This is a genomic window from Maribellus luteus (assembly GCF_003576475.1).
Lineage (GTDB): Bacteria > Bacteroidota > Bacteroidia > Bacteroidales > Prolixibacteraceae > Draconibacterium > Draconibacterium luteum.
This window is the reverse complement of the sequence record NZ_QWGR01000005.1, coordinates 288,357-403,699: the sequence shown is the minus strand read 5'-3', so window position 1 is coordinate 403,699 and position 115,343 is coordinate 288,357. Positions and strand designations below refer to the sequence as shown.

86 protein-coding genes and 1 tRNA gene (2 of these 87 cut by a window edge) are annotated in these 115,343 nt (G+C 45.0%); 44 read left to right on the top strand and 43 right to left on the bottom strand.

Annotation, left to right across the window (positions count from 1 at the left end; all coding sequences use genetic code 11):
• A protein-coding gene (locus D1614_RS11840) for a peptidylprolyl isomerase (RefSeq protein WP_206609992.1) crosses the window boundary here: on the top strand, positions 1 to 197 show its final stretch. The gene continues 382 nt to the left of window position 1, outside the view; the window shows 197 of its 579 coding nt (coding positions 383-579); its start codon lies off the left edge, out of view; the stop codon is at positions 195 to 197.
• A 44-nt stretch (positions 198 to 241) separates the two neighbouring features.
• Here the strand turns inward: D1614_RS11840 and D1614_RS11835 are convergent, their stop codons facing one another.
• The 16 genes from D1614_RS11835 to D1614_RS11760 form a co-directional block, all read right to left on the bottom strand.
• Positions 242 to 1,678 (bottom strand): RagB/SusD family nutrient uptake outer membrane protein, encoded by a 1,437-nt coding sequence (locus D1614_RS11835; RefSeq protein ID WP_119438137.1) that lies wholly within the window; start codon positions 1,676 to 1,678, stop codon positions 242 to 244.
• A gap of 10 nt (positions 1,679 to 1,688) precedes the next feature.
• Complete coding sequence (locus D1614_RS11830) at positions 1,689 to 4,787, bottom strand: SusC/RagA family TonB-linked outer membrane protein (RefSeq protein WP_119438136.1); 3,099 nt, start codon at positions 4,785 to 4,787, stop codon at positions 1,689 to 1,691.
• Positions 4,788 to 5,231: 444 nt separating this feature from the next.
• Positions 5,232 to 5,423: a hypothetical protein gene (locus D1614_RS11825; protein ID WP_119438135.1), complete on the bottom strand. Its 192-nt coding sequence runs from the start codon at positions 5,421 to 5,423 to the stop codon at positions 5,232 to 5,234.
• A 199-nt stretch (positions 5,424 to 5,622) separates the two neighbouring features.
• On the bottom strand, positions 5,623 to 6,405 hold the full coding sequence (gene trpA, locus D1614_RS11820) for a tryptophan synthase subunit alpha (RefSeq protein WP_119438172.1): 783 nt from the start codon (positions 6,403 to 6,405) through the stop codon (positions 5,623 to 5,625).
• A 64-nt stretch (positions 6,406 to 6,469) separates the two neighbouring features.
• Entirely contained in the window at positions 6,470 to 6,772 is a 303-nt protein-coding gene (locus D1614_RS11815; RefSeq protein WP_119438134.1) for a GIY-YIG nuclease family protein, read from the bottom strand.
• Positions 6,773 to 6,828: 56 nt separating this feature from the next.
• Positions 6,829 to 8,010, bottom strand: coding sequence for a tryptophan synthase subunit beta (gene trpB, locus D1614_RS11810; protein ID WP_119438133.1), 1,182 nt, complete (start codon positions 8,008 to 8,010; stop codon positions 6,829 to 6,831).
• 85 nt (positions 8,011 to 8,095) lie between these two features.
• Entirely contained in the window at positions 8,096 to 8,686 is a 591-nt protein-coding gene (locus tag D1614_RS11805; RefSeq protein ID WP_119438132.1) for a phosphoribosylanthranilate isomerase, read from the bottom strand.
• A gap of 120 nt (positions 8,687 to 8,806) precedes the next feature.
• Entirely contained in the window at positions 8,807 to 9,589 is a 783-nt protein-coding gene (gene trpC, locus D1614_RS11800) for an indole-3-glycerol phosphate synthase TrpC (protein ID WP_119438131.1), read from the bottom strand.
• An 83-nt stretch (positions 9,590 to 9,672) separates the two neighbouring features.
• On the bottom strand, positions 9,673 to 10,659 hold the full coding sequence (trpD, locus tag D1614_RS11795) for an anthranilate phosphoribosyltransferase (RefSeq protein ID WP_119438130.1): 987 nt from the start codon (positions 10,657 to 10,659) through the stop codon (positions 9,673 to 9,675).
• 70 nt (positions 10,660 to 10,729) lie between these two features.
• Positions 10,730 to 11,299 carry an anthranilate synthase component II gene (locus D1614_RS11790; RefSeq protein WP_119438129.1) on the bottom strand — a complete coding sequence of 190 codons (570 nt, stop codon included), beginning with the start codon at positions 11,297 to 11,299 and terminating at the stop codon, positions 10,730 to 10,732.
• 25 nt (positions 11,300 to 11,324) lie between these two features.
• Positions 11,325 to 12,734 carry an anthranilate synthase component I family protein gene (locus D1614_RS11785; protein ID WP_119438128.1) on the bottom strand — a complete coding sequence of 470 codons (1,410 nt, stop codon included), beginning with the start codon at positions 12,732 to 12,734 and terminating at the stop codon, positions 11,325 to 11,327.
• Between the two features lie 425 nt (positions 12,735 to 13,159).
• Positions 13,160 to 20,629 (bottom strand): T9SS outer membrane translocon Sov/SprA, encoded by a 7,470-nt coding sequence (gene sov, locus D1614_RS11780; RefSeq protein ID WP_119438127.1) that lies wholly within the window; start codon positions 20,627 to 20,629, stop codon positions 13,160 to 13,162.
• 85 nt (positions 20,630 to 20,714) lie between these two features.
• On the bottom strand, positions 20,715 to 21,296 hold the full coding sequence (gene ruvA / locus D1614_RS11775) for a Holliday junction branch migration protein RuvA (protein WP_119438126.1): 582 nt from the start codon (positions 21,294 to 21,296) through the stop codon (positions 20,715 to 20,717).
• A gap of 11 nt (positions 21,297 to 21,307) precedes the next feature.
• Positions 21,308 to 22,417 carry a 4-hydroxythreonine-4-phosphate dehydrogenase PdxA gene (gene pdxA, locus D1614_RS11770; protein ID WP_119438125.1) on the bottom strand — a complete coding sequence of 370 codons (1,110 nt, stop codon included), beginning with the start codon at positions 22,415 to 22,417 and terminating at the stop codon, positions 21,308 to 21,310.
• A gap of 143 nt (positions 22,418 to 22,560) precedes the next feature.
• Positions 22,561 to 23,979: a leucyl aminopeptidase family protein gene (locus D1614_RS11765; RefSeq protein ID WP_119438124.1), complete on the bottom strand. Its 1,419-nt coding sequence runs from the start codon at positions 23,977 to 23,979 to the stop codon at positions 22,561 to 22,563.
• A 121-nt stretch (positions 23,980 to 24,100) separates the two neighbouring features.
• Positions 24,101 to 25,027 (bottom strand): hypothetical protein, encoded by a 927-nt coding sequence (locus tag D1614_RS11760; protein WP_119438123.1) that lies wholly within the window; start codon positions 25,025 to 25,027, stop codon positions 24,101 to 24,103.
• A 301-nt stretch (positions 25,028 to 25,328) separates the two neighbouring features.
• On the opposite strand from D1614_RS11760, the gene D1614_RS11755 reads away from it, so the two are divergent.
• A tRNA-Asn gene (locus D1614_RS11755) sits at positions 25,329 to 25,402 on the top strand.
• 37 nt (positions 25,403 to 25,439) lie between these two features.
• Here D1614_RS11755 and D1614_RS11750 read toward each other — a convergent pair.
• Positions 25,440 to 26,306 carry a hypothetical protein gene (locus D1614_RS11750; RefSeq protein ID WP_119438122.1) on the bottom strand — a complete coding sequence of 289 codons (867 nt, stop codon included), beginning with the start codon at positions 26,304 to 26,306 and terminating at the stop codon, positions 25,440 to 25,442.
• Between the two features lie 535 nt (positions 26,307 to 26,841).
• Between D1614_RS11750 and D1614_RS11745 the strand changes: the two genes are divergently transcribed.
• Positions 26,842 to 27,828, top strand: a complete 987-nt coding sequence (locus D1614_RS11745) for a 3-keto-disaccharide hydrolase (protein WP_119438121.1) — start codon at positions 26,842 to 26,844, stop codon at positions 27,826 to 27,828.
• A gap of 135 nt (positions 27,829 to 27,963) precedes the next feature.
• Here D1614_RS11745 and D1614_RS11740 read toward each other — a convergent pair whose 3' ends face one another.
• Both D1614_RS11740 and D1614_RS11735 read right to left on the bottom strand, forming a co-directional pair.
• Positions 27,964 to 28,920 carry an ester cyclase gene (locus D1614_RS11740; protein ID WP_119438120.1) on the bottom strand — a complete coding sequence of 319 codons (957 nt, stop codon included), beginning with the start codon at positions 28,918 to 28,920 and terminating at the stop codon, positions 27,964 to 27,966.
• A gap of 135 nt (positions 28,921 to 29,055) precedes the next feature.
• On the bottom strand, positions 29,056 to 31,227 hold the full coding sequence (locus D1614_RS11735; RefSeq protein WP_119438119.1) for a hybrid sensor histidine kinase/response regulator transcription factor: 2,172 nt from the start codon (positions 31,225 to 31,227) through the stop codon (positions 29,056 to 29,058).
• A gap of 301 nt (positions 31,228 to 31,528) precedes the next feature.
• On the opposite strand from D1614_RS11735, the gene D1614_RS11730 reads away from it, so the two are divergent.
• The 3 genes from D1614_RS11730 (at position 31,529) to D1614_RS11720 (ending at position 33,313) form a co-directional block, all read left to right on the top strand.
• A complete protein-coding gene (locus D1614_RS11730) occupies positions 31,529 to 32,080 on the top strand; it encodes a carboxymuconolactone decarboxylase family protein (RefSeq protein ID WP_119438118.1) in 552 nt (183 codons plus the stop codon).
• Positions 32,081 to 32,284: 204 nt separating this feature from the next.
• Positions 32,285 to 32,869 (top strand): peroxiredoxin-like family protein, encoded by a 585-nt coding sequence (locus tag D1614_RS11725; protein ID WP_119438117.1) that lies wholly within the window; start codon positions 32,285 to 32,287, stop codon positions 32,867 to 32,869.
• A 12-nt stretch (positions 32,870 to 32,881) separates the two neighbouring features.
• Positions 32,882 to 33,313, top strand: a complete 432-nt coding sequence (locus D1614_RS11720) for a DsrE family protein (protein WP_241558103.1) — start codon at positions 32,882 to 32,884, stop codon at positions 33,311 to 33,313.
• Between the two features lie 48 nt (positions 33,314 to 33,361).
• On the opposite strand, the gene D1614_RS11715 is transcribed toward D1614_RS11720, so the two are convergent.
• Positions 33,362 to 34,189 (bottom strand): AraC family transcriptional regulator, encoded by an 828-nt coding sequence (locus D1614_RS11715; RefSeq protein ID WP_119438116.1) that lies wholly within the window; start codon positions 34,187 to 34,189, stop codon positions 33,362 to 33,364.
• 303 nt (positions 34,190 to 34,492) lie between these two features.
• The gene (locus D1614_RS11710) at positions 34,493 to 35,113 is read right to left on the bottom strand and encodes a YqaA family protein (protein ID WP_119438115.1); all 621 of its coding nucleotides are present in this window, start codon (positions 35,111 to 35,113) and stop codon (positions 34,493 to 34,495) included.
• 339 nt (positions 35,114 to 35,452) lie between these two features.
• On the opposite strand from D1614_RS11710, the gene D1614_RS11705 reads away from it, so the two are divergent.
• From D1614_RS11705 to D1614_RS11695, 3 genes are all read left to right on the top strand, one after another.
• Positions 35,453 to 37,105: a hypothetical protein gene (locus D1614_RS11705; protein WP_119438114.1), complete on the top strand. Its 1,653-nt coding sequence runs from the start codon at positions 35,453 to 35,455 to the stop codon at positions 37,103 to 37,105.
• A gap of 242 nt (positions 37,106 to 37,347) precedes the next feature.
• Positions 37,348 to 37,752, top strand: coding sequence for a hypothetical protein (locus tag D1614_RS11700; protein WP_147384176.1), 405 nt, complete (start codon positions 37,348 to 37,350; stop codon positions 37,750 to 37,752).
• Positions 37,753 to 37,762: 10 nt separating this feature from the next.
• On the top strand, positions 37,763 to 38,986 hold the full coding sequence (locus D1614_RS11695; protein ID WP_119438112.1) for an acyloxyacyl hydrolase: 1,224 nt from the start codon (positions 37,763 to 37,765) through the stop codon (positions 38,984 to 38,986).
• Between the two features lie 262 nt (positions 38,987 to 39,248).
• Here D1614_RS11695 and D1614_RS11690 read toward each other — a convergent pair whose 3' ends face one another.
• Positions 39,249 to 39,956, bottom strand: a complete 708-nt coding sequence (locus tag D1614_RS11690; RefSeq protein WP_119438111.1) for a FadR/GntR family transcriptional regulator — start codon at positions 39,954 to 39,956, stop codon at positions 39,249 to 39,251.
• Positions 39,957 to 40,133: 177 nt separating this feature from the next.
• Here D1614_RS11690 and D1614_RS11685 point away from each other — a divergent pair, with 177 nt between their 5' ends.
• The 9 genes from D1614_RS11685 (at position 40,134) to D1614_RS11645 (ending at position 54,271) form a co-directional block, all read left to right on the top strand.
• On the top strand, positions 40,134 to 43,487 hold the full coding sequence (locus tag D1614_RS11685) for a SusC/RagA family TonB-linked outer membrane protein (protein WP_119438110.1): 3,354 nt from the start codon (positions 40,134 to 40,136) through the stop codon (positions 43,485 to 43,487).
• A gap of 28 nt (positions 43,488 to 43,515) precedes the next feature.
• A complete protein-coding gene (locus D1614_RS11680) occupies positions 43,516 to 45,078 on the top strand; it encodes a RagB/SusD family nutrient uptake outer membrane protein (protein WP_162304476.1) in 1,563 nt (520 codons plus the stop codon).
• 132 nt (positions 45,079 to 45,210) lie between these two features.
• The gene (locus D1614_RS11675; protein ID WP_119438109.1) at positions 45,211 to 46,836 is read left to right on the top strand and encodes a sialidase family protein; all 1,626 of its coding nucleotides are present in this window, start codon (positions 45,211 to 45,213) and stop codon (positions 46,834 to 46,836) included.
• 18 nt (positions 46,837 to 46,854) lie between these two features.
• The gene (locus D1614_RS11670; RefSeq protein ID WP_147384174.1) at positions 46,855 to 48,819 is read left to right on the top strand and encodes a family 20 glycosylhydrolase; all 1,965 of its coding nucleotides are present in this window, start codon (positions 46,855 to 46,857) and stop codon (positions 48,817 to 48,819) included.
• 105 nt (positions 48,820 to 48,924) lie between these two features.
• The gene (locus tag D1614_RS11665) at positions 48,925 to 49,842 is read left to right on the top strand and encodes a dihydrodipicolinate synthase family protein (RefSeq protein WP_119438107.1); all 918 of its coding nucleotides are present in this window, start codon (positions 48,925 to 48,927) and stop codon (positions 49,840 to 49,842) included.
• Positions 49,843 to 49,921: 79 nt separating this feature from the next.
• A complete protein-coding gene (locus D1614_RS11660; RefSeq protein WP_162304475.1) occupies positions 49,922 to 51,022 on the top strand; it encodes a Kelch repeat-containing protein in 1,101 nt (366 codons plus the stop codon).
• A 30-nt stretch (positions 51,023 to 51,052) separates the two neighbouring features.
• Positions 51,053 to 52,225: a n-acyl-d-glucosamine 2-epimerase gene (locus D1614_RS11655; protein ID WP_119438105.1), complete on the top strand. Its 1,173-nt coding sequence runs from the start codon at positions 51,053 to 51,055 to the stop codon at positions 52,223 to 52,225.
• A 27-nt stretch (positions 52,226 to 52,252) separates the two neighbouring features.
• Positions 52,253 to 53,518, top strand: coding sequence for an MFS transporter (locus D1614_RS11650; protein ID WP_119438104.1), 1,266 nt, complete (start codon positions 52,253 to 52,255; stop codon positions 53,516 to 53,518).
• 87 nt (positions 53,519 to 53,605) lie between these two features.
• The gene (locus D1614_RS11645; protein ID WP_119438103.1) at positions 53,606 to 54,271 is read left to right on the top strand and encodes a GDSL-type esterase/lipase family protein; all 666 of its coding nucleotides are present in this window, start codon (positions 53,606 to 53,608) and stop codon (positions 54,269 to 54,271) included.
• 383 nt (positions 54,272 to 54,654) lie between these two features.
• Here D1614_RS11645 and D1614_RS11640 read toward each other — a convergent pair whose 3' ends face one another.
• The 3 genes from D1614_RS11640 to D1614_RS11630 form a co-directional block, all read right to left on the bottom strand.
• On the bottom strand, positions 54,655 to 55,413 hold the full coding sequence (locus D1614_RS11640; RefSeq protein ID WP_119438102.1) for a YybH family protein: 759 nt from the start codon (positions 55,411 to 55,413) through the stop codon (positions 54,655 to 54,657).
• A gap of 98 nt (positions 55,414 to 55,511) precedes the next feature.
• A complete protein-coding gene (locus D1614_RS11635) occupies positions 55,512 to 57,722 on the bottom strand; it encodes a patatin-like phospholipase family protein (protein ID WP_147384172.1) in 2,211 nt (736 codons plus the stop codon).
• 82 nt (positions 57,723 to 57,804) lie between these two features.
• Positions 57,805 to 60,351, bottom strand: a complete 2,547-nt coding sequence (locus tag D1614_RS11630) for a M14 family zinc carboxypeptidase (RefSeq protein ID WP_119438100.1) — start codon at positions 60,349 to 60,351, stop codon at positions 57,805 to 57,807.
• Positions 60,352 to 60,693: 342 nt separating this feature from the next.
• On the opposite strand from D1614_RS11630, the gene D1614_RS11625 reads away from it, so the two are divergent.
• The 3 genes from D1614_RS11625 to D1614_RS11615 are packed head-to-tail and all read left to right on the top strand — an operon-like array spanning position 60,694 to position 64,480.
• Positions 60,694 to 61,149 carry a (2Fe-2S)-binding protein gene (locus tag D1614_RS11625; protein ID WP_119438099.1) on the top strand — a complete coding sequence of 152 codons (456 nt, stop codon included), beginning with the start codon at positions 60,694 to 60,696 and terminating at the stop codon, positions 61,147 to 61,149.
• 42 nt (positions 61,150 to 61,191) lie between these two features.
• Positions 61,192 to 63,444 carry a xanthine dehydrogenase family protein molybdopterin-binding subunit gene (locus D1614_RS11620; protein ID WP_119438098.1) on the top strand — a complete coding sequence of 751 codons (2,253 nt, stop codon included), beginning with the start codon at positions 61,192 to 61,194 and terminating at the stop codon, positions 63,442 to 63,444.
• Between the two features lie 25 nt (positions 63,445 to 63,469).
• Complete coding sequence (locus D1614_RS11615) at positions 63,470 to 64,480, top strand: XdhC family protein (protein ID WP_119438097.1); 1,011 nt, start codon at positions 63,470 to 63,472, stop codon at positions 64,478 to 64,480.
• A gap of 385 nt (positions 64,481 to 64,865) precedes the next feature.
• Here the strand turns inward: D1614_RS11615 and tnpA are convergent, their stop codons facing one another.
• Positions 64,866 to 65,330 carry an IS200/IS605 family transposase gene (gene tnpA / locus D1614_RS11610; protein ID WP_119438169.1) on the bottom strand — a complete coding sequence of 155 codons (465 nt, stop codon included), beginning with the start codon at positions 65,328 to 65,330 and terminating at the stop codon, positions 64,866 to 64,868.
• An 831-nt stretch (positions 65,331 to 66,161) separates the two neighbouring features.
• Complete coding sequence (locus D1614_RS11605; protein ID WP_147384170.1) at positions 66,162 to 66,590, bottom strand: hypothetical protein; 429 nt, start codon at positions 66,588 to 66,590, stop codon at positions 66,162 to 66,164.
• Positions 66,591 to 66,890: 300 nt separating this feature from the next.
• Between D1614_RS11605 and D1614_RS11600 the strand changes: the two genes are divergently transcribed.
• Entirely contained in the window at positions 66,891 to 67,640 is a 750-nt protein-coding gene (locus D1614_RS11600; RefSeq protein ID WP_119438095.1) for a DUF6261 family protein, read from the top strand.
• A 71-nt stretch (positions 67,641 to 67,711) separates the two neighbouring features.
• Here the strand turns inward: D1614_RS11600 and D1614_RS11595 are convergent, their stop codons facing one another.
• Positions 67,712 to 68,917: an MFS transporter gene (locus D1614_RS11595; protein WP_119438094.1), complete on the bottom strand. Its 1,206-nt coding sequence runs from the start codon at positions 68,915 to 68,917 to the stop codon at positions 67,712 to 67,714.
• Between the two features lie 322 nt (positions 68,918 to 69,239).
• On the opposite strand from D1614_RS11595, the gene katG reads away from it, so the two are divergent.
• The 4 genes from katG (at position 69,240) to D1614_RS11575 (ending at position 77,550) form a co-directional block, all read left to right on the top strand.
• Complete coding sequence (katG, locus tag D1614_RS11590) at positions 69,240 to 71,462, top strand: catalase/peroxidase HPI (RefSeq protein ID WP_119438093.1); 2,223 nt, start codon at positions 69,240 to 69,242, stop codon at positions 71,460 to 71,462.
• A 433-nt stretch (positions 71,463 to 71,895) separates the two neighbouring features.
• Positions 71,896 to 73,068, top strand: coding sequence for a glycosyltransferase family 87 protein (locus D1614_RS11585; protein WP_119438092.1), 1,173 nt, complete (start codon positions 71,896 to 71,898; stop codon positions 73,066 to 73,068).
• A gap of 71 nt (positions 73,069 to 73,139) precedes the next feature.
• Positions 73,140 to 74,435, top strand: a complete 1,296-nt coding sequence (locus D1614_RS11580; RefSeq protein ID WP_119438091.1) for an acetylxylan esterase — start codon at positions 73,140 to 73,142, stop codon at positions 74,433 to 74,435.
• Positions 74,436 to 74,739: 304 nt separating this feature from the next.
• Positions 74,740 to 77,550: a M16 family metallopeptidase gene (locus tag D1614_RS11575; protein WP_119438090.1), complete on the top strand. Its 2,811-nt coding sequence runs from the start codon at positions 74,740 to 74,742 to the stop codon at positions 77,548 to 77,550.
• Between the two features lie 108 nt (positions 77,551 to 77,658).
• Here the strand turns inward: D1614_RS11575 and D1614_RS11570 are convergent, their stop codons facing one another.
• Both D1614_RS11570 and D1614_RS11565 read right to left on the bottom strand, forming a co-directional pair.
• Positions 77,659 to 78,975 (bottom strand): TldD/PmbA family protein, encoded by a 1,317-nt coding sequence (locus tag D1614_RS11570; protein ID WP_119438168.1) that lies wholly within the window; start codon positions 78,973 to 78,975, stop codon positions 77,659 to 77,661.
• Between the two features lie 100 nt (positions 78,976 to 79,075).
• Entirely contained in the window at positions 79,076 to 80,491 is a 1,416-nt protein-coding gene (locus tag D1614_RS11565) for a TldD/PmbA family protein (RefSeq protein ID WP_206609991.1), read from the bottom strand.
• Between the two features lie 580 nt (positions 80,492 to 81,071).
• Here D1614_RS11565 and D1614_RS11560 point away from each other — a divergent pair.
• Together D1614_RS11560 and D1614_RS11555 are read left to right on the top strand one after the other, a co-directional pair.
• Positions 81,072 to 82,085: a glutamine synthetase beta-grasp domain-containing protein gene (locus D1614_RS11560; protein ID WP_119438088.1), complete on the top strand. Its 1,014-nt coding sequence runs from the start codon at positions 81,072 to 81,074 to the stop codon at positions 82,083 to 82,085.
• Positions 82,086 to 82,161: 76 nt separating this feature from the next.
• Positions 82,162 to 83,304, top strand: coding sequence for a pyridoxal phosphate-dependent aminotransferase (locus tag D1614_RS11555; RefSeq protein ID WP_119438087.1), 1,143 nt, complete (start codon positions 82,162 to 82,164; stop codon positions 83,302 to 83,304).
• A 2-nt stretch (positions 83,305 to 83,306) separates the two neighbouring features.
• Here D1614_RS11555 and D1614_RS11550 read toward each other — a convergent pair whose 3' ends face one another.
• Genes D1614_RS11550 through D1614_RS11540 form a run of 3 tightly spaced genes read right to left on the bottom strand, consistent with a single transcriptional unit; the run spans position 83,307 to position 86,598 of the window.
• Positions 83,307 to 84,164: an HAD-IIA family hydrolase gene (locus D1614_RS11550; protein ID WP_206609990.1), complete on the bottom strand. Its 858-nt coding sequence runs from the start codon at positions 84,162 to 84,164 to the stop codon at positions 83,307 to 83,309.
• A gap of 4 nt (positions 84,165 to 84,168) precedes the next feature.
• Positions 84,169 to 85,215 (bottom strand): aminoglycoside phosphotransferase/kinase family protein, encoded by a 1,047-nt coding sequence (locus tag D1614_RS11545; RefSeq protein ID WP_119438086.1) that lies wholly within the window; start codon positions 85,213 to 85,215, stop codon positions 84,169 to 84,171.
• 27 nt (positions 85,216 to 85,242) lie between these two features.
• On the bottom strand, positions 85,243 to 86,598 hold the full coding sequence (locus tag D1614_RS11540) for a glutamine synthetase family protein (protein WP_119438085.1): 1,356 nt from the start codon (positions 86,596 to 86,598) through the stop codon (positions 85,243 to 85,245).
• 242 nt (positions 86,599 to 86,840) lie between these two features.
• On the opposite strand from D1614_RS11540, the gene D1614_RS11535 reads away from it, so the two are divergent.
• On the top strand, positions 86,841 to 89,030 hold the full coding sequence (locus D1614_RS11535) for a glutamine synthetase III family protein (protein WP_119438084.1): 2,190 nt from the start codon (positions 86,841 to 86,843) through the stop codon (positions 89,028 to 89,030).
• Positions 89,031 to 89,506: 476 nt separating this feature from the next.
• Here D1614_RS11535 and D1614_RS11530 read toward each other — a convergent pair whose 3' ends face one another.
• The 6 genes from D1614_RS11530 to D1614_RS11505 all read right to left on the bottom strand — a co-directional run bounded on the left by D1614_RS11530 (position 89,507) and on the right by D1614_RS11505 (position 96,623).
• Positions 89,507 to 90,061, bottom strand: coding sequence for a DUF1697 domain-containing protein (locus D1614_RS11530; RefSeq protein WP_119438083.1), 555 nt, complete (start codon positions 90,059 to 90,061; stop codon positions 89,507 to 89,509).
• Positions 90,062 to 90,082: 21 nt separating this feature from the next.
• Positions 90,083 to 91,600, bottom strand: coding sequence for an AbgT family transporter (locus tag D1614_RS11525; RefSeq protein WP_119438082.1), 1,518 nt, complete (start codon positions 91,598 to 91,600; stop codon positions 90,083 to 90,085).
• Between the two features lie 123 nt (positions 91,601 to 91,723).
• Positions 91,724 to 94,261: a TonB-dependent receptor gene (locus tag D1614_RS11520; RefSeq protein ID WP_119438081.1), complete on the bottom strand. Its 2,538-nt coding sequence runs from the start codon at positions 94,259 to 94,261 to the stop codon at positions 91,724 to 91,726.
• The gene (locus D1614_RS11515) at positions 94,261 to 95,124 is read right to left on the bottom strand and encodes a FecR family protein (protein ID WP_119438080.1); all 864 of its coding nucleotides are present in this window, start codon (positions 95,122 to 95,124) and stop codon (positions 94,261 to 94,263) included. Before D1614_RS11515 ends, D1614_RS11520 begins: the two co-directional genes overlap by 1 nt.
• Positions 95,117 to 95,608, bottom strand: a complete 492-nt coding sequence (locus tag D1614_RS11510; protein WP_206609989.1) for an RNA polymerase sigma factor — start codon at positions 95,606 to 95,608, stop codon at positions 95,117 to 95,119. The genes D1614_RS11515 and D1614_RS11510 overlap by 8 nt, the downstream gene beginning before the upstream one ends.
• 94 nt (positions 95,609 to 95,702) lie before the next feature.
• Positions 95,703 to 96,623: a hypothetical protein gene (locus D1614_RS11505; protein ID WP_119438078.1), complete on the bottom strand. Its 921-nt coding sequence runs from the start codon at positions 96,621 to 96,623 to the stop codon at positions 95,703 to 95,705.
• Positions 96,624 to 96,838: 215 nt separating this feature from the next.
• Here D1614_RS11505 and D1614_RS11500 point away from each other — a divergent pair, with 215 nt between their 5' ends.
• Positions 96,839 to 98,473 (top strand): alkaline phosphatase family protein, encoded by a 1,635-nt coding sequence (locus D1614_RS11500; protein ID WP_119438077.1) that lies wholly within the window; start codon positions 96,839 to 96,841, stop codon positions 98,471 to 98,473.
• Positions 98,474 to 98,486: 13 nt separating this feature from the next.
• Here the strand turns inward: D1614_RS11500 and D1614_RS11495 are convergent, their stop codons facing one another.
• Positions 98,487 to 98,891 carry a carboxypeptidase-like regulatory domain-containing protein gene (locus tag D1614_RS11495; protein WP_119438076.1) on the bottom strand — a complete coding sequence of 135 codons (405 nt, stop codon included), beginning with the start codon at positions 98,889 to 98,891 and terminating at the stop codon, positions 98,487 to 98,489.
• Between the two features lie 414 nt (positions 98,892 to 99,305).
• Between D1614_RS11495 and D1614_RS11490 the strand changes: the two genes are divergently transcribed.
• The 6 genes from D1614_RS11490 to D1614_RS11465 all read left to right on the top strand — a co-directional run bounded on the left by D1614_RS11490 (position 99,306) and on the right by D1614_RS11465 (position 105,525).
• Positions 99,306 to 99,791, top strand: a complete 486-nt coding sequence (locus D1614_RS11490) for an NADH-quinone oxidoreductase subunit NuoE family protein (protein WP_119438075.1) — start codon at positions 99,306 to 99,308, stop codon at positions 99,789 to 99,791.
• A 10-nt stretch (positions 99,792 to 99,801) separates the two neighbouring features.
• Entirely contained in the window at positions 99,802 to 100,986 is a 1,185-nt protein-coding gene (locus tag D1614_RS11485; RefSeq protein WP_119438074.1) for a complex I 51 kDa subunit family protein, read from the top strand.
• Positions 100,987 to 101,004: 18 nt separating this feature from the next.
• Positions 101,005 to 102,795 (top strand): NADH-dependent [FeFe] hydrogenase, group A6, encoded by a 1,791-nt coding sequence (locus D1614_RS11480; protein ID WP_119438073.1) that lies wholly within the window; start codon positions 101,005 to 101,007, stop codon positions 102,793 to 102,795.
• Between the two features lie 62 nt (positions 102,796 to 102,857).
• Positions 102,858 to 103,346 (top strand): methylated-DNA--[protein]-cysteine S-methyltransferase, encoded by a 489-nt coding sequence (locus D1614_RS11475; RefSeq protein ID WP_119438072.1) that lies wholly within the window; start codon positions 102,858 to 102,860, stop codon positions 103,344 to 103,346.
• A 236-nt stretch (positions 103,347 to 103,582) separates the two neighbouring features.
• On the top strand, positions 103,583 to 104,542 hold the full coding sequence (locus tag D1614_RS11470) for an alpha/beta hydrolase (RefSeq protein ID WP_119438071.1): 960 nt from the start codon (positions 103,583 to 103,585) through the stop codon (positions 104,540 to 104,542).
• A 218-nt stretch (positions 104,543 to 104,760) separates the two neighbouring features.
• Positions 104,761 to 105,525: an endonuclease/exonuclease/phosphatase family protein gene (locus tag D1614_RS11465; RefSeq protein WP_206609988.1), complete on the top strand. Its 765-nt coding sequence runs from the start codon at positions 104,761 to 104,763 to the stop codon at positions 105,523 to 105,525.
• On the opposite strand, the gene D1614_RS11460 is transcribed toward D1614_RS11465, so the two are convergent.
• Both D1614_RS11460 and D1614_RS11455 read right to left on the bottom strand, forming a co-directional pair.
• Entirely contained in the window at positions 105,526 to 105,726 is a 201-nt protein-coding gene (locus D1614_RS11460) for a helix-turn-helix transcriptional regulator (protein WP_119438069.1), read from the bottom strand.
• 86 nt (positions 105,727 to 105,812) lie between these two features.
• Entirely contained in the window at positions 105,813 to 106,304 is a 492-nt protein-coding gene (locus tag D1614_RS11455) for a hypothetical protein (RefSeq protein WP_119438068.1), read from the bottom strand.
• A gap of 119 nt (positions 106,305 to 106,423) precedes the next feature.
• Between D1614_RS11455 and D1614_RS11450 the strand changes: the two genes are divergently transcribed.
• From D1614_RS11450 to D1614_RS11420, 7 genes are all read left to right on the top strand, one after another.
• The gene (locus D1614_RS11450; RefSeq protein WP_119438067.1) at positions 106,424 to 107,797 is read left to right on the top strand and encodes an alanine/glycine:cation symporter family protein; all 1,374 of its coding nucleotides are present in this window, start codon (positions 106,424 to 106,426) and stop codon (positions 107,795 to 107,797) included.
• Positions 107,798 to 107,903: 106 nt separating this feature from the next.
• Positions 107,904 to 108,533 carry a YkgJ family cysteine cluster protein gene (locus tag D1614_RS11445; RefSeq protein ID WP_119438066.1) on the top strand — a complete coding sequence of 210 codons (630 nt, stop codon included), beginning with the start codon at positions 107,904 to 107,906 and terminating at the stop codon, positions 108,531 to 108,533.
• 46 nt (positions 108,534 to 108,579) lie between these two features.
• The gene (locus tag D1614_RS11440; RefSeq protein WP_119438065.1) at positions 108,580 to 109,188 is read left to right on the top strand and encodes a tetratricopeptide repeat protein; all 609 of its coding nucleotides are present in this window, start codon (positions 108,580 to 108,582) and stop codon (positions 109,186 to 109,188) included.
• 108 nt (positions 109,189 to 109,296) lie between these two features.
• Entirely contained in the window at positions 109,297 to 110,184 is an 888-nt protein-coding gene (locus D1614_RS11435) for a LysR substrate-binding domain-containing protein (RefSeq protein WP_119438064.1), read from the top strand.
• A gap of 75 nt (positions 110,185 to 110,259) precedes the next feature.
• Positions 110,260 to 111,183, top strand: a complete 924-nt coding sequence (locus tag D1614_RS11430; protein ID WP_119438063.1) for a YeiH family protein — start codon at positions 110,260 to 110,262, stop codon at positions 111,181 to 111,183.
• A 28-nt stretch (positions 111,184 to 111,211) separates the two neighbouring features.
• Positions 111,212 to 111,922 carry a sulfite exporter TauE/SafE family protein gene (locus D1614_RS11425; protein WP_162304474.1) on the top strand — a complete coding sequence of 237 codons (711 nt, stop codon included), beginning with the start codon at positions 111,212 to 111,214 and terminating at the stop codon, positions 111,920 to 111,922.
• A 94-nt stretch (positions 111,923 to 112,016) separates the two neighbouring features.
• The gene (locus D1614_RS11420) at positions 112,017 to 112,586 is read left to right on the top strand and encodes a DUF5362 family protein (RefSeq protein ID WP_119438061.1); all 570 of its coding nucleotides are present in this window, start codon (positions 112,017 to 112,019) and stop codon (positions 112,584 to 112,586) included.
• Between the two features lie 22 nt (positions 112,587 to 112,608).
• On the opposite strand, the gene D1614_RS11415 is transcribed toward D1614_RS11420, so the two are convergent.
• Positions 112,609 to 113,937: a saccharopine dehydrogenase C-terminal domain-containing protein gene (locus tag D1614_RS11415; RefSeq protein ID WP_119438060.1), complete on the bottom strand. Its 1,329-nt coding sequence runs from the start codon at positions 113,935 to 113,937 to the stop codon at positions 112,609 to 112,611.
• A 453-nt stretch (positions 113,938 to 114,390) separates the two neighbouring features.
• Here D1614_RS11415 and D1614_RS11410 point away from each other — a divergent pair, with 453 nt between their 5' ends.
• Positions 114,391 to 115,343, top strand: the 5' portion of a protein-coding gene (locus D1614_RS11410; protein ID WP_206609987.1) for a hypothetical protein. Its footprint extends 634 nt past the window's final position; 953 of the gene's 1,587 nt are visible here — the first part of the coding sequence; it begins with the start codon at positions 114,391 to 114,393; the stop codon falls past the right edge of the window.

Sequence of the window (115,343 nt, the reverse complement as noted above, 5' to 3'; positions counted from 1 at the left end):
CATCTGAATTCTTTATTTGCGTGGGCGATCAGCCCGAACTTGATTTTGGAGGAAAGCGAAACCCCGATGGTCAGGGATTTGCTGCTTTTGGGCGTGTAGTCAGCGGAATGGAGGTGGTCAGAAGAATTCAAAAAGAAAAAGACACAACGCAGTATTTGGTTGAGCCGGTGAAGATTGAATTGAGTCAGGAGAAATAAAAATGGCCCCGAAAGGCCATTCTTATTCTTGTTTTTTTCCTGGATTAATATCCCGGGTTTTGTTCCAATGCACTGGAAATGTCTGTTTCCCTTTTGGGGATGGGGAGAATTGCCCGGTTAAAATCGGCCTCAATGTCTCTGTTCAGACTTGGAGAATAAACCGATTTCCCATTCCTCCATGCATCCCAGCAACGATGTCCCTCTGCTACCAATTCTTTTCGGCGTTCGGTTAAAATATCGTCTAATGTAACGGCTGAAACATCGGAATAACCAGTGATCCGGTTTTTTCGAATTTCGTTGATGTACCACTGTGCTTCACTTGCGCCCGATGCAGTGCCTCCTTTTAGTTTAGCCTCTGCGGCTATCAGGTATACTTCTGACAGGCGAATAACGATCGGGTTGTTCAGAAATAGGTTGCCATCCCTTCCCGGGTATTTTTGGGTGTAGTAACCTTCTTTCTCTGGTTCATCATCTTCCCATTCAATAAGTTGAGAGCGGATGTCGTTTGCGTTTTCGGTTAACAGTTCGTAGCCTTGGTCCGAGAAAGCACATTCGCCGTAGCCGGATGAGTGGGTGTAGTAGCCGATAGAGTTTCTTTGCGAGCTATGGCCGGGTGTAGTAAGGATTTCGAACATGGATTCCGAGGCACCCTCAACTCCCCAAACCTTGAGGTAATTATCAATGGTATACAGTGAATATGGAGAATTGCTGATAACATCCTGGGCAGCACTAAGTGCATCGTTGTTTTCTTCGAGGTATAAATGTACGCGGGCAAGAAGTCCCTTGGTAGCCCAGTAGTTGATTTTTCCCAGGTTCTCGTCACGCGACAAGAGCCCGAGAGCTGTACTTAAATCATCTTTTATGAATGTATAAGTTTGTTGCAAAGTCGCCCTGGTTGGTTCATAGTCAACAGGGTATTTTTCATTGGCAATCGGAATACCCGAGTTTACAGCATTTAAATCGGCATTGGCTGGCAGTTTGGCAAACAAACGAGCCACATCAAAATGCATAAGGGCCCGAAGAGCAAAAAGCTGTCCTTTCAGGTCGTTGTAGGCGTCTTCTTCCCCCGATTCTACATTTAGATCGTCTACGATACTTAGGATGTCGTTAATCCTTCCGATAAGCGTATAAGGAATTTGCCAGAAATGCTCGGCAAAGTCCGATTCTGCTCCGTGTTCAAATCTGGCCATCGGCGAAATTTGGTTGTTGGATGCAGTAAAGTCAAGGTCTCCTCCCTTGAGATCGGCATAGGCAATAAAATCTCCGCCGTAATAGGAATAAGGTTCGGTATTGTCTCCTAACCCAAGGTCAAAATCAATCATTCCTGTGTATACACCGTTCACAGCATAGCCGAGATCGGTAACGGATGTTATTGCTTCTGTAGTTGGTAAAGCATCAGAAGGGCTTTGTTCAAGAAAGTCCTGGCATCCCTGAAATAATAAAGCAAAGCCTGCTGCTAGTATGAATATTAATTTCTTCATGTCGTATTATTTAAAATTCAACATTAATTCCAAAAAGGAAATTTTTAGTAATTGGAGTATCTACGGTACGATATCCGTTAAGCGTAACTTCGGGCTCAATGGTATCTTCTTTTGCCCATGTCCAGATGTTGTTTCCACTCACCATTAAGCGAACGTTGTTCATATACATTTTTTGGACGATACTTTTAGGTAACGTGTAGCTCAGGGTAATGTCTTTTAACCTGATGTGGTCGGTAGACAAAACATGGCGGGAAGACCAGCGGTCGGGGCGGTCGCCATTCCAACCAACCGGACGGGGATTGTCAACAATATCGCCGGGTTGTTTCCACCAGTTGTTTTCCACTTCTTTGGCCAGATTAAAGGTTCCCAGTCTTACTCCGTCGTGGTGGAAGAAATATCCCGGGTAATCAAACAGGTTCCCCCCAAACTGGTAAGTAAATAAAAAGGACAGTTCGAACCCGTTATACGAAAGTGAGTTGGTAATACCTCCCATAAAATCCGGAATCGCTTTTCCTTGGATGGCTGGTTTGGCAAGTGCACGGTAATACGTTAGCTCATCCGAATTTTCAGGATCCAGGTAGAACTGGGCCATTCCGTTATCCGGATTAACACCAGCCCATTCGGGTAAGTAGAAAGTGTTGATTGACTCACCTTCGCGAAGAAGATACATGCCACCATCTCCACTTAGAATATCACTTCCGTTGGGTAGTTTGTCAACAATAGCGCTAATGGTAGTAAAGTTAAAGTCAGTATCCCATCTGAATTTACGGGTTGAAATGTTGGTTGAATGCAGTTCTATTTCAATACCCTTATTGGTTAATTCTCCAATGTTTTGCCACGAAGTTTCAAAACCGGTTAGATAAGACAGCGGAACCTGCATTAACAGATCTTTTGACTTTTTGTGGTAGTACTCAACGGTAGTGGTTAGCTTGCTAAATAATCCCAGTTCAAATCCAAAGTTCATGTTGTACGATTTTTCCCAGCTTAGATCAGTATTGTCAGGCTGAATCGTATAAATTGCACTTTCAGGGCCATAGGCGCTACTAAACGAATACAACCCAAGGTGGGCATAATAATCGATCGGTAAAGTACCGTTTGTCCCGTAAGAAGCCCTGACTTTGAAGTCATCCATCCACTCGGCGTTCGAAAGGAAGTCTTCCTGCGACAAGCGCCATGCAGCTGATGCCGACCAGAAAGTACCCCAGCGGTTGTTGGCACCTAAACGTGATGAGCCGTCGGAACGAATACTGGCAGAAGCATAGTATTTATTATCGAAATTGTAGTTGGCATTTCCGATAAACGACATAAGGTTTGAAGAAGCCGTTTCGCTTCCTACTGTAAGCGGTTGCCCGTTGGACAACTCGGGTAATTTGTAAGTTGAATATTTTTCGGCAGATGACTCTATTGTTTCATAGGTCAGGCCTTCTGCTTCGTAACCTCCTATAAGCTGAAGATTGTGCTTGTCGAAATCTTTTTTGAAGTCGCCAACAAAAGACGCATTTTTAGCAATAGTTGTATACGTGAGCAACTGTCCCAAACCGTTGTAAACCTCTCCGTCAACACTTTCCGGGGCCCACCAGATAAAGGTTTTTGAATTGGAATAATCGAGCCCGAAAGTTGAGCGCAACGAAAGAACAGGAAGTATCTGCATGTTTACGTTCGCATTTGACAAGCTGCGGTAGCGTTTTACAGAATATGTCTGATCAGTACTTGCCCCGGTTGGATTCAGGATTTCAAGTGCGTTTCGGACATTGCTCATTCCGGCATCCTGATTTAATGATCCGTCTTCGTTGTATACCGGCTGTGTCGGGTTCATGGTAAAGGCCATGCTTAAGGGCGAAGCATTGTTTATTCCCTGTTCCTGGTCCGATTGGTCGCCAAAACCGTTTTGAATGGTATGAGAGAGTAGTTGTTTGACTCCAAATTCGAGCCATTTGTTTGATTTGTGGCTCAGGTTTAAACGGCCGGTGTATCTTTCGAAATCACTGCCGATAATAATCCCATCTATTTGGTTGTAGCCAACACTGGTGTAGAAGTTCGTTTTGTCGCTGCCACCCGAAGCCGAAAACTGGTAATCCTGGTTTTTACCGGTTTTGTAAATTACATCTCTCCAGTTTGTATTGGCCGAAGGTGTTTTGATTCCCCATTTCCCATCGTCGGGGTCTTCTTGTGCATAAGCCATCGCACGTGCCAGAACCTCGGGGTCATTGTATCCCGGATCATTGGGGTAGAGCCCCGGTTCGTAGTAGTACAAATAAGCACCTATCAATGCATCGTTTACATAATCCAGGTACTGGTCTGCCCCCATGTGCTGATACACCTTGTTCATGGCTGTTTTGGATGCGCCAAAAGTGGTTTTAAACGTGAATTTTGTTTTTCCGGCCTCTCCTGACTTTGTTGTAATCAGCACTACACCGTTAGCTGCGCGGGAACCATAAAGCGATGCCGCCGCAGCGTCTTTTAAAATAGTAATGCTTTTTACGTCTTCCGGGTTAAGGGTCGACAAGATGTCGGATGAAAAACCCTGATAACCGTAAGTCCCGGTTTCCATCGGTACTCCGTCAATAACGTAAAGCGGCCTGGTGGAGGCATTAATGGAACCTACCCCCCTGATTTGTATTTCGCCCGATGCTCCGGGAGCTCCCGTTGTTGAGCTTACCCTTACTCCGGATACTTTTCCTGCCAGCATTTTGTCGACAGATTCGGAAGTGGTAACGCCCACCAGTTCATCGGCATCAACTTTCTGGGCCGAACCGGTAAACGAAGACCGTTTGGTAGTACCATAAGCAACTACCATAACTTCATCAACTCCTATTACCTCGCTTTCAAGAGTAACGTTGTAAACGCTTACAGAGGTAACAGGAATCTCCTTGCTTTTCATCCCGACAAATGAGAAAACAAGGACCTCGTTTGCTGGGACGTTCAATGTGAACTTTCCATCGGCATCGGTTATGGTTCCAAGTGTTGAACCTTTAACGACTACCGAAACTCCGGGAATAGGAGAGTTGTCTTGGGCAGCCCTCACCGTTCCGCTGATTTGCTTTGCCTGGGCGAAAACGGAACTTACGCCAATAAACAAAGCTAAAACTAAGAGAAGTAGTTTTTTCATAGATAAGAATTTATGTTAATAATCGAGCACTACTTCCAGTTTTTCAATTAAAAACTCCCGCCGGGGAAACGGGAGCCTGAATATCTGCCAGCCGGCCAGATATACACTTTCTACATTTTTAACGCTGTTTAATTCTGTTTCTATGTAAAAAAGTGGAGTGCCTTTTTATGTTTTCCCCGGGCTCCCCGTAATAAATTCTTTTAATTGAAAAATCTAGAAATACAGCTTTTTGATTTCTTGGTTTTTATCAAACATATAGAATGAAATTCAAGAAGTTAGCGAGGAGTCAGTAAACAACTGTAATTATCGATAAAAAGGGCAATATTGGGGTAAAAGGCTTTTGAATGAAAGAATTAGGATGTTTGTGGGTGAAAATGGTTCGTTGGCAGACTATTTTGTTTAATTGGTCATGAAAAAGGCGGGAATTACCCCGCCCGTTTATCTTCAAGCCGCGATGTCGGCGAATGCTTCCGCCAGTACATCGGGATACAGATCATTAAAATTTTCATAACACCAGCGGTAAAGTTCCATTCGCTGATCGGGTTCTACCCAGTTAATACATTTGTTTAATTCCTTTCTGAACAGATCCTTGCTAAAACTTACTTTAGGAAGAATCACTTTAGCATACTCCATCATGGTCTTTTGTTTTTGAACTTGTTGCCTTTAAGATAACATGGAAAAGCCTAATTGAGTATGCTGTAGAATATGGTTTAACACTTATTAAGTTAAAATAATCAACCGACGCCGGTTAATGGATTGTTGTTTAGTTGATTACAGCAGAGTGTTAAATCCCTGTTTCAAAACATGCTTTTTACGTGAACATTGAGGAGGTGTTTTACCTCCCCGGATCAATGCTTTTTACAAAGGTTGCAATGTCTTTCTCCAGATTATCGGAGTCTTTAATGGCGGTTACAAAGGCACTCCCAATGATGGCTCCCTGTGCATATTTACAGGCATTTGCAAAGGTGGCCTGGTCTGAAATTCCAAAACCGATGACGCGCGGGTTTTTCAGGTTCATGTTCTGCACGCGTTCAAAATAATCCTGGTGAAAGTCTTCCACTTTTTTACCGGCTCCGGTGGTTGATGAGGATGAAACCATGTAAATAAGACCGGCTGATGCGTCGTCGATCTGGCGGATTCTTTTTTCGGATGTTTGCGGCGTGATCAGCAAAACATTGTGCAGGTTGGCCGCTTCGTAATATTTCCGGTATTCTGCATCAAATTCATCCAGCGGAAGATCGGGGAGAATGGTTCCGTCGATTCCCACTTCTGCACATTTTTGGCAAAAGGCTTCCATGCCGTATTGGTACACCGGGTTCAGGTAGCCCATCAAAATCAGCGGGATGTTGACTGATTGGCGAATGTCTTTCAGCTGCTCAAACAAAAGCTTGAGGCTCATCCCGTTTTTGAGTGCCACTTCGCTGCTGCGTTGAATGGTGGGACCATCAGCAGTCGGGTCCGAGAAGGGCATGCCGATTTCTATCAGATCCACGCCGTTCTTTTCCAGTTCCTGAATAATTTTCACCGTGTCGCCCAGCTTGGGAAATCCGGCAGTGAAATAGACCGAAAATATATTTTCCTTTTTTGATTCAAAAAGTTGATTGATCCTGTTGTTCATGATGTTTCTTGTATTTATTGTCATTTCGACGATCCGTCAGCTGACGGAGAGGAGAAATCTGTTGCTACAATGCCTCGTAAATTTTAGAATTAAGAAAATTCCATTTAGGATTAAACTGGTTTATCAGGTTTTCCTTTTTCTCCCGTCTCCATTTTTTTATTTCTTTTTCTCTTGCAATAGCATATTCAATTTGGTGGAAATGTTCATAGTATACTAAATGCCTGCAGTTGTATTTTTTTGAAAACTTTGGAATTAATTCATTTTCATGTTCGAATGTACGACGTTGTAAATCATTTGTAACACCGATATAAAGGACTGTTTTATTTTTGTTCGTAACAATGTAAATGAAGTAATTATGGTCTTTCATCGTTTTTAAGTTACAGATTTCTCAGTCGTACCTCCTTCGAAATGACAGATTCAGAATTAATATCCAAAATAATTCAAATAAGTTTCCATATCCTTGTTGCCACTCCCCGAAAGGTTGACGACGTTCACATCGTCTGGATTCATTTTTATCTTGTCAAGTGCTGCCAGAGCATGTGCTGATTCCAAGGCGGGAATGATACCTTCCTTTTGGGTAAGGAGTAGTACAGACTGAAGAACTTCTTCGTCGGTGGCCGCCAGAAATTTTGCCCGGCCGGTTTTGTGCAGGTGTGCATGCAGCGGGCCAATTCCCGGATAATCGAGTCCTGCCGAGATGGAATAAGGTTCAATAATTTGTCCGTCTTCGGTTTGCATCAGCATGGTTCGCGCTGAATGTAAAACTCCTGGAGAACCAACGGTGAGAGTGGCGGCTGTTTCATTGGTATCCACGCCTTTTCCGGCAGCTTCCACGCCAATCAGTTCCACCTGTTCGTCATCCAGAAAATGGTAGAAAGCCCCGGCTGCATTGCTCCCTCCTCCCACACAAGCCAACACGCGGGTGGGCAGTTCAGAGCCGGTTTGTTCGAGCAACTGACTTCTCATTTCTTTACTGATCACCGATTGAAAACGCGCAACCATGTCGGGGTAGGGGTGCGGCCCCACTACCGAGCCAATGATGTAATGCGTATCTTCCGGATTGTTGATCCAGTCGCGCATGGCTTCGTTGGTAGCATCTTTTAAGGTTTTGTTGCCGCTGTGTACCGGCACAACTTCGGCACCCAGCATTTTCATTTTTTTTACGTTGGGTGCCTGACGCGAAACATCAAGCGCGCCCATGTACACCACGCATTTTATCCCTTTCAGCGCACAAACCGTGGCAGTTGCCACACCGTGCTGACCGGCGCCGGTTTCTGCAATGATTCGTGTTTTTCCCAGTTTTTGTGCCAGTAGGATTTGCCCAATCGTATTGTTTAGTTTGTGCGAACCTGTGTGATTCAGGTCCTCGCGCTTCAGGTAAATGTTGGAGCCGTAATGTTCCGACAAACGGCTCGCATAATAAAGCGGAGAAGGTCTGCCCACATAGTCTTTCATGAGTTTATCAAACTCAGTTCTGAACTCTTCCGATTCAATGATGCCGAGGTACCTGGTTTTTAATTCTTCGATGTTGGTATACATCATTTCCGGAATCCAGGCACCGCCAAACTCTCCGTAATATCCTTTTTCGTTAACTTGATATTTCATTTTGTTCTTCTTTCATCGTTACGTCATTCCCGCGAAAGCGGGAATCTGCTGAGTTTCCTGCTTTCGCAGGAAAGACAAGCATCTCTTATTTTAATGCTTCAATAAATTTCTTTAGTTTCTCAATGTTTTTTAGTCCCGGTTCATCTTCAAAACCACTGTTTAGGTCCACACCCGTAAGTTTCGGATGATCGATCTTTTTGATGTCCGCGGCATCATCGGGTCCGATGCCACCACTTAAAAAGAAAGGCTTGTATCCCTTGTATCTATTAAGTATTTCCCAGTTGAATTTTTTTCCTGAACCACCGTGCAGCGGAGTTTTTGTATCGAACAGAAAATAATCCACTTCTTTTTCGTAGGCTTTTGTTGTATCAAACCGGAAGGAATCATCCACCGAAAAAGCTTTAATGACCGTTAATCCCTGTTTTCTGAGTAAAGCGCAGGTTTTGGGGTTCTCCTTTCCGTGAAGCTGTACAAACTCAAAGTTGAAGTTCTTGGCCAGTGCGAGTATTTCAAAAGCATTTTCATCGACAAACACGGCAACCTTTGGTTTTGAGGCCTCAAAAAGCGCAGCTTCAGGATGTTCGCCCACGAAGCGACGCGAGGGTTCATAAAAAATATAGCCCAGCATATCGACTCCAAGCTTTTCCACTTCCTCGCGGTTTTCTGTGAATTTCATTCCACAGACTTTTATCTTAAGTTTTCTTTCCACTTCTTTTTTATTGTTGTCATTTCCAGAGAGTATAAGCGGAAAATCTGTTCTTAAATGGAATGATTCTCCTCTTTCTTCAGATGACTGTTATAATTGTTGAATAAACTTCTTGCAGGCCTTTCCCGGATCCTGTGTTTTCATAAATGTTTCGCCGATGAGGAAGCCTTTGAAACCATGCTCACGCAGGTAATGAATCTCTTTTACACCGGCCAGTCCGCTTTCCGAGATTTTTACAAACTTCTCGGGAATCAGTTTCGACAGCTCCACCGATGTTTCGACACTCACATCAAAGGTTTTCAGGTTGCGGTTGTTTACTCCCACCATATCAACGAAATCGTTTACAATCTCGAGTTCTTCTGCATTGTGAATTTCCATTAAAACCTCCAGCCCCAGTTCTTTGGCATCTTCTGCCAGTTCCAGCGCCAGTTCTTTCGAAAGACAGGCTGCAATTAGCAGAATTACATCGGCTCCGTATGCTTTGGCTTCCACCAGTTGGTAGGGATCGATCATAAAATCTTTCCGCAGGATCGGAATATCGGGGTTGATTTCGCGTGCTTTTATGAGGTTGGCCTGCGAACCGCCAAAAAAGTTTTTCTCGGTAAGCACCGATAACCCGGCAGCACCAGCATCGGCGTAAGCTTTGGTAACATCTTCCACCCTGGCCGACAAATTGATATCGCCTTTTGAGGGAGAACGTTGTTTGAATTCGGCAATTATTCCCGATGAACCGGCTTTTAGCAAGTTCTCTTTCAGTGAATTGCAATCCCTGAAGAAATCAGGTATGTCCTGTAATACCTCAATGTCAACCACTTGTTTCTGGTGAGCGACCTCTTCCTTTTTGGCTTCAATGATTTTGTCGAGAATTGTCATTTTTGTATGTTTTATTCGTTTTGCATTTCCGTTTTTACAGGAACATTTTCTGATTTTATTTCCTGTTGAAACAGAATAACAGGTTAATTGATCACGGCCTTTAGTTTTTGCAGGGCTTTCCCGCTTTCCAGCGATTCGCGCGCCATTGCCACACAATCGGTTAGTGCACGGTCGGGATAAACTAAATGCAGCCCGAGTGCGGCATTGGCCAGAACTGCATTGGCTTGCTCCGCAGTGCCGGTTCCATTCAGAACATTCATAAAGATCTTTGCCGCATCTTCCACCGATTCTCCACCGTAAAGTTTCTCCGGCTCAATTCTGTTCATCCCAAAATCAGCAGGAGCCAGTTGTCGGTCGTTTCCGCGCGTTGCAACGCGTGCTTCCGATGTCAGTGAAATTTCGTCGTAACCGTCATTACTGTTCACAATTGCAAAGTTAATATCCAGTGTTTCATAAACCTTCTGATAATGGCCAAAATTTTCCGGGTTGTTTACCCCCAGTAACTGGTATTTCGGAGCCGACGGATTGATCATTGGTCCCAATATATTGAAGAAAGTGGGAACTTTCAACGCTCTTCTTACAGGGGCGATGTGTTTCATGGCCGGGTGGAAGAGGGGAGCGTGCAGAAAGCAGAATCCGCCTTGGTCAAGATCGTTTTTTAGTTTATCTGTGTCGTTGCTGAATTGATAGCCCAGGTATTCCAGCAGGTTGGACGATCCGCTGTTGGAACTCACGGCATAATTTCCGTGTTTGGTAACATTTACACCGGCTCCTGCAATCACAAAACAAGCCAGGGTAGAAATGTTAAAGGTATTTTTTCCGTCGCCGCCGGTTCCCACAACATCTATCCCGTTGTATGCCGACAGATCTACTTTCGAGCATAGTTCAAACATAGCATCGCGAAAACCGGCAAGTTCCTCCGACTCCAGCGGACGCATTTTAAAAACCGTCAGAAAAGAAGCAAATTCAGCCTCGGAGTGAAGTCCTTTTCCCACTCCGATCAGGCTGTTTCTGGCCTCTTCTCGTGTCAGTTTATTTCCGTTAAAAAGGTATTGTAAGGTGTCTTTCATAATTCGATTTTAAAAAAAAATAAGTGTTTTAATTGATCTGCTTACTGTGACCGGAAACTGAGACTGCTCCCTAAGATTTCAACCAGTTCTCGATCATTTTTTCACCCAGCGGCGTTAATACCGATTCGGGGTGAAACTGTACGCTCTGCAAATCGTAATCGCGGTGTTTCATCGACATGATTTGTCCATCGGCATCGTAGCTGGTGACTTCAAAACACTCGGGAAGTTGGTCTTCCTGAACGATCCACGAATGATAGCGTCCCACGTCAAATGTTTCGGGCAAGCCTTCAAATAAAACAGATTTGCTGGCTGTGAGTTTAACAGGAGTGGCTACACCGTGCAACACCCGGTTCATGTTCAGGAGTTTGCCTCCAAAAGCCTCGCCAATTGCCTGGTGTCCCAGACAAACGCCCAGCATACTTTTCCTGGAGCCGTACTCTTTTATGATGTCCAGTAACAAGCCCGATTCTTCGGGTAGTCCCGGGCCGGGAGAGAGAACGATCTTGTCGTATTTTTCCAGGTCTTCCAGCGTAACCTCGTCGTTGCGGAACACATCTACCGGCAACCCTGAAATTTTTTTGATTGCATGCACCAGGTTGTAGGTGAATGAATCGTAATTATCGATTACTACTATCTTCATGATTTTATTTACTAAAAGCTTGTTATTAATTGATCTCTTTGGCCATTTCGATGGCTTTTTTTAATGCCGCCAGTTTGTTGTTCACTTCCTGCAGTTCACTTTCTTCTTTCGAGTCGGCCACAATGCCTGCCCCGGCCTGGTAGAAAAGCTGGTTGTTTTTACTCAGGAACGAGCGAATCATAATGGCGTGGTTCACGGTGCGGTCGAAACCCAGGTAGCCGATGCAGCCTCCATAGTAACCGCGGTTCTGGTTTTCGTAGCGGTCGATCAGTTCCATGGCCTTGTATTTGGGTGCCCCCGACAAGGTTCCGGCCGGAAAGGTTTCTCCCAAAACTTTGATCAGGTTGGTATCGTTTGAGATTTTTCCGGACACCTGCGACACCAGGTGAATAACATGCGAAAAGAACTGTACTTCGCGGTAGGTTTCCACAATCACGTGGTCGGCATTTCTGCTCAGGTCGTTTCGTGCCAAGTCGACCAGCATTACGTGTTCAGCATTTTCTTTGGGGTCTTTGCTGAGTTGTTCGGCCAGTTCGCGGTCCTGATCGTCGTTACCGGTGCGCTTAAAAGTTCCGGCAATGGGGTGGATGTAGGCCTTGTTGTTCATGATGCGGATTTCGGCTTCGGGACTGGAACCAAAAATGCGGTAGCTGCCATAGTCGAAATAAAATAAATAAGGCGACGGATTAATGGACCGCAAAGAACGGTATACATTAAAATCGTCGCCTTTAAATTCCTGCGAAAACTGCCGGCTGAGTACAATCTGGAAAACATCGCCGCGGTAACAGTGTTCTTTTCCTTTTGTAACCATGTGCTTGTACTCATCATCAGTAATGTTCGATTTTTCTTCACCGGTGGCTTCGAATTTGGCCGTGGCAAAATTCAGGTTGATCAGCAGGTGGTGAATGTAATCGATTTGCGACTGCTCGCCTTCCATCAGGTTTTCCACCATGTGGATCTGGTTTTTATGATGATCGATGGCCACCACGTATTTGTAAAAGCAATACCTCACTTCGGGAATCTGGTAGTCTTCTTTTTTATCCGAACTAAAATGAATGTTTTCGAAATGCTGAACGGCATCGAAACCCAGGTAGCCAAACAGTCCGTTTGCCGGAAGTTCGATGTCTTTGCTTTCTACGTTGAAGGTTTGAAAGAAATTATCCAGCTCGTCGTGCAGTTTTCTTTCTTCCGAGAGACGGAAGATTTCCTTTTCTTTTCCGGGAAGTTCTTTTACAGCCTCGCCGTTGTTGACCGTAAAACGGGCCAATGGACTGAACGCGATAAAAGAGTAGGCGTTTTCATTTCCGTGGTAATCGGAGCTTTCCAGCAGGATCGATTTCGGGTACAAAGTTCGCAACCGAAGGTAGATGCTTACCGGGGTGACCGTATCGGCCAGTATTTTCCGGACTATCGGTTTGAATGTCAATTTTTCCATGAGTGTATATGTTATAATTTGTTGTTACTGTTTTGTTTTTTTGAATTTGAGCCAAAAAAAGCGGCTCATCGTGAATTCGATGAGCCGCTTCCTTTATATAAATGGCAGTACCTCTTTTCACGAATATTGTAAAAAGTTGTTACGCCACCACCAAATGTTATTGTTAATTCTCATTGTTGCTTTTTGTGTACAAAAAAACCTGCTCTTTGGTAGGAGCAGGCCTTCTTTGAATATCTTTAAAAAATACCAATATGGCTCTTTAACTCCTAACTTACGTAAGAAGACCCCACCACGGAAGCCATATTGTATTTATTTTTCTCATTGTTATCAATTAACGAATGCAAGAAAGACGATTTTTTCCAAAAATCAAAATAAAATCCCGACAAGCTTTCAAAACTTTTTTCATCGTAAGCTTTTCTTAACATCTAATTGGCCAGTGTAAAGCGGAAACTCACACCAAAATTGGCATTGGTTGTACGGTATGCAAGCGATGTAAACGGATTGTTTAGGATCCGGTCGTAAAACACGCGCATTTCAAATTTGTCGCTTAAGCGATAATCTGCATAGGTTTTTATCGTGAAATTTCCTTGCCCTGATGTAATCTGGTTGTCGTCCGAATCGAGCTGACGCAATATGGTTTTGTTTCTCCGGTACGAAACATCGGCCCGAATATTCAGGTCGTTGGAATAGGCCTGTTGCGAATTTTTGGTTTTGATGATCAGATCCATGTGCGTGAAACGGTATCCCATCCCAATGATGTATTCGTTGCTTAGTACTTCGGTCAACTGATTGTTGGCAAACGACAGGTTGAGGTTACGTGTGCGTTTGATTTCGCCGCGCGTTGTAAAATCGCTCTGCCACATTACATCCACGTTGATCAATGGGTTAAATGCCTCAATGATGCTAACCGAATTGAAATCGTAAGCCGGAACAAAATTGTCGGCAAGGTCGCGAATGTAGCTGAAACCATCGCCCGTCGCCATGTAGTTCAGGTTGGTATTGAACGATCCTACATTGTAAGTGGAGCGATAAGCATGCTGGAAGTTGAGTGAGCGCATAACCTTGTTCAGCCCCGGAATGCGCGACACCATTCCTTCGTAACGAATGCTCCAGTTCGGGCGAATGTATTTCAACGACGGGAACAGGCTCAGTGAAACTTTCTCGGGGTCTTTTCCCTGGTAAGCTGCCAGGAAAGCAGGCACCAGTACTTCTACCGAGTTTGGACCATAGCCGTCAGGATAGTTTTCGTATTGAGAGTGCGGAGCGTTCGGGTTGTAGTTGGCACTGCTACCTCTTTGCTTTGCCAGGCGGTTGGCAATAGTACCGCGGTATTCTTTTAGCTTCTCAAAAGCTTCTGAGCTCTTTACTTCTTCTTTTCCGCCTATGGCAAAGAACGCTGTTCCCCATGTTAGGGTCGACATGCTGAAATTACCGGTTTCGGTAAAGCTGTTGGCATTGAAGCGTCCGCTGGCGTTATCGTAATCGTAGAATTCGGTAATGTTTTTTGATATCGAACGGTCACCTGTCAGGTCGATACGTAAATCGGGGAGGGGCTCCAGCATTACGCGCAGGTTAATGCGTTCGTTCTGGCGGAACATAAACGGCTGATTCAGTGTTGAGTCAATGGTCAGCCATCCGTGCTCGGCAGCTTTTACAGCAAAGTCGCGGTCCTGCCATCCGAAAAGGAAAGGAAGACCCGGGGCCATGCTGGATTGGATGTTCGGAATACCCCATTCACTGTCTCCCGAGAAACGCCCTGCACCAAACAGCGAAGGTTCCGGCAAATAGCCCGGTAAAATGGTACTTCCGTTTTTGCTGTAGTTTACTGACAAGGTGCGTACCCCGATTGCAATACGGGTGGTAAAATCGAGTACATCTTTCATAAACGACTGATCACCTCTTTTCCCGGAAACCGTTAACATGGCCTGGTTGGCATTTGCCATAGGCGTAAATTCAATGGTATTCGGGTCCAGGATGTTCACCTTGCCGGGAACCACTTTGCCTTCGGTATCGGTTACCAGTACTTTTATTTTCTTGGTGTTGAGTTTATGTGTGATTTTCTGCGCCTTGTCGGCCACCAATTTTACATTGCTGCTGAAAGTTTCTTCCTCTTTGCGCTGCAGTGGTTGGTTATCCTGCTGACGCCCTCCGCTGGTGTTGCGGTTCAGGCTGCCCCTGCTTCTTCCTGTTCTCCGGAATTTCTGGTCTACTTCCCTGAAATAAGGTACCTTATTAAACAGGGTTTGCAGGTTGGCATTTCCGGTGATGGTCATGTTCCTTGAGTTGGAGATTGTATTCCCAAGGTTGATGTCTTCATTGGTCATTGGTCCGGCTATCCAGTCATAGGTTCCGGCATAACGTATATTGGACGAAAGGAAACTAAGCGCTTTAAACGAGCGCAATGGTACCTGGTAATTAACATTGAAATTGTGGTTATACAAGGTGGGGCGTCCGAGGTCCCAAAGATTGGTTAGGATCGAGTCGCGTTTCCATTCGTAATCGTCGTCGCGTTTGTTGATTCTTCCTTCCGGCTCATCAATACGTGAGGTTCCGCGCGATGAAAAATCAAACTTCAGCGAACGGGTTACATCGTAGCGAATATCGAGATAGCGGTTCCAAAGGAAGTCTTTCTCGAACGTGGCCGGCAAAATCAGGTTCGGATTGGTAATGTTTCTTGTTTGCGTTTCGTGGTAGCGCCTGTACAAATCGGTACGGTACGAAATCTGCGTTGGCAGCGGATAGAAGTTAAAATCACCAATCAGTTTCAACGGGCCTTTTTGCAAAAGTTTTGCATTGCGGAAAGGCTCGATCAGTTTAGGACGGCTGCTGTAATTGTACGAGAACATGAAACGATGTGTCTTGTCCACGTTGTATTCTGTGGTTACATTGTGTTTCGAGATTTCGTTGTACGAATAGGTTACCGCAAAATTTTCCACATCCCATAAATGCGTTTTCTCCTTTTGTTTTTGTGGTTCTACCTTTACATTGGTGAAGTTGATACTTTTTCGTTCCACTACGTCCTGAACCAGGCTTTTAAGCGAATCCTTGGCGCTTCTGGTTTCCAGGCGTGCCATTGATTCGTCCAGCTCAATGTCGGGTTCCAGCGGGTTGTACTTGGGATTTACAGTGCTTTTCGAATATCCGTAATACATAGGAAGTCTAACGCCGGCTTTTTCGGGGAAGAAACGTCCCCAGTCGACGGTAGCTGAAACATCAATGTCGTTTTGGTCTTCGAGCGAACGGCTGTTTACGTTTTGGTCAATGCTTCCAAAACCTGAAGTACGTTTTCTGCCGGCCACTGTTACGCTTCCCAGGTCGGCAAGCCGTGCCGAAACACGTGCATTGGCAGCCCATCCACCTTCGTCGTCAAAATCGGTCAGGCGTAATTCGTTGGCCCATACTTCCACCGATTTTGGGCCTGTGTTGATTTGCCCGCGGCGGTTACGTATCCCCATCATAAATACTTCCACATTGCCCAGGTTGGGGCTACCTTTCACTTTCACCCGGTTTCTACCACCGTTCCGGTCAGGATCCGATTTCTCGTAGATGTCGGTAATTCTTATCGGTGAATTGACCACCCGCATCGCATCGTTACGATCGAGTTTCAGGTTGGTGAAAAGATCCAGCGGAATGTAAATCCTGTTTTGCTCGGGCCATACAATTAAACGGTCGCTTTCACGGTCGTTGTTGTACCTGCCCTCAGGAGTCAGTTTTAATGGGATTTCGTATTCGTAGTAGTTGTAGTTGTAGTCTGATCCCATTCGGATAAAGAAATAAAGCTCGCCATCTTTCAGGGATGAGCCTTCTATTTCTTCGGCGTGTACATCCAGTTTCAGGGTTTTGTAACGGCGGAAATCCATGTACAATGATTTGTAGGCTGCTCTTGAATCTCCCTGTTCCAACTCTTCGGCTTTCAACACAATTGATTGCTCATTTAGCTGGCGAAGTTGCGGATTAGCGGGGTCGATTACCCGCGAAATTCCGGGAGGAAGAATATAGTTTACCGGCTCGCGGCTTCCGTTTTCTTCAATGCTTACGGCCGATACTTCAAAATCAGTAGTCATCGAGGGCGCTGCCAGTTCGTCGGTTAAATCGCCGGTGTATCTTCTCCATTCTGCCCGAACCAGGTCGAGGGTGGCAAAACGCATGATGGTGGAGTCGCGGAAACCATGCATGAACATACGCATAAAACGGATGGACTTGAAGTCGCTGATGTTTCCAACAACTTTCTCCGGAGTATTGACCGGAATTTTGAACTGGTACCAGCTCACTTCTTCCACTTTACCGTTCTTTAGTTCCACCGGTCTGCTTCGTTTGTCGGCAATGTAATTCTGCCCAACCACCATGTCTTTTTTGCGGATACTTACCTTGTACTGGTAGTAACGCTCGTATTCGTTTAAGGTGTTATCGTTGTTGATGTCTTCAACATCGGGAAGCGAGTTGGCTGAAGTTGTGTAGCTTTCATTCGACATTCCTGAAGTTGGAGAGTTACCGTCGGGGCCGTTGTAATTTTTGTAACGTGCCAATATGGGCAGTTGTTGTTCGTCGTAATCACTGCCACGCGGGTAGTGGAAGTTATCAGAAGAAGGGTCGCTCATTGCTTTGGCGTAAACATCGTCGTTTACTTTCAATTTTAACTCTTCCAGGTATTGGGCGAAGAAGCTGCGCTCGTCGGCGTTGTTCAATCCATCAAAACCAATGTCCTGGAAAGGACGCGCGCTCTCGTTGTTGTCAAAGGCGTTTACCAGTGATTGCAAGGTGGAAACCCTTCCCCAGATAGTGGTATCTACATTGTTTACCAGTTCAGAGGTGGGCAAACCCTGTTCAAATCCTTTTCTTGAGTCTTTCAGGAAGTCTTCTGAAATATCACCCAGGTTAAAGTACAGGTCACCACCCGGTTTAACATCAAAGCTATCGTAAACAAAGGGGTCCATCAGCCAGAATTCGATGTACTCGATGTTGGCGGTTTCAAAATCACTGGTTTGAATGGCGCGCATGATGCCCCCCCAGCGTGTTTCCGGGTTTTTCAAAGTACCATCGGGATTTACCCCGGCTGCCAAATTGCTGTTTCCTGTGTCGTAGTTGTAAGGTCCTCGTTCCGACGGATAGAAGGCCAAATCCAGTACCGGAATATTGGTTGGTTCGCCGGTAACAAATTCTTTTTCAGGGAAAAGTTCCTGCTCAAATACCTCCCGAACAAAATGGTTGGATTGCTGATTGGGATCGTTTTTAATATGAGAAGGAGTAAGTGAGTTGTTTCGCAGGAAAAGCGGGTCAATATTGTAAAATGCCAGTTTGGCGCGGTTCATTCCGTATTCAAGCGATTCGATGGTCTTGCCTTCCGGGAACAGGTCCTCCTGGAATTGCGGTGTACTGGCGAGCATCCAAGCTTGTCTTGCCTTCAAACTGATGGGGGTTTTGGTGGCTTCAAAATCGTCGATATAGGCAGCGCCTTTAATGGATTTACTGCTTCCCGGAACCAGTTTGGCAAATTCACCTTCAAAATCGATGGACGATTTAGTGTTGGTGCTGTAAAACGGGAGCGCATCCAACGCCTTGGTGATGAACATACTTTCCGTATTGTAACGCGCATCAAAACCATACATCAGGTTTGAGATGGGGTCTTCGCCGTAGTTTACCTTCTCGGTAAGCGGCCGTTCCTGCATGTACAATAAAGTGGCTCCAACATTGAAATTGTCAGAGAATGCGTAGTTGGCGTAGGTTCCCATCAGGGTTTTGCGCTGCATGGTAAACAGGTCCTCGCTTTCGGTTGAGACCTGGATGGGTGTTCCGGCTTCGAGCAATGCCTGGTTGATGATTTTTACCCGCCCCAATGTATAGTCAACGGTGTAGTCAACATTTTCAGTAAGCACTTGTCCGCCGGCGGTCACTTTTACAGATCCCTGTGCAAGGTTGACAGATCCCAGCGCAATATCGGAACTGGAAGATCCCTTGTAGCTTCCCACCAGTTTGAATTTATTATGCTCGGCATCCTGTTCCGCTTTCACCCTTGTTGAATCGTACAGGGTTTGAAAAGTAAAGCGTTCGATGTCGGCCGGGTTTTGAAGAGAATCGGCCAGGTGTTTTCCAAAAGGTTGTACAACCGGGAAAATAATACGTCCGTTGTTGGAGTCAACCGTAATGCCTTCCACATAGTCGAAAATACCATCTTTGGTGGCGTCGAGTTGTTTGTTCAGCATATCGAGGCGCATTACTTCGAGCAGAATATGGCCTTCGAGCCGGCTGGCAGGCAGGTAATTGATGTAAGTTCCGGTAGAATCGTTCTGGTACATTACATTCAATTCAAACTCTTCGCTGGTCAGCTGGTAAGCATTCAGGTTGTAAATGTTTTTCATCATCAGCTCCCAGGTTGGTTTTCCGGGAGAGAGGTTGGTTCCTTTCAGCAGTTTCAGAAACAGTGTTTTGGGAGCATCGATCCCGTCGGTTGAGAATTCTCCCACCTGAAAAGTCTGTCCATTGGAGGTGAAGTTGAATGCTACAGCCAGCACCTCGTCGGCATTTAACGAAGAGTTCAGCGAGATATATCCCAGTCTTTCGTTCACCGAGTACTCCGATTCACTTAGCTTGCGCGCGTGTTCAATTTTTTCAAAATCGGTTCCGCCTACAAAATCATCTCCAAACTGGGCCATTGTACTGGTAATTCTTTCAACCTGCCGCACATCGACGTAGGTGGTTGACATTTCGCTGTAAAGCCCGTTTGCCTTGTTGTCGGGATAAATATTGAGCGGATAGGGTAAACCTAAATTTTCCCCAAATTGGTTGAGTTCGTTGTAAATATATGGCTCGTGTTCTCCGAGGTCCTGAAGGGCAAGGATATGCCTCGAATCAGTGAAGTCGCTTGATTTGTTGGTCACCCACACCTCAATTTTGTTGATGGTGATTGGAGAGCGGGGGACAGCGGTGTTCTTTAACCACTCGTCGTAGTGCTCGCGAAAATAATGCGCCAGGAAAAAGTGGCGGTTGGCATCGTAGTTGGAGGCCGAAATTTCGAACGTTGCTACCTGTGCGCCCCCTTCGGTTTGAACCGTTTTTGATTCTCCCTTGTGTTGCGAGAAAATGGTGGTCAGGTTAAGTTTCCCGAACTGCATTTCGGTTTTTACCCCAAACAGGTTGGAGGCGCCGGTGATCAGCGATCCGTTCAAGGGCAGCGAAACGTTACCGGCTTCCACACGTTTTATGATTTCATCTTCGTCGCCGGTATATTCGATGTTCATTTTGTTCTCGTAGTCGAACGTTGCTTCGGTGTTGTAATTCACCCGCATGTTCATTTTTGTACCGATCTGACCGGTAACATTCATCTGAATTTTCTGGTCGAAATCGAAGGTCGGTACTCTTTTCAGCCTTTCCGGAATGGAGGGGTTGTCGGTGGTATTTACCTGGTAGCCAAAGCTTACTTCCACATATCCCTGGGGCTGAATGTTGATGGTGTTTCCGCCAAAAATACGGTTAAAGGCCTCGCTGCCAACAGTAAGTTTTGGAAGCAGTCCGCCTCGTTGATCCTGGTCTTCCAGCGCTGCCCGGTTTTTCCAGTAGGCTCGTACCGACTGATCAAAATCATAGCTAATGTAGTCTTGCAGCGACATACTTTGCGGAAGACGGTAGTTCAGGCTACCCACTTTTTCATAAAAAACATATTGCCCCAGTACCGGGTCGTATTCAATCTGGTACTTGAGGTTGCTCGGGTTGTTTAGAAAAAGCTTTTGAGAATCCTGTTTGGTATAGCCAAATGCGGGTTGGTCTTTAAACGGATAGGGTAACTGACCTGTTGTGTCGATTACAGGTACATCCTGTGCGGTTCCTGAAAACGGAAGTGCAAGGGCAAAAATTAAGAATAAGCAGAAGTATATTTTTCGTAAACTTCGGTTCAGTTTCATACAAATATTATTACTACGTAAAAGGCAGCCCGTTTTCAGGAGATCACCTTTGATAGTGATAAAAAATTCCTGTGTTTTTTCCTGGTTAGAGCCTTTTTAATGCTTGTTTAATCACACTCTCTACGGTTGCATCCGGTTGTTCCTGAAGGATTTTCGAAACCACTTTTTCGGCATCCTTTTTCACAAAGCCCAGCATGACTAAAGCTGATAACGATTCATTTCGTATAGTATTGTCTGTTGCAAGGAAAATTTGACCACTTTCAGCTATTTTTCCGAGCTTGTCTTTCAGGTCGATAATGATTCTTTGGGCGGTTTTGGCCCCGATGCCTTTAACGGCTTTTAAAACTGCAACATTTTCGGTGGCTACAGCCGATCTTATTTCATCCGGAGTTAAGGACGACAACATCATAATGGCAGTGCTGGCTCCCACGCCGTTTACCGAGATCAGGTTTCTGAATAATTCACGTTCACTCAGGTCGGCAAAGCCGTATAAAATGTGGGCATCTTCGCGTACAATCTGGTGGAGAAAGAGCTTTGTGTCTTTCTTGCCGCTCAGTTGGCTGTAGGAATTCAGCGAAATATTGATGAAATACCCCAGCCCGCCGGCTTCAATTACAATGTTAGCCGGACTGATGTCAGCGATGTTTCCGCGGATGTATTCGTACATAATGGCTTGCTTTATAACTCGTCTTCTTCGCTGGCTTCAATATCAACGCTCTCGTCTACCTGGTTCGGGTTGATCTCGTATTTTCTTAGCGGATTATGTGTTATTTCCTCGTAAATCTCCCGGCTTTTGTAAATGTCGATGGCCAGGTAAAGCGCCTGACGGAACGATTCGGGAGATGCTTTGTCTTCTCCGGCCAGTGCATAAGCGGTGCCATGCGCCGGCGAAGTACGGATTACCGGAAGTCCGGCAGTATAATTGACGCCTCTTTCAAACGAAGCCAGTTTAAACGGAATCAAACCCTGGTCGTGGTACATGGCCAGGATGGCATCAAATTTCCGGTAATCTTCCGAACCAAAAAATCCGTCGGCCGGATAAGGGCCCAAGGCCATAATGCCTTCTTTTTTTGCCTGCGCAATGGCCGGAATGATGATGTCCTTTTCCTCGTTGCCCAAAAGCCCGTTGTCGCCGGCATGCGGATTCAAACCAAAAACGGCAATGCGCGGCTTGGTAATGGCAAAGTCTTGCTGAAGCGATTTGGCAATGATCCGGATCTTCGAAAGGATGGCTTCCTTGCTCAGGTTTTGTGCCACCTGCGAAATCGGAATGTGAGTAGTAACAACACCCACTTTCATCGTTTCGCTTACCATCAGCATGGCATAATCATCGGTGTTGAATTTTTGTGCCAGGTATTCGGTATGTCCCGGAAAATGGAAATTTTCATTCTGAATATTGTCCTTGTTGATCGGGGCAGTGATAAGCGCATCGATGTATCCGTTCTGCAGGTCAGAAACGGCTCTTTCCAGCGCCTGGTACGACGACATCCCGGCTTCGGCCGTTGATTTTCCCAACTCCACCCGGATGTTTTCATCCACACAGTTGATGATGTTCGCTTTCTGTGGATATACTTCCTTTGTATTACGAATGTGGTTGAAGCTTACGTCGTTAATGTTTAGTGCTTTGCGGTGGTAGGCGGCAACTTTGGGAGAACCGTAAACAATGGGAGTGCACATTTCAAGAATGCGTGGATCTTCCAGTGTTTTCAAGATTACTTCATAACCGATTCCGTTAATATCGCCGTGGGTTATACCTATTCTTATTGATTCCTGCCTATTATGTTTCATTTGATTATCTTTTCACTTTTAAGCCGTTTTTAAGCGAGCGGTGCAAAGTTAATTTTTTAATTGAAAGTTTCCTATAAGCGATGTTCACGCGGACGAGCATCTGAATATCCTGATTCTTAGCCGCATGAAATCTGTTTCGCGGGTTAAATCATCGATTTTAGAAACTGGTACAAAAGCCTGGTGCCAAAGCCGGTTCCGCCAGCCGGCCGGTAGGCATCGGCTTCCTTCAGAAAGGGAGTGCCTGCCGAATCGATGTGGATCCAGCTGTAGGAAGTAAAATGTTCCAGAAATTTTCCAGCAATGGTTGATTGCCCTTCGCGGCTACCCAGGTTGTTCAAGTCCGCAATTTTTGATTTCAGCGGCTTGGCATATTCTTCCCAAAGCGGAACTTCAATGAGCCGTTCGTAGGTTTTGAAACCTGCTTTCTTCATATTCTCAATATTTTCGGGAGAATTTCCCATAACCACGGCAGCGTGTGGTCCGGCCACGATGTCTGCTGCGCCGGTTAGCGTGGCATAGTCGATCACCAGTTGCGGATCGTATTTTTTTGCATAGCTGAGTGCGTCGGCCAGAGTCAGTCTGCCTTCAGCGTCGGTGTTAAGTACTTCAACCGTTGTTCCGTCGAACATGGTAATGATATCACCCGGAACATAGGCATTGCCATCGGGGCGGTTGTCGGTCGCGGCAATTAATCCTACCACATGGAGCGGAAGTTTGTTCAGGGCCATCGCGTAAATAGCCGTGGCAATTACGGCAGCACCGGCCATGTCGGTTTTCATGTAATCCATCGAATTGGCGGTTGGTTTGAGACTCAGTCCGCCGGTGTCGAAGACAATTCCTTTGCCCACCAGTACAATCGGTTTTTTGTTTACCGCATTTTCAGGCTTCCATTCCAGTATATTAAATGTTGGCGGATCGATGCTGCCTTTGTTGACCGCCAGCAGTCCGCCCATTTTCAGCGCCTCTATTTTTTGTTTGTTAAAGACTTCAATGGAAAATCCTGCTTTTTCGCCCAGGTTTTCGAGTTCTTTCGAAAGCTGAATGGCATTCAAAAACGAGTTGGGCTCGTTTACCAGGTCGCGGGCCACAAAAACGGCTTTTGTCAGGTTCAGGAGCTCCTCCACGTCTTTGTCAGAAACTTCTTCGCCAACAACGAAAACCTCTTTCAGTTGAAACGTTTCTTTTTCTTTGAGGTATTTGTCGAAAGAATAAGAGGCCAGCAGCAAACCTTCGAGAAAGGCCTTTAAAAGGGGAGAAGTGCATTGGTTGACCAGTTGGATGGAAGTGATGTCGGCGTCCTTTAGTTCCTGGTAAAGTTTGGCTCCGGCTTTTCGCGCAGCTTCCTGTTCAAGATAAGCTTCCGATGCTTTTATTTTTCCAAAGAAACGTAGCTCGGGATATTTTAGGAACGAACATTCTGTGCCTTTTTCCAGCTTTTTCGAAAGAAATTCTTTTTCATTTTCGCTTAGGCCGGCAAGGCTTATTTGCTCCGTTTTTTCGAAAAGTGTTGCGCTTGAAATACCCTGTTTTGGGTTTTTTATTATTGAAATTGTTGGAAACATAATTTTAAAATTTCATCAAAATTAAACAATTAAGTGAATTCAGAGGAATAACGCAGAAACACGCAAAATGATTTTGAAAAGGCGTTTCTCGCGTGCTTTTTTCGGGTGGATGCGATTCTGATTACTTGCTTTTGATGTATTCCCTCACATCGTTCATTCCCAAAATTTCGAAACCATGCAGTAGATAAGTTTTGATAAAAGCATCGACTTTGGGAGCGCCGGCCGTTTTGGAAAGAACATTGTCCACCGCTTTTAGGTAGGCTGCCGACCGTTGTTCCTGGCTTAAGCCGGGTTGGTTGAAAAGTACCAGATAATCGAATATTTTGTCGGTATAGGCTGAGGAACGGATTAGGCTCTCGTCGGAAAAATCAACAGGGTCGAGAAAGTTTTTCTGCAAAGATTCTTTGCGTTCTTCTTTCGATAAAAATGCATCGGCCATCGGCTTTCTTTTGAGTGCAATAAGCTTTGCCGCAAAGGTACCCTGGTTTTGTTGTGCGGTTTGTGCCACCCGCAGATCCCAATCCATTTGAAGCCGGTTAAATTCATCAGCGGTTTGAATGGCTTTAGCGGAGTCGTTCTTTTGCCAGAGCAGGTCCACTTCTTTTTCCATCAGGCTTAACGCGTTTTCGTATTCCATCTGGCGCCTCATAAAATCGTACCAAAGCCTGTTTTCTTCCGATCGAATAACTTTCAGGCTGTTGACCGGATCTTTGAAGCTAAGTTCTACCTCTATGTCTTCTTTGTTGAAGATGAGATCCAGCTGTTGCGGGTCTTCCTTCATGATCCGGGCATAGGGCGTAAGTCCAAAAACCAGCCGCAGTACTGCAGGGGCAGCTTTTTCGGGCAGCGAAAACTGAACTTGTCCGTTCACTGCCGAGGCGCTGTCGGTTTTGGTGAAATTGTCTCCTTCCACCCAGCCAAGTATAACGGGATTGTCGGGTTGGTTGCTGATTTTTACCGTAAGTGTATTGTTTTGCGCCTGTCCTTGTCCGGAAACTCCAAGTAAAAGAAGGCCGAGTGCCATTATGGATGCAAATGATTTGTTCATGTGAGCCGTTTTTGAGTGATCTAAAAATACAGAATCGGTGGAGAATCACGAAACAGGCTGAAAAGAATCTCAGAAAATAAAAAGAAAGAAATTTTCTGATTTTTTTAGAAAATAGTCAGTTTGTGCGAACGGTTTGATTGACAGGCACTCGTGAGGGGACGGGGGCTTGGCGCTTGAACTCCGATGATTTTTTGATGAGAAAAATGAATGTTTTTTTTAGAAAAATATTTTGAGTTTTAAGAAAAGCTATTACTTTTGCATCGCTTTTGAAAAGCAAACGTTCTACAGAACAACAAAATATTCCCTAGTAGCTCAGTTGGTTAGAGCGGCGGACTGTTAATCCGTAGGTCGTAGGTTCAAGTCCTACCTGGGGAGCACCAAAAAAAGAGGTCTTTTATAGACCTCTTTTTTTTTACTCCACAACTTGAATAAGTTGGAAACTACCCGACGAAGTTCCTGCAACCTTTTGGCTCTTCCCTTTTTGTGACAATAACGTAGCTGTGTAGGTATAGGTACCAAGCGGTCCATCCAATGGTAAGTAATTATTTGGGAAAAGCATAGTTGAACTTCCTCCCGGAATTGATACTGAAAATTCGGGCACCTCTACCACCTGGCCATCCGGTTGAGTAATACTCAAATTTACATTGTAAATCGTGGATTTAGGTTTCGGATTTTGTACCAGGATAATACCTTGAAATACCTGAATGAATGTTTCCGGTCGGCCTCCACGAGCATAGATTTCATGAGTAACTACCCGTTGGCTTCCTCCGTCACCATATCGTAAATAGCTAAAATAGGTGTACCCGTATTCTTTGGCAACTACATCAGTATATACATAATCGTAGTGCACAATCTCTGATGGATCATACAATTCAGCCACTTCAGTTGGAGACATCAAACTGGTGGCGCCGGCAGTGGTTGACCAGAGGTACTCCGGGAAAACCCCAAATTGACCGATACGAATAAAATCAACTGTATCGTTATTGAAATGTACCGTGATGGGACCGGTTTCGGCAGAAAGACGAAAAGAGCATTCTTTGGATGAGAAGCAATCTATCCCGGTGGTAATCTGACTGATATCTTCACGACTCATACCCAAAGTAACGACATCTCCAAGACCTTGACCTTCGATAATTTGCAAATCCATGAGTTCTGCAGAGCTGAATGAGGCACTTTTTTCAGTCAATTCGTTGGGCATGTTTATTTCTTCACCGACGAATTGTTTCTCACAGGCTGCAAATGCCAAAACAGCGAAAATAAAAAAGACGATTTGTTTCATGATGTTTACTTTTATTATTTATACAAAAATGAACAGGCAATTGTTTAAATGTCTGATTATTTGATATAAAGCTAGTAGACAGAGATGTGTAATTTATCACGATTTTATAACATTTCTGTAAACTTTTAATTGGCTACGTTTCCAACATCAACCAGATATTCTCCATTTCTAGGGGCTTAAATTATATCCTAATAATACATCGCAACTTAATCGGGGCAAAAACAAGACAAGAGATCATTTTTAACCTTTTTTTGTGCCTGAATTTTCGCCCCCCTTTACTTGGTTAAAGTAGTTTTAGGTTAATTATCAGCTACCTGCTGGCGGATGATTCATTTTATCTAAAATCGTTTCGAATGAAAACCAGGCTTTTTATATTCTCTTAATAAGATGTTCAATATAAGATTGCGCGAACAACTTTAACAAAACGTACATTAAATTGATACATTAGGAGTGCGTTTTTTAATCAAACCCAGTTTTTAAGTAGATTTGTACTTAAGCGAAAAATTCGCATTTATTAATTGAACAAAATATTATCATGAAAAATTTAAAAGCATTCCTGTTATTATTTGTATTTGCCTTAATTGGCTTGGTTCCTGCGCAGGCACAACGCGTTGAAAGTGACTCGAAAGTGATCGGTAAATGGGATTTGACGATAACCATGGAGAAGGAACAGTTAGAGAATCTTGGAATTTTCAGACACGGTTTAATGGCATCAGATGGCTTCCCCGGATGGTTGGAGATTAAATTGTCCGGTTTTTCAACTCTTGTCGGATATTATGTCGGATATGAAGGAAGTGCAAGGCCAATTTCAGAAATTCATTACGATGCCGATAAGGATAAGTATCATTTCACAATCCCTCCGCAATGGATGGATATTGAAGACTTATATTTTGAGTTTTCTTTAAAAGACGATAAACTTACGGGGTATCAAATGCTTAAAGGCAATAAGCTGGAATGGACTGGTGTTCGGGCGCCGTCTTTGGAAAGAAAAGAACCTCCGGTATGGGGAAATCCGATCAACCTGCTCACCGATAACATGGACAGATGGATCATTCCGGCGAACAATAAATTTCAGATGGTTGACGGTGTAATGGTGAACAAAGAAAAGGGTGGAAACCTGGTTACCAATCAAAAATTTAACGATTTCAAACTGAGTATCGAATTCAGGTACCCTGAAGGAAGTAACAGTGGTATTTATCTTCGCGGCCGCTACGAACTCCAGATCGAAGATTCAAAAGGAAGAGCTGACGCGGTAAGTATCGGCGGTATTTACGGGTTTATAGCTCCTTCGGTTAACGCCGCTAAAAAACCGGGCGAGTGGCAAACTTACGAAGTAACGCTTGTTGGCCGCCATGTAACAGTTGTTCATAACGGTATTGAAACTGTTTCGAACCGTCCAATCCCCGGAATTACAGGAGGTTCGCTTGACAGCAAGGAAGGAGAGCCAGGCCCTATTATGGTACAGGGCGACCATGGTCCTATCGAGTTTCGCAAATTTGTAATTACACCCGCTGTTAACTAAGTGGTATTGTAAAACTCATATTCATTAAAAGTGGAATTCGTGCAAGCATTAACAAGTAGCTTGCAGATTCCTGTTTTTGTGGAACTGAGAAAGGCCGGAAGTGATTCCGGCCTTTTTTATTTTTCTGGCCCCGGCCTACGGAATAACACCGATCAATTGCAAAAAAGTGTTCCAGTCCCAGTAATCTTTGTTCCAGATTATTTGACCGTTTTCAATTTCCATGACAGAAATTCCCGGTAATTCAAAGTATTTTCCGGTGGGCGGAATGCCCATTGCTGGCCAGCCAACGGTGTTGGTTCCTTTCCAAATCCATTCAACAACTGCAAATCGCTCATTGGCCACGATGGAGACTACTTCAAAGCGGGTGTCGGGTATTCCGGCAATTGTGGCATTCAAATACATGGCGAGTGCATCTTTGTCGTTATAGATGCGGCCCGTTGTTACTTCGGTGTAGGTAAATTCTTCTGCAAACAACGAAGTTAGTAAGTCTGCATCGTGTATGTCCCAGGCTTCAATAAATGATCGGGCAATCGATTCATTTTGTGTTACCGTTGCATTTTCGCCGCGATGGCTGCTCCCAACATTTGAGATAATGCCGTCTATTTGCATGTACATGGTTGTGATGTTCATGGCATCATCAGCATAGCCGGTAAATTCCATGGAGCCTTGTGCCTGGCAAAAACGGCCGGTGCCGCCATCAAAAACAGCCTCTCCCGTTATTTTATTTTCGGGAATGCTAAACGCTCCTGAAAGCGTGTATTTCAGAAAATCGCCATTGGCCGCACAAACCGATCCAAACATTTCCCACGAAATGGTCCAGGTCTGCTCATCCATTTCCACGAAAATGGTATACCACGTACTTTTATCCGAGATCAGCTTCCCCAGGTGTGAAATATTTCCGGATAAATTGCCAATTACAGGAACACCATCTAGTGATTCCGTTACATGCGATTGTATCTCGCCTTTGATGGGAACCATTTTCATTTCGGCTGATTTCATGTCTGTATCGATTTCGTTAGATAATGAATCGTTCATATCGCAACCTGCAAAAAGCAGGCTTATGCTCCATAATAAGAAAATCAATCGTTTCATTTTAGTTGAATTTTAAAGGATTAGAATGTTGATTTGTATAGCTGAGAACGTACGGTTAAAGGTACGACAACGCTGAAGCGCGTGCTTTGGTAATTGTCTCAGATGTTTTGGCGTTTGTCTCGAATGTTGGTTGTGCTAGCGAACAAGCTTATGGGGAGAGAATCCAAACTCTTCGTGAAAGCAGGTGCTGAAGTGGGACAGGTTTTTGAAGCCGGTTTCAAAGGCTGTCTCTGTAACATTTTTACCCTGTTTCTCCAGCAGTTCTTTGGCTTTGTGCAAGCGAAACGACCGAAGGTACCGACCGATGGAATTATTGGTGATGGCACTGAATTTCCGGTAAAGTTGTGCCCGGCTCATGTTCATTGAAAAACAAATGTCGTTGATTCCAAAGTCTTCGTTTCCCATTTCTTTTTCAATGAGTGTATTGATTCGTTTTATGAATACGTATTCCGGTTTAAACTCGCTGTTTTCATCCTGAGATTGAAAGGGAAAAGTTCCGAAGTGTTGTTGCATTTTCCTCCGTAATTCCAACAGGTTTCCCAGTTTAAACAGTAGCTCTTTTTCGTTGAAGGGTTTAACCAGGTAGTGGTCGGCGCCAATTGATAGCCCAGCGAGTTTCGAATCGAAATCACCACGGGCGGTTAAGATTACAACCGGAATGTGGTCGGTACGAATATCTGCTTTCAACTTTTCGAGCATTTCAAAACCGTCCATCAGGGGCATCATTACATCAGAAAGAATAATATCCGGGATGATTTCCAGTGCTTTTTCGAGCCCGGCCTTTCCGTTGGGTGCAAGTTCTATATTGTATTCTTTTTGAAGAATTTCCTGAAGGTATTCGACTACATCTTTGTTGTCTTCTACAATGAGAAGAACGGGTTTTTCGGCCGATTCATGATCTGTTTCATCGGTTTTGTCTTCGATCCTGGTCTTGGTAATTTCAGGATGAGCTGTTTCGGAGCAGATCATTGATATACCATGATCTGCAACTTTTTCGGCTGTTTTCGAGATGGGTAGCAGAACGGTAAATTCCGAACCTTTGCCTTCCCGGCTTTTTACACTAATCTTCCCCTTCATCAACTTGATTAGTTCATTGGTAACAGCCAGGCCGAGCCCGGTTCCCGGAGTTTGATCGTGTTTGTCGGGGACCTGGTAGAAACGCTCAAAAATCTTACTCACTGATGCTTCGGGAATGCCTCGCCCGGTGTCGCGCACTGAAATAAGAGTGAATTTCTTGTCTTTTTCAAACGTTTTGGAAACAATAAGACTTACAAGACCTCCGGGAGGCGTGAATTTAATGGCATTGGATAACAGGTTGGAAAGTACATGCATCAGTTTGTCGGGGTCGTAATCGGTGTAAATTGGTACCTCCTGTTGGTTCAGAATTAGTTCAATCTTCATGGTATCTGCGAGGCTTTGAAAGGTTGCAGCAATATAGCGGATAAACCTGCAGATGTCTCCATGAATTAACTCCAGGTGCATTTCATCAGCTTCTATTTTGGCAATGTTCAACATTTGGTTAACAAGGCGAAGCAGAAGCTGGCTTTGTGCTTTTATCTTTCCCGGGGCACTTTGCATCCATTTTTCAGGATGTTGTTCCATCTGTTCCGCTATTCCCTGTATGACTGTTAGTGGTGTTCTGAATTCATGCGAAACGTTGGTGAAAAGTTTGGTTTTTGCTTCGTCGATTTTTCGAAGTTTCTCTGCTTCTGATTTTTCATAACGGCTTTTGTCTTTCATAAATAAAATGACAATCAGTAAAATGCAGGCGTTAATCCAAACAGTAAGTCCGACAAAGGATAGGGTATTAATACGAGGAGTAATGTATTCGGGTGTGGTGAGCGAAGATTGGAAGAGTCCGAGAATGATAATGGTCATGCAGTAAGTGACAAACATTCCAATGGTCCAGCGCAGGTTTCCGGCCAGCATGGATCCCATGGCACAGTTCATCCCGATGAAGATAAATCCCAGGGAAGTGGTTATCCCTCCGGTTTGCAGCATGGCAAACAGCGCCGCGACAATAAAGACGGTAAAAAGAATGTTGATCACCAGATCGAAGCGTTTCATTCTTCGGTACAGCGGAAAACCGATCAGATAGCCGGCCCAGAATACGATGCCGAACCACCAAATGGGCCATAGCTTTAGTACAACGAGTTCAACAAAAGAAGTGATAATGACGAATACGCAGGTAACAACCATCCAAATCCAGGCCCAACGTTTACGAAGTTGCGCTTCAGCGTCAAGACGTGGATCAGCCAGGTAACGGTCGATCCATAAGATGATTTCTTTGTTGGAAATGCCTTTCATTATTATGGGGTCTTTGTTAAAACTGGTACCGAAATAAATACGTTTGGCAGCCGGGAGAGTTTCGCTTTAGGGTGATCGGCCCATAAAGAGTTGAGATGTTCTTAGGCCGTTGATCAACAGTAATGGCCATTTCTCTTTTGCAGCCTTAGTTCTGAAAATCTCGGTTTCAATCAGGAAGTTTGGGCGATTTTTATACAAAAAGGGAAAAATTGATAAGCTCAAGGGAAAAACCTTCATTCCCGAGGTCATAAATCCACCACATCTTTGTGCCGTATATAATAACCTTTTAATTTTTAATAAAATGAAGAAAATTATCGTTCCAACAAAAGATGAGGTAGATGCAAAAGCAAAAACAATTTTTGGAGACCTTGAGAGTAAATTAGGCATAGTGCCTAACCTTTACGCCACAATGGGTTATTCGTCTGAGGTTTTGGCAGGTTACCTGAGTTACGCCGAGGTGATAAGTGCCTCTAATTTCACCAAAAAAGAAACGGAAGCCATTAAACTGGCCGTTTCCGAAGTAAACAACTGCGAATATTGCAAAGCCGCTCATACTGCCATTGCGAAAATGAATGGTTTTACCGAGCAGGAAACCATTGCCATCCGGAAAGCGCAACTTTCTGATAAACGAACCAACCTGCTTGTAGAGGCTGCGCAGCAAATTGCGGCAAACAAAGGGAAGTTAAGCGAAGAACTAAAGGAGTTGTTTTTTGAGGAAGGCTTTGATAATAAGGCTTTGGTTGATTTGGTTGCCATCGTTAATGTAACCAGTTTTACCAACTTTTTACACAACGCGACCCAAGTTCCGATTGATTTCCCGCTGGCCCCCGATTTGGAAAATTATGCGGCATAAGAATCCACTCTGGAGTTTTCCAGGACGCAAGTATTGAAGTCCTGTTGCTTTTGTTTGTAAACCTGTGTTTTTAGCCGGTAGCGAAGGCCAGGAAAGGTTTTTGTTGAAAGTAATTGACCGCAGCGTGGAGCGATAAGGCACGAGGTATTATCCTCAAGTTTTTAGAGATAAATATTATAGCACATCAAATAAAAAATACTTACCATGAAACAGTTATTATTTGTATTACTACTACTTGGCAATTCTGCCATTGCACAAATACCGGAACTTCCGGAGCAGGTTTCGCCCTTGCTAATCGGAGAACAGGTTCCTGATGCAGAACTAAAATCGGCGAACAACACAACTCATAAGTTAAGTGACGTTTTGGCCGAAAAACCAGGTGTTTTGCTTTTTTACCGGGGCGGATGGTGTCCGTACTGCAACGCTCATTTGTCGGATATCCAGGAAGTTGAGAGCGAAATCATCAGCCTGGGTTACCAGATTATAGCCGTGAGTCCGGATGCGCCGGAGAATCTGAAAATTACAGAGGAAGACAAAAGCATTCGCTATAAACTGTATTCTGATGCCGACGGCGAGCTAATAAAAGCCATGGGAATAGCATTCAAAGCCCCCGGGCAGTATTCCGGGTTATTGAACGAGAAAAGCGGAGGCCTGAATAAAGGTATTCTGCCGGTTCCATCGGTTTTTGTCGTTTCTCCATCAGGGAAAATACTGTTCGAATACATTAATCCCGATTATTCTACCCGCTTATCCGGGAAGCTGCTATTGGCCATTTTGAAAAACTTGTAAAATCCGCAAAAAATGAAGCAATTAAAATATCTGGTAATTGTTGTTATAACTTTTCTCACAGTAAATACCGGTAACGCAATGAATCAGGAACAAAAGAACTCGCAGGAAGACAAGTTGGTTGTAGTATGGACAAGCGACGATCCGTATGTGGCAGACCGGGTTGCATTAATGTATACACATGCCGCGAAAACGAACAAATGGTTTGAAGATGTTACCTTGATTATTTGGGGGCCGTCGGCAAAACTAACATCCGAAAATCGGAAGATTCAGGAAAAACTGAAAGCCATGAAAGACGATGGAGTTGAGATACGAGCCTGCATTGCCTGTGCAAGTGCTTATGGTGTTACCGATGATCTGAAAGGACTTGGTTTTGAGGTAGCAGGAATGGGAAAACCGTTGACTTATTATCTAAAAGATGATTCCGTAAAAGTGCTGACTTTTTAATTCCATTATACGCTGGAGACCGGTCTTGTTGCTTGCAAGCCGGTCTTTTTATTGAAATTCGCTGGGGCTTTCACCCGTCACTTTTTTAAATAGCCTGCTAAAATGAGCCGGTTCAGAAAAACCCAGCTCAAACGAAATTTCTTTAACCGATTTATCGGTGTAGTTCATTAATCTTTTGGCTTCGAGTACTATTCTTTCCTGTATTATTTGCAGGGGAGACTGACCGTTTAATTTTTTGAATGTGTTGGATAAAGTTTTAGGCGATTTGTACATCATTTCAGCATAATCAGCCACTTTGTGTTTTTCCCTGAAATACTTTTCTACCAGGGCCTGAAATCTTCGGATAATGTCTGTTTCCTCCTGTGGAAGGTCGGTAGTGTTAAACAATTGTTTTTTGGCAAGCCTTACACACTTTATTATTAATTGCTTTAATAAAACACGTAGCATATCGCCCTGGTTACTTTCGGCATAACTAAACTCTCTTTTTAGCATTTCAATCAGCCCGATATTGTCTGTAGCTTCTTCTTCCGGAAAGCTCAAAACGGGAGGTTGTGGCAAAGCCCCGAAAAGCAAGCCGTTACAGGATAATTCCTTGTCGTGCAACTCCAGGCAGTAAAAAGCCTGGTTAAAATCAATAAAACAATGTTTTTGGTCTTTACTGCTTATTTTCGGAATAATACTCCCCGGGTTGATACAGCAAATCTGATTGTTTTGAATCTGGTATTTCTTCAGGTCGATCTGGATATCGATTGTTTCCCCGTAATTCAGTACAATACAAAAGGTTGACAATGGTTGGCCGGCATTTCGCTGAAACCAGTTATCGGCAACTGACATGGAAAAGAATCCATTAAGTTTATCGTTGTAAATCAAATTCATTGTTTATGCTGAAGTGGTTAAAGTACTGTAAAAAGAAATAGCGACTGTTGCTGACACAGCGAAAGTAATTTAAAACTCAAAAAATGCCATAGGCAACGACACTAAAATCAATAAAACACATGCGGTGGTTTCTGGAATAAAAAGACGTAACAGGTTGATTTTACTCCTGTTGTTGTGCAAGCAAGAATGCCAGGCGCTGGTTCTAAAAGAGAAAATGCAAATTAAAGCTTCGGTAAAAGAAGGTTCGTCTTTAATAAGTTTGAGTACTGATACCGAAGGAAAGTCTTTGGGCGGCGATTGGTTCTAAAAAATTCCAAAAATAATGAGGGCATAAATAATAAAGCGCATGTAACGGAACAGAGCCCAAAGCAGGTAGTTTTTGAAGTTGTATTTGATCAGCCCCGAAGCCAAACTTACAATAGAGTGGGGAATGGGCGATACCGCACCCAGAAAAACGAAAATACCACCCCATTTTCTCAGGTTGATGATGTGCTTCTGTATTTTTGTTTCAATGTGCGTTTTAATAAAAGGGACGAGAAACAGGCGGGTTCCCAGAAAGTAGGCGATTACTCCTCCGATGTACGATAACGAAGCCAATACGAAAAGAGCTATCCAGGGAGTGTTGAGTTTGGCGGCCCAGGCAATAAACATTTCGGGTGGCAGTAGTCCCAAAGCGGTTTCTGACAAAAGAAAAACCGAGTAAATTACTTTGGGCGAATACATCGTCACCAGGTTGTTGAGTAGTAAATTAAAATCCAGCAGAAAAATCTCCAGGCTAACCAGCAACAATACAAAAATGGCAGTTACCGTGCCTCCTTTATAAGCAGTACTTTTCAGAAAAGAATAAAACTGAGTGATTTTGTAATATCGGTTCAGTATCGATAGGCGCCTGGGCGAAAAGTTGTACAACAGATTTTTTATCATCGTTCTATTTTGATCGGTATCAGTTCACAAAAAATGACCTTTTATAACAAGGTACCGCCGTGAAATGTTGCGCAAAACTAGTATTATTTTGTTCCGGTGAGTTGGTATTGATGCTGTGACAAGCACTTTTCCGCATTTTGTTTTTGTGGGTGCGGGGAAAGTTAAGATTGTTGAGAATATTTACTGGATAGAAAACTCGGGAATAAAGGGTGGTGATTCTGCCGGCAATCTTTTTCCGGTGCCTCTTGAACGGTTCTTTAGCATTGTCAAGGTGTAGCATAAATTTGTTGGTTTAATTTATAGTTTATACTTTCAGGTCGACACTAAACCGTAAAACCTATGAAACCTGCGATTTTATTTTTCAGCTTACTTTTTTTTGTAACGATATCCTTTGGGCAAACTGCCAGTAAATCAATTGATAATGTGGTAATAACGTTCGAAAAGAGCAAAACAGCGGTTCAAACAACCGGGAATGGGGAGATGCAAATAAACGTATCTCCAAAAGATTTGCGGAAGTTTAAAGCTGACGGAGTTGTGCGTTACAGCGATTTTGGTGCTGCAGGCGACGGGAAAACGGATGATATGGAGGCCCTGGTTGCAACACACGCTTTTGCTAACCAGGAAGGTCTTGGTGTAAAGGCTGACGATGGAGCGACGTACTACCTGGGAGGGAAGAACCGCACCGCAGTTATTCGTACCAATACCGATTTTGGAACAGCTACTTTTATTATTGACGATACAAAAGTGGAGAACCGAAATTCGCCTGTTTTTCTGGTGAATTCTGCTTTGGAATCGTTCAAGCCTGACGGAATCGTTTCGTTGAGGGCAAACCAGAAAAAAGTAGATGTTTCACTCCCTGCCACTTGCCTGGTTACTGTTACCGATTCAAATGTAAAACGCTACATCAGGTTTGGACCGAATCAAAATAACGGATCTTCGCAAACCGATATTTTTATTGTTGACAAAAACGGGAATGTAAATATGGATGCTCCGATCATTTGGGACTTTGATCAGGTCACAAATGTAACTGCGCTTCCCATTGATGAGGAAACACTTACCATTACCGGCGGACATTTTAGGACCATCGCGAACAGAGCAGAATCGAAATACACGTATTACAGCCGGGGCATATCCATCAAGCGCTCCAATGTGGTGGTAGATGGATTGGAACACCGTATTGTTGGAGAAGGTGACCATGGTGCGCCTTATGGTGGCTTCTTCAATATTAGTGAATGTGCCTGGGTAACGATTAAAAATTGCGTTCTAACGGGGCACAAAACCTACCAGACAATTGGTTCGGCAGGTGTTCCGGTGTCGATGGGAACCTATGATATTACAGTGAATCGTGCGCTCAATGTTTCCTTTATCAACTGTAGCCAGACAAATGATATAAACGACAACAGGTATTGGGGCATAATGGGATCGAACTACTCCAAGAACCTTTTGTTCGACGGTTGTACGTTTTCCCGTTTCGACGCGCATATGGGCGTTGCCAATGCGACCATTCGTAACTCAACGCTCGGCCATCAGGGAATTAATGCCATTGGCAGCGGCACTTTTACCGTTGAAAAGTCAACCATTAGGGGACGAAGTCTGATCAATCTGCGTTCGGATTACGGCAGCACCTGGAAGGGAAAAATGATTATTCGCGATTGTGTTTTTGTTCCGGCAAACGGCAATAAAATCAGTGCCTCTCTCATTGGTGGTTCCAATTCAGGCAAGCACAACTTTGGCTACACCTGTTACATGCCCGAAGAGGTAATCATCGATGGGCTTTATGTCGACGACACGAACCATCCCGATAAATACGAAGGGCCCGCTATTTTTTCCAATTTCAATTCGAAAATGACCGACGAAACTTACGAAGAACCTTTCCCCTATGTCAGAACCCGGAAAGTGACCTTAAAAAAGGTAAGCACAGCCAGCGGTAAGAGTTTAAGACTTAGTGATAATCGCTACATGTTCAAAGATGTAGATATCATTAACGAATAAAGGGGGCAGGCTCTCTTTTTGTACAGCCTCTTCTTTAATTTTGAAAGTGGGGGAGCCGATTTTAGGGCATTATTGTTAATCGTAGTGTTTCTTTTGGGATCAAACATTATCGTTAAAACATAAATGACACGTTATTTTATGGAAAAGCCCTGCACCTTTCCTAAGGTCTTATAAAACCATTTTTGTAATTTGAAATAACTTTGCCGGCCAAACATGACGAGAAATTCATTAATCCGGGTTTTATGAAAGGTAGTGTTCAGAATTCATTAAGCAGGTTATTTCTCTTAATGGTAGCACTTTTAATTTTTAGTAGTTGTGCTACTATTTTGGAGGGAAGGTCGCATCGCCTGGTATTTTCCAAAGAAAGTTTACCAAAGGCTGAAGTTATTATTGACGGTGAGAAGGTCGGTGAAGCCCCGGGAGTAGTGATGGTTCCTAAAAAGAAAATACAGCACGGAAGCATTCTTGTACTGAAAGCAGAAGGTTACGAACCCAAAGAATATGTTTTGCTTCGAAAACAAAGTGCGGCCTACTCAGTTGTCGACTTGCTTATCGGGGGCGTTCCGCTTATTATCGATTATACAACCGGGAACATTTACCAACCCAGTCCCCGAAGATTCAAATACGAACTTATAAAGCAACATTAAAACGGCAGCAATGAAAAGATTTATAAGTTCAGTTACGGCTCTGTTTCTCCTGCTAGTAGTAAATGCACAGGAGTTTTCAACTTTCAAAAAAGAGGATTTAAAAAAGGATGATAACTACGGTTGGTTCAATTACATTCAGGTTACCGGCTATAAAGGCGGGCACATGGTAGAAGGAGGTGCTCCGGGCGTGTTACGGGATGGATTTTGGGGAACAGGGATACGCTTAGGTACCCAATCAACCGGGAGAAAAGAATGGCAAAGGGTACATGGATATCCGCAATATGGCTTGGGAGTTTCGTATTTCGACCTGGGAAAAACAGTGGTTGATTCGCTCTTGGGAAAGCCGGCTTCTTTCTATTTTTTCTATGGCGCGCCCATTGCAAGGTTTGGCAAATTCAGGCTAAACGGAGATGTGGAGATTGGTATTGCCACTGATTTTGTGCCTTACGATGCCGAAACCAATCCTTACCAGAAATACATTGGAGCCAAGAGTAACCTGCATTCAAACTTTTCGCTTCAGTTGTATTACGAATGGTCGGACCGGATGGACATTGCGCTTGGCTTTTCGTTCCTGCACTTTAGTAACGGGCGGTCGTTTACTCCGCAAAAAGGTATAAACCTGGTGGGATTAAACCTGGCCACTGCCTATCATTTCAACCCTGTGAAAAATTTCACCAAACATACTGATCCTGGCTATCAGCCTGCACTTCGTCCTACCTACGTTGATGCAGCTATAAGCGAATTTAAGCCAAAGCATGAGTTTATTCTGATGAGTAGCATTGGAACCATGCAGGAAAGCCCCGGGAAATTTAAGAATGATTTTGGCGAAGTGGATACAACCGGGGCAGAAGGTCCCAGGTATCTGACGAGTTCGATTACTGCTGAGTACGCCTACCAGTTTTCGCACCGCTTAAAGGCAATCGGAGGGCTGGATGTATTTTACGACGGATCGGTTGAGAATTATTACGACGATTTGCTGCCACAGGAAACCGCATTTTCCGATAAAACTTTTTACGGGGCACATGTGGGATTTCATTACCTGATTGAGCGCATTTCCTTTATGTTTAATTACGGAAGGTACATCTACAAACCGTTCACCCAGCGTGGAAAATGGTTTATGAGAGTGGGAGGGCGAATAGGTATTTCAGAGCACACCGATATTCATATTGCACTGAAAACCCGCAACGGGGGAAGTGCCGACTGGATTGAATGGGGAGTAGCCTACAAATTTTAAGAATGTTGTAGCCAGAGATATCTGCGAGCAGTTCTGTTTCTTAATCCCGCAACTGGAATAAAATACCGGCTACCTCTATGGAGGGTGGTTCTACTCCCAGGGAGGCTTTGGTAGTAGTTGCCAGTTCTGATTGCCTGAATTCTTCCAGCGATTCATGGGAATCCCAGATGTAAACACCCCCAAACTCACCCGGCGTATCCAGCTTGATGTAATATTTCTGAACCAGGCCGTTAATAACGTTATTTGAAAACGAGATAAACTTTTAATCAAACAAGCGGCTAAAATGATTATCGAGGTGTTTTCGCATGGCTTCCCTGAACTTTTTCGGATTGCCCGTTTTTAGGATTTCCACCAACCCCTTGTGCGAAATGTGTTTCTTCTTTTTGATGGGTTTGTTGATCAATCCGCTGTCGTAGGTAAAATTGAAAGCGGGAAGCAAAATCGTCTGAAAATTTTTTAGTGTTTCATTGTTTGTTATCTCGTACAATTTGCCATGAAATTTGATTTCATGATCAATATCAAACAAAACATCTTCGGTTGACGTGGGTTCCGATTCTGTAATTTCTTCCAGCTCCCGGATGTCGTCGTCGGTGATATGATGGAAAATAGAGTCGGCCATTCCTATTTCAAGAATCAGGCGAATCTCAAAAATATTCTTCAGTGTTTCGTCGTCCAGTATTTTGGGAATCATAGAGCGCTGAAGTATTTGTGCCAGGTTGGGGCTGGTGAGGATGGTGCCTTTGTGTTTCTTTGAGTCTATCAAACCCATTGTTTTTAAGCGGGTTAGTGATTCTCTTATCACGGTTCGGCTCACGCCCATGGCAGCGGCAAGTTCAACTTCTTTCGGAATTACATCTCCGGTTTTAAGGCCCCGGTTGATAAAAATCTCCAAAAGCTGCATTTCAACTTTGTCTACCAAACTACTGGTATCAATGGTAGGTATATGATGGATCAAATCCTGATTTGTCATAACGAATTAGATTTTAGCACTGTAAATGTCCTACAAATTTGGAAAATGATTTTGAATTAAAAAACTAATCTTTATATTTGTTGCGCATTATGTCATACATAAGTCGAATTTCAAAAGGGCCTTTTGATCTTCTTTAAGTGAACGGCTCAAGTTAAATCTAACTTTAAAAAGAACTTTATGAGTAATTTGAGAGAAAAAAAACTAAAGCTTAGCGGGTTGGTTCTCAGGTGTAAGGGAATTCTTCTTGCTATTATTTGTTTGGTGCTTTTCCAGGCAGAAGGGTTTGCCCAGGCAAAAAGCGTTTCGGGGAAGGTGACTGCAGAAAATGGAGAACTTTTACCTGGGGTATCAATTGTTATTAAAGGAAAAACAGCGGGTACGATCACCAATATCGATGGCGAGTATCAGCTAAACGTTGATGAAAATGATATTCTTGTTTTCTCGTTTATCGGGATGGTGGCTCAAGAGTGGGGTGTAGTCGGAAAGCAAACATTGGATGTTGTTTTGAAAACCGCTACCGAGGCTTTGGACGAAGTTGTGGTAACCGGTTATGGGGGGAAGCAGAGTCGAGCAAAATTAACGAACTCAATTGCTTCAGTAAAAGAAGAAACATTAACCGGTGGTGTGCATGCCAACCCCGCACAGGCACTTACCGGTGCGGTATCTGGGTTAAAAGTTACCACTGTTTCGGGTAATCCGGGAGCAACCCCGTCTATTTATCTACGCGGAGGTACCAATTTTGATGGAACCGGTTCTCCCTTGGTGTTAATTGACGGTCAGGTTGGTGCATTTAATGATATCAACCCGAACGACATTGAATCGATCGAAGTATTGAAAGATGCCGGTGCAACCGCATTGTACGGTGCGCGCGCCAACAACGGTGTAATTTTGATTACTACCAAAAAAGGTGGACAACCCGAAATAAAAGTGAGTGCTAAATTCGGTTTAAACTACCTGACTCATGAGTATGACTTCTTAGGTGCCGAAGATTATCTCTACTGGGTAAGAAAGGGCTATCAGAATGCTGCTCAAATGTACCAGAATTCGCAAGGAGGCTGGGTCGGATATGGCAGCATGTCATCGTTGAGCGGCGCTGCACCTTATGGTATTGGCAACCGTTACTACGACGACAATGGTAATGCACTGGACGGAAACAAAACATCGTTGGCGGTATACAGCCCGATGGTTTATAACTCGGATTTGGCTTTCCTGCTCAACGAAGGCTGGCAAACCATGATTGACCCGGTAACCGGTCAGGAGATTATTTTTTCGGAGTTCAATAAAGAGGACGATGCTTTTAACAATCCCGCTTTAACACAAGACTATAATGTTAGTTTTAGCGGAGCAAACGACCGGGGAAAATATTATGCCGGTATTGGCTACTACGATGCAGAAGGACAGCCTGCCAAAACCTGGTACAAAAGATTGAATTTTACGTTCAACGGCGAGTATAAAATTCGTTCGTGGCTTACTTCCAACAGTAATTTCCAGTTTACCGATGCGAAATGGTACAATGTTTCAACAACCAATGAAACGAACTATTTCGGAAGAATTCAGAGTACACCGCCAACACAGCGGCAATACAATCCTGACGGTGAGTTGATTTTGGGAAACAACGTTGGCGATGGAAACCCCTTGGTAAACATTGACAAGCTGAAGAGAGATAACAATACCAATAAATTCATTATGGGACAAGGCTTCAGGATTGACTTCCTTTCGAACTTAAGCCTGAAAGTGAATGCCCACTGGTTGTTGGATCAGGGATATTACGAGTCATTTAACAAGGACTACCTGAGCAGACCTGGTATTTGGTCTACAAGCCGCAGCTCATCGGCCAGCTACGACAAAGAGCTAAGCCAGACTTATAATGCGGTATTGAATTACGACCTTACCAAAGGAAAACACACGGGTAGCGCCCTGGCGGGTTACGAATATTACAACAAGAAATGGAACGGCTTAAGTGCCAGCGGTAGCGGTGCTCCAACCGACGATTTCAGCGACCTTGGACTTACTTCAACGGAAGAAGGAAAGCGTTCGATTGATACCTATCATACCGAGGAACGGATTCGCTCTTATTTTGGACGCGTGAATTACGATTACGCTGAAAAATACCTGGTTTCAGGAACCTTCCGTTACGACGGCTATTCGCGCTTGCTCGGTGATAACCGTTGGGGATTCTTCCCGGGGGTATCAGCCGGTTGGATCGTAAACAAGGAAGATTTTATGAAAGATTACAGCTCCTTGATTTCTTTCCTGAAAGTAAGAGCCAGCTACGGATTAAATGGTAACGTATCCGGAATTGGCGCCTACGAATTACAGGGAAGTTATGGAACAAGGAACTACAATAATCAGGTTGGATATGTTGTTGGTAGCATCGCGAACCCCGGTTTGAAGTGGGAGCGTACCAAAACTGCTGAAGCCGGTATCGACATCAGTTTCCTTGAAAACATGATCAATACCAACTTTACGTATTACAACCGTTTGACATTGGATAAATATGCAAACATTCCTTTGCCCATATCTTCTGGAATCAGCTCCATCCGCTCCAACAACGGAGAGTACAGAAACAAGGGGCTGGAAGTGGATATGTCGGTAAAAGCCTTGAGGAAAGGAGACTGGAAATGGGATGTTTCAGCCAATATTTCGTACAACAAAAGTATTGTGGAAAAGCTTCCGGACAATGGTTTGGAAAGAAACCGCCAAGGTGCATTTCAGGTTTACGACGGAGCTTCTGGAAACCTGATTTGGGTTGGCGGATACCAGGAAGGTCAGCAACCCGGCGATTTGTACGCATTTAAGGCTTTAGGTGTATTCAGCGATTGGGACGAAGTGAACGCAGTGGCTGCCGACCGCAAAGACATTACAACCGGATGGTTTGGATCAAATGCCCGTCCGGTTTATGGACCAACGGCCTGGGATGCTTTAGGAGAAAGCAAAGGCAATGGCCTGGCTTTAAAACCCGGCGACATGAACTGGCTGGATGTAAACGAAGACGGAGTGATCGATAATTTCGACATGGTAAAAATAGGAAATACCCGTCCGAAATGGTTTGGTGGAATTACTTCTACGTTGGCTTACAAAGGATTTAAATTCTATGCCCGAATGGACTACTCGCTTGGTTTTGTCCAGGTAGACGCTCAGCGTGCCTGGTTCCTGGCCATGGCGCAAGGTACCTACAATACCACTGTTGATACCAAAAATACATGGACTGTCGATAATCCGAATGCAGAATTTGCCGAATACCGCTGGGCCGACCAGTTAGGATCAAGAAACTATGCCCGTCAGTCGACACAGTGGGTTTATAAAGGCGATTATCTGGCATTCAGAGAGCTTTCGCTTTCTTATTCTCTTCCAGGAACGCTGCTCGAAGGAATCGGTATGAAAGCAGTGACATTGTCAGTTACAGGACAAAAACTCGGCTATCTGACTGCATCCAAACTAAACAATCCTGAAAATTTTAGTTCGGGCGCTCAGTATGCTGCGTACTCTGTACCAAAGACTGTAATTTTTGGCGTAGATGTTAAGTTCTAAGAGGCATTAATTTAAAAATTGAAAAGAAATGAAAAAGTATATAATAAAAACAAAAATTCTAATTCTTTTTTTGGTTTCATTAGTGTCTTGCGATTCGCTGGATTTGGGGCCGATAGACTACTATGGAAGTGAGAATTTCTGGCAGAACGAAGCACAGGTGAACGGGTATATACTTGGCCTGCACAGCCAGGTGCGCGACCTGCACTCAACATTGTATCTCTTGGGAGAAGAAAGAGGTGGACTTATGAAAAGCGGAACGGGATCAACCGGTACTTCTCTGAATGATTCAAGCCCGGTGAAAGACCAGGACTTTACAAAAGATAAAACCGGTATCAGCGGATGGGGCGGATTTTACCAACGAATCCTTCCTGTGAACCTGGGAATTTATAAGCTCGAGAATGAAGTGGATTTCCTGACTGATGCCAGTAAAAACTATTACTTGGGACAGTTGTACGGATTGAGAGCATTCTTATACAGTTACCTGTATAAAACTTACGGCGGTGTGCCAATTATTACCGATCCGAAAGTATTGCAGGGCGAAAACAGCGCAGAACCTTTGTATACCGAGCGAAGCACTCCAAAGCAGGTATTTGATTTTATCAAAAGCGACTTAACGCAGTCGGAAAACTATTTTGGATCGAACGTTGAAACCGGGAACCAAAAGGGAACATGGTCTAAATATGCCACTTTACTGTTAAAAGCAGATATCTACCTGTGGTCGGCAAAAGTAACAACCGGAGATCAGTCTCCTGCTTCTGGCGATTTAGCAGTTGCAGAAGCTGCCTTGAACGAAGTAAAGGGAAAATTCTCGCTGTTGGATGATTATTCTTCTGTTTTCGAATACGACAACAAGGGAAACAACGAAATCATCTTTACCCTTCGTTTTCTGGATACAGAATCAACAACTTTTCACTACTTGTTCCGGTATCAGCTAAACACAATTGCAACCAAATACTTAGCCGATGGTTCGGCTGCTGTGGACCCGCTTGAAACCAAAGGAAATGGTTTATTGCGTCACGAATATATTTTCCCCTTGTTTGAAAGCTTCGATGAACTCGATTCACGCAAGTATTCCACATTCCTTGATATTTACGACAAGGATGGAACAACGGGGGACCTGATCAACGGAGGCTTAATCATGCGCAAATTTATGGGGCTGATTAATGCGGATGGCAACCGGGTTTACGCTGACGATATTCCTGTATACCGATATGCCGATGTGTTGTTGATGCTGGCAGAGGTTGAGAACATGAAAGACGGCAACCCGGCACAATACATTAATCAGGTGCGCGAAAGAGCTTATGGAGATAATTACAACCCGGCCCTACATGCCTATACCAACGCCGGATTTGAAGCCAACGAAATGGCCATTCTGGAAGAACGCGACAAGGAATTTGTTTGTGAAGGGAAACGCTGGTTTGATGTGCGTCGCATGCAGGATGGTTCGGGAAAACCGTTGGTGTTTTCTGACGAGGTAAACTACGGAAACGATGCTGTTTTAAGTGCAAGTGAGTCGCACAAATTACTGTGGCCGGTTGATGTAAACACATTGAATGTGGATCCGAAGTTGGAGCAAACACCCGGATATTGACATGCTTTTTTTTCATAAATTATAAAAGTTTAGTTGGAATTAAATCAGGAGCAAGCCTGCTCCTGATTTACTCCAAAAAACAAATGCTGATGCGGAGTTTTTATATTTGTGATAACCATAAAATTAATTAACATGAAAAATTACCTGCTTATTTTACTGGGGGTAGTTGCAGTAAGCTTTTCGGCTTGTAGCACTTCACTTCAAACCGAATTGGAAGGAGTGAATAAAACACAGTTTCAGGAAAAGAAAATTCCGTTGTTCATCGAAAAAGAGAATGCGGATGTCTTTCAAATAAACCTGGATGTTGAGCAGGGAGTAAGTTATGATCTTAAAAAAATAAGCTTGGTACTTTCTGAAGGCAGTCAAACTGATTTCTTAAAGTCAGCCGATGTTTCATGGATGGCTGCTTCGGCTCAGGATACCGTTGAAACAACCTTTGGAACAGCAACACTTTTTGCTGATCAGGAGATGGTTGTGGAGGGAAAAGGCAAGCTGGAAAGTGGAAGGCATACTCTTGCTTTTAACTTGCAGGTGAAAGAAGAGGCGGTGCTGACACATCGTTTTTCTGTTGAACAGGTGATTTTGTCGCTCAACGGAAAGCGTCTGGCAATCGACGTTGAAGAGCCCTTTCAATACCGTCCGGCAACGGTGGTACGTGCAGCCGGGCAGGATCAGGTGGATACTTACCGGATTCCCGGTTTGGTGACAACCGCAAACGGAACCCTGATTTCGGTTTATGATATCCGGCACAACAACAGCAAAGATTTACAGGAGGACATCGATGTGGGCATGAGTCGCAGCACCGATGGAGGCCAAACCTGGCAGCCGATGCAGGTTATTATGGACATGGGCGAATGGGGCGGCCGGCCACAAAAACTGAACGGCATTGGCGATCCCTGTGTACTGTACGACAACAAAACCAAAACCCTGTGGGTAGCTGCCCTGTGGATGAGCGGTGTTACCGAGAAAGATATGTTGTGGTGGGCTTCCAAACCCGGAATGAAACCCGAAGAAACCGGGCAATTTATCCTGGTAAAAAGTACCGATGACGGATTGACCTGGTCGGAACCAATCAATATTACCGAACAAATAAAGGATCCGGCGTGGCAGTTGCTTTTGCAGGGCCCCGGCAGAGGAATTTGCATGAAAGACGGCACCCTCGTTTTTCCGGCTCAGTTTAAAGCCGATGTTGGCGAGAAATCGCTCGATGGCGGACAGTTTACCTGTCACTCCACCATTGTTTACAGCAAGGATCAGGGCGAAACCTGGCACATTGGAACCGGTGCCAAAACCAATACCACCGAAGCACAGGTGGTGGAACTAAGTGATGGAAGCCTGATGTTGAACATGCGCGACGACCGCAACCGAAAGGATAAATCGGAAACAAACGGCCGCGCCGTAGCAGTAACAAACGACCTTGGCAAAACCTGGGAGCTTCATCCTACGTCGAACTCGGCTTTGCCGGAATCCAATTGCATGGCGAGTATAATCGCGGCAAATCTGAATGATGAAAGTAAACAGGTGTTGTTCTTTTCGAACCCAAATAACAAGCAGCACCGCACCAACATGACCATCAAGGCAAGTCTGGATGAAGGAATGACCTGGCCCGAAGCCTGTCAGCTGGAATTGAATGAAGCAGGAGGCTTTGGCTATTCCTGCATGACAATGGTGGACGAAAATACGGTTGGGATACTTTACGAAGGAGTAAAAGAACTTTACTTTCAGAGTATTCCTGTTTCGGATATCATACCAGAATAGAAACCTAAAACCTGAATCTTGAATACAAACCTATTGCATTATCGATTACTGACAGCGCTGCTGGTTGCGGCAGTGTTCTTTTCGTGCAATTCTGAAAAGGACCTTACGCCGGCTTTGCTTCCCATGCCTCAGCAAGTGGAGTGGAGCACGCATTCGTTTGATATGGCAGACAGCAGCAGCCGTTTTGTACAGCGAATCGTTTCGGATATTCCCGATGTTCAGTTGAACGGTGATGAATCTTATCGTTTACAAGTTTCAGCTGAGTCTGTGGTTCTGGAAGCTACAACCGAAACAGGACTTTTTCGTGGACAGCAAACCATAAAACAGCTGGTTTACGAAAAAAACGGTAAACGCTACCTGAAAGGCTGTACCATCGTTGACTGGCCGGCATTCGCGATTCGTGGTTTTATGCAGGATGTGGGCCGGAATTTCCAGAGCATGGAAATGCTGAAAGAGCAAATCGATGTAATGGCCGCGTATAAATTGAACATTTTTCATTTTCATGTAACTGAAAATCCGGGGTGGCGCCTGGAAAGCAAAATATATCCGCAATTGAATTCGGCGGAAAGCATGACCCGGCAAAAGGGCAAATTCTATACGCAGGAAGATTTTAACGAACTCGTTGAATATTGCCGGGAACGAAAAATTACACTGATTCCCGAGTTCGACATTCCCGGGCACAGTGCGGCATTTCGCAAGGCCATGGGATTTGAAGCCATGAATGATCCCCGCGTACAACCGGTATTGATCGATCTGCTTGATGAATTGTGCAGCCTGGCTCCGGCAGAAGTAATGCCCTACATTCATTTGGGAACGGATGAAGTTTGGCACAGCAACGAAGAACCGTCGCCCACGCTGTTGCCGGCATTACTTGAGCGGGTAACCCAACACCACGGCCGCGAACTGATTGTTTGGCGTCCGGGACAAAAAATTGAAGGCGATTCGGTTTCCATCACGCAACTCTGGTCGTCAGGCGGGCAACCAAAACCGGGGTACCGCTACATCGACTGCCGCTTAAACTACCTCAATCATCTTGATCCGCTGTCCGGTATTGCACAGTTGTATTTTGAGCGTATTAACGGTGCGGCCCATGGAGACTCACTGCGTCTGGGAGGTATTTTGTGTTGCTGGAACGACAACAACGTGAACGACGAATACGACATTTTAAAACAGAATCCCGTTTACCCGGGAATACTCACCTATAGCGAAACTTCGTGGACGGGCCAGAAAAGAGATATAGGCGAAAACTACCTTGCTAAACTGCCGGAAAAAGGAAGCGAACTGTTGAACGAGTTCAGCGCTTTTGAGGACCGGATGATTCAGCATCGTGATAAATATTTTGCAGGAAAACCCTTCCCATACGTAAAACAAACGAAAATGGAGTGGAAGGTTTTAGGACCGATGGCAAATGGTGGGAATGTTGATGCTGCGTTTCCGGTGGAAGACGAACTGCAGGAGACTTACCTGGTTGATACAGTAATTTATAACTGGCGAGGTCCTTTTTATGGGGGAACGATTCACCTGAGTCACTTCTTTGGTTACCCGTCTTATTTTCCAAAAGAAGAAGGAACCTATTATGCCTGTACCCAAATTTGGTCGCCTAAAGAACAAACAGTGGGGACCTGGATCGGTTTTCATGACTGGTCGCGCTCGGGAGGCCGCCGGGGAGGCCCGTTTCCGCAAAACGGAGAATGGCACAATACCCATCCGAAAGTTTGGCTCAACGGAGAACTGCTGGCCGCACCCAAATGGAATCAGCCCGGTTTGGCAAGTAATACGGAAGAAATCCCATTTGCCGATGAGAATTACTTTTTCAGAAGACCGCATTCCATTCACCTGAAAAAAGGCTGGAACGAGGTGCTACTCAAAATTCCGGTTAAAAAAGATACCTGGAAACGCATGTTCACTTTTGTACCGGTTCAGGAAGATAATGGGACGATGAGAGAAGTGGAAGGGCTGAAGTTTTCAGCCGAAATAAAATAAAAATTCAAAACATTAAATAGCTTGCCGTCAGCAACTCAACGGGCATTGACGAATAGTAAAATAGAATTTCAACCAAAAATATTGACGACTTAAAATATTGACAAAATGAATAAAATTAACGGCCTTATCGCAGCACCTTTTACCCCGATGGATAGCAGGGGAGAAGTGGTTTTTGAAAAAATTCCGGATTACGTAAGATTGCTGGAAAACAATAAAGTGGTTGGTGCTTTTGTAAATGGCTCAACCGGAGAGGGAGTTTCCCTTTCGCAAAAGGAAAAAATGCAGATTACCGAAGAGTGGGTGAAAGCGGCTTCTGAGAAAAAGGAACTTAAAATTATTAACCTGATTGGCGGCACTTCCTACAAAGAGTGTATTGAAAATGCGAAGCATTCGGAAGAATGCGGGGCGGATGCCATTGCCATGCTGGCGCCTTATTATTTCAAACCCGGTTCGGGTGGCCAGCTGGCTGAATTTTGTGCGAAGGTTGCAGAGGCTGTTCCTACCGTGCCTTTCTATTTTTATCACATTCCGGTGCTCTCGGGTTGCTTTGTTTCCATGTATGATTTCTTACAGGAAGCTTCGGGTATGATTCCCAACCTGGCAGGTATCAAATACACCCACGAAGATTTTATGGATTTTCTGACTTGTATCCACTTTGCTGATGGAAAATACGACATGCTTTGGGGCCGCGACGAGAACCTGTTATCGGCATTGGTGCTGGGAGCGCGCGGAGGAGTGGGAAGTACATTTAACTATGCTGCACCACTGTATTACCAACTGATTGATGCGTTTGATAACGGAGACCTTGAGAAAGCCCGCAAGTTGCAGCAGCAATCAATCGATATGATTCGTTTGTTGGGAAAATACGGCGGAATTGCCACCGGAAAAGCCTACATGCGGTACATTGGTTTTGAATGCGGTGAATTCCGTTTGCCCGTAAAAAATATGAGCAATGAAGCATACAAACAGTTTGAAAAAGATGTTGAGGCTTTGCAAATTCAGGAACTTTTCAGCACGCTTTAAGCGAAACATAAAAGTATTTTCAGTAATCGTTCTGGGAGGAGTTGTTATGCAATGTTCTCCCCGGGAAAAAGAAACTGCTATGAAAATCAATTGGGAGAGTTTACCGGATATTCCTTCGGCCAACAAAGAGACGGTGCAGAAGGGGCTTGCAGGCCCATTGGCAGGCATTGCATCGAACGTATTGGTGGTGGCTGGAGGAGCGAATTTTCCGGATTTATTACCCTGGGAAGGAGGAGCGAAGAAATACTACGACGATATTTTCTTTTTGCCATTGAATGAAAATGATACCGCCTGGCAAATCACCGGAACAAAACTTCCAGTTCCTTTGGGCTACTCAGCCTGCGTTTCGCTTAACAATGAGATTATTTGTGTAGGAGGCGAAAACCTGAACGGGCCGCTTTCCGGCGTATTAAAGCTGAAGTTCGACAGGGGTGAAGTGCAAATTAGCACACTGACCGATTTTCCGGTAGCCGTTTCAAATTGTGGTGCGGCCGCCATTGGCCCGGTGGTTTATGTGGCAGGAGGCTTAGGCGCGGAAGGTTATTTGTCGACGTTTTACTGCGCCGATGTTTCCAAAGACACGCCCGAATGGGTAAAACTTCCTGATTTACCACAGCCCGTATCCAACGCAGTGGTGGTAAGTCAGTGGGACGGAAACGAGGATTGTATTTATGTGTTGGGAGGACGCAACAGAGACGGTGAACTAAGCATCTTTTTTAGTTCGGTGTTGAAATATTCACCTTCAGAAAAAGTGTGGAAACAGGTTGGCAATATAAGCGGTGCTCAAAATATGCCGGTAACCCTTGCCGCCGGAACAGGTGCGGCAGTCGGTAAAAATCACATCCTTCTTTTTGGGGGCGACAATGGGCGGCTTTTTAACAAAACCGAAGCGTTTATTAACGCTGTTGCCGCAGCCGAAACTCCCGAAGAAAAAGCGGAAATCAACAGCCGGAAAATAAAGCACCTGGAGAGCCATCCTGGCTTTGACCGGCAGGTGTTTTGGTACAACACGCTTACTAATGAATCGGGCCTGATGGAAGGTCTTCCTTTTTCAACGCAGGTAACAACTGCGGCAGTTAAATCGGGAAACAGGATATACATTCCCAACGGCGAAATCCGACCGGGCGTGCGCACTCCCAAAGTGAACGTTGCTGATTTATCCGGCGACAAGTTGGAGTAAGTATATTTTCATAAATAAATGAATCAGAAGATGGACATTAAAAGGCTTTCGGAACAGTATAAAAACGAGCTTTTAAACAAAGTCATTCCTTTTTGGGAAACCAATTCTCCCGACAAGGAGTTTGGAGGTTATTTCACCTGTTTGGACCGGGAAGGAAAGGTGTTTGATACCGATAAGTTTATTTGGCTGCAAGCCCGCCAGGTGTGGATGTTTTCAAAGTTGTACAACGAGGTGGAACAGAAACCGGAGTGGTTGCAGATGGCCCTCGACGGCGCAGCGTTTCTTCAAAAGTACGGGCACGACGGGCACCAGAACTGGTATTTTTCGCTCACGCGTGAAGGACTGCCGCTGGTGCAGCCGTACAATATTTTTTCGGATTGTTTTGCGACAATGGCTTTCGGGCAATTGAGCAAAGCCACCGGAAACGACGAGTTTGCCACGATTGCAAAAGATACGTTTCAGAATATCCTGAAACGAAGTGATAATCCCAAAGGAGCTTACAACAAGTTGGTGCCGGGAACCCGCTCGTTAAAGGGTTTTTCGCTGCCCATGATTTTGTGCAACCTGTCGCTGGAGATCGAACACCTGCTGGCTCCCGAATTGGTTGAGAGTACAGTTGAAAAAGTATTGCACGAAGTGATGGAAGTGTTCTACCAGCCTGATTCGGGACTGATCCTGGAAAATGTAAATCCCGACGGCAGCTTTTCCGATTCTTTCGAAGGGCGTTTGTTAAATCCGGGGCACGCGATTGAAGCCATGTGGTTTATCATGGACCTGTCGGAACGACTGAAAAGACCCGAGTTGGCGCAAAAGGCTGTCGATATCGCCTTGCGAACGCTGAAATACGGCTGGGATGAAAAATACGGGGGTATTTTCTATTTCCTCGATCTAAAGGGAAATCCGCCGCAACAACTGGAATGGGACCAGAAACTTTGGTGGGTGCACGTCGAAACATTAATTACGCTGATAAAAGGATATGCGCTTACCGGCAACGAAGAATGCTTGCGCTGGTTTGAAAAAGTGCACGACTACTCCTGGGCGCATTTTGCCGATGCTGAGTTTGGCGAATGGTTTGGTTACCTCAATCGCCAGGGCGAAGTACTGCTTAACCTGAAAGGCGGAAAATGGAAGGGCTGTTTCCACGTTCCGCGCGGTATGTTCCAGGTTTGGAAAACACTGGAGAAAATCAACAGCAACGGATAAACAATAAATGAATCAAATCGAACAAAAATGAACCAAAGCAAAGTAAAATCAATATATCCCTGGATTGTAGTCGGACTTTTATGGGTGGTAGCCCTGTTGAATTATATGGACCGGCAGATGTTATCGACCATGAAAGTGTCGATGATGATCGATATAAAAGAGTTGGAAACGGCGGAGAATTTTGGCCGTTTAATGGCCGTGTTCCTCTGGATATACGGTTTTATGAGCCCGGTAGCCGGACTGATTGCCGACCGCATCAACCGCAAATGGCTGATTGTTGGAAGTCTGGCTGTTTGGTCGGCCGTTACGCTGTCGATGGGCTATTCAAATAATTTCCAGGTTTTGTATGTGTTGCGGGCCGTAATGGGGGTTAGCGAGGCACTGTACATTCCTGCAGCACTGGCCTTAATTGCCGACTACCACAAAGAAGGTACCCGTTCGCTGGCTGTGGGAATTCACATGACCGGTTTGTATTTCGGGCAGGCAATCGGTGGGTTCGGAGCTACAGTGGCGCATCAGTTTTCGTGGCAAACGGCGTTTCATTCGTTTGGTTTGATCGGAATTGCCTACAGTCTTGTACTGGTTTTCTTTCTGCGCGAGAAAAAAGATCGTTTTGCACCTTCTTCACAGCCTGCAACTCAAAATAAAATCGTAAAAATCAGTGGCTTTTCATCCATTACAAAAAGTCTGGGAATGCTGTTGGGAACCATGAGTTTTTGGGTGATCCTTTTTTATTTTGCTGCACCCAGTTTTCCGGGATGGGCCACCAAAAACTGGTTACCTACACTTTTTTCCGAAAGCCTGGGGATGGACATGTCAAAAGCAGGCCCGTTGGCCACCATTACCATTGCCGCTTCTTCGTTTGTTGGGGTGATTTTTGGCGGTATTTTGGCCGACCGCTGGATCATGAAAAACCTGCGGGGACGAATTTACACCGGCGCCATTGGCTTAAGTTTGCTTATCCCGTCGCTGCTGTTGCTCGGATTTGGCCACGGACTTATCAGCATTCTCGGCGGAGGTGTTTTGTTTGGCGTTGGTTTCGGAATGTTCGATGCCAACAACATGCCCATTCTTTGTCAGTTTGTATCACCGCGGCACCGGGCAGCGGGTTATGGCTTAATGAATTTGACGGGTGTTTTTGCAGGTGCGTTTGTTACCGAACTGTTGGGAAAGTCTACCGATTCCGGTCATTTGGGCAGGGATATGGCCATGCTTGCCATTCCGGTGGCTGCCGCAGTTTTGCTCCAGTTGCTGACACTTAAACCAACCACTGCCAACAAGGAGAACGACTAAAGAGGATAGTGCATTCTGTATATTTTATTGAAAAAATATCGATGGGAAGGGTTAACTTTAAATCGAATTTTTAAACAATATCAAACCATGAATAAAACCTTCTTTTCTTTGCTGGTGGCCGTTTTTAGTGTTTTTCAACTGACGGCGCAAACCAATAATTTTAGTACTTATTACAATCAGCGGTATACACTTTTTGAAAGCCTGCCCGATACGCCCAACGAAATTGTTATGCTGGGGAACAGTATCACGGATGGCTGTGAATGGAGTGAGCTGTTTCAGAATCCGAATGTAAAAAACCGCGGAATCAGTGGTGATATTACCGAAGGCGTTTTGTATCGTTTGGAAGAAGTAACCCGTTCGAAGCCGGCAAAAGTATTTCTCTTAATAGGTATCAATGATTTGTCGCGCAACATAGCGGCCGACACGGTTTATCGGAACATTTGCGAAATAGCCACCGAGATACAAAGCGCATCGCCGGAAACGCAGGTTTTCGTACAAAGTATTCTGCCGGTGAATCCCGCGTTCAGCAAATTTTCGAAGCATATTGGCAAAACGCCTGAAGTTTTGGAAATCAATAAAAAACTAAAAGAATGGTGCGCCGCCAACAAGGTGCATTTTGTAAATCTTTTTGATTCTTTTACCGAGGCCGGAACGGATTATTTAAACCCGGATTTCACCAACGACGGCCTTCATTTAACTGCAAACGGCTACCTGAAATGGGCCGAAATAATTACCCCGCTTATTAATGATTAGGTAATAGCAGGAAAGATGTTCTGAAAATACATGAATAAAATAAATGTCCGTTCATCAGTGCTTTTGATGGACGGGCATTTGTTTTTCTGTCTGTCCGAAATGGTGCCACAATGAGAAATACGATTCTTTTGAACCTTTCTCAGTCCCTTTCTTTGCAAAGAGGCATTTAACCGTAATTTCCCCTCCTAAAAGGAGGGGTGACAGCGACATTAAATTTGCCAATAAAAACAAACGTCAATTCGCTGGCAGGGTGGTACAATTTTCTTCCAGCAACGCAAATGATTAAACTACCACCTCCCTCAGTCTTCGCAAGCTTCGACTGAGTACTCCTCCTCATTAGGAGGAGAAACGGACCTAGTGATAACTTTAATAAGCTTTGATGTTTACTTCATCTTCTCCACTTTCGCATAAACCTGGTCTTTGAAGTAGTCTTTCACCACCTCGGGCATGGTGCCGGCCACGCTTTTGAAAGCTTCGCTGTCGTGAATTATTTTATAGCTTTCCGCGTTGTTCCAGTTGCCTTTGATAAAATAGTTGTAGGTGTCGTTGCTGTTTTCCTCAACATTGAACAGGGTATAGCCGCAATTCCAGTATCCGAGCGAGGAAATGGCGGCATTCAGTTTTTCGATGTTCTCCTGAAGTTTTTCAATGCTCAGGTCTTCAGGTATTTTTAGCAGATGAACAGTGGCAAAGTCCGTGTCCTCGGGATTGGGCAGATGAGAACTGTGGAAATAATGCAGCAGCCATTTGCCGTCTTCTTTTTTCAAAACATAATTTTCATAGGTTGTAAAATGAATTTTCGCCGGATCTTTTATAAAATGGGCATCAAATTCAACAACCGAAGTGGCCATATTGCCGGACACCTCTGTTTTCACAAAATTCAGTTTCATGTCAATGGTAGCTCCTTCCAGCGATTTGAAAACATCCATAAAGTCGTTGATGTTGTTGAAAAACATTCCGTCTTCAAAAGCTGTAAAGTCAGTGGTGCAAAAAGTTGGGATCGCTTCGAAATCAAATTTCTGGGCAGCCGCGTAGAATTCCTGGATCGCGGTTTCAACTTTTGCTTTCTCCTGTTCAGGATCGGGTGCAGTGCAACCAAGCACAAAAAGTGCAATTCCGGCAATAAAAAAAAGTCTTCTCATATCAGTTAAAATTATGGTTTAACGATATAAGTTACGAAATAATGCGCTGGAATACAATTGGATAGAGGTCCGTGTTTGCTGCCCCTGTTTTCCGCCTGTTAAAACCAAAAGCCGAGGCTTCCGGTAAACGTAGGTTTTTTGTTTTTTTCTGAATATCCCATTCCAACATCAAGAGGGCCGATGAGGGTGTTTATGGAATACTTAACTCCTGCTCCGCCAACGGTGGAAAAATCGTCGGGTTCGCGCCAGTCGTTGCCTTGTACCATTAAATTGTACTGGAAGGTAAGGTACTGGAGTTTGGCTACCTGCAAACGCAAACCAAGGAAACCGATGTTGGTAACACGGCCTGAAATGGTTACCGGCGACAGGCCAATAAAGGGCATGTGATAGTTGAAATACTGCGAGTACGGCTCGCCTCCGACAAAGGTTGTTTTTACCAGCGGGAAATCAGGATCGAAAAGCGTGCGGCTGTGCAGGTTGAAAAGTAAAACCGTTCGGGGTGAAAGCGGAATTACCTTGTTCATATTAAAAAGCAGGGCTGAGGTTATATTGCCGTTGTTTTTGAAATCGGAATACAAGGAAAACTCCAGTTCCAGCCGGGTTCCGTGGTTGGGAAAATAGAAATTGTCCAGATTGTCGAAAGAAACCTGGGAATAGAGGTTCCCCAATACCATTTCAGTTTTTAATTCGCTGATAGTCGTAGTATTTTGCGAAAAAATGTCGCCGTTAAAATATTCGAGCTGTCCTCCAAACCCGACATTTAAATGACGGAAAAAGCTTTTGTAGGTGTAGGTCTTCAGCGAGCTAAAAAACAAATCGGCGTTGTAAAGCTTATCTCCGCTGTCGAAAATATGGTAGTTCTGGTATTTGGCATTCAGTTCAAAGCCCAGGGTCGGAAAATTCAGCCGGTTGGCTTCTGCCGTAAAAGTAACGCCCGGATTGGCTGAGATCTCGGCACTTGCCGAAAGAAATGAAAATGTCTTTTCATAATTCCTTTTGGTGAAGTTAAGTAGCAAAGCCGCAGCGTCTACCGTATTGGCTTTAAACCCGACGCGCTGGGCATATTCTTTTTGCGGCACTACATTTAAGTTCAGGGTTTTGCCCGCGGTATTGTTGGTTAAGTAGTAATAGGCCAAATCAAAACCTCCGTGGCCGTACAGCCTGTCAATCGCGTCTTTGATCTCTTCTGCTGAATATTTCCCGGGAATTTCGAGGTTGAGCAACGATTTCAGAAAAGTTTTGTCAAAATGATAATCACCGTGAATCCGGACATCTGTTATTTGCCATTTGCCGGATACTACGTATTCGCGGGAATAAACAGGAGGCTGGAGCTTGTATTTATCTTTTATTTCCCTGATTTCACTCATATGGCGCAGGGCGGCTTTTTCTCCCCGGATGATCAGGGTATCGGCAGCTTCGCGCGAAAAACTTCCCGTTGAATACCCGGAAATATCGGGGCGGATAAGGATGTCGCACAAACTGCTGTTGGCGGCATTTTTTTCCTTGTCCATAAAGCCAACGATCTGTCCAAAAATCTCATCCATCGATTTCAGCTTTTCCTGGGGGAGGTAGTCGCTTCGGATGTCAACACCGATAACGATGTCAGCACCCATTTCTTTGGCCACATCCACGGGAAAATTATTGATAAGACCTCCGTCAACCAGTAACAATCCGTCACGTTTCACAGGTTGGAAAACTCCGGGGATCGCCATGCTGGCAAACAAGGCAGTGGGAAAGAAGCCGTCTTTCATAACCACTGCATCACCGGTTTCCATGTCGCCGGCTACGCTGGCAAACGAAATCGGAAGCTGATGAAAATCGGTATGAGGCGGAAGATTGCCGGCCAGTCCGCAAAAAATATTCAGCACATTTTGCCCCTTAATAATACCCTGTGGCAAGCCGATGGATTTTACATCGGAAAAGGGAAGTGACAGCAAATAACGCTGTTTGAGCATTTTATCGTTATGCGACAGGTATTCCCGCTGTACATTGTCCGAAAGAACTTCTTCCCAGTCGAGCTTTTTTACAATGGCTTCAATCTCCCCGGCGGTATACCCGATCGAATAAAATCCCCCGATCAGGTTGCCCATGCTGGTGCCCACAATAATATCAATCGGAATCCCCTCCTTTTCGAGCATTTTCAATATGCCAATGTGGGAAAAACCTTTGGCACCGCCACCGCTCAAAACCAAGGCAATTTTCGGACGATCGGGATCATTCTTTTGATCCGTTGGAGTGTTGGACAACGTTTGCTTAGATAAAAAAGCAAGCAGGAGAAACAGCAGTATGATCGATTTCCGGAATTGCATTTCAGTTGTATTGTTCAGAATGAAAGATTGCAGCAATAGCAGCACATTCAAAAGTAGTGAAGCTTTTTAAAGCCTGAAATGATTAGCGGATAATATTCCCAAAAAATACCGAATTGGTAAAAAGCTTGGTCGTTCCAAGCCAGGTTCCTCTGAAATTCAAATTGTCGTAGTAACTGATCAACCTGCCTTTTCCGATGGGCTGAACCGAAATTACGGGAGCATTGGCAATACGCTCCAGGTTTTCTTCCGAAACCCAACCACTTAAGTAAGGTGACGATGTAAACTGAACGGGCTCAGCATATTTTTTGTCGAGAGTGTTGGCCACCAGGGTAGTGGATTTAAAAACCGGCAGCTTGTTTTCGGTGTAGCCGTAACACAAAGGATGGCTGAGGTCCATCTGTGCCTGAAAAATCGCGCCGCTGATGTAATTCAGGTTTCGTTCTTTGCCGCGTTCATTGTATTTCAGGTACCTGGTTTTATCGGGTTCTACCTGCTTTTTGAAGGTGACTGCTCCGAGTTTCATGCGCGAAGCCCACTCGCTGGCATTTTCACAGGCAATCAGTGTGCCTCCGTCCGAAATCCAGTCTTTTAATTTGGCGGCATCAACTTCGGTCCATTCTCTGAAATTGCCTGCCAGGACAATGGTATTGTAGCGGAGCAGATCCATTCTGCCCAGGTTTTCGGTTTCAGTCAGCGTAAGCGGTATTTGAAAACGCTGATCAAACAGGTGCCAGATTTCGCCCACATCTAGACTGCTGGTACTACCACCAACAAAAAGCAAGATATGTGGCCGCAATAATTTCTCAAAACTGTTGCTGCCCAGGTCAATCCCCTGCGGCGATAATCCGGTGGGAAGGGCATAAAAGTCGATCCCGGAGTTTTGAGCCACCGATGCCACCAGGCTTTTTATTTGATCGGGTGATTTAGGCTGGTCATACACCGAAACCAGGATGGTGCCGTTTTCAAACTTTTCATCCTTGTTATTAACCGGAAACATAAATTCGCCGGTGGCTACTTTGGTTGTTAGTCCTGCCGCCTGCAATTGGTACAGTGCCTTGGGAGCAGAATATTCATTCCACCTGAAAACATAGGCCACGGGCTGACTACTGCCCATTATCTTTCCTTCCGGCAGAAGTGCTTTCACCTCTTCGCTTGAGAGGCTGATACCTGCCAGGCTGCTTAACGATGCACTTTGCAGATCGTAGGCGTGTGTGAATGTCCAGGTAGATACATCGTAAAAAGTGGTGTCGCTAAAATCGTGTACTTCTTTAAAAATGGAAGTTAGCAAGCGGTATTGCTTTTGTTCGGCAGGAACAACAAAGCTGCTTCCTGCCTTGAATTCTTTCCCATCAATCGTGGCGTCTTTGGTGTTGGCGTAAACCTCAATCTGGTGACGGTTCAACAGGTCAACAAACAGCTGGGTTTTCACCTTGTCGGTTTCGCTGCCAAAAATGTAGGCTTTGGTTTTGCTTTGTTTTGCCAGTTTGAGGGCGTCGTTGTAAAAGTCCTTTTGCATATCAAGCAGCTCGTCGTGCAGATTCATGGCTGCGTCGAGCGTTGACAAAGAAACCGTGAACTGGTTGCGAATGCCGTAGGCCAGTTTTCTGATTCCGTTGGATGTTTCGCGTACTCTCCCTCTGAACCCGGCCTGTTCAAACAAAATGCCGATGCTTCCGTTGATGTCGGGATACGACGAGCCTTTCCCAAAATAATAGTCGTCGAACTGTTCCTCTGAAAAATACGGAGTACCAATCTTATCCAGATATTTGGCATGGAACTGTGCGATTTCGTGGGTTAACTCATAATTTCTTTCCGGCGTAAGCGGGTTGTTGCGGCTCGGAACCCCGGGTTGAAAAAAGAAAGTAGAGTTGGCTCCCATTTCATGATGATCGGTGACAATATTGGGCTTCCACTCGTGGAATTTCTCCACCCTTCCGCGGCTTTCCGGATGAACCAGCAACAGGTAGTCGCGGTTCAGGTCGAACCAGTAGTGGTTGGAACGCCCGCCGGGCCACACTTCATCAAATTGCCGGGAATACGAATCGCCGTTGGCCACGCTGCTCTGATGCATATTGGCCCAGGTGCTGTGCCGGGTAAATCCATCCGGATTCAGACACGGATCCACAATCACAATTGTATTTTTTAGAAGCTGATCGATCTTCTCTCCTTCTGCCGCAGCCAGGTAGTAGGCGGTAAGTACCGAGGCATTTCCACTGCTCGATTCGTTGCCGTGCACCGCATAGGTAAGGCTCACCACCAGCGGAACATCTTCTTTGGCAGTTGGGCTGCCCGGCTCGGAATACTGGTAGTGCCGTTCTTTTAGCTGATCAAGATTTTGCTGGTTCTCTTTCGATGTAAACACCAGGTGAACCAGCGGCCTGTTTTCGTACGAGCGCGCATATTCATAAAAGATGGCACGGTCGGAAAGCCGGGCAATTTCTTTTACGTAGGAAAGAAGCTGGTCGTGCGAAAGATGCCATTCTCCCATTTGCTGATGAAAAAAATCTTCCGGTGTCGGAATCTTTTCATTGTACGAAACATCGTCGGGTAAAAAGTAGGAGAGTTTTTCCTGTGCCTCCGAAAGTAAAATGGTGGCAACAAGAAGCAGCAATGGCAGCAATTTCTTCATAAGAGACTTTTTAGGTTTTGTAAACAACAAGTATTAAAAACCTAAAGGTTGCAAAAAAGTTTTTTGGATGAGTGAATTGTCGGTAAAAAGTTGAGCGTATGTAATTTATTCCGGCTGTTTTCAATAACCAGTTTCGCTGTTTTTTGCAGTGATGGGACTTTTCACGCTTTTCCTTTGGCACTTTTAACAAGGTTCAGAACATTTGTTTGCAAATGAGTGTTTTACGGTAACCTGCTTTGTTCCATACGAAGCAGTGGGATTTTTTGCAAAGGCAGTGCAGGTCTGCTATTTATTTACTATATTGATTATCTTTTATTTACTTAACCAGTAGAGAACAATCCTATGACAATTTTCAATCTTAAAATCAACAAAAAAGAATACCAGGTCGATGTTGATCCTTCTACGCCCGTGCTTTGGGTGCTTCGGGATCATTTGGATCTGATGGGAACCAAGTTTGGCTGCGGAATGGCACAATGCGGTGCCTGCACCATTCATCTCGACGGGAAAGCGGTGCGTTCCTGCATCACGTTTGTGGATTCGGTGGGCGACAAGGAAATTACCACCATCGAAGGACTTTCTGAAAACGGGGAACACCCGGTACAAAAAGCCTGGCTCGAACACGATGTGCCCCAGTGCGGGTATTGCCAGTCGGGGCAGATTATGTCGGCTGTGGCTTTACTGAATGAAAATCCAAATCCAAGCGACGAGGAAATTGAGACGGCGATGAACGGCAACATTTGCCGGTGCGGAACCTACACCCGGATTAAAGCGGCCATCAAAACAGCGGTCAATTCGTAGTGTTTTTTTCAGAGATAACTGGTTAAACTAAAATCACAAAACATGACACTTGTAAAAACGACATACAACCGACGTTCCTTTTTTAAAACTTCGCTGGCAGCGGGTGGCGGACTACTGATCGGTTTTAACTGGCTGGCTTCGGCCTGCACGTCCGACACACCCAAAGGTCTGGTGATACCCGACGAGTGGTTTGACGTGAATGCGTACCTGAAAATAGGTGAGAACGGTGTGGTGACGATTCTGTCGCCCAATCCCGAAATCGGGCAGAACGTAAAAACTTCGATGCCCATGATCGTGGCCGAGGAACTGAATGTGGATTGGAAAAATGTTATCGTCGAGCAAGCGCCGCTCAATACAAAAAAATACACACGGCAGCTGGCCGGAGGAAGCGATTCCATCCGAACCACCTGGACAGCGCTACGCACAGCAGGAGCTTCCGCTTGTTACATGCTGAAGAAAGCAGCTGCTGACGCCTGGAGTGTTCCGGTGGAAGAAGTAACCACCGAACTAGGTGTCATTCATCACAAAGGAAGTGGCAAAAAAGCCGGTTATGGCGAATTTGCATCGGCTGCCGCAGCGGTTCCTGTTCCGGAAGAAGTGGAACTAAAAGACCTGAAAGATTTTCGGATTGTCGGAAATTCACAGAAAAATGTGGACGGGCTCGGAATTGTTACCGGGAAACCATTGTTTGGCCTCGATTACAAAGTGGACGGTATGTTAACCGCCATGATTGTTCATCCGCCTGCATTTGGGATGACACTGAAATCGTTTGATGCAAGCGATGTAAAAACAATGCCCGGCATCAAGGATGTTTTTGCTCTGAAAGTGTACAACGATGATTATGCCCGCCAGTGGTGTGATACTTCTTCGTTCACCGAACTGGTGGCGGTTGTGGGTAATTCAACCTGGGAGGTGATGATGGCTAAATTAATGTTGAACGTGGAGTGGGAACCTTTTGCCGAACAAAAATACGCTGCAGCCGGCTGGGGCGGAAATACACAGGACGTAACCGTGCCCGGAGGTTTGGAAAGTACCACTGAGCATAAGAAAAAGATGATAGCCGAAGCTGCCAAAAGCGCCCGCGTTGTCCGCAAGGATGGAAACCCGGAAGAGGCATTTAAAAAGGCAGCCAAAATAATTGAACGTACCTATACTGCTCCTTTTTTGGCACACAGCCCGATGGAACCCATGAACTTCTTTGCCGATGTGAAAGAAGACAGTGCGGTTTTGGTAGGCCCTATTCAGTCGCCCGAATACATGGCCAAAACGGTGGCCGACCGGCTGGGATTTCCGCTTGAAAAAGTGGAGGTGCAAATGACCCGGATGGGAGGAGGTTTTGGCCGGCGCTTGTACGGTCACTTCATGGTGGAAGTGGCGCTGATCTCACAAAAAATGAAAGCACCGGTAAAACTGGTGTACTCGCGCGAAGATGAAATGACGGCCGGGATTTACCGTCCGATGTACCATGCGATTTACCGCGCGGCACTGGATGCGGATAATAAACTCACTGCTTTCCATGTAAAAATGGGTGGAATTCCGGAAAGTGCGCTGCATGCCAACCGTTTCCCGGCAGGTGCACTCGATAATTACCTGGCAGAAAGTTGGTCGATCGAATCGAATATCAGCGTAGGAGCGATGCGTGCCCCGGCTTCCAACTTTAATGCGGCAGCCGAGCAGTCGTTTCTCGACGAACTGGCCGAAGAAATGGGAGTCGACCCGATTCAGTTCCGCCTCGACCTCTTGAAGCGTGCGCAGGAAAACCCGGTGGGTGAGAACAACGATTACGATGCCGCCCGTTATGCCGGAGTGCTGGAACTGGTGCGCGAAAAATCGGGTTGGGATACGGATAGCCAGGGAAAACACCGCGGAGTGTCGGCTTATTTTTGCCACAGAAGTTACGTGGCCCAAGTGCTCGACATTGTGATGGAGAACGGTGAACCGAAGGTGGATCATGTGTACAATGCGGTTGATTGCGGAATTGTAGTCAATCCCGATGCAGCGGTGAACATGACCGAAGGATCGGTGGTGGACGGGATCGGGACCGCGATGTATGGCGAGCTTACTTTTAACAACGGTGAACCCGAACAAAGCAATTTTGATGGTTATCGTTTGATCCGTCATGCGGAGGCACCCCGGAAGATTGACGTGGCTTTTGTGGAAAACAAAATTCACCCAACGGGATTGGGCGAACCGCCGTATCCGCCGGTGATGGCCGCTTTGGCCAATGCGCTGTACAAGGCAACCGGAACCCGGTATTACCATCAGCCCTTTGTTAAAAATACTTTTGAGGTTTAAAGTCGATTTTAAATAAAACCAAAAAATGACACACGAGCTGAAACTTCTTTTCCATACCCTTGTTTCGTGGCAAAAAAAAGGGAAAAAAGCCGTTTTTGTTTCGGTGGTTGCGCTTGACGGCACTTCGTACCGCCGGCCCGGTGTGCGGATGATCATTGATGAGGACGGTGAAGCCGTGGGGGCGGTAAGCGGTGGTTGTGTGGAGAACGAGATCGTGAGACAGGCAGCCAGCGTATTCCGAAGCGGCAAGCCAAGAATCATGACCTACGATGGCCGTTTGCGTATTGGTTGCGAAGGAATTATTACCCTGCTGATTGAACCGGTTTTTATCTCCGAAGAATTACTTCACGATTTTGAAAAGCAACTCGAAAGCAGGCTGCCCTTTGAAATGGAATCGTATTTCAATCCCGAGGTAGGAGAATATGAAAATATAGGATCGGTTATCAGCCTGAATGGGAAAAAATATGCACTTCGTCCTTCTTTTGAACCCAAAGGTGATTTGCAGGTTTTCAAACAGACTTTTGAACCTTTGTTTCAGCTGTATATTTTCGGTGCCGAACACGATGCGGTGGAACTCAGCAAGGCTGCCCAATTATTGGGGTGGGAAGTAACCGTGGTCGCGTCGCCGGATGAGCAGAAATCCTGTGATTATTTTCCGGGAGCGGGTGCCCTGATTACACCTGCCTACGAAGAAATCGACCGCCTCAAAATTGACGGGCAAACAGCCCTTGTGTTGATGACACACAGCTTTAACAAAGATGTGCAGTACCTGATGGCGCTGAAAGACAAACACCCGGTTTACCTTGGGGTACTTGGATCGGTTAGCCGCCGCGAGCGGGTGCTTTCGATGGTACTGGATTACATGCCCGGTATTCCGCCCGAATTTCTGGATCAGATCCATGGCCCGGCCGGAATCAATATCGGTGCCGAAAGCGCTTCCGAAATATCGGTTTCCATTTTAGCCGAAATCCTAAGTGTGATCCGTCAGCAACAACCCGTTTCCCTGCGTGATAAGGTGGGGGCGATTCATGGGTGATATGTTGAAATCATACAAAATATAGATTCCGGCAGGTTGAGGCTAACAAACGAGTTATTTCGCAGGGTTGTATGGAAAAACATTTCGTCAGCGGCATCGCCGCGAAATCTTTATAGCTCGAAATCGTGGTTGCAAATAAAGGTGCGGCGCACCGGGATATTCTTCGATAAAATCATGTTTCGTATAACGAATATTTCGGTGCTCTGCACCTCTTTTTTATCTTACGCTATCTGTAGCTACAAATGTTAGCGGTGCTCTGCACCTTTCTTTTTTTGTTCTTTTTGCATATCCACATTTGATTAACGGTGTTGTTTTAGCGGCATCGCCGCGAAATATTTATAGATCGAATCATGATGGGGAATAAAGGTGCAGCGCACCGAAACCACTAATCATCAAAAAAATCAAACAAATAATCGGCATTGTATTTAATATCGTTTTTATGTAAGATTTCTAAATATTCCTCCCTGAATGATTTCTTTTTGTGGTGTGTTTCCTGGTTTAACACATATTTTACTACCGCATCAATTTGTGAATTTGAATGCGTAAATGCCCCATACCCTTTTTGCCATTCAAATTTATACTTCGATAATTTATTCTGCTTTATCCATGCATTACTGGATGTTTTAATGTTTTCCACCAAATCGGGGATGAGTTGGTTTACGTTATAACCAATAAAAATATGGATATGGTCGGGCATGGAACCTATTGCCAGTAATTTATGATGGTTGTTTTGAATAATTCCGGTTATGTATTTTTCTAATTCATTAGCCCAGACCTTAGATATTAAGGCATCGCGGTTTTTAGGGGAAAATACCAGGTGGAAATATGCCTGGGAATAGGTATTTGCCATATTGTTATTATTTGAAAGGTTATTGGTACGCTGCACCTTTTATTCATTTGTGCTATATAAAGTTACAAATATTTCGGTGCTCTGCACCTCCTTTTTATCTTGTGCCATCTGCGCTACAAATATTTCGGTGCGCTGCACCTTCTTTTATTTTGTCCCTTCTATACTGTAAATGTTGGTAGTGCGCTGCACCTTCCTTCTTTTTTCTTATGCTATCTGTAACTACAAATATTTGCGTGCTCTGCACCTTCTTTTTACAGATGCTATCTGCACTACAAAGGTTAGGGTGCTCTGCACCTTTTTCTTTTTTTGTTCTTTTTGCATATCCACATTTGATTAACGGTGTGGTTTTAGCGGCATGGCCGCGAAATCTTTATAGGAATAAATTCATCAATGGAGATAAAGGTGCAGCGCACCGGGATATCTTTCGATAAAATCATGTTTCGTATAACGAATATTGCGGTGCTCTGCACCTCTTTTTTATCTTACGCTATCTGTAGCTATAAATGTTAGCGGTGCTCTGCACCTCCTTTTTACAGATGCTATCTGTAACTACAAATGTTTTCGGTGCTCTGCACCTCCTTTTATTTTGTTCCTTCTATACTGTAAATGTTGGTAGTGCTCTGCACCTTCCTGCTTTTTTCTTATGCTATCTGCACTACAAAGGTTAGGGTGCTCTGCACCTTTTTCTTTTTTTGTTTTGGTTGGATATCTATATCTGGGTAAAAGGTTGGTTTTAGCTGCATCGCCGCGAAATCTTTATAGCTCGAAATTGTCGTTGCAAATAAAGGTGCAGCGCACCGTGATATTAGTCGTTAAAGTAGTTTTGCATTTTTAAGAATCCGGAGGATTCAAATGTGTGTAGCTGGAAAATGTGCCGAACGAACATCCGACTCCGGCCGGAGTCGTACATCGAACAAATGCATTTTTTCTACCAACATTTAATTCCGCCGGGATTTTGTTATTTGGCCCCAGCCTCGCATCAGCCGTGGCTTTTCGAAAATTAAACAATCTTGCAGCGCTTGTAACTTGCTGATTATTGGGTTGCTGCAGCCGTGTAATTGCCCAGCCAACTTTGTGGCTGGCTTCCTGCAGCTGTGCAACAAGGGAAAAAATATTGTGGAAAGCTTCCCGCAGCGCTGCAACAAGGAAGAAAAAGTTGTGGCTCGCCTGCTGCAGTGCTGCAACAGGCAAAAAAAAGTTGTGGCTGGCGTTTTGCAGAACTGCAGCAAGCAAAAAACAAATGTGGTTGGCCTGCCGCAACTTTGCAACATGGAAAAAAATTCCGTGGTTTGCCTGCCGCAGCGCTGCGGTAAGGTAACAAAACCATTTTCGCGTGTTTCGCAATTGTATTTCGCGCCAACTGGCCCCGATGTTTTTGTGTATGGGCTTAGTGGTTATCGGTTTAGATGCTGTGTAGCATGGTTTTAGGTATTGACTTTCGTACACATTTGCCCTAATTTTATTCAACACAAAATAGAACTCGCAGGCAACTACCAGTTTCCGAAACTGAAATTAGATAACCTTTTAAAACCTATTTATTAATCCTTTAAACAAATTCAGATGAATAAAATTTTAAAACTCGTATTGTACAAACTCCGCAACGGAGAATACTTTCAGTTTATGAGCGACTTTAAAAGTTTGCTCCTGGCACTGACCCCGGCTGCGATACACTCGGAGGCCGAATTTGCCGATTTTGACACAGCCCTTACCCGGCTCGACGATGAACTGCGCGTGGATCAGGGCAGTGTGTTGACCGAAGAATTACAGATTATTGACCTGGACCGCGACAATGCGTGGCGGGCCATCGATATGCGCATCAATGCTACTTTGCTGTGCACCATTCCCGAAGAAATGGAAGCTGCCAAACGCCTCAGACGGGTATTCGATCTGTACGACGATGTTCGCCGGATGACCTATAACGAAGAAACGGCAAGCCTGACGAATTTGGTGGGCGATTTGACCAAGCCGGTAAATGCCGGTTTTGTTACCACATGCAGCCTTGATACCTGGGTGACCCGCTTAAACGATCTGAATGTGGCGTTTAAAGCCAAACAGAATGAACGCGACACCGAGCTGGCCAACAAAAACAGCGGCAATGCAAAAGTGGTTCGTCTTGAGATGGATCCGTTGTACGAATTGATGGTTGAACGTGTAAACGCTTTGGTGAGCTTAAATATGCAGACTCCCGAAATGGAGGATTTCGTAAAGGAGCTCAACCAGAAGATTAAAACATTGGAGATTACGCTGGCTACCCGGGAAGGCCGGAAAGACAGCGGCGAGGAAGAACCTCCTGCACCTGAAGTCAGTTAGATTAATTTACAGGCATAATTTTTGGTTTTAAAGGTTAACAAAAGCATCCTTCCTCCGGGGAGGATGTTTTTTTATGTTTTGGAGATAGCCGGTTCAGTTGTCCGGCTGTTCCATTTCAGGATAACAACCATCAGTAAAAAGATAAAGGGCAGGTTGATCAGCAGCAATACCTGCCAGCCCACAGCAAAAATAAACCACCCGGCAGAAAGCGAGGCAACCGCCTGTGTTCCGAAAATCACAAAATCGTTTACCGCCTGTACCTTGAAGCGCTCGCCGGCACGATAGGCTTGCGGCAGCAGGGTGGTGCCGCCGATAAACAAAAAGTTCCAGCCAATGCCCAGCAAAACCAGCGACACCCAGTAATTCAGCAAATGATGTCCTAAAAAAGCAATGGCAATACAAGCCAGGTAGGCCACCAGCCCAATCATCATCATTAAAGGGATTCCCAGTTTGCGGATGATCCACGCCGTAATCAGCGAGGGCAGAAACATGGCAATAATGTGGCTTTGGATCACCCACTTGGTGTGTGCGAGCGAATGGCCTTCCATTACGTGCATGTGCACCGGAGTGGCCGTCATAATAAAACTCATTACCGCATAACCGATGGTGGCGCTCAGCAAAGCCACCCAGAAAATACGTTGCTGAAAGATCGCTTTTAAAGGCCGTTGCGGGCTTTCCGCTTTTTCTTCCCGGATCACCGGGTTTCTGAAACCCAGAAGAAACAGCATGGCCACCACAAACAAACCACTCAGCATGATAAAAGATCCGGCGAACTCCACCTTTAGCAGGTCTTTCCCGAAAACCGCGATCTCGGGCCCCAGAAAAGCCGCCGCAATTCCGCCCACCAGCACCATGGATGCCGCTTTGGGAATCAGCGCCTCGTCGACACTTTCCATCGACGCAAACCGAAACTGCATCACACAGGAGTAGGTTCCGCCAAATAAAAAAGTGCTGAAACAGAAAAGGTAAAAGTTGGATAGGAGGATGGAATAACCCGCGAGAAATGCTACTGCAATCGAATAGGAAATCATGATAAAAAAGGATCGCCTGCGGCCGATGGTATTCATCAGCAAGGTAACCGGCGGGATGGCAAGGGCTGTACCAACTACAATGCTGGCAACCGGAAGCGTAGCCAGGTTTTCGACAGGTGCCAGTTGAGTGCCCACCAGTCCTCCCACAAATACAACCAGCGAACTTACCGATAAAATCAGTGCTTGTGCAATGGTCAGTATCCATACATTCGAAGGGAGGCCGGCAATCGTTCTTGAATGATTCATAGGGTTCTGTACTTGTTGAAAGTTGTTCCGTTTATTGATTAACCAGAACAACAATCGGCATGTCGGGAATGTTTCGAAGCTGATGTAATGAGGGAGTTAATCTTGCGCAGGATCGGCCTTGTTGCTTTTCGGATGAGGATGTGACGAAATAACCAGACTTTCAACTGTTTTGATGGGGTGTTTTCTTGGATGCAGACGCAAATCTTTTGTAAATTGAAACTTTCGTTGATGAAACCGGGGTATAAGCAATGATTATGAGAGCATAAAATTTATAAATAGAGGTTATTGTATCTTGAGTCAAACTACTTAAAATTCTGAGAATATGGAAAACAACAAGCATCCCGAATCATCCGCAAATAGCGAAAGCAAATGCCCGTTTCACGGAGGAGCCGCGCAGCACAGTGCCGGTGGTGGCACGTCTAACCGCGACTGGTGGCCCAATCAGTTAAAGCTGAATATTCTGCGGCAACATTCGTCGTTATCGAACCCAATGGGTGACGATTTTAATTACGCCGAGGCGTTTAAAAGCCTGGACCTGGCCGCTGTGAAAAAAGACCTGGAAGCCTTGATGACCGACTCGCAGGACTGGTGGCCGGCCGATTACGGGCATTACGGGCCTTTGTTTATCCGAATGGCGTGGCACAGTGCCGGGACCTACCGTACGGGTGATGGCCGCGGTGGAGCCGGAGCCGGGCAACAGCGTTTTGCACCGCTTAACAGCTGGCCCGACAACGTGAGCCTCGACAAAGCACGCCGGTTGATTTGGCCGGTCAAACAAAAATACGGGCGGAAAATATCGTGGGCCGATCTGATGATCCTCGCCGGAAATGTGGCGCTGGAATCGATGGGCTTTAAAACCTTTGGATTTGCCGGTGGCCGCGAAGATGTTTGGGAACCCGAAATGGATGTGTACTGGGGCGCTGAGAAGACCTGGCTCGAAGACGAACGCTATACCGGCGAACGGGACCTGGAAAACCCGCTGGCAGCTGTGCAAATGGGCTTGATCTATGTAAACCCGGAAGGCCCGAACGGAAACCCGGATCCATTGAAAGCGGCTATTGATATTCGCGAAACTTTTGCCCGAATGGCCATGAACGACGAAGAAACCGTGGCATTGATTGCGGGTGGTCATACCTTTGGCAAAACCCACGGTGCCGGTGATGCATCGCTCGTAGGCCCCGAACCCGAAGCGGCTCCGATTGAAGAGCAGGGGCTGGGATGGAAAAGCAGTTTTGGAACCGGAAAAGGCGCCGATACAATTACCAGCGGGCTGGAAGTTACCTGGACCAAAACCCCCACCAAATGGAGCAATAACTTTTTTGAAAACCTGTTTGATTATGAATGGGAGCTTACCAAAAGCCCGGCAGGTGCTCACCAGTGGAAACCACGGGGGCAGGCCGGAATGGGAAGTGTACCTCATGCTCACGACCCGGAAAAACGAATAGCACCTGCCATGCTGACCACCGACCTTTCGCTGCGCTTTGATCCGGCTTATGAGAAAATTTCCAGGCGTTTTTATGAAAATCCCGATCAGTTTGCCGATGCATTTGCCCGGGCGTGGTTCAAACTTACGCACCGCGATATGGGGCCTCGTGCCCGCTACCTGGGGCCTGAAGTGCCCGAAGAAGAACTGATCTGGCAGGACCCGATACCGGCCGTTACACACGAGCTGGTAAACGAACAGGACATTGCCGTTTTGAAAGAAAAAATACAGAACTCTGGTTTGTCGGTTTCGCAGATGGTTTCTACTGCCTGGGCGTCGGCATCTACTTTCCGTGGTTCGGACAAGCGGGGAGGGGCAAACGGAGCCCGCCTTCGATTGGCGCCTCAAAAAGACTGGGAAGTGAACAATCCTAAACAGTTAGCCTCAGTTCTTGGGACGCTCGAAAGCATTCAAAAAGAATTTAACGGGCAGTCGGGGAACGCGAAAGTTTCGATGGCCGATCTGATTGTACTGGCCGGTTGTGCCGGTGTGGAGCAGGCCGCTAAAAGTGCGGGCGTGCATGTGTCGGTTCCTTTTGTTCCGGGCCGTGGCGATGCAAGCCAGCAACAAACCGATGTAGAGTCGTTTGGTGTGCTGGAACCGGCAGCCGACGGATTCAGAAATTACATGAAAAAGAAATACTCACTATCAGCAGAAGAAATGCTGGTGGACAAAGCACAACTACTGACGCTCACTGCGCCGGAAATGACGGTTCTGGTGGGTGGGTTGCGCGTATTGAATGCCAATTACGATCATTCGCAGCACGGAGTGTTTACCCAAAAACCGGAAGCTTTGAGCAATGATTTCTTTGTGAACCTGCTGGACATGGCAACCGTGTGGAAGCCGGTTTCGGAAGATGGAGACCTGTTTGAAGGCCGCGACCGCAAAAGTGGCGAGTTGAAATGGACGGGTACCCGTGTGGATCTTATTTTTGGTTCCAACTCCGAACTTCGTGCCTTGGCAGAGGTATACGGAAGCGCCGATGCCAAAGAGAAATTTGTAACAGACTTTGTTGCAGCCTGGAGCAAAGTGATGAACCTGGATCGTTTTGATCTGCAATAGAAAGATACATAGAATAGAAAAGGTGGTTCGGAAAGATCCACCTTTTTTGTTTTTTGCAGGTGTAATATCATCCTCTTACAAATGTTTTAAACCTTTATTCTGGAATAGGAAGGAAGTGAGACAAATTACATAGGTTGGCCTCGGGCGGTGAGCCGAAAAACAAGTGAAGACGGCGTTAAAAGAGTTCGGCTGTTTGACCCCGAGTATTCGGGGGAGTTCCGAACTCTTAGCCGGCAATACGTGGTTTTTTCGTGCGAAGCGGACGCAGCCTGGACTTTTGTGTTTACTATTTGTGTCATGATAAATAGTAAAATCCGGCTGATAAGCCAAAGATCGATAAAGAAAAATCTCCTTATAAATAGATAATCTAATCGGACAATAGTGCTTAAAAATCAGTAATTTTCTTCTTCAAAACTACTTAACTATATGCAGAATGCTATTTTCTGACAAGACAAGGAAAAAAATCAGTCAACTGTTTGCTTCGCGCAGGTTTATCTTTTTTGTGGGTTTTGTACTGGTGCTGCTGGTTTCCACAGTTAAGGTAATGGACGACCGCTACAAGGTTTTCCTGGTGTATAAGTTCGGAACGCTCGATTTTTGGAACAATATCAATCCATACGCCAACTGGCAGCATCCGCTCGACCGGTACTTGTATGGCCCCGTGTTCTCCGTGTTTTTCCCGGTTTTTGCCTTTTTGCCTTCGTGCTTAGGAGCTGTGCTGTGGAATGCCTTCAATTATACTTTGTTTTTCCTGGCAGTTTTTGCGCTTCCGGCACCGCAGTTTGATTTTAAAAAGAAACGTTTTGTTTTCTGGTTTCTGTTTCCGATTGCGCTGACGGATTTGGTTTATTTTCAGTCCAATTTGTTGGTGGCATCCCTTTTTATGCTGGTCTATTCAATGCTGGAACGAAACCAATTCATGTATGGGATTTTACTGCTGTCGTTTTCTGCTTTCTCCAAAATTTACGGTTTGATACAATTGGGAACCTTGTTGTTTTACAAGCGCTTTACACGAAATGCGGTCGTTGCTGCATTGTTATTTGCGGGCTTGTTTTTGGTGCCGTTAATTAAAATACCGGGCCCGGAACTGCTAAGTTATTATCAATCGTGGTTTACGGCTATCGGGCAGCGGCACAATCCCCTTGATTTTGAGGTGATCTATCGCCTCTTGTACCTGTTGGGGTATAAAAGTGTAGTAGATCATGTAGTTTATATCCAGGGAATATCGTTGTTGTTTATTTGTGCGGGCACGTTGTTGAATTACAAAAGATACCACGAAGCTACTTTCAGAACACAGGTGCTTGGCATTCTGTTGGGCTGGGTGATTTTGTTTAGCACCACCGCCGAAAAACACACCTATGTAATAGCAATGGCCGGACTGGTTTTGTGGTATCTTTCCGGACCCAAACCGGCATTCGACAAAATACTTTTGTGGCTTAATTTTTTCCTGATTATACTGGTTCCGATCGATGCAATTTTTCCCAAAGCCCTGATGCGGTTTTTGTATGATACCTTAGGATTGAACCTGGTATTGTTCTCGCTTACCTGGATAAGGATGTTTTCATTTACTTTTGGAGCCCGCGTGTTTAGCCTGAAAAGCAAATAAACCCGGGAAAGCCTTTGCGGACAATCGAAATAGACGTATTTTCAGCATCCGAAAATCAGATAAATCTTACCATGAATAAAATCAAACACCTGACCCTTGCCGCGGTTTTTACTTTGCTGGCAGTTTTTGTTTCCCTGGCCCAAAATGTTGTACTGAAACAAAGCAACGCAGACGGTATCTATTCGAAAGGAGAGAAAGTAAAAGTTAGTTTGCTGGTTAGTGAGGTGGAAACAGATTCTATTTTGGTGAAAGTGGATACAAACTTTTCGGGAAAAGCAGAATGGAAGCCAATTAAAACGCCCGGGGAAGAGCTGGTTTTGCTCGACGAAAGATTTGACAAGCCAAGGTCGATGATATTTAGTGTAAAAGCAGGTGATGTGGTAACATCCACCGGTTTTGTAAGTGATCCGGGAGGTTTTTCTCCGGCCACAAAACGACCCAAAGATTTTGACCGGTACTGGAGCCGGCAAAAGAAGGAATTAAGAGCTTTGCCGGTAGAGATCGAAAGTGTTCCGGTAGTGTCTGAAGTACCAGATTTTATTTGCTCCGATGTGGAGATCAATTGTCTGGGGCCGAAACCGGCCCGCGGATATTTTGCCAAACCGGAAAACGCTGCGCCCGGCTCGCTTCCCATTGTGCTGTATTTGCACGCGGCGGGAGTAAAAGGTCACTGGTGTTTGTCGAGAGCTGAAACCGCTCTGAAATATGCTCAAATGGGAAAAGGGGCTTTGTCGTTCGATTTAAATGCCCACGGTATGCTGAATGGTCAGCCGCAGGAATATTACGACGGGTTGGAAGAAGGGGAGTTGAACGGTTACTGGGAGCTTGGAGCTGAGAACCGCGACGAGAATTATTTTCGCGGGATGTACCTGCGTTTTCTGCGTACGCTCGACTTTTTGTGCAGCCAGCCCGAATGGGACGGCAAGCGTATTTTGGTGATCGGAGAAAGCCAGGGCGGGGGACAGGCATTGGCAGCTGCGGGTTTAGACCACAGGGTGAGTGCAGCAGTGGCAGTTGTGCCCGCCATGTGCGATTTTGGCAGAACGCTCAATGATGAAGCCGGAGGATGGCCCAAACCTTTTGCATTTTCAAAAGACAAGGATAAAATGCTGGAGACGTATCCGTATTTCGATGCCGCTCATCTCTTAAAAGGATCAAAAGCAACCTTGGTGATTGAAATCGGGTTGATTGATTATACTTGCCCGTCCACCGGAATATACGCTGCAATTAACCAGACAAAAGGAGAAAAGACAGTTTTGGTAACACCGTATCGCGCACACGCCCTGGAGCAAAAGGAATTTCAGAAGCAATGGGAAGAGACCATTTACCAGCCTCGTCTCGATTTTATAAACGATTACCTGAAATAAACGTTTTTAAAGTTTACCAATCGCTTAAGGCCTGCTGGTGGCAACTCGTCAACATGGTAAGGCTTTGTAGGCGCATTTTCGGATTTCATCCCTAAGTAGATGGGGTTTTTAAGGCATAAAACCACGGTTTTGTAACTCTGCTGTGCCCTTTTAAAACGGAGGGTAAAACTTACTTTTGTTCAACATGAAACTTTTCAATATAAAATATATTTTATTTCATCTCGTTGATTTAATGAGTAATAACAGTTTTATCCTGTCCATTTTATATTAACTTCGTTCAAAACAAAAAATCTTCCTTTTAATCATGAAAAAACTAAATCTCCTCCTTATCGTAGTTGTTCTTAGTTTGATTTCGTGTTCAAACAGACAACAAAGTGACGAAAAACTTTCCGTGCCTTATGAGCAGTACCAGTTAGATAACGGCCTCAGCGTTATTTTGCATCAGGATAAATCGGATCCGATTGTTGCCGTGGCAATTATGTACCACGTAGGCTCGAACCGCGAAGTTCCCGGTAAAACCGGATTTGCCCATCTTTTTGAACACATGATGTTTCAGGAATCTGAAAATGTCGGGCAGGATGAATTCTTTAAAAAAATTCAGTCGGCCGGAGGAACGCTCAATGGCGGAACCGGAAACGACCAAACCATTTATTATGAAGTTGTTCCGCGAAATGCGCTGGAAATGGTGCTTTGGATGGAGTCCGACCGCATGGGCTACCTCGAGAATACCGTTACCAAGTCGGCTTTTGCCAACCAGCAAAATGTGGTTCAAAACGAAAAACGTCAGTCGTACGACAACCGCCCGTACGGTTATAACAGCTGGCTGATTGCAACGAATCTTTATCCCGAAGGGCATCCGTACAGCTGGACCGTTATTGGCGAAATGGAAGACCTGTTTAATGCAACGGTTGATGATGTAAAAGAATTTCATGCAAAATATTATGTTCCCAACAATACAACCATTGTGCTGGCGGGCGATTTTGAAGCGGAAGATGTGAAGCCGCTGGTTGAGAAGTACTTCGGGGAAATACCGGGAGGTGAAAAAGTCGAAGATTTGGAGCCTCAGCGGGTTAGTTTGCCAGAAACAAAAAAGCTGTATCACGAAGACAGCTTTGCCAAAACGCCGCAGTTAACCATGATCTGGCCTTCGGTGGAGGAATATTGTGACGACGCTTATGCGCTTGATTTTCTGGCTCGTGTTCTGGGAGATGGCAAAAAGTCGCCGTTTTACCGGGTGATTGTAAAGGACAAGAAACTGGCTCCGCGCGCCGGGGTTTACAGCAATTCAATGGAACTGGCGGGTCAGTTCACCGTCTCAGTCAATGCCAATGCCGGCACAAGTCTGGCCGAAGTGGAAACAGCCGTTTTTGATGCTTTCAAACTTTTTGAAGAAGAGGGAATTACCGAAAGAGACCTCGAAAAACACAAAGCAGGGCTTGAAACACAGTTTTACAGTGGCATGAGCTCGATATTGAACAAGTCGTTCCAGTTGGCTATGTACAACGAGTTTACAGGGTCGCCAGGTTATATCGAACAGGACATTGAAAAAATTAAAGCAGTTACTATCGAGGATATTAACCGGGTTTATGAGACTTACGTAAAAAACAAACCTTACCTGGCAACCAGTTTTGTTCCGAAAGGACAGGTTGATTTAATCGCCGAAAATTCGGTAGACGCCGGTATTGTTGAAGAGGATGTTTTAACTGCGACAGAAGTAGATCAGTCAGCCATTGCCGAAGAAGAAGTGATTGAGAAAACACCGTCCGGTTTCGACCGCACGGTAGAACCAGCCAAAGGTCAGGATCCGGAAATTACCGTACCGGCTGTTTGGACGGATAAAACGGAAAACGGGATGAAGGTGTTGGGCATTAAGCACGACGAGCTTCCGCTGATTCAGTATTCCATTGTTATGGACGGCGGACATATTCTTGAATCGAAAGAAAAAGCAGGCGTTGCCAGTTTTCTGGCCAGTATGCTTACCGAAGGTACCGCCACCAAGACACCCGAAGAACTGGAAGAAGAAATAGATTTACTGGGAGCTCGCATAGGTGTTTATTCCGGAACTGAAAATATGGCCATCTCAGTGAATTGTCTGACCCGGAACTACGAAAAGACACTGGCGCTGGTGGAAGAAATTTTGTTGCAGCCACGTTGGGATGAAGAACAGTTTGAATTGACCAAACTTCGGATGATCAACAACATTAAACGCAATCAGGCCAGTCCGAATTATCTGGCAAGCCTTGCGTTTGATAAGCTGGTTTACAGCGATGATCATATTTTATCAGTGCCTGGAAGCGGAACTCTTGAGTCACTCGAGGCGATTACCATGGATGATCTGAAAGAATTCTACAATAAATCGGTATCTCCTTCGGTGGCCCGGATGCATGTTGTCGGGAAAATTGACCAGGACCGGGTGATGGCAGGTTTGGGTACTTTGGTGGCCAACTGGAAACCCTTTGCTGTAGAAATTCCAAAAATCGAAGCTCCTCAGGCTCCTGAAAAATCGGCTATTTATTTTGTAGATGTTCCCGGTGCCAAGCAGTCTGTAATCACAATAGGACATTATGCAATTCCTCGTTCTTCCGCTGATTTTGAGCAGGCAACAGTGGTAAATTACAAGCTTGGCGGAAGCTTTAATGGTATTGTGAACCTAATTCTGCGCGAAGAAAAAGGCTATACTTATGGTGCACGAACTTACTTTGCAGGAGGAAAGAATTACGGAACCTTCAGAGCCAGCTCAAGCGTACGTACTACTGCTACCGGCGAATCGGTTCAGATATTCAAAGACGAAATTGAGAAATACAGAACCGGTATTTCGGATGAAGACTTGCAGTTTACGAAAGATGCGCTGGTAAAATCGAACGCACTTGAGTTTGAAACACTCGGAGCACTTCATTCGATGCTGACCAATATCAGTGCTTACGATCTGCCTTTCGACTATGTAAAAAGAGAAGAGGCCTTTGTTAAGTCGCTGACACCTGAAATGCACAAAGAACTGGCGCAGCGATTGATAAAACCGGATCAGATGTACTATGTGGTGGTGGGAGATGCCGCAACACAACTTCCGGTATTGAAATCCATTGGATTGGGCGATCCCGTTCTTCTGGAGCTGTAATACCGGTTGTTCAAAATCCCATACGGCATTTGAAGGTACAACTGGTATAAAAAGAAAAGCCGTTCTTCCGTCATCCGACAGAAGAACGGCTTTTTTTATGCTTTTTTTCTATAATCCGCTAAAATCGATATTCTCAAAAAGAATAGAAGGAGTTCTCCACGATGAATTCTGGTTAACGTCGTTACCAACTTCGCCAATACTCGACCACAGTTGCTTCATGTTTCCGGTAATGTTCATTTCGGCTACTGGCTTGGTGATTTTACCGTCTTCGATGAGGAAGCCTTCGATTCCATACGAAAAATCGCCCGAAGAACCATTGCTGTTTCCCCCGTTAAATCCGGTCACCAAAATGCCTTTGTCAACCGAAGCAATCAAGCCTTGAAGGTCTTTATCACCGGTTTCAAAAACCAGGTTGGTGGTGCTGCCACTTGTCGGTTCCATTTCCAGCTTTTTACCGTAGTAAGTATCGATGTAATAAGTTTTCAAAACACCTTTGTCGAACACGGTACGTTTTTGGGTGGCAAGCCCTTCGCCGTCAAACAAGCGCGACCCGCGGCCTCCGACAATAAACGGATCATCGGTCAGCGTCAGTTTTTCGGAAGCTACCTTCTCTCCCAGTTTATTGATGAGGAAAGAGTTTTTTTGCTGAATTTCCGATCCGCTCAAAGCATTGATCAGTGGCCCAAAAATGCGGCCAACCTGTCGGTTTTCCACAATCATGGGCATGGTGCCCGACTGGATCTTTTGCTGGCCTATTTTGCTCAGTGCTTTTTCCAGTGCAATGCTTCCGGAGCCTTCTTTCTTTAGATTCGCATATTGAATGGCACTTTCGTTCCAGCCTGCTTCGGGGCGGGCGTCACCACCTTTCACCGATACCGAAGTGTAAACGCCAAAAACCGAATTGGAGGAATCGCCTTCAAAACCGTTGCTGGTGACCATTACACGTTCGTTTTTGTTGTCGTAGTAACCGGCTGAAACCGAAATAAGCCGGTCGTCTTTTCCAAAAACTTCGCTCTCGGCATCAAAAGCCAGCTTTATTTTTTTCTGCGGATCAACCTTGTCAAAATCCTTGTCGAGCAGCTCTAGGTTGGCACCTCCGCCTTTGTAATACAATTCCGGTTCAGGCAGTGTCCTGAATTCATCTTCCGAAAGAAACCGCGTTCCGGCAATGGCTTCTTCGATGAAATGTGCCAGTTCTTCTTTTTTCAAGCGGCTGGTGGAGTGAGCAGAATATCTTCCGTCCACAAACAGGCGAATCGAAAGTCCGCTCTGAATGGCCTGTTCCAGTTTATCAATTTTTTGTTCGCGTACTTCCACGCTGCTGCTAACGCTGTTGGCAATGGTTACGCTTGCCTGCTGGGCGCCGTTTTCCAGTGCATGGTTCATGGCCCACTTGGCGAGATTATATTTTTCTTCTTTATTCATTTTTTTAGCTTTTAGCGGCAAGCTTCAAGTTGCAAGTTGAGGAAACGGTTAAAATCTTGCATTGAATAGCTCGCACTTTAAACACTGAACTCTAAACAAATTACGCGTTGGTACCGCCCACCGTCATTTTCTTAACCAAAACAGTTGGCAGACCCAGCGTTACCGGAACCGATTGTCCGTCTTTACCGCAGGTCCAGGTACCGCTGTCGTTTTTGTAGTCGTTGGCGGTCATGGTAATGTCGGCCAAAGCCTGCGGACCGTTCCCAACAATGTTGATGTCTTTGATCGGGCGCGTAAGTTTGCCCTTTTCTATGACGTAGCCCGATTTTACAAAGAAGGTAAAATCGCCGGCACCGATTTTTACTTCGCCGTTGCTAAAATTGTCCACATAAACGCCGTAATCCACTTGTGCGAGAATATCGTCGACAGTGTGCGGGCCGTTTTCCATGTAAGTTGAACGCATACGAGGTAATGGCATGTTGCGGAAAGATTCGCGCCGTCCGTTTCCGGTTGGCTCAACTCCGTAATATTGCGCACTGATGCGGTCGTGGATGTAACTGTTCAGAATACCGTCTTTTACCAGGTAGGTTTTCTGTACGTCGTTACCTTCATCGTCAATATTGATGGCGCCGCGGTCGTAAGGCAGCGTTCCGTCGTCGATGATATTGATAAAATTCTCGGCTACTTTCTTGCCAAATTTATCGCTGAAAATGGAGGTGCCTTTTCGGTTGAAATCCGCTTCAAAGGTATGTCCGATGGCTTCGTGAAGCAAAATTCCCGAGCCTCCGGCTCCCAGCACCACCGGCATTTCACCGGCTTTGGGTTTGCCTGCCTCAAAAAGGAGGTTGGTTTTTTCAATGGCTTCTTTTGCAATCTCGTCCAGCAGTTCGTCGGTCATTACCTCAAACCCCGAGCGGAAAGAACGCGCCACATAGGAATTTTCGATCTGTCCGTCTTTTTCCATTACGCAAACAGCTCCCACTCGCATCATCGGGCGGTAATCGTACGTCAGTCTTCCTTCTGAGTTGTAAAACAGCACATACGATGTTTCGTCTCCGAGAAAAGCATTGACCTTGCTCACTTTTTCATCAAGGCTGAAAACCTTGTCGTTAATTTTTTGCACAAAAGGAACTTTGTCGCCAATGGTTACATCGGTCCACTTTTGTTGGATGGGGTAAAAATTGGCAGGCGCTTTTTCGTTCACACCTATTGGGGCGAACTCGTTTGGCTGGTCGGCAATGTTGGCTGCCAGCTTTGCAGCATTCAACATGTCGTCCAAACTGATGTTTTCGGAATAGGCAAAGCCAGTCTGGTCGCCTTTCAAAACGCGTATTCCTACTCCAAAATCAACATTGGAGTACGCACGGTTCACTTTCCCGTCTTCCAGCGAAATGCTGTTGGTGATTTTGTGTTCAAAATAAAGGTCGGCATAATTACCTCCCTTGCTCATAGCAGCTGCAATTACCTTTTGCAGCATTTCTGCAGACACTTCAAAATGATCTAAATAGCTCTTCACGTTCGCTGAAATTTGTTCGTTATGGCACGATTGCAAAAATGAGGGAAGCATAACACTCCCCGCTGCAAACATACCACTTGTTTTGATAAAACTTCGTCGATCCACATTCATAGCGGTTTATTTTAAGTGATTTTTGATTTTCATAAATATCCTGATAAGTATTGTTTTACCCTGTATTGTTACAAAAGAACCTTAGTGTTTTTGGACCAGGCGATTTTTGAAGGCAGTCAGTTTATGTTAAAGTGATCACACACGATTTTTTTCTGAAGGGTTCCCGATACGGAAAAACAGAAATTATTTTCTTGGGTCCTAGGGTGTGTTTTTGTGGGGGTGTGATTAGAAAATTAGTATGAAAAGGAAAATAAGTGTTGTATTTTAATGGTTGTTTGTGGTATGTGTCTTATTTTTGTATTGATGATATCTTCGGAAGTGGGGGGTGTGGCAAAAAACGGATTTTAATGTAAATTTTGTATTAACTTTTTACATTTTGTTATAAAACAACCGAAGTCAATTTCATTTAATCATACTTTTGCGTCGAACAGTTATAGATTATCCATAATTTAAAATAATTTATTACACTATGAAATCAAAGTTGGAATACATTTGGCTGGACGGTACTGTACCAACCCAGCACCTGAGAGCAAAAACCCGTGTTGCAGAAAACTTCAGTGGTAAGTTGGAAGATTGCCCGGAGTGGTCATTCGACGGTTCTTCAACTAATCAGGCTGCAGGTGGTTCTTCTGACCTTTTGTTGAAGCCGGTATTTATTTGCCCTGATCCGGACCGCAAAAATGCTTACCTGGTATTAACCGAGGTTTTGAATGCTGACGGAACTGCACATGATTCCAATGGTCGTGCTCATATCGAGGAAGAGGATGAAGATTTCTGGTTTGGTTTTGAGCAGGAGTATTTTCTGTACGATCCTCAGACCCGTCTTCCGTTAGGTTTCCCGGCAGGTGGTTTCCCGCTGCCACAAGGACCTTACTATTGTGGTGTTGGTGGTTCTAAAGCTTTTGGTCGTCAAATCGTAGAAGAACATTTCGATCTTTGTTTGGAGGCTGGTTTGAATGTTGAAGGAATCAATGCAGAAGTAGCCGCCGGGCAATGGGAATTCCAGATTTTTGCCAAAGGTGCGCACAGTGCCGGAGACCAGATTTGGATGGCTCGTTTCCTATTGGAGCGTACAGCCGAAAAATACGGTGTGGATGTAGAATGGCATCCAAAACCACTGGGTAAAGACCTCGACTGGAACGGTTCGGGTATGCATGCCAACTTCTCTAACGGTTTAATGAGAACCTGCGGCGATGAAAAAGTATTTACGGCTATTTGCGAAGAATTCGGAAAGCATGTGCCGGAACACATCGCTGTTTACGGTGCCTACAACGATCAGCGTTTGACTGGTAAGCACGAAACAGCTGCTATCACCGACTTTAGCTACGGTGTTTCTGACCGTGGTGCTTCAATCCGTATCCCTGTTGGTACAATCGAAGCTGGTTGGAGAGGTCGTTTGGAAGACCGTCGTCCTGCTTCTAACGGAGACCCGTATAAAATCGCGGCCCGTATTATCAAGACAACAAAACAAGCGAAAATTTAACTTTATAGTTGCAAAATAAAGAAGGCTGTTCCGTTCGCGGTGCAGCTTTTTTTGTGTTTTTTTGTGCCCCGAAACTATGGATAAGAACAGGCTAAAAATAGACCGGTATTTGTTTGACGAAACTTCACATTCGCCATCGTTGGTGGATATTGTGGGTGAAGACAGGCTGGATCAAGTGGTGGATTTTTGTTTTATTGAAAATCCTTATTTTCCGGGGAAGGCGTTGTTGCGAAAAATTCAGCAGAAACTGCCGGTACTTATTAAGTTCTATCCATCGAGTAACCCGGTATTGGCGCAAAAGGAGCTCGCCTCGGTAGTGCATGCGCAGCCCGAACATCTGGTGATCGGAAACGGAGCCACAGAACTCATAACAATCATTCAAAGCCAGCTGGTTTCAGAAATGGGGATCCCCGTTCCAACTTTTAGTGAATACATCGAGAAGCTTGAGCATTCAGGAAAAGTGAAGCTTTTTCAGTTGCCGCACGAAAAAGGCTATCAGCTCGATTTGGATGCATATGCCGAATGGTTGGAGCAGGAAAAACCGGACACTGCACTGATCATTAATCCGGGAAATCCGACGGGACAGCTTATTGGGTTGGATGAAATGCTGGGGTTTCTGAGGCGGATGCAACACCTGAAACTGATCCTGGTGGACGAGTCGTTTATTGATTTTGCGGCGGATGAAATACCATCACTTATTCCACATGTGGCTGAATTCCCGAATCTGATCATTGTGCGCAGTATGAGCAAACACTGCGGAGTTCCCGGCTTGCGGTTGGGCTATTGCTGTACGGCCAACGAGGTGTTTCTGAGAAAGATCAGAAATGTACTTCCTGTTTGGAATATCAATACTTTGGCCGAGTATTTTTTAACGCAGCTGCGCGAAACGGACAAAGAATACCACGTGGCCAGGAATAAAGTGATAGCCGATGTGGACTTGCTATTCAATCAACTGAAGGGGATTGATGGATTTGAAGTGTATCCCACCGGGAGTAATTTTATTTTGCTGAAGATCAAGGGCGGTTCAACCGCATACGATGTGCAGATGCGTTTGCTGGAGGAGTTTGGTGTATATGTGCGTGATTGTTCCAATAAAACCGGAATGGATAAATTTCACATCCGGGTTTCATCAAAAGGCCGAAAAAAGGATAAGGTGCTGGTAGAGGCGCTTCGCCAAATTTCAAAAGAGCTGGGCAAGCCTCAGTCTGGCTTTGAATAGCATTAAGGTTCAATTACGGCCGATTCGCACACGTATGTGGGAATGATTCCGGAACTTCCAATGCGGATACTTGCCATTTCGGGCAGTGTATTTCCTGAAAGAACCAGTGCGGTGTCCAGTCCGAATTTGTTTCCGCCGATGATGTCGGTGTAAAGTGTGTCGCCCACCATTAGTATTTCATCTCTCTTTACGCGAATGTCCTGAAGTGCACGTTCGTAAGCAAGCAAAAACATCTGGGCATCGGGTTTGCCGAAGCGGATGAATTTCTTTCCAAGGATTTTTTCCACCAGGTCGGCGAGACCGCCGATGGCTATCGAGATGTCGTTTTTGTTTACCGGGTAGTTTTTGTCGGTGTTGGCAACCACCACGTTCATGTTTTTTTTGCGCAACAGGTTGATCGATTTGTTGATGTCAACGTTCCAGTCGAAACCTTCATCGTCCAGAAAGGCAAACGATTGTATGTGGTCGATGTGGTTTAAGTCGACATCGCCGATCGGAACGGTATGCAAACCTGCTGTTTCAATGTAGTGTGCCGATTCCCGGGTGCCAAGGTAGGCCACCGAATTACCGTCCTGCAACTTGGTTTTAAAAAATTCCATGGCCAGCATTCCCGACGACAGAATTTTGTCGGTGGTAATGCAGTTTAGACCTCGTTTTATGTACCAGTTGGAAAGCTCCTCCGGACTGCGTGACGAGTCGTTGGTAAGTACATAATAGTAAATGCCTTTCTTCTCAAGGTATTCAAAAGTCTGATTGATATCCTGGATCAATCCACTGTGGTTTTTAAGCACTCCAAAGGCATCAAAAAATACGGCTTTGTAATTGGTTACAATACTTTTAAAACTTTTTGTTCGCAACATTCTGCTATAATTTTAAAGTCTTCAATATTTTTTCCACCCGGTAATTGGCATCCATTGCCGGGAAATAGGTGTCGTAAGCCTCTTTAATAAGTTTGTTGGAATAGTATTTCCGGAAAAAGTACGGACCGTCTTTGATTACGTAATTCAGGATAAAAAAACGGTAGGTTTCTTTGATTAGTCGGACTTCTGCAACGCTTAGCGGGAAAATCCGGTGGTATTCTTTCAGGAATATCATAAAGCGGTCTTCCATCAGGGTATCCACCAGGTAGCTGAAAACAGTGCGGTCGCCCACATCGGAAACCACGCGGCTGAAAAAATAAAAATCCATGACGCGCGACGACATGCGAAACCAGTCGTAATCCCAGCGGGAATAAAACTTACCATCGCCGGTTACCGAAAAGTTACCAATGTTCCAGTCCACAAAAACCGGGATCGTCTCAATCTCGGTCATGTAATTGGCTTTGTCGGCATTTTCGAGAAAGCAGTCGGCATGACGAAGGATCATATCGCGGTGCGAGTCGCACATTTTTATTTCTTCCTTGTAAATCGACCGTTTCAGACGTTGAATATCAATGATCACATTTTTTGAAGAATGTGGCAACTGGTTGGATACGTTTGTACAGGCTTTGTGAAAACGGGCCAGTTCGCGTCCGAGCTTTTTTATGTGCTTTTCTTCCAGGCGCCGGGGCAGTTTCTCGCGTATCAGAATCGGGTTGTAAAACACCACCCAGGCGCTTCGGTTTAGCTCGTGGTAGCGGTAAATAAACAACTCGTTGCGTTTTACCAGCGACTGCGCCAAAAACATCTGGTACGGATATTCGAGGTTATTGGCCAGGTTGTTTATGATGATGTGGTCTTCTCTGAAGTCTTCAAAATTGCCGTATTCCGAAAGTTTGGCAAAAACCGGTTCGCGTTTGTAGAACGATACCTTGTAAACGTGGTTGGTCGAAACCTGGGCGCTAACATCAAAAACACCTTTTATTTCGTGTCGGTCGCCGTCCAGTTCCCGCCATGCGAGTTTAATTATTTGTGCATAATCGCGTATTTCCATTGCCTGCTGTTTGCTCCCAAAAATAAGCTAAATAATTTCAAAATATCTTCTTAGTTCCCACTTCGGATCATTCCTGTCGATTTGCCGGCATTCCCATTCGCGGGTGGCGGTAAAGTGTTTTACAAACTCATGTCCGAAAAGTTCAGCAGCAATCTCTGATCCTGCCATTTTTTTTGTGGCTTCCTCTAAATTGGCGGGTAATTCGCCGCCGCCTTTGTTTTGATAACCGTTGCCGGTAGTGGCTTCGCCCAACTTCAACTGCTTTTTTATGCCATACAAGCCCGAAGCAAGTGCGGCGGCCATTACCAGGTAAGCATTGGTGTCGGCACCCGGCACCCGGGTTTCAATACGGGTTGACTGAGGCGCTCCGGGAATAGCACGAATGGAAGTGGTGCGGTTGTCGATTCCCCAGGTGAGGGTCGACGGTGCCCAGTCTCCACCGCTTAACCGCCGGTAGCTGTTGGGGTTGGGTGCAAACATCGGCAAAATATCGGGCAGGCAATACAGTTGCCCGGCAATGTATTGTTTCATGGTTTCACTCATTTTGTGCGGATCGTTCGCATCAAAAAACAGGTTGTTTCTGTTTTCCAGGTCCCATAAGCTTTGGTGAAGATGCCCTCCACTGCCGGGTAGTTTTACATTCCACTTGGCCATAAAGGTGGCTACAAAATTATGGCGGTAAGCAATCTCTTTTACCGATGTCTTGAATAAAAGAGCCTTGTCGGCAGCACTTACCACTTCGTCATGAATCACAGTGGCTTCCATTACTCCCGGCCCGGTTTCGGTGTGCATTCCTTCCAATGGAATGTTAAATTGCTCCAGCAGGTCAAACAACTCATGAAAATATTCCTGGTTGAGCGAGGTCCGGATAAGTGAATATCCAAACATTCCCGGAGTGATGGGGTTTAGTTCATCAAAATTACCGGCACTTATTTCACTGGGTGTTCCTCTAAAGTTGAACCACTCAAACTCCTGCGAGAATATGGGAGTAAAACCCATCGCTTTGCTTTGGTCGGCGATTCTTTTAAGAAGGCTTCGCGAGCAAACGGCTTTGGCATATTGAGGATCTTTGCTGAAATCTCCCAAAAAGAAAGGGATGTTTTTTTCCCAGGGAATTTCGCGGAAAGTAGAAAGATCGATGTGGGCTTTGGCATCCGGGTAGCCGCTGTGCCAGCCCGTTATTTCCGAATTGTCGTAGCATTTGTCGTTGCAATCCCATCCAAAAATTACATCGCAAAAGCCAATTCCGTTTTCCACTGAACTCAGGAACTTGTCGCGGTGGATGTACTTTCCGCGCAAAATTCCATCGATGTCGGAGAAAGCGATCTTTACTTTTTTGGTGTCTGAATTTTGAATTTTATATAGAATTTCAGCCTTGTTCATTCATTTTTTGATTTTGGTTGAAAAATACTGCTTGTTGAAGCAAATATCAAATCAAGGTTCAGCTCTTTCTGTAATCAAAGATCGTTCTTTTTTGTCTGTTTTTGAGTTGGTGGCCCCTTTGCAGATAGAGTTAAATGAGAAATAATGATAAATTTTTAAGATAGTGCCCTGTTGTGATGTAGGAATAGGTTGATTAATGCTATTTTTGAGTCCAGACATTTATCAGACAAAAACATCATACAATGGCACAATTCAGATTTAAAGCACTCGAAGAGATGCTAAACCGCAAACCGGATGAGATTGTCAGGGAAGAAAACCTGGTGTCGGATTATTTTGGAATGCTGGTTTTCGATAAAACAAAAATGAAGAAATACCTGTCGCGTGAGGCCTACAAAGCAGTAATCGACGCGATTGAGAACGGCACCACCATCGACCGTAAAATGGCCGACCAGGTAGCGCAGGGAATGAAAGCCTGGGCGCTTGAAAACGGAGCTACGCATTATACGCACTGGTTTCATCCGCTTACCGACGGAACAGCCGAGAAGCACGATGCTTTTATTGTGCACGGTGCCGATGGGGGAGTGATCGAATCGTTCTCGGGTAATTTGCTGGCGCAACAGGAACCCGATGCTTCTTCGTTCCCCAATGGTGGTATCCGCCAAACGTTCGAGGCGCGTGGCTACACAGCCTGGGATCCAACTTCACCGGCTTTTATCAGCGAAACTACCTTGACCATTCCTACGATTTTTATTTCGTATACCGGTGAGGCGCTCGACTACAAAACACCTCTTTTGCGTGCGCTGCAGGCCGTAAGCAAAGCGGCAACGGAAGTGTGCCAGTATTTTGATAAAAATGTGACGTCGGTACAGACAAACCTGGGTTGGGAGCAGGAGTATTTTCTGATTGACGAGGCTTTGTTTATGGCGCGTCCCGATCTGCTCCTTACCGGCAGAACACTGATGGGGCATGCCTCTTCCAAAGATCAGCAACTGGCCGACCACTATTTTTCATCGATCCCGACGCGCGCCAACCGCTTTATGCAGGATGTGGAAAACGAAGCGTACAAACTGGGGATTCCGGTGAAAATTCGCCACAACGAGGTGGCACCCAATCAGTTTGAGTTTGCACCGATTTACGAAGAAGCCAACCTGGCCAACGACCATAACCAGCTGATGATGGATATTATGCAGAAGATTGCCCGGAAGCACAAGTTCCGCATTCTTTTTCATGAAAAACCATTTTCCGGCATCAATGGCTCGGGTAAGCACAACAACTGGTCGCTTACTACCAATACCGGCGTTAATGTGTGTAAACCGGGGAAAAATCCAAAGTCGAACCTGCAATTTTTGACGTTTGTGATAAACACCATTCAGGCTGTTTACGATGGACAGGATTTGCTGCGGGCGAGTATTTTAACCGCTTCCAATTCGTACCGTTTGGGTGCCAATGAGGCGCCGCCGTCTATTTTGTCGGTTTTCCTGGGAACGGAAGTTTCGAACATGCTCGACCATATGGAAGAGACAGTGGTAGACCGGAAAATGACACCGGACGAAAAAACAGCCCTGAAGCTTAACATCGGACGAATTCCCGAGATTATTCTCGACAATACCGACCGAAACCGGACCTCGCCGTTTGCTTTTACGGGTAACCGTTTTGAGTTCCGTGCCGTGGGCTCGTCGGCCAATAACGCCTCGGCGATCATTGTGCTGAATACCTTGGTGGCAAATCAATTGCAGAAGTTTAAAGTAGCAGTAGACAAGCTGGTTGAAAAAGGTGTGAAAAAGGATGAGGCAATTTTTCAGGTTCTGAAGGAGCTGATCATCAAATCGAAACCGATTCGCTTTAACGGCGATGGTTACAGCGATAACTGGGTGAAAGAAGCCAAAAAACGCGGCTTGTCTAACGTAAACGATGTGCCGGAAGCGCTGGAAGCCTACTTGCGACCGGAGAGCAAAAAGCTGTTTAGCAAGCTGGGTGTCCTTAATGAATCGGAACTGCGCGGAAGAGTGGAGGTTGAGTTCGAAAAATTCATCATGAAGATCCAGATTGAAGCGCGCGTTCTGGCAGATATGGCCATCAATCATATTGTTCCAACTGCGGTTGAATACCAAACCATGTTGTTGCAAAATGTGAAATACCTGAAGGATGTTTTCGATGCGGAAGAATACGAATCGATGGCGGGCGGACGTCTTGATTTGATTCGTGAAATTGGAAATCATGTATCGGCCATTAAAGCCAAGCGCAAGGAAATGACGGAGACACGGGCGCGCGCCAACAAAATTGAAGACATTCACAAGCGTGCCAGGGTTTACAACGAAGAAGTACGTCCCTTCCTTGATGATATTCGTGAGCACATCGATAAGCTGGAATTAATTGTTGATAACGAAAAATGGCCGCTTCCGAAGTACCGGGAGTTGTTGTTTGCACGATAACTTATACTGAAACCGCTCTTTTAAGGGCGGTTTTTTTTCTGAAAGTCAATTTTAATAAATATCCAACTCTCAATTTTGAATGTAAAATATCCAACAAAATTCGGAAAATTGGATATTGGGAATTCTACATTGAATGTTCTGCATTAAAAGTTAAAAGCAAATCCCGGATAGGATTATACATCTAAACTTTCATTTCTATTGGTGATTCTCCGGAATCATGATTTTTTTATTCTCAGGTTGGTAGCAAAATTTCTTTGGCTTGTGACTGTTGTTCTTCCTTCTTTAATTTTTGAATGTTGAATCATTTTCAGCTAACAATGAATATAGTCATGCACTTTAGTACTGCCTGTCAATGTTTCTTGAAATCGTCAATCTGCAATCGTTAATCGATATTCATCATTCATAACTCCTGCTAATCCTTCAGATTTCATTCTATATCCAGGTATCATGTATTTCCAAAGGTGTGCGATTTAGTTTTATTGCTGAATGTTTTGGGCTATTTCCAACAGCTTTTGTGTGGTTTTCCAGTTACGGGTGGTAGCCGAAACACCCAGTCTGGCTTCCAGAAAAGTATTGTTTAGTTTGGTTCGTCCATAGCCATGCGGACAATACAAATAAACTGCTTCGGGCGTTATGTGAATTTCTTCGCCTTCCATTGCTTTGGACAAAATGGCGTCGGGATGATTTGATTCCGGTGCAGCCGCCAGAAAAGTTACGTGCAAAAACGCCGGATCTTTTGAGGCGTCCTTCGCAAAAGGATTATTAGCCACAATGTTTTGCCAGTGTTCAATGGTGCGCACAAGTACCGGAACGTCATAACCGTAAGTTGACTTAATTTGGTGGGAGATTCGTTCTGCCAGTGTTTCTGTCTTCTGCTCCGAAGCTACAAAAACTACATTTCCACTTTGAATGTAAGTGCTCACCTGCTGAAAACTCAACTGTTCGTACAGCTTTTTCAAATCAGTCATTTTCAGTAGGTTTTTTCCGCTTACATTAATGCCCCGCAGAATGGAAATGTAGGTTTGCATCATTGGGTATGTTTCAATGTTTGTTTAAGCGGCTGCCGGGTAAAAAAGTCCTGAATCAGGTCCTACGGGCCAGCCAAGTAATAACCACGCGACCAGCAACAGTACCCATACAATAAAGAAGAAGATGGTGTAGGGCAGCATGGTGGCAATAATTGTCCCGATGCCGGCACCTTTATCGTAACGCTGAAAGAATGCCACTATCAACGCAAAGTACGACATCATGGGAGAAATTATGTTTGTAACCGAGTCGCCAATACGGTAGGTGTTTTGCACCAGCTCCGGAGAATAGCCCAGCAACATAAACATAGGGATAAAAGCGGGCGCCAGAATGGCCCATTTGGCCGAAGCACTTCCCATAAAAAGGTTCAGAATTCCGACCAAAACAATAAAAGCAATCATTAACGGGATGGAGCCCAGCTCAAGCGATTTAATAAAGTGTGCCGACTCGATGGCAAAGATCAACCCGATGTTGGTCCATTTGAAATAGGCAACAAACTGAGCTGCAAAAAAGGTAAGAACAATGTAAATTCCGAGGGTTTCCATGGCTTTTCCCATGCCTTTCATTACGTCGGTGTCGTTCTTGTAGGTTTTTGCGCCAATACCGTAGGCCACACCCAAAACGGCAGCAGCAATAAAAATAATGGCAACAATTCCCTTCAAAAATGGCGAATGCAGTACATCTCCGTTTTCGCCTCTGAGGAAGCCGTTTTCGGGCAAAATTCCGATTAGAATAAAGGCCGTTAACGCAGCGCCGGCAACGATGGAGAATTTGAGCCCGCGCTTTTCGTAATAATTTAGTTTTCGTAATTCTTCCGGTTTTTCATCACCTTCGTAAACACCCAAACGGGGAACAATAATTTTTTCGGTTACCCAGGTTCCGGCAATGGCGATAAAAAAGGTGGAAACCACCATAAAGTAGAAGTTGGCAGCGGGGTTTACCATGTATTCCGGATCGATAATGTGGGCAGCCTCTTCTGAGAGACCTGCCAACAGAGGGTCGATGGTGCCCAGCAGCAGGTTGGCGCTGTATCCGCCCGAAACTCCGGCAAAAGCCGCAGCCATTCCTGCCAGCGGGTGTCGTCCAACAGCCAGGAAAATGATAGCGCCCAGCGGCACCAGCAATACGTAGCCAACTTCGCTGGCCGTGTTTGATAATATGGCGGAGAAAACAATGACGAATGTTAACAGGCGTTTGGGTGCCGATGTTACCAGCAAACGCAGCACAGTGGCAATAAAACCGCTGCTTTCGGCAATTCCAATTCCGAGCATGGCGACCAGAACGGTTCCAAGCGGAGCAAAGCCGGTAAAATTGGTGACCATTTGTTCCAGTATCCGGCCTATGCCGTGTTTCGATAGCAGGTTCACCGGTTCTATCATTTCACCGGTACGGGGGTGTAATGCATGAATATCGAAAAGACTAAGGAATCCCGATAGAAGTACTACCAATAAAGCAAAAAGAGCAAATAGAGTTGCGGGATGCGGAAGGGCATTGCCGCCCTTTTCTACGATGTTTAAAAATCTCGCAAGGTATTTGTTATTCATATAAATGTATTAAAGAACTTTGTTTTGCCTAAACTAACCATTTTGATGAATTTTAGTTCAGTAAAAATTGAAAAACGGAAAAAATATCTCTGAAGTTTAACAATGGTTTTCTGAACCGTCCGATCAGAATTCAAGCTTCAGAAAGAGGGCTGGTGTAAAGGAAACGGCATCGGCATAAACGCCCACCACATCCAGATCGTCGGTAGAACTTAGCCTGAGGTTTGAATATTTGATGTTATCCGTATTGAGCACATTCAACACGGAAATTCCTGCTTCGGCTTTCACCTTGCCAGGTTTGAATTTGTAAACCAGCGATGCATCCAGTCGTTTGTAGGGCTGATCCAGTTTTTTCCCGCTCTCGGTTTCAATGTCAAAACGCTCGAATCCCGATCCGTAGACATAACTGCTTGAAAAATAAAAGGATTTGTAATTCAGGATTCCTGCCAGTTTTAGCTCATGCTTTTGCTGTTGCGGGGCCGGGAGATAGTATTCCCGCCAATAGACAGGAAAATGCTCTTCGGCCTGGCAATACGAATAAGACACCCAGGCCATGTGGCGTTTGTATTCTTTTTTCAGGAAAACATCCATTCCGTAGGTTCGGGCTTTGCCTTCATAAAAACCGGCATCGAAACGTTTGTTTTCGGCATAGTAGCGCGTCAATCCGTTGGTGGTTTTGTAATATCCTTCAATGCTGGCGGTCCATCCATTATGGTTGTAAGCCAGCCCGGCCACCGTGTGCATTGCATCCAGCACCGGAATATTCTCATCGTCAGCATTGATCCAAAAGTCGGTGAAATTATTCAGACTATCCACCACGGTTGTTTTAACCAGGAACTGGTGGTAGATTCCCCAGGCAGCATTGAATTTGAGCTGTTTGGTAACATTCAGCGAGGCCGATACCCGTGGATCGACATACCATTTCCCCGGATCGGTGATATAGCTGGCTCGTACGCCTGCATTTAATTTCAGGATACTGCCAAGCGGTAGTTCATCCTGAACATAGGCAACCAGGCGCGAAAGGGAACGGTCGTAATTCAAGGTGTTGGTTTCGAGTGTAGTCCGGTTGAGTTGCACGCTGTTTCGCACCATTCCCAACGCAGCGATCACTTTATGTCCTTCTCTGAACGAAAAGGTGTGTTCTGCGTTGACCCTGGCTTCATCCACCTGATTCTCGGAATCCGAGTGGCGCGTGATTCTCAAAATATCGGTGCGCGAATTGTAAAGCTCATTTTTTTCAGAGAATTCCTGCTGAAAATAGGAATAGGCAGCTGTTATATTGGTAACGTTGCTGTTGTTCCATGGATAGCTGAGTTGTGCCGAACTTCCAATCTGCTGGTTTTTTTCCCCTTCCGACTGGGTGATGATGGTTCTTGCTACTTCTCCTTCCATATTGTAATTGAAATCGTCGCCACCGCCGTATAAACTGAGCGAGAATTGCGCCTTGTTTTTTAGCCGGTGCGAAAATTTCAGGTTGGCATCGCGGAACACATAATCAGGTTTTACATTGAAATCAACCGAAGATGAAAGGATGTTTTGTCCCGGGTTGTTGCCTTTTCCGGAGCCACTGGGGCGGCGGGTAAAAAAAGAGAGTTCAGACGGGTCGTACAGCGGATAATAAGTTTGACGGTATGCTGCAATCAGCGAGGATCTTTTGCCAATGGGTGTTTGTACCATGGTATTCACGGTGTTGGAATTAATGTTCAGGATAAAACCGGGTTTTTGAAGCGAACCGTCTTTGGCGGTAATGTCAATAATTCCACCCACCCGGTCGCCGTAACGGGCTTCGTATCCGCCTTTCATTACTTCAATGTTTTTTACCATGAAAGGATTGACTACGCTGATGTTATCGTTGAAATTTTTTAGTCCGAAAACTGTAAAACCATCAAACTGAATTTTGCTTTGCCCTTCGTAGGCACCCCAAATCAGCAGGTTGTTGGATTGTTCGCCGGCGGCCAGAATTCCAGGCATTAACCGCAATAAATTGAAAATAGAATTGTCGCCGTGGCCGGGCAGGATGGGAGCAATCTGGTGGTTGATCTTCATGTAGCCAGCTTTGTCGCCGATCAATGTTGATTTTTCGATGGGGTTGCCACGTACCTTGACTTCGCGAATGCTCTCAATGCGCGGCATTAAAAAGAACCTCCGGTTTAAGCTGTTTGAAACCACCGTGTCGTAAACAAAGTAGCCAAGGTGCGATATTCGCAGGGTAAAACTGGAGTCGGTGGAGGCAATAAAATTGAAGTTCCCGTTACGGTCGGTTTGTACCGGAGTCCGGTTTACCGAAACGTAGGAAAAAGGCAAAGGCTCGCTTGTAAAAGCTTCCAGTACCTGGCCGGAGATTTGGGTGTTGGTTGTTTGGGGTTCTGATTGCCGGGGGATGATCAGAAATACATCGTCGGATTTTTCAAGCTCCAGCGGAAGGTTTTTGATTAAAAAGCGAAGGGTTTCTTCTGCCGTTTTAAATTCGCGGTTGGCTGAAACCGGGTATTGGGAAAGAAGGTCGTTGTCGAAGGCAAACTGAAAGCCATAACTTTCTTTTAAATCAAGCAGTACCTGATTCAGCGGGGTTTTCCGGGCAGTTACTTTTATTCTTTCGGGCGTTTGCGCGGCTAATTGAAACACGAGCAGCAGCAAAATCCCCAGACAACCTGATTTTAGCATTAACTTTTATCAACGATCCGGTATACGTTTTCCGATTGTTTGACAAACTTAAGATTCATGGGTTTGCAAACAAGGCCCAGCACTTCTTCAACGTTGGGCTTTTTTGAGAAATTGCTTCCAAAGTTACGATTATTTAACTGAGGGTCAAGTTCTATGGTAACAGCATATTGTCGTTCAATTTCGTCGATGACTTCTTTTAACGGGCGGCCTGCAAAAAAGAACTGGTTGTTGGTCCAGCCAATGGCCCTTTCCGGATTAAACATCTTTTTCATTACCAGTTTTCCCTCTTCCAATTCTGCATGGTTATTGGGCAAAAGCACAATGTGGTCACCCGATAAAGTACTAACGTTCACTTTCCCTGTCAGGCAGGTAACGCGGTAGTTTTCGTCACGCGCATAAATATTAAACGAAGTTCCCAGCACCTGGGTGCTTCCGTTGGCCGACTTCACCAAAAACTGTTCACCCTTTTTTACATTGAAGAATCCTTCTCCCTCAAAATCAAGTTTTCGTTGCAGTTTCCATCTTAACGGATAATAAGTGAGTGTAGAGCTGGCATTTAGTTCCACTTTTGAACCATCCGGCAAAAAAGCGATCAGGTGTTCTCCGGGCAGGGTTCCAATGGTTTTTGAATAAAAGGTCGCTATTCCTGCCAGTCCAACAAGAATCAGCAATACTGCTGCCACCGACCACCGGAAAATTTGGGAGCGAAGCGGTATTGTTTTTACTGCCGGTTGAGCTGAAATTTTCTTTTCCAGTTCGGCCCACACTTCGGCATCCGACTTTTCCCAGACGATTTTTCCTTTCCCCAAAAAGGAATGTTCGTTGTTCAAAGAATCTTCGCTATGTATGTTTTTGTTACTCATTGGCTTTCAAATTCACCTGAAGGTATTCAAGTGCTTTTTTCATTCGTTTTTCCACTGCCTTTACACTGATCATGCACATTTCGGCAATTTCGGTGTATTTCAGGTTTTCAACCCGGCTCATTAAAAACACCGTTCGCTGGTTCTCCTGCATGTGTTGCAAGGCCTTGTCGTACCTGGTTTTTAACTGTTCAAAAGCCAGTTCATCCTCGGGTGAGCGGGTTTCTGCTTCGGGCCGGTAGTGTTTAAAAAACTGGAAAGAACGTTGCTCCTTTCGGTAGTGTGAGATAAAAAGATCGTTGGCAATTTTATAAAGCAGGCCTGTTATCCGGTCTGCCGAAAAAGACCCATTCTTTTCCCACACTTTCATAAAAGTTTCCTGGGCAATGTCGGTAGCAATTTCGGTGTCTCCCGAACGGTAGAAAACATAGTTGCGAACCTGGGCAAAATGCAATTCGAATAGCTCTTTAAATTCCTGTTGCGTCAAAATGGCCTTTAATCAATGGTGTTTTTTCAAAGATAAAGCAGAATTCAGAATAAAGCACCCGGAAAGTTTACTTCCCGGGCACTCTTTTATATACTTATTTACCGGATTGATGCTTGTTTCTGAATTGATGTTTTGCCAGGTCCATTTCCCGTACATTGCCTTCGCTGTCGGTCATTGTGGCCACTTCGTCGCACTCGCCGTTTCCGTAATCCAGTGTACTTATCAACGTGCCGTTCAGTGTAATGGTAATGGTTCCTTCTACAATGTGGCGGCAGTCGTACACTTTTTTTAGCGGATTGATAATTTCTTTTGTGTACGTGTCAGTCACTCCGTCTTTGGTCATGCTTGCCGTGGCGCCGCCTGTAATTATTATTACGTCGTCGCTCTGATTATCTTCAGTGTCCATGCCTGCGAGCCATTGCCAGGTGCGTTCCGACAACCTTTCAATTACGGTGCCATCGGCCAGTGTAAAGGTAAGTTCCGAAATGTGCTGACGGAACATCGTATCTACCTTGTCGACGATGATGGATGTATAACCGTTGATGGTGACCGAATCAACCGTGAAGTTGGTGTACGTTACTGTTTTTTCGAAGTCTTGTGTATAGCGCGGAGCCGAAATGTAAATTTCAATGATTCCGCTCAGAACTTTTCCGTTCCGAAGAACGGTACTGTCGCCATAATCAAGTGTAAGCGTTTTTGGGTAGTCTTCCTCGCCTTGCATGCCAATGGAAACATTGGGACAGTGGCTGGCTTTGTACCTGAGTTTCTGATTCCATTGAAAGCGGTTGCCAAAACGCCACCAGCGGGTGAGTTGTCCTTCCATATTGGCAAAAAATTCCACCTCGTATTCCGATTCGGTAGTGGCAGCTTCTATTTTAACTTCGTTCAAAGTAACCTGCGCCGATTTCTCCGCCAGAAGTTCGTCATCCGGTGTTGGTGTGTTGGTGTCGTCGTTGTTGCACGCAAACAAAAACACGGCTAAGCCCAAAAATAAGATTCCAAAAATTCGTTTCATGACATTATTTAATTTTGAGTGTTTTGTTAGTAAACCGAATTTCGAAACGCTTACCCTACCTGTGTGAAGTATTTTTTTCGATTATTTTTCTTCGGGGGCAGAAACGGTTGATATCCAAAAAATTATATTTTCAGAAAAAATGAAACAGGGCGGATTCTGTCTTTGTACGAACCATTTCATTTCGTATTTTTGGACGCTTAATAGTGGAAGGAAATATGAGAGTTAAGGTATTTATTGCAGGGCTTTTGGCCCAGTTTGTTTTTACATCGGCAGTTGTAGCCCAGGAAATTTTTCAGGAATCGCGCCCCAAAGTGGTGGTGGGTATTGTGGTCGAGAACATGCGGCCAGATTATGTACAGCGGTTTTGGAACAAATTTCAACCGGGAGGATTTAAAAAGCTCTATTCGAACGGTGCCGTTTGTACCAACGTAAAGCTTACCCTTCACTCTCAGAACTATGCCAGCGGAATGGCCACTTTGTACACCGGGGTAACTCCTTCCATTCACGGGATTGTGAACAACACCTGGTACGACCGGCTTAAAAAGAAAGAAATCGATTGTACGGAAGACGACTACTACATGACAGTAGGTGCTGATACGGATGAAGGTGATGCTTCGCCGGTTCGGTTGTTGTCGAATACGGTTACCAACAGCCTGAAGATGTTTACGATGGGGAAATCGAAGGTGTTCAGTGTTGGCTTGAATCGGGAGTCTGCGATATTTAGCGCCGGCCATGCTGCGGACGGAGCCTATTGGTTCGATATTGTTTCGGGAAGAATGATTTCCAGTTCTTTTTATGTGAGTAATTTTCCGGATTGGGTAAGGTTGTTTAACAGCGAGAACTACGCGGCCCGTTACAGTTACCGTAACTGGGTGACATTGTTGCCCGAGACCGAATATACCGAAGCTACGCGTGATGATTATTTGCTGGAAAGAGGATATTTTGGCGAGTTCAATACGTTTCCGCACGCCGTAAATAAATACATCAAAAAAACAGAGAACTTCCGGCCATTTAAAACAACGCCTTCTGCCAACCTGATGATCAAGGATTTTGCCCTGCAGTTGATGGACAATGAAGGGATTGGCGACGATGATGTTACCGATTTTGTGAGCGTGGTATTCTCTTCAATGGATTATGAAAACGGCTCTTTTGGACCGTCTTCGCTCGAAATGGAGGATTCGTACCTTTACCTCGATCAGTACCTGGCCGAGTTGGTTGATGGCGTGGAAAAAAAGTACGGAAAAGAAAATGTGTTGTTCTTTCTTACTTCCAATTCTTCGGCATCGTACCCGGTTGAATACCTGAAAGACGAATTTCATCTTCCGGTGGATTATTTTAACATCGACCGTGCGCTTGCTTTGCTGACTTTGTATCTGAATAATACTTACGGATCCGAAGAATGGATTGAACATACCAGCGATCTGCAGCTTTTCCTCGATCATGAGTTGATTAAGAAGAAAGGTTTCGACCTGAATGAGATCAGCGAGTCGGCCGCCAATTTTATCAACCAGTTCGAAGGCGTTCAGCTGGCGTTACCGGCTCACCAGCTTGAGCAGGGAAGCTCTGCCAATGGTTTGCTCCAACCTTTGTATACTTCTTACTATAAAAACCGCTCAGGCGACTTCCTGTACCTTTTAAAGGAAGGCTGGCAGCCCGGATACAAGTTTAAACGAGTGAACTACAACGACCAGTCGCATATTCCGCTGGTGTTTTACGGATACGGTATTTCACATCAGATCATTCGGGCCAAATACGAGGCGGTGGATTTGGTGCCTACGCTTTCCCAATTACTGAATATTCCGGTACCCGACAAATGCCAGGGGAAGATTATAAAGGAAATGATTCCTTAGTAGCGCTGATGGTTTAAAACAGATTCCAGGTTCTGCGGTCTGTTATTTTCTTTTCAGGCTTTACTTGTGCCCGTATTTCTTCCGTTTTCTTTTGACGACGTTTGTCATCAGCCTTCGGTTCGAGTTTTACAACCAATGTGGTGTCAGCGCTTAATGCAAGCTGTTGAGTGAAGTCTTTAAATCCTTCGGTTGTAACTTTTAACTGGATGTCGCTTCCGTGTAAAACGAGCCGGTAAAATCCATTTTTATTGGAGATGGTACCAATTCCGGAGTTGGATTCCAGGATGCTTACATTCTCGATGGCTTCTCCGTTTGTGCTGTTATTGACATACCCCGAAACGGTCACAACCTGCGCCCGGCTTAAGTTAGGGAATAGCCATAAGATAAAAATGACATTGGTGAGGATAACTGTTTTCATGATGTATTGTTTTCTTGTTTTCTGGCTCTCTAAAATTAAGCAAAAAAAACCGAATACAAAGGCTGATTTTGATATTAAAGATTAAAAAATCCTTAATTTTTTGAGGCTTATTTAGACTACACAGACAGACCCGCCCCAAAAATATATTGTATAACATATGTTCACATGACAAATGTTAGTTAATTGGCTCAATTGTCCGTTTTTGGGGAGTTATTTTACTAAAGATGCTGAATAACATTATATTACAGGGTAAAACTTCTGTTATTTTAGATTTTGCCTCCTTATTTTTGTTAGAGAACGATTGTGGTAAATCGTAAAAAAAATCAACCAGTATTCAACGACCGAACCGGCCTGCTTGGGCGCTCTGCTTAACAATAACAACTAATAGCCATTTTACAACCAAAAACTTATCTCATGGATCCGATCCAAACTTTAGTCAAAGACCTGGCTGATATTCATGGACGCAAAAGGGAGAATCTTTTGCCGATTATGCAAGGAGTGGTGGAGAAAGAACATTACCTCTCTGAGTTATCGATGATCGAGATTGCCCGGGAAATGGACATTCCCGCAGCCGATGTCTATGGAACAGCTACTTTTTATTCTTTTCTCGAAACCAAATCAACCGGAAAGTACACCATCAGGGTGTGTAAAACCATTACCTGTGCCATGAAAGGGAAGAACCAGGTACTGTTTGCCATCCAGGACATGCTGAAGATCAAACTGGGGGAAACAACCCCCGATCATCAGTTCACGCTTCTGGAAACCAACTGTCTGGGCTGGTGCCACAAGGCTCCGGCCATGCTTATAAACGATGAGGTTTATACGGAGCTCACGCCCGAGAAAGTACGCGAAATACTTTCTGAGTACATGAAACAGAACGGCAATAACGGTTACCACTAAAATTACATCCATGGCAAATTCACACCAACTGAAACGTGTCGATTTCATTTTCAGAAATGAGAACGACTGGGAGAAAGTACTTTCCAACACAATAAAAAAGACTCCCCGCGACCTGATCAACGAACTAATCAGTTCGGAACTGAAAGGGCGGGGCGGAGCCGGTTTTCCTACGGGATTAAAATGGAAACTGACTTCGGAAGCCGAATCGGATGAAAAATACGTGATTTGTAATGCCGATGAGGGAGAGCCTGGTACTTTCAAAGACCGCGAGATACTTTCGCGTGTTCCTTACAAAGTGTTTACGGCAATGGCCATTTGCGGCTATATTACCGGCGCCCGCGAAGGTTTTATTTACCTGCGGGGCGAATACAAGTTTTTAAAGGAAGAACTGGAAAAAGTGATCGATGAGTTTGATTACTACTGCCGGGAGATTAAGCTTGATTTTAAAATAAAGGTGTTCATGGGCAGCGGTGCCTACATTTGCGGCGAAGAAACCGCTCTGATGGAATCGATGGAAGGCAAGCGCGGTGAGCCCCGGAATAAGCCTCCGTTTCCCACTCAGGCTGGTTACCAGGGAAAGCCAACGGTGATCAATAATGTGGAAACGCTTGTACACACCTTCACCATATTTAAATATGGCGCCAAAAAATTCTACGATCTCGGAGTGCAGTATTCCCGCGGTACCAAGCTGTTTTCGGTTTCAGGAGATACTCCAAAACCCGGAATTTACGAGTTGGAACTGGGAATGAGTCTTCAGGATTTTGTGTATGAATTTGGAGACGGGGATACCAAAGCGGTGCAGGTAGGCGGAGCTTCCGGCTTTTTGGTACCGCGCAAAAAATTCAAAGATGCCGCGATTGGGTTTAAAGGCAAGCTCACCGGAATTTCTCTGCCGACCGGGGGATCGATGATGCTTTTCAATAGTTCGCGGTCGATGTTCAATGTGCTGGACAATTACCTGGAGTTTTTCAGGGAAGAATCGTGCGGACAGTGTACGCCTTGCCGGGTGGGCTGCCAGCAGCTTTTGCTGGGGATAAAAGCTGTTAAGCGGGGCGACAAACCAGCTGCCTATCTCGATAAGCTTTTGCGTTTGACCGAAACCATGCAGTACACCGCCAAGTGCGGGCTGGGGCAGTCGGTGGCCAATTCGTTTTCTTCCATTGTCGAAAATTTTCGCGAGGAAATGATCTATTAACCAAAACGGAACATCAAAATGAGTAAAAAAGTCAATATAACCATCAATGGATACCCCGTGGAAATAAAAGCGGGTGAAACCATCCTGGAAGCAGCCGAATCAGAAGGGATAAAGATCCCGACTTTGTGCTACCACAAAGATCTGTGTGTGGCCGGAAACTGTCGCGTTTGTGTGGTGGAAGTAGTGGGGCAAAAACGATTGTCGGCTGCCTGTGCTACGCCTTGCGAAGACGGAATGGAAATTCTTACCAATAGCCTGAAGGTGCGAAACTCGCGCAAGCAGATCATCGAGCTTTTATTGGCAGAGCACAATGCCGATTGTACCAAATGCTACCGAAACGGAAACTGTGAGCTCCAAACCCTGGCGTCGGAGTATAAAATTATGACCCAGGAATTCATTGAGCTGGTTCCGCTGAAGAAATTTTCGATCGATATGTATTCTCCGTCCATCATGAAAGACGACAGTAAATGCATTCGCTGTCAGCGTTGTGTGCGTACCTGCGCCGAGTTGCAGGGAGTAAATGCGCTTACTGTGGCACACAAAGGTGACCAGATGAAGATTACGACGTTTTTTGAAAAGGCGATGCGCGATGTGGTGTGTACCAATTGCGGGCAGTGTGTGAACCATTGTCCTACCGGAGCGCTTGTAGAGAAAAACTACATCGAAGAGGTTTGGGAAGCTATTGCCAATCCAAACCTGCACGTTATTGTGCAAACGGCTCCAGCTGTGCGTGTTGGTTTAGGCGAAGAGCTTGGAATGGAGCCCGGTGAAAGTGTTACCGGAAAAATGGTGGCAGCCTTGAAGCGGCTTGGATTCGATTCGGTGCTGGATACCGATTTTACAGCCGACCTGACAATTATTGAAGAAGGAACAGAGTTGTTGACCCGTCTGAAAAAAGTGTTGGTTGACAAGGATGAAACGGTGAAATTACCGATGGCCACTTCTTGCTCGCCCGGATGGATCAAATACGTCGAACATATGTATCCCGAATATTTGAAGCATCTTTCAACCTGTAAATCACCGCAACAGATGTTTGGCGCGCTGGCAAAAACCTATTATGCCAAAGCCCGGAACCTGGAGCCCGATAAAATTGTTTCGGTTTCGATCATGCCATGCACAGCCAAGAAATACGAGGCTTACCGCCCGGAAATGCACGACAGCGGCTACCGCGACGTGGATTATGTGTTAACCACACGCGAGCTGGCTATTCTGATCAAACAAGCCGGGTTGGACTTTAAAAAGCTGGAGCCTGCTAAATTTGACCGTCTGATGGGCGAATCAACCGGGGCGGCGGTGATTTTCGGTGCAACCGGCGGAGTGATGGAAGCTGCTTTAAGAACAGCCTACGAAATTGTTACCGGCAGAGATGTACCCTTTGAAAACCTCGATATTACACCCGTGCGCGGAATCGATGGGGTTCGCGAAGCTTCCGTGAAAATTGAGAATCCGGTAGAAGAGTGGGCTTTTCTGGATGGTGTTGAACTGAAATGTGCGGTGGCTCATGGGCTCATCAATGCGAAGAGTGTGATGGATGCCGTAAAAAGCGGTGAAGCCAATTATCATTTTATCGAGTTTATGGCTTGCCCGGGCGGCTGTTTGGGCGGAGGAGGACAACCCATCCCTACCAATGCCGAAATCAGGCAAAAAAGGGCAGAAGCTATTTATGCCGAAGATAGAGGACTGCCGATCCGGAAATCGCATGAAAATCCTGAAATCCACAAGTTGTACAAAGATTTCCTGAAAGAGCCGCTGGGCGAGGTCTCGCACCACTTGCTGCATACGAAATACACCAAACGAGAGCGTTATTAGTGAGTAACATAGTTGAATTTGGATGAAATCCGGTATCTTCGGGGGTACCGGATTTTTACGTTATGGCAGAAGTTTTTGATCAATGTATTTCATCACCGGTAGGGTGGCTGAAGATAAGTGTAACAGAAAACGCACTTGTTTCAATCGCTTTTTGCGGCCATGAAGAAGATTCTTCGGCTAAACTGCCGGAGCTAACGGAGACAGTAATTCAGCAACTGAACGAATATTTTGAAGGTACGCGCTTTACTTTCGATTTGCCCTTAAGTCCGCAGGGAAGCGAATTTCAGAAAAAAGTATGGAACCTGGTGGCTGAAGTTCCGTTCGGAGATACCACTTCTTATCTCGACATTGCTCTTCGCTCGGGATCGGAGAAAAATACACGTGCCGTAGGCCTGGCAAACGGCAAAAATCCCATCCCGATTGTTATTCCCTGTCACCGGATTATTGGTTCAAACGGAAAATTAACCGGGTATGCCGGTGGTCTCGATAAAAAACGTTGGCTGTTGCAGCACGAACTTCGTTATTCGGATCGGAAAAACCTTTTGTTTTAGTCCCATATCGGGAGCTAAATTCCCAATGTGAATACCTGTGGTTTTGGCTGATTTTTTCAGGTACTTGTTTTTCAGTGTTTTGTGATTTTGGTCCGCCGTTTGGTAATTAAGGAACCGAAATCAGGAAGATAAAAAGATAAGAAATAGGGAACTCCCTAAGAAATGGAATTCATTACGGATTCCATTTTTCTTTTGCACACCTTCGCCCGAAATTATATATTCACCACAAAAAGAGCATGTATAAATACTGGATAGCAAGTATCGTTTTTGTGTGTATTGTGTTTGTTGCCGCAGCTCAGGAACGATACCAGGGAGTTTGGTTTGACGAAATTTCAACAGAAACAGCCACGTATGCAACCAAAGACGGCGAAAACCTGGACCTGGATATTTACCTGCCACAGGGAGATTCTGAAACGGAGCGGCCTACGGTTATTTTTGTACATGGCGGTGGTTTTAGTGGCGGAACCCGGAATGGACAGATGATTGTGGATTTTTGCACACAGGTGGCCAGCCGGGGTTATGTAGTGGCTTCTATTTCGTACCGGCTTACCCGGAAAGGAAAACCCGGTGGTTTTGGCTGCGAATGTCCGACCAATGAAAAACTGAATACGATTAACGCAGCGGTGGAGGACCTTCAGGATGCTACCTTCTTTTTAATCGAAAACCGGGAACAGTTTGGGATCGACCCTCAGAAAATAATTCTTGCAGGGAGCAGTGCCGGAGCCGAAACGGCATTGGTAACTGCCTATAAACCTCCTTATTGTTACGGGCTTGAATCGGGGCCGGTATCGTTTGCCGGAGTTATCGGAATGGCCGGTGCCATTGTCGACACAGCTGCCGTGTACGATGGGGCGGCAGTTCCCTCGCTTTTGTTTCACGGAACCGACGATAACCTGGTGCCCTATGCAACGGCCCCTCACCATTATTGTGCGGAAGATGCACCCGGCTACCTTGTTTTACACGGGTCGTACACCATTGCACAAAAGCTCGATAAACTGGGAGTGCCTTACTGGCTGCATACTTCGTGCGGTGCTGCGCATGAAATAGCGAATAAACCCATGACGGATTACGTAGATGAAATCGTGGATTTTTGCTATCGTTTTGTTGTTAAAGGCCAAAAAGAATTCAGGCGCACAATTATTGAGGGAGTTCAAAAAGATACTAAATACGAACAGTTTAACTTTTGTGAAGAATAGGTTCTTAAAACAAACATGAATAACAATTCAGAGTGAAGAGTAATGATCCGTCTGCTGACGGACGGCTGCTTCTTCCCGGATTGAGACACAGTATTTATATTCAAAGGATATTTGATCGAAAAATAAAATTTTAACTAAAATAGATTCAGGTGAAAAAGATCTTCGCGTTCATTTTAATAGTATTTCCATTTACATTATTTGCACAGGAAATGAATATCATGAGTTTCAATATACGTTTAAACACTCCGGCTGACGGCGAAAATGCCTGGCCCAACCGGATTACCATGGTAAATGGCCTGCTGAGGTTTTACGACACTGATATTTTTGGTTTGCAGGAGGCTTTTTACGGGCAGATTACGGACATTGAGAACGGTTTGCCGGGTTTTGAATGGATAGGTGTTGGACGTGACGATGGCGAGAAGGAAGGCGAGTTTTCTCCCATCTTTTTTAACAAAGCCAAATTTATTCTTTTGGAGAATGGACATTTCTGGCTTTCCCAAAATTGTGACAAGCCTGGCTTGGGTTGGGATGCAGCCTGCAACCGGGTGGTTACCTGGGGGAAATTTCAATCAAAGGTAACGGGTAAGAAATTCTTTGTTTTTAATACTCATTTTGATCACAGGGGAGTGGAAGCTCGTAAAAACTCGGCATTGCTGATTCGCGATAAAATGAAAGAGATTACAGGGGGCAGTGGTTTTCCAGTGATTCTGACAGGCGACTTCAATCTTACTCCGGACTCTGAGCCGATTGGTATGATCAAAAAATACATGGCCGACAGCCGCGACATTACCGAAGAGCCGCCTTATGGCCCAACCGGAACTTTCCAGGGATTTAAAATGGATGCTCCGCAGGAGAACAGGATTGACTATGTGTTTGTGAACTCGAAAGTGAAAGTACTGAAATATGCTACTTTAACCGATTCTAAGAATCAACGTTTCCCTTCGGATCATTTTCCGGTTTTTGTGAAGGTTGTGTTGAAATAATCAATCGGAGTTTTCCAGTTCAAATATCTCATTTACTGTTTTTTCAAAGATATCTGAGATTTTCAGTGCTAAGACAGTAGACGGAACGTAGCGACCCGTTTCAATAGAGTTAATGGTTTGTCGCGACACGCCAATTTGTTTCGCCAGGTCGTCTTGTGTGAGGTTTTTGACAGCGCGTTCTATTTTTAGCCTGTTTTTCAATTTTCGATCTTGTTCGATTTGTATTTTTTAATGTAAAAGCAAGTTTCGAAACAGTTTTAGTTACAATATAATTTTCATTAAAGAGCCTACTCTTTCATCAATTTATACTTCGAATAGTAAAAATAAATAAGGTAGTAAAGTTGAATCATCACTGTCAAAAATCCAAAACCAAAAAATATGTCGTCAGTTATTTCATTGTTCAAAAAAAACATTGGATACATTATTCCAATTGTAATCATAGCATTGATAAAACTGACAACTATGGATTTCATTCGGAGGTGTTGAAATAACTCATCTTCATTGTGTTCTTTTGAAAAAAGAAAAAGAAGTAAACCAGTATTTAAATTATAAAAAAGGTAATCTCTTTCTCTTACAAAACCATCTATGTTTTTTAGATAGAGATAGGCAAAAACTCCTGTAATGATAATTAATGCCCCAAACCATTTCGCATTGAAAGGTAAAAGTCTGATCTGTATTTTTAATAAATTGTAACTATTGGGAATTGGTCTTAGAATATAAAGACCAAAAACAATATAGAAAATAGCATATCCTATAAAAACAGCTAATTGAATGTCCATTTTTGTAAACTTTACTTTTCAATATGTCAAATATACTTTACATTCTTATCTTTGTCAAGTTTCCTTTACATTTTCTTGCGTAATTTGTTTTTTAACATGTTTTGGTTTTTCTTAGCGAGATGTTTGAAGAACTGGGCCAGCTTATTATATCTGTTTCCGACGGAATTTGGGGAACACCCATTTTGATCCTGCTGCTGGGCGGCGGGTTTTACTTCCTTGTTTATTCGCGGCTGGTTCCTTTGCGCTACATTGGGCATGCGCTGAAAATTCTCACCGGAAAATACGACGATCCGAACGAACCCGGACAATTGCGGCATTACCAGGCTTTGTCGACCGCACTCGCCGGTACCGTAGGAATGGGAAACGTAAGCGGAGTAGCCGTGGCAATTACGATGGGCGGGCCGGGCGCCATCTTCTGGATGTGGGTTTCGGCCTTGCTGGGAGTGAGTACCAAGTTTTTTACCTGTTCGCTGGCGGTTATGTTTCGTGGCAAAGATTCTGCCGGAGAAATTCAGGGAGGACCGATGTACTACATTACGGAAGGCCTTGGCAGAAACTGGAAACCCGTGGCGGTGTTCTTTGCAGTAATGGCCATGGTGGGGGTTTCGCCCCTGTTTCAGGCCAACCAACTTACCCAAATGATTCGCGACGTGCTGTTGGTGCCTAACAATATTCCGGTGTCGTTTGGCAGCGACCTGGTCACCGGAATCGTTATTTCAATCATCGTTGGTTTGGTGGTTATTGGCGGAATTAAACGAATTGGCAATGTTACCGGTAGTTTGGTGCCCACCATGGTGGTGGTGTATACTGTAACCGTTTTGTACATTATTTTTTCCCATCCGGCACATATTATCCCGGCGTTTCAAACCATTATTGAAGATGCCTTTACCGGAGATGCGGTATTGGGAGGCGCTGTTGGAGCAGTGATTATCACCGGGGTTCGACGGGCTGCCTTTTCCAACGAAGCGGGACTGGGAACAGCCCCGATGGCACACGGCGCTGCCAAAACCAACGAACCCATTCGCGAGGGCCTGGTGGCAATGCTGGGGCCCATTATCGATACCATTATTGTTTGTACCATGACCGCCTTGGCACTAATTATTACCGATACCTGGCAGATAAGCAATGCCGACGGAATTACGCTTACCGCACAGGCTTTTGATTCGGCCATTCCGGGAGTTGGGAAGTACATCCTGGTGATCTGTGTTATTTTCTTTTCCATGTCAACCATGTTTGCCTTTCCGTACTACGGTGTAAAATGCCTGGGATTTGTGGCGGGGGCAAAGTACCAGCATCTGTACAATTATGCGTTTGTGCTGGTGATCATTATCGGGGCGGTGTCGAACCTGCGCGTCATTATCGGACTCATCGATATTGCCTTTGCGCTGATGGCCTTTCCCACCGTAATTTCAACCATCCTTCTTTCTCCCCATGTAAAACGTGCCTCTGTCGATTATTTTGCGCGGCTAAAATTGGAAAAAAGCAGAAAATAACCGCTGACGGGCAGGTATTTTATTTCAGAAATTATGTTGTCGGTCCCATTGAATATCCGTTAAAAATGATCTATTTTTCCGGAAGAATCCTTTAACAAAAAAAGACTTGAGCATTCAATCCGAAAACTTCGAAAAAGCTTTTTATCACGACGGTTACCAACTGGGAATGAAAGCCTGTAAGGAACCCGTTTCGGAGGAGAATTTGCTGGCAGCACTGGCCGAAATGTTCCGGAATATCGACGATCTGACGGATAGTCTTTTGGTGTATGCCCGGCAACAGGGAAAGGCGGTTGAATGCAAAAAAGGGTGCCACTGGTGTTGTCACCAACCGGTTTTTGCGATGGATTATGAACTAAAGTATCTCCGAAAGTATGTAAGCGAGAAGTTTAGCTTGCCGCAACAAACCGAAATAAAACAACGGGCCGAAGATAAAAATAACCGGTTCAGACAATTAAAAGGAAACGATTTGCTGAATGCCAAACATCCCTGTCCGCTTTTGATGAACGGAGCGTGTATGGCTTACGAGGCACGCCCGGTTGCCTGTCGCATTTACCTTTCTTCGAGTGTAAATTCGTGTCAGAAGTTCTTTCAGTCGCCCGATGATAAAAGCAATTATCCTGCTTTGCTCGATTTTCCGATGCGCCTGGGACGAATGATGAACGAAGGTTTTAAGGCCGCACTAAAGGCTAACGGAATAGTGGCCAAAGAATTTCGGATCGAAGAGAAATTAATGTAATTTCAACGTTGGCAATTTGCTTCATTACTCAAAATCATCTTAACACATGAGCTTCGGTGGTTCCGTTTTAGCAATGATTCAGTCGCTGCGGGCCAATGCCCGGCCCAAGCACAAGGCATACCAGGATTGGACAAAAACCGAAAACAGACGGTATTCAAACAATCCTCAGGTATCCTTTAAAAAAGTTTCGGCCGAAAAACTGGCTGAGATAAAAGCCAAAAACAGGGAGGAGACCGAACGTGAACAGCGAAGGATTTATTGGAAAGTTACTTTGTCGTTACTGCTTATAGTCCCGGTTGTTACCCTGGTTTTGTTTGAGTTCTTTTTTCAGCCAGATCGTATAAATCGCAATCCGTCCAGTCCAAAGACCGCAGAGGCGACACTTTCTGCTGAGCAGATTGATTATCTTTTGACTTCGGGTTATAGCTGGTTGAACAAGAACCATTACAAAAATGCGCGTTTCCAGTTTGAACGGGTGCTTGAAGTGCAGCCCCGAAATAAAATAGCGGTTTACGGAATGGCTGCCAGCTTTGTTTACGAGTGCAATAAAGACCGGCAACAATGCGACGAAGCCCAAAAACGACTGGATGAATACATCCGGAAATACGGAGAAGATTCAACCACCGATTACCTGAAACTAATGCTTGAAAAATAAAAGTACCGGATGTTGACTTGTTCTGGAAATACCCCATTCGCTCATATCCTAAAACCATAAAGCGTATCTTTATGGCTGCGGGATATTTCCTGAAAAAAAAGCATTGACATGGATTACAGAGATAGTGTTTTTATTGCTGTTGCCGAAAACCTGAGCTTTTCGAAAGCGGCCGAAGAGCTGCACATCAGCCAGCCGGCAGTTACCAGGCACATAAAAGAGCTGGAAAGTAAGTACAACATTGGTTTGTTTGAGCGGAAAGGAAACAAAATTTACCTGACACGCGCCGGTAAAACCGTTTACAATTCGCTCAAAAAAGTCGAACAGCTTTACCGCGATCTTAGCTTTGAAATCGGACAGTTGAACAACACGGTTTCCGGCGAATTTATCATTGGTGCAAGTTCCACCATTTCGCAATATGTAATTCCCCGGGTGATTGCTTCGTTTCATAAACGCTATCCCAAAATCAGGATCCACCTTGTAAACGGTAATTCGTTGGAGATGGAGCAACTACTGCTGGAGAACAAGCTGGATGTGGCATTGGTGGAGAACGAGTCGTCACTGGCCGGAATCCGGTATAAGAGTTTTCTGGATGATGAGCTAATTGTGGTTACAGGCGCCAAAAGCGTATATGCGAAACGAAAAAACATCAGTATTGAAGACTTTACCAAGTTCCCGATTGTGCTTCGCGAGCATGGTTCGGGTACTTTGGAAATAATAAAGCGAACGCTCGAAAAACAAAATATCGATTTTAACGGGCTGAATACAGTCGTACATTTGGGGAGTACCGAATCCATTAAAAATTTTCTGCAGGATTTTGACGGGATCGCAGTCATTTCAGAAAAAGCCGCTACCACCGAACTATACCTGAACAGCCTGATAAGACTCAATGTTGCGGGTCTCTCCATTCCCCGTAAATTCAGGATCGCACTGCGGCAGGGATACGAAAGCAAACAGGTGGAATTGTTTGAAAACTTTCTGCTTCAGTATAATTTTTAGTTATTCAGCATAATTATTTGGTATTTGATTTGATTATGATGTCGAGGTACTTTTGCGCTGTCAAAAGTTCTTGATATGAATAAGAAAATCAAAAAAACAAGCTGGTTATATACCGTAATTATTTTTGTTTGCTTTTTGCCTTTTGTTTCGCCAGTGATTGCACTGGGAACGGGCATTTTGCTTTCCGCTTTAGGGATAAAATCGGACAATGCGGGCAAGTACACAGCTAAAGTGTTGCAGGCTTCAATTGTGCTGATGGGCTTTGGAATGAGTCTGCATGAAGTGCTTGCTGCTTCCAAGAGTGGTTTTCTCCATACTGCGGTTTCCGTTTCCCTGGTTATGATATGCGGAATTCTGCTGGGGAGGCTGTTCAAGGTAGAGAAAAACATTTCGTTGCTGATTGCTTCCGGTACTGCCATTTGCGGCGGAAGTGCGATTGCCGCTCTTGCTCCGATTCTGAATAGCAAAGATTACCAAAATTCGTTTGCCCTTATTGTTGTGTTTGTTTTAAACGGCCTGGCTTTGTTGTTATTCCCCTTGGTTGGATGGAAGCTGGGGTTAAGCCAGGAAACCTTTGGGAACTGGGCGGCCATTGCGATTCACGATACCAGTTCGGTAGTGGGGGCGGGTGCTGTTTATGGCGAGAAGGCACTGCAGGTTGCCACCACTGTAAAACTGATCCGGGCCCTTTGGATTATTCCGCTTTCTATTTTGCTTGCCCTGCTTGGTAAAAACACTTCGCGGAAATCGATCCGTTTCCCTTGGTTTATTTTGTTTTTTGTGCTGGCCATTGGTTTTGCCAACTTATTTCCGGCTTTTGCTACCACCTATTCGCATTTTAGCTGGCTCGGAAAGCGTGGAATGATGGTAGCGCTTTTCCTGATTGGTTCCAATATATCGTACCGCGAGATGAAACAGTCGGGTGTGAAAAGCTTTGCATTGGGAATTTCTTTATGGGTGCTAACCTCGGTTGCATCGCTGGTAATGCTGAGTTTGTAAAATGGATTTCACCTTTAACTTATTGGGTATGAATATTTGGGTTGTACTGGTTATTGTGCTTTCGAGTTTGCTGAAAGGCCTAACAGGCTTTGGTTTTGCGCTGGTTTCATTGCCGGTTCTTATGGCGTGGTATCCTCCCCGAGAAATTATTCCGGTGTTGATGATTTGTAACCTGATTGCCTCGCTGTTCATTGTTTTGCAGAAGAAACAACACCCACTGGTAACGCGTCCCTATCAGTCGCTGATTGTGAGTGGCGGACTGTTTACCGTTTTGGGCGTCATGGCTCTCAAAACAGTTTCGGAACAAACACTGGTACATATTACCGGGCTCGCATTTATTGTACTTACCCTTTTTTCGTGGAGAAAACTGCCCAAGGTAAAATTGCCTCCCATTGCTTTTTCTTTGGCAGGCGCTCTTATTGGTTTTATTACCGGTGCCATATCGGTGAGTGGCCCGCCGCTTGCCTTGTTTCTGAATCTATCAAGAGTAGATAACCGTGGTTTTCGCGAAATATTTGCGTGGTTTAGCATTGTTACAGCAGTTGTTGCCATTGCGGGCTACATTCAAACGGGCTTGTTGACTATGCAATCGTTAAAGATGGCTCTCGTTTTTGTCCCTATTCTACTGCTTGGCACCATTGTGGGGAAACGTCTGAACACTTTATTCTCGGTAAATGCTTTCCGGAAAATAAACATGGCCATTACATTGCTTGCCAGTTTTTTGCTGCTGGTTTCCTGATACGCCGGAAAAGAGTTGATATAATTTACCCGCTTTCTGCAGATACTTTACAATAAATGTTACATTTAAACCTGAATTGAAAAAACACGCATCGATGAACACAGAAAATCAAGAATCAATGGCTCCGCAAAGCGAAGACCAGAATCACGAAAATCTGGAACAACAAATTCTTGCAACCGAAAGTGAACAGGCAAAACCAGAGGTGAAAAACCTGGAAATTACAGGTGATATAAACGCGCACCTGACAGAAGCCGGGAAATGGGGCAGTTTCTTAGCGATCCTGGGCTTTGTATTTGTGGGTCTGATGGTGATGGTCGGATTTGTGGTGAGTATCGTTTTTGCATTTTTACCGTCGGCGGCTTTAGGAGGCAGTCCGGATTTTCCGTTTCCTACTTTTCTGTTTGGATTGATTTACGTGGTGATGGGAGCTCTTTATTTTTTGCCGCTTCTTTACCTGTTCCGGTTTTCATCGCGGGTTAAACAGGCGCTAAAGTACCAAAGCCAGGAAAAACTGTCTTCGGCATTTCAGAACCTGAAAGCGCACTATCGTTTTATCGGTATCTTAATGATTGTTGTTCTGGCGCTTTATGTGCTTATGTTTATTGTTATGATATTTGCGGGCTTATTTGCCGGTATGGCCGGTTTTTTAGGAATGCCGGCCTGATCATTATTGTTTACCAGGTAATTTACAACATTTCATTTTCGGGTAAGCCCCATTCTTCTTTCATGGCAATTCCAAGCTTTTGGAGTTCTTCAAGAACCGGCTCATAAATGCTTTTTGAAGTAGGAATGTGTACACCCGTTTCACTGAATTTTCCATCTAGGATCATTTTGGCAGCAATGCCTGCCGGAAGTCCTACCGTCCGGGCAATGGATGTGTCCTCCGGTGTGGCAAAGTCAAGAAGGCGCGATTTGATCACCTGCCTGCTTCCATCGGCGTTTTCAACAAGGAATGCATGTAACATAATTACCATATCCCGGGCTCCTTGCGGCAGCATCATCTTTTTCAGCATTCGATCCGTGGTCAAATCAAATGTCGATCCTTCATTTATTTTTACCAGGTCATCGCTAAATAGTCCCAGCCATTCCATCGCAACAATTGCCGGACTGTTGATGGAAAGATTCAGACGCTCTGCTACTTTCTCTTTCATATTTGCCGGATAAACATCAAGTTCGCGTGCCATTGCCTTTTTGTATGTCTTTCCCTCAAAACTTTTCCGGTCGTAACTCAACATTCCCAGTTTTTTCAAGGCATCCATAATCTCGCACCAGTTTTTGTAGCGGAAAGTACCGCGGTACATGGTCTCGATATTTTTTAGCCCGTAAATGTCAATGTACGACAAGGAATCCCGGTTGGGGTACACTTCCATTTCACCCACCTCGGGGAAATCAATTTTCAGTGGCTGTTTAAACAGATCGTTCGATGAAACTTCCACAACAGTGCCGTTTCTTAGGTATTTAGCGCTGTTGTTGCCGGCCATGATCACTCCCCGTGGCGACCAGGTGAATTTATAATGAAAGGGATTATCCGCCTCTTCAGGGGCAGCCAGGGCTCCGCACAATGAATAGAACCCTTTTACTTTTCCTCCCTCGGCACGCACTTTATCTATAATGCGCATGGCAGTCATGTGGTCAAAGCCCGGATCAACCCCCATTTCATTTAAAAGAATAATACCGGCTTCTTTGGCGGCTTTATCCAGTGCTTTCATTTTTTCGGAAACATACGACGTGGTAAGCATGTTTTTCTGATGCTTCACACAGAGTTTTGCCACCGCCACATGGTAGGTGTAGGGAAGCAGGCTAACCACCAGGTCGTGGTCAGCAATCAGCAAACTTAGCGCTTGCATATCGTCAACTGTCCACGAAACAGCTTTCGCGTTTCCGTGCCCGTTAATCAGTTTTAGGGCTTTTTCTACGGTTCGGGTGGCTATGGTAAGTTGAATCTGATGGTTCAAAAGATAATCGACCAGCGGTTTGGCAACCATTCCGGCTCCCAATAACAGAACTTTCTTCATTTTAATCTTGTAATCACGTAGTTAATACCAGCGGTGTTGCCGGTATTTCTCACGTGCAGTTGTTTATGTAATATGCATTAAAGGTGGTGAAAATTTTTGGATTTGTATTTGGGTAGATGTTGTGAAATATGTTTGTTGTCAGAATTTGTCTCAATCACATTTGTTAACTTTAGGGCTATGGTACAATCGTATTATTGTCCGGTGTTTTTCTATCCCGGGATGCCAGAGTGTCTCGACGACGATTCGGTTTCACATTAGCTGCAGCCGCAGCTACTACATTTATTCTGCTTTAATCAACTTCCGGTTTTTGAATACCGGTGTCATTTCCTGATAGTTTCTGATTGATTCATAAACGGGATCGCCGGAATTCGGTAACCGGGGTTTACATAACCTGCGGGTGGTAGTCGCCTGCCATTATTCAGCATATAAATCTTAATCGGAACTTAAATCTGTATGAACTCAAAAGAAATTAAAACAAAGGTCGATCTTTCTGATATTCAGCAAATGGTGAAACGATATCACCTGGGGTCGGAAGCGGTTCGCACCATCAACAATGAAAATCTCTTGCCTCCCGGATTGATTCAGAGGTTACACAATAATTACCCGAAATATTCCGGGTTCTTTTACGAAGACGACGCCATTTTTAAGGACAAGGAGCATTATTCCGGGCTGAAAGGATTTCGCGAAATCGTTCAAACATTGAAGGAACACGGCATTGAACTGACGCATATTAAAGACCGGGAGTTTTTTATTGAAGTGTATCGTTTTCTGGCAACGCGGTATGTACTAAATACCATCGACTGGAAAAACTATGAGAGTGATTCCAATTACCAGTTGGTATTTCCGCAGCCGGGCATGATTCATCCCGATGAGGTGAAGAAATACGCTGATGCGCCCAATGAGGAGGCCAGAAAGCGGGTGGTGGAGGACTACATGCACAAGACGAATCCGCACGATGGGAAGCAAAAGCTGAATAAACCCTGGTACATTAACGACGAGGGGCATTTGGAAATTCTGGAGGGCAGTCAGCACAAATATCCGCCGGTAAAACTGATTCTGGACAAGACCACGCAAACCTGTTTTTCGTTTTGCACTTATTGCTTCCGGCATGCGCAGGTACGCGGCGACGAAGATATGTTTGTTCAGCGCGAGGTAGTACAGGTGCACGAATACCTGAAACGCCACAAAGAAGTGAGCGACATCCTGATTACCGGCGGCGACGGCGGTTATATCCCTTACGAAAGATTGCTGGAGTATGTACAGCCTTTGATTGACGATCCGGAACTACGGCACATTCGCACGGTGCGGATCGGTTCGCGGGCCATCAACTTTCATCCTGAATGGCTGTTGACCGATGCCTTTAAGCGGATTTTGGAATTGCTGCAAAAACTCACAGAAAACGGAAT

Coding starts and splice junctions, on each gene's coding strand:
- D1614_RS11570 (WP_119438168.1), bottom strand. CDS start 78,975: ATGAATAAAGAAGAAAAATATAATCTCGCCAAGTGGGCCATGAACCAT.
- D1614_RS11455 (WP_119438068.1), bottom strand. CDS start 106,304: ATGGACATTCAATTAGCTGTTTTTATAGGATATGCTATTTTCTATATT.
- D1614_RS11495 (WP_119438076.1), bottom strand. CDS start 98,891: ATGAAAACAGTTATCCTCACCAATGTCATTTTTATCTTATGGCTATTC.
- D1614_RS11645 (WP_119438103.1), top strand. CDS start 53,606: ATGAATAAAACCTTCTTTTCTTTGCTGGTGGCCGTTTTTAGTGTTTTT.
- D1614_RS11835 (WP_119438137.1), bottom strand. CDS start 1,678: ATGAAGAAATTAATATTCATACTAGCAGCAGGCTTTGCTTTATTATTT.
- D1614_RS11575 (WP_119438090.1), top strand. CDS start 74,740: ATGAAAAAACTAAATCTCCTCCTTATCGTAGTTGTTCTTAGTTTGATT.
- pdxA (WP_119438125.1), bottom strand. CDS start 22,417: ATGAAACATAATAGGCAGGAATCAATAAGAATAGGTATAACCCACGGC.
- D1614_RS11715 (WP_119438116.1), bottom strand. CDS start 34,189: ATGAATTTGATTTACAACGATAAACTTAATGGATTCTTTTCCATGTCA.
- D1614_RS11450 (WP_119438067.1), top strand. CDS start 106,424: ATGTTTGAAGAACTGGGCCAGCTTATTATATCTGTTTCCGACGGAATT.
- D1614_RS11480 (WP_119438073.1), top strand. CDS start 101,005: ATGAGTAAAAAAGTCAATATAACCATCAATGGATACCCCGTGGAAATA.
- D1614_RS11440 (WP_119438065.1), top strand. CDS start 108,580: ATGAGCTTCGGTGGTTCCGTTTTAGCAATGATTCAGTCGCTGCGGGCC.
- D1614_RS11600 (WP_119438095.1), top strand. CDS start 66,891: ATGAATAAAATTTTAAAACTCGTATTGTACAAACTCCGCAACGGAGAA.
- D1614_RS11465 (WP_206609988.1), top strand. CDS start 104,761: ATGAGTTTCAATATACGTTTAAACACTCCGGCTGACGGCGAAAATGCC.
- D1614_RS11640 (WP_119438102.1), bottom strand. CDS start 55,413: ATGAGAAGACTTTTTTTTATTGCCGGAATTGCACTTTTTGTGCTTGGT.
- D1614_RS11690 (WP_119438111.1), bottom strand. CDS start 39,956: ATGACAAATCAGGATTTGATCCATCATATACCTACCATTGATACCAGT.
- D1614_RS11525 (WP_119438082.1), bottom strand. CDS start 91,600: ATGAATAACAAATACCTTGCGAGATTTTTAAACATCGTAGAAAAGGGC.
- D1614_RS11545 (WP_119438086.1), bottom strand. CDS start 85,215: ATGGAAATACGCGATTATGCACAAATAATTAAACTCGCATGGCGGGAA.
- trpA (WP_119438172.1), bottom strand. CDS start 6,405: ATGAACAACAGGATCAATCAACTTTTTGAATCAAAAAAGGAAAATATA.
- D1614_RS11485 (WP_119438074.1), top strand. CDS start 99,802: ATGGCAAATTCACACCAACTGAAACGTGTCGATTTCATTTTCAGAAAT.
- D1614_RS11520 (WP_119438081.1), bottom strand. CDS start 94,261: ATGCTAAAATCAGGTTGTCTGGGGATTTTGCTGCTGCTCGTGTTTCAA.
- D1614_RS11720 (WP_241558103.1), top strand. CDS start 32,882: ATGAAGCAATTAAAATATCTGGTAATTGTTGTTATAACTTTTCTCACA.
- D1614_RS11700 (WP_147384176.1), top strand. CDS start 37,348: ATGAAAGGTAGTGTTCAGAATTCATTAAGCAGGTTATTTCTCTTAATG.
- D1614_RS11650 (WP_119438104.1), top strand. CDS start 52,253: ATGAACCAAAGCAAAGTAAAATCAATATATCCCTGGATTGTAGTCGGA.
- D1614_RS11675 (WP_119438109.1), top strand. CDS start 45,211: ATGAAAAATTACCTGCTTATTTTACTGGGGGTAGTTGCAGTAAGCTTT.
- D1614_RS11470 (WP_119438071.1), top strand. CDS start 103,583: ATGTATAAATACTGGATAGCAAGTATCGTTTTTGTGTGTATTGTGTTT.
- D1614_RS11760 (WP_119438123.1), bottom strand. CDS start 25,027: ATGAACAAATCATTTGCATCCATAATGGCACTCGGCCTTCTTTTACTT.
- D1614_RS11595 (WP_119438094.1), bottom strand. CDS start 68,917: ATGAATCATTCAAGAACGATTGCCGGCCTCCCTTCGAATGTATGGATA.
- D1614_RS11630 (WP_119438100.1), bottom strand. CDS start 60,351: ATGAAGAAATTGCTGCCATTGCTGCTTCTTGTTGCCACCATTTTACTT.
- D1614_RS11660 (WP_162304475.1), top strand. CDS start 49,922: ATGAAAATCAATTGGGAGAGTTTACCGGATATTCCTTCGGCCAACAAA.
- D1614_RS11665 (WP_119438107.1), top strand. CDS start 48,925: ATGAATAAAATTAACGGCCTTATCGCAGCACCTTTTACCCCGATGGAT.
- katG (WP_119438093.1), top strand. CDS start 69,240: ATGGAAAACAACAAGCATCCCGAATCATCCGCAAATAGCGAAAGCAAA.
- trpC (WP_119438131.1), bottom strand. CDS start 9,589: ATGACAATTCTCGACAAAATCATTGAAGCCAAAAAGGAAGAGGTCGCT.
- D1614_RS11730 (WP_119438118.1), top strand. CDS start 31,529: ATGAAGAAAATTATCGTTCCAACAAAAGATGAGGTAGATGCAAAAGCA.
- D1614_RS11415 (WP_119438060.1), bottom strand. CDS start 113,937: ATGAAGAAAGTTCTGTTATTGGGAGCCGGAATGGTTGCCAAACCGCTG.
- D1614_RS11475 (WP_119438072.1), top strand. CDS start 102,858: ATGGCAGAAGTTTTTGATCAATGTATTTCATCACCGGTAGGGTGGCTG.
- D1614_RS11435 (WP_119438064.1), top strand. CDS start 109,297: ATGGATTACAGAGATAGTGTTTTTATTGCTGTTGCCGAAAACCTGAGC.
- sov (WP_119438127.1), bottom strand. CDS start 20,629: ATGAAACTGAACCGAAGTTTACGAAAAATATACTTCTGCTTATTCTTA.
- D1614_RS11750 (WP_119438122.1), bottom strand. CDS start 26,306: ATGAAACAAATCGTCTTTTTTATTTTCGCTGTTTTGGCATTTGCAGCC.
- trpD (WP_119438130.1), bottom strand. CDS start 10,659: ATGAAAGACACCTTACAATACCTTTTTAACGGAAATAAACTGACACGA.
- D1614_RS11615 (WP_119438097.1), top strand. CDS start 63,470: ATGACACACGAGCTGAAACTTCTTTTCCATACCCTTGTTTCGTGGCAA.
- D1614_RS11790 (WP_119438129.1), bottom strand. CDS start 11,299: ATGAAGATAGTAGTAATCGATAATTACGATTCATTCACCTACAACCTG.
- D1614_RS11420 (WP_119438061.1), top strand. CDS start 112,017: ATGAACACAGAAAATCAAGAATCAATGGCTCCGCAAAGCGAAGACCAG.
- D1614_RS11500 (WP_119438077.1), top strand. CDS start 96,839: ATGAGAGTTAAGGTATTTATTGCAGGGCTTTTGGCCCAGTTTGTTTTT.
- D1614_RS11585 (WP_119438092.1), top strand. CDS start 71,896: ATGCTATTTTCTGACAAGACAAGGAAAAAAATCAGTCAACTGTTTGCT.
- D1614_RS11620 (WP_119438098.1), top strand. CDS start 61,192: ATGACACTTGTAAAAACGACATACAACCGACGTTCCTTTTTTAAAACT.
- ruvA (WP_119438126.1), bottom strand. CDS start 21,296: ATGTACGAATACATCCGCGGAAACATCGCTGACATCAGTCCGGCTAAC.
- D1614_RS11735 (WP_119438119.1), bottom strand. CDS start 31,227: ATGAAAGGCATTTCCAACAAAGAAATCATCTTATGGATCGACCGTTAC.
- tnpA (WP_119438169.1), bottom strand. CDS start 65,330: ATGGCAAATACCTATTCCCAGGCATATTTCCACCTGGTATTTTCCCCT.
- D1614_RS11555 (WP_119438087.1), top strand. CDS start 82,162: ATGGATAAGAACAGGCTAAAAATAGACCGGTATTTGTTTGACGAAACT.
- D1614_RS11765 (WP_119438124.1), bottom strand. CDS start 23,979: ATGTTTCCAACAATTTCAATAATAAAAAACCCAAAACAGGGTATTTCA.
- D1614_RS11710 (WP_119438115.1), bottom strand. CDS start 35,113: ATGATAAAAAATCTGTTGTACAACTTTTCGCCCAGGCGCCTATCGATA.
- trpB (WP_119438133.1), bottom strand. CDS start 8,010: ATGAAATATCAAGTTAACGAAAAAGGATATTACGGAGAGTTTGGCGGT.
- D1614_RS11530 (WP_119438083.1), bottom strand. CDS start 90,061: ATGATGCAAACCTACATTTCCATTCTGCGGGGCATTAATGTAAGCGGA.
- D1614_RS11580 (WP_119438091.1), top strand. CDS start 73,140: ATGAATAAAATCAAACACCTGACCCTTGCCGCGGTTTTTACTTTGCTG.
- D1614_RS11695 (WP_119438112.1), top strand. CDS start 37,763: ATGAAAAGATTTATAAGTTCAGTTACGGCTCTGTTTCTCCTGCTAGTA.
- D1614_RS11785 (WP_119438128.1), bottom strand. CDS start 12,734: ATGGAAAAATTGACATTCAAACCGATAGTCCGGAAAATACTGGCCGAT.
- D1614_RS11655 (WP_119438105.1), top strand. CDS start 51,053: ATGGACATTAAAAGGCTTTCGGAACAGTATAAAAACGAGCTTTTAAAC.
- D1614_RS11490 (WP_119438075.1), top strand. CDS start 99,306: ATGGATCCGATCCAAACTTTAGTCAAAGACCTGGCTGATATTCATGGA.
- D1614_RS11540 (WP_119438085.1), bottom strand. CDS start 86,598: ATGAACAAGGCTGAAATTCTATATAAAATTCAAAATTCAGACACCAAA.
- D1614_RS11805 (WP_119438132.1), bottom strand. CDS start 8,686: ATGAAATTCACAGAAAACCGCGAGGAAGTGGAAAAGCTTGGAGTCGAT.
- D1614_RS11515 (WP_119438080.1), bottom strand. CDS start 95,124: ATGAGTAACAAAAACATACATAGCGAAGATTCTTTGAACAACGAACAT.
- D1614_RS11725 (WP_119438117.1), top strand. CDS start 32,285: ATGAAACAGTTATTATTTGTATTACTACTACTTGGCAATTCTGCCATT.
- D1614_RS11815 (WP_119438134.1), bottom strand. CDS start 6,772: ATGAAAGACCATAATTACTTCATTTACATTGTTACGAACAAAAATAAA.
- D1614_RS11740 (WP_119438120.1), bottom strand. CDS start 28,920: ATGAAACGATTGATTTTCTTATTATGGAGCATAAGCCTGCTTTTTGCA.
- D1614_RS11425 (WP_162304474.1), top strand. CDS start 111,212: ATGAATATTTGGGTTGTACTGGTTATTGTGCTTTCGAGTTTGCTGAAA.
- D1614_RS11505 (WP_119438078.1), bottom strand. CDS start 96,623: ATGAAACGAATTTTTGGAATCTTATTTTTGGGCTTAGCCGTGTTTTTG.
- D1614_RS11560 (WP_119438088.1), top strand. CDS start 81,072: ATGAAATCAAAGTTGGAATACATTTGGCTGGACGGTACTGTACCAACC.
- D1614_RS11685 (WP_119438110.1), top strand. CDS start 40,134: ATGAGTAATTTGAGAGAAAAAAAACTAAAGCTTAGCGGGTTGGTTCTC.
- D1614_RS11680 (WP_162304476.1), top strand. CDS start 43,516: ATGAAAAAGTATATAATAAAAACAAAAATTCTAATTCTTTTTTTGGTT.
- D1614_RS11825 (WP_119438135.1), bottom strand. CDS start 5,423: ATGATGGAGTATGCTAAAGTGATTCTTCCTAAAGTAAGTTTTAGCAAG.
- D1614_RS11830 (WP_119438136.1), bottom strand. CDS start 4,787: ATGAAAAAACTACTTCTCTTAGTTTTAGCTTTGTTTATTGGCGTAAGT.
- D1614_RS11535 (WP_119438084.1), top strand. CDS start 86,841: ATGGCACAATTCAGATTTAAAGCACTCGAAGAGATGCTAAACCGCAAA.
- D1614_RS11745 (WP_119438121.1), top strand. CDS start 26,842: ATGAAAAATTTAAAAGCATTCCTGTTATTATTTGTATTTGCCTTAATT.
- D1614_RS11635 (WP_147384172.1), bottom strand. CDS start 57,722: ATGCAATTCCGGAAATCGATCATACTGCTGTTTCTCCTGCTTGCTTTT.
- D1614_RS11625 (WP_119438099.1), top strand. CDS start 60,694: ATGACAATTTTCAATCTTAAAATCAACAAAAAAGAATACCAGGTCGAT.
- D1614_RS11705 (WP_119438114.1), top strand. CDS start 35,453: ATGAAACCTGCGATTTTATTTTTCAGCTTACTTTTTTTTGTAACGATA.
- D1614_RS11550 (WP_206609990.1), bottom strand. CDS start 84,164: ATGTTGCGAACAAAAAGTTTTAAAAGTATTGTAACCAATTACAAAGCC.
- D1614_RS11430 (WP_119438063.1), top strand. CDS start 110,260: ATGAATAAGAAAATCAAAAAAACAAGCTGGTTATATACCGTAATTATT.